The organism is Streptomyces sp. NBC_01013 (assembly GCF_045162765.1).
Lineage (GTDB): Bacteria > Actinomycetota > Actinomycetes > Streptomycetales > Streptomycetaceae > Streptomyces.
In genome coordinates, this window is record NZ_CP108687.1 from 4470479 (window position 1) to 4585821 (window position 115343).

The 115343-nt window shown below is 71.8% G+C and carries 87 protein-coding genes (2 of these 87 running past the window's edge); 69 read left to right on the forward strand and 18 right to left on the reverse strand.

Going from position 1 to position 115343, the window contains the following annotated elements; translation table 11 throughout:
- From pyrE to OG538_RS19530, 11 genes are all read left to right on the forward strand, one after another.
- Nucleotides 1-99: the end of an orotate phosphoribosyltransferase gene (gene pyrE, locus OG538_RS19480; protein WP_384134282.1), read on the forward strand. The gene continues 441 nt to the left of window position 1, outside the view; 99 of the gene's 540 nt are visible here — the last part of the coding sequence; its start codon lies beyond the left edge, outside the window; the stop codon is at nt 97-99.
- Between the two features lie 201 nt (nt 100-300).
- Entirely contained in the window at nt 301-1323 is a 1023-nt protein-coding gene (gene fbaA / locus OG538_RS19485) for a class II fructose-bisphosphate aldolase (protein WP_136326593.1), read from the forward strand.
- A 132-nt stretch (nt 1324-1455) separates the two neighbouring features.
- Nucleotides 1456-2622, forward strand: a complete 1167-nt coding sequence (locus tag OG538_RS19490) for a MalY/PatB family protein (protein WP_406095285.1) — start codon at nt 1456-1458, stop codon at nt 2620-2622.
- 102 nt (nt 2623-2724) lie between these two features.
- Nucleotides 2725-4230, forward strand: a complete 1506-nt coding sequence (locus tag OG538_RS19495; RefSeq protein WP_406095287.1) for an MFS transporter — start codon at nt 2725-2727, stop codon at nt 4228-4230.
- 129 nt (nt 4231-4359) lie between these two features.
- Entirely contained in the window at nt 4360-4773 is a 414-nt protein-coding gene (locus OG538_RS19500; protein WP_406095289.1) for a DUF3151 domain-containing protein, read from the forward strand.
- A gap of 165 nt (nt 4774-4938) precedes the next feature.
- A complete protein-coding gene (locus OG538_RS19505; protein ID WP_406095291.1) occupies nt 4939-5787 on the forward strand; it encodes a tryptophan 2,3-dioxygenase family protein in 849 nt (282 codons plus the stop codon).
- Nucleotides 5780-6976, forward strand: a complete 1197-nt coding sequence (kynU, locus tag OG538_RS19510; RefSeq protein ID WP_406095293.1) for a kynureninase — start codon at nt 5780-5782, stop codon at nt 6974-6976. The genes OG538_RS19505 and kynU overlap by 8 nt, the downstream gene beginning before the upstream one ends.
- A gap of 302 nt (nt 6977-7278) precedes the next feature.
- Complete coding sequence (locus OG538_RS19515) at nt 7279-8154, forward strand: alpha/beta hydrolase family protein (protein WP_406095295.1); 876 nt, start codon at nt 7279-7281, stop codon at nt 8152-8154.
- A 111-nt stretch (nt 8155-8265) separates the two neighbouring features.
- On the forward strand, nt 8266-9570 hold the full coding sequence (locus OG538_RS19520; RefSeq protein ID WP_406095297.1) for a sensor histidine kinase: 1305 nt from the start codon (nt 8266-8268) through the stop codon (nt 9568-9570).
- On the forward strand, nt 9567-10244 hold the full coding sequence (locus OG538_RS19525; RefSeq protein WP_406095299.1) for a response regulator: 678 nt from the start codon (nt 9567-9569) through the stop codon (nt 10242-10244). Before OG538_RS19520 ends, OG538_RS19525 begins: the two co-directional genes overlap by 4 nt.
- Nucleotides 10245-10466: 222 nt before the next feature.
- On the forward strand, nt 10467-11702 hold the full coding sequence (locus OG538_RS19530) for a cytochrome P450 (RefSeq protein ID WP_406095301.1): 1236 nt from the start codon (nt 10467-10469) through the stop codon (nt 11700-11702).
- Between the two features lie 35 nt (nt 11703-11737).
- On the opposite strand, the gene OG538_RS19535 is transcribed toward OG538_RS19530, so the two are convergent.
- Together OG538_RS19535 and OG538_RS19540 are read right to left on the reverse strand one after the other, a co-directional pair.
- A complete protein-coding gene (locus OG538_RS19535; protein ID WP_406095303.1) occupies nt 11738-13366 on the reverse strand; it encodes an ABC transporter permease in 1629 nt (542 codons plus the stop codon).
- Nucleotides 13363-14301 (reverse strand): ATP-binding cassette domain-containing protein, encoded by a 939-nt coding sequence (locus tag OG538_RS19540; protein ID WP_406095305.1) that lies wholly within the window; start codon nt 14299-14301, stop codon nt 13363-13365. The genes OG538_RS19535 and OG538_RS19540 overlap by 4 nt, the downstream gene beginning before the upstream one ends.
- A 114-nt stretch (nt 14302-14415) precedes the next feature.
- Here OG538_RS19540 and OG538_RS19545 point away from each other — a divergent pair, with 114 nt between their 5' ends.
- A complete protein-coding gene (locus OG538_RS19545; protein ID WP_406095307.1) occupies nt 14416-14973 on the forward strand; it encodes a GbsR/MarR family transcriptional regulator in 558 nt (185 codons plus the stop codon).
- Between the two features lie 300 nt (nt 14974-15273).
- On the opposite strand, the gene OG538_RS19550 is transcribed toward OG538_RS19545, so the two are convergent.
- A complete protein-coding gene (locus OG538_RS19550) occupies nt 15274-16140 on the reverse strand; it encodes a diacylglycerol kinase (RefSeq protein WP_406095309.1) in 867 nt (288 codons plus the stop codon).
- 186 nt (nt 16141-16326) lie between these two features.
- Between OG538_RS19550 and OG538_RS19555 the strand changes: the two genes are divergently transcribed.
- A complete protein-coding gene (locus tag OG538_RS19555) occupies nt 16327-17610 on the forward strand; it encodes an adenylosuccinate synthase (RefSeq protein ID WP_406095311.1) in 1284 nt (427 codons plus the stop codon).
- A 108-nt stretch (nt 17611-17718) separates the two neighbouring features.
- Here OG538_RS19555 and OG538_RS19560 read toward each other — a convergent pair whose 3' ends face one another.
- Nucleotides 17719-19257, reverse strand: a complete 1539-nt coding sequence (locus OG538_RS19560; protein ID WP_406100214.1) for a substrate-binding domain-containing protein — start codon at nt 19255-19257, stop codon at nt 17719-17721.
- 230 nt (nt 19258-19487) lie between these two features.
- Between OG538_RS19560 and OG538_RS19565 the strand changes: the two genes are divergently transcribed.
- Nucleotides 19488-20381: a glycoside hydrolase family 19 protein gene (locus tag OG538_RS19565; protein ID WP_406095313.1), complete on the forward strand. Its 894-nt coding sequence runs from the start codon at nt 19488-19490 to the stop codon at nt 20379-20381.
- Between the two features lie 69 nt (nt 20382-20450).
- Here OG538_RS19565 and OG538_RS19570 read toward each other — a convergent pair whose 3' ends face one another.
- Nucleotides 20451-21920: a helix-turn-helix domain-containing protein gene (locus OG538_RS19570; RefSeq protein ID WP_406100215.1), complete on the reverse strand. Its 1470-nt coding sequence runs from the start codon at nt 21918-21920 to the stop codon at nt 20451-20453.
- Between the two features lie 339 nt (nt 21921-22259).
- Here OG538_RS19570 and dnaN point away from each other — a divergent pair, with 339 nt between their 5' ends.
- Entirely contained in the window at nt 22260-23384 is a 1125-nt protein-coding gene (dnaN, locus tag OG538_RS19575; protein ID WP_406095315.1) for a DNA polymerase III subunit beta, read from the forward strand.
- 66 nt (nt 23385-23450) lie between these two features.
- On the opposite strand, the gene OG538_RS19580 is transcribed toward dnaN, so the two are convergent.
- From OG538_RS19580 to OG538_RS19595, 4 genes are all read right to left on the reverse strand, one after another.
- Nucleotides 23451-25439: a YncE family protein gene (locus OG538_RS19580; RefSeq protein ID WP_406095316.1), complete on the reverse strand. Its 1989-nt coding sequence runs from the start codon at nt 25437-25439 to the stop codon at nt 23451-23453.
- A 146-nt stretch (nt 25440-25585) separates the two neighbouring features.
- On the reverse strand, nt 25586-27520 hold the full coding sequence (locus OG538_RS19585) for a protein kinase domain-containing protein (RefSeq protein WP_406095318.1): 1935 nt from the start codon (nt 27518-27520) through the stop codon (nt 25586-25588).
- Between the two features lie 120 nt (nt 27521-27640).
- Nucleotides 27641-28129, reverse strand: coding sequence for a MarR family winged helix-turn-helix transcriptional regulator (locus OG538_RS19590; protein WP_406095321.1), 489 nt, complete (start codon nt 28127-28129; stop codon nt 27641-27643).
- Entirely contained in the window at nt 28126-28725 is a 600-nt protein-coding gene (locus OG538_RS19595) for a type 1 glutamine amidotransferase family protein (RefSeq protein ID WP_406095323.1), read from the reverse strand. Before OG538_RS19595 ends, OG538_RS19590 begins: the two co-directional genes overlap by 4 nt.
- A gap of 170 nt (nt 28726-28895) precedes the next feature.
- Here OG538_RS19595 and OG538_RS19600 point away from each other — a divergent pair, with 170 nt between their 5' ends.
- The 3 genes from OG538_RS19600 (at nt 28896) to OG538_RS19610 (ending at nt 31877) form a co-directional block, all read left to right on the forward strand.
- Nucleotides 28896-30257 (forward strand): aspartate aminotransferase family protein, encoded by a 1362-nt coding sequence (locus OG538_RS19600; RefSeq protein WP_406095325.1) that lies wholly within the window; start codon nt 28896-28898, stop codon nt 30255-30257.
- A 65-nt stretch (nt 30258-30322) separates the two neighbouring features.
- Nucleotides 30323-31096 (forward strand): GntR family transcriptional regulator, encoded by a 774-nt coding sequence (locus OG538_RS19605; protein WP_406095327.1) that lies wholly within the window; start codon nt 30323-30325, stop codon nt 31094-31096.
- Between the two features lie 130 nt (nt 31097-31226).
- Nucleotides 31227-31877, forward strand: a complete 651-nt coding sequence (locus tag OG538_RS19610) for a hypothetical protein (protein WP_406095329.1) — start codon at nt 31227-31229, stop codon at nt 31875-31877.
- A 52-nt stretch (nt 31878-31929) separates the two neighbouring features.
- Here the strand turns inward: OG538_RS19610 and OG538_RS19615 are convergent, their stop codons facing one another.
- Nucleotides 31930-32724, reverse strand: a complete 795-nt coding sequence (locus OG538_RS19615) for an SLATT domain-containing protein (protein ID WP_406095331.1) — start codon at nt 32722-32724, stop codon at nt 31930-31932.
- Nucleotides 32725-33102: 378 nt separating this feature from the next.
- Here OG538_RS19615 and OG538_RS19620 point away from each other — a divergent pair, with 378 nt between their 5' ends.
- The 3 genes from OG538_RS19620 (at nt 33103) to OG538_RS19630 (ending at nt 34881) form a co-directional block, all read left to right on the forward strand.
- Nucleotides 33103-33438, forward strand: coding sequence for a YbaB/EbfC family nucleoid-associated protein (locus OG538_RS19620; protein ID WP_406100216.1), 336 nt, complete (start codon nt 33103-33105; stop codon nt 33436-33438).
- A gap of 82 nt (nt 33439-33520) precedes the next feature.
- The gene (recR, locus tag OG538_RS19625; protein ID WP_266780167.1) at nt 33521-34120 is read left to right on the forward strand and encodes a recombination mediator RecR; all 600 of its coding nucleotides are present in this window, start codon (nt 33521-33523) and stop codon (nt 34118-34120) included.
- Nucleotides 34121-34221: 101 nt separating this feature from the next.
- Nucleotides 34222-34881, forward strand: coding sequence for a DUF5063 domain-containing protein (locus tag OG538_RS19630; protein ID WP_393059036.1), 660 nt, complete (start codon nt 34222-34224; stop codon nt 34879-34881).
- On the opposite strand, the gene OG538_RS19635 is transcribed toward OG538_RS19630, so the two are convergent.
- A complete protein-coding gene (locus OG538_RS19635; protein ID WP_406095333.1) occupies nt 34874-35278 on the reverse strand; it encodes a hypothetical protein in 405 nt (134 codons plus the stop codon). The genes OG538_RS19630 and OG538_RS19635 overlap by 8 nt on opposite strands.
- An 84-nt stretch (nt 35279-35362) precedes the next feature.
- Between OG538_RS19635 and OG538_RS19640 the strand changes: the two genes are divergently transcribed.
- The 3 genes from OG538_RS19640 (at nt 35363) to OG538_RS19650 (ending at nt 37653) form a co-directional block, all read left to right on the forward strand.
- The gene (locus OG538_RS19640; RefSeq protein WP_406095335.1) at nt 35363-36172 is read left to right on the forward strand and encodes a helix-turn-helix domain-containing protein; all 810 of its coding nucleotides are present in this window, start codon (nt 35363-35365) and stop codon (nt 36170-36172) included.
- Nucleotides 36169-36423: a DUF397 domain-containing protein gene (locus OG538_RS19645; RefSeq protein ID WP_406095337.1), complete on the forward strand. Its 255-nt coding sequence runs from the start codon at nt 36169-36171 to the stop codon at nt 36421-36423. Before OG538_RS19640 ends, OG538_RS19645 begins: the two co-directional genes overlap by 4 nt.
- A 315-nt stretch (nt 36424-36738) precedes the next feature.
- On the forward strand, nt 36739-37653 hold the full coding sequence (locus tag OG538_RS19650) for a hypothetical protein (RefSeq protein ID WP_406095339.1): 915 nt from the start codon (nt 36739-36741) through the stop codon (nt 37651-37653).
- Nucleotides 37654-37660: 7 nt separating this feature from the next.
- On the opposite strand, the gene OG538_RS19655 is transcribed toward OG538_RS19650, so the two are convergent.
- Nucleotides 37661-37948 (reverse strand): hypothetical protein, encoded by a 288-nt coding sequence (locus tag OG538_RS19655; RefSeq protein WP_406095341.1) that lies wholly within the window; start codon nt 37946-37948, stop codon nt 37661-37663.
- A 180-nt stretch (nt 37949-38128) separates the two neighbouring features.
- Between OG538_RS19655 and OG538_RS19660 the strand changes: the two genes are divergently transcribed.
- The 5 genes from OG538_RS19660 (at nt 38129) to OG538_RS19680 (ending at nt 45053) form a co-directional block, all read left to right on the forward strand.
- Nucleotides 38129-40282 (forward strand): LamG domain-containing protein, encoded by a 2154-nt coding sequence (locus OG538_RS19660; RefSeq protein ID WP_406095343.1) that lies wholly within the window; start codon nt 38129-38131, stop codon nt 40280-40282.
- Between the two features lie 217 nt (nt 40283-40499).
- Complete coding sequence (locus OG538_RS19665; RefSeq protein ID WP_326660415.1) at nt 40500-41771, forward strand: aspartate kinase; 1272 nt, start codon at nt 40500-40502, stop codon at nt 41769-41771.
- Nucleotides 41768-42832 (forward strand): aspartate-semialdehyde dehydrogenase, encoded by a 1065-nt coding sequence (locus OG538_RS19670; RefSeq protein ID WP_406095345.1) that lies wholly within the window; start codon nt 41768-41770, stop codon nt 42830-42832. Before OG538_RS19665 ends, OG538_RS19670 begins: the two co-directional genes overlap by 4 nt.
- A gap of 359 nt (nt 42833-43191) precedes the next feature.
- A complete protein-coding gene (locus OG538_RS19675) occupies nt 43192-43767 on the forward strand; it encodes a SigE family RNA polymerase sigma factor (protein WP_406100217.1) in 576 nt (191 codons plus the stop codon).
- 98 nt (nt 43768-43865) lie between these two features.
- Nucleotides 43866-45053, forward strand: coding sequence for a hypothetical protein (locus OG538_RS19680; RefSeq protein ID WP_406095347.1), 1188 nt, complete (start codon nt 43866-43868; stop codon nt 45051-45053).
- 238 nt (nt 45054-45291) lie between these two features.
- On the opposite strand, the gene OG538_RS19685 is transcribed toward OG538_RS19680, so the two are convergent.
- Together OG538_RS19685 and OG538_RS19690 are read right to left on the reverse strand one after the other, a co-directional pair.
- Entirely contained in the window at nt 45292-46131 is an 840-nt protein-coding gene (locus tag OG538_RS19685; protein ID WP_406095349.1) for an SURF1 family protein, read from the reverse strand.
- Between the two features lie 102 nt (nt 46132-46233).
- The gene (locus OG538_RS19690) at nt 46234-48072 is read right to left on the reverse strand and encodes a S9 family peptidase (protein ID WP_406095351.1); all 1839 of its coding nucleotides are present in this window, start codon (nt 48070-48072) and stop codon (nt 46234-46236) included.
- A 71-nt stretch (nt 48073-48143) separates the two neighbouring features.
- Between OG538_RS19690 and OG538_RS19695 the strand changes: the two genes are divergently transcribed.
- On the forward strand, nt 48144-48992 hold the full coding sequence (locus OG538_RS19695) for a class I SAM-dependent methyltransferase (protein ID WP_406095353.1): 849 nt from the start codon (nt 48144-48146) through the stop codon (nt 48990-48992).
- A gap of 74 nt (nt 48993-49066) precedes the next feature.
- Nucleotides 49067-49456 carry a nuclear transport factor 2 family protein gene (locus OG538_RS19700; protein ID WP_406095355.1) on the forward strand — a complete coding sequence of 130 codons (390 nt, stop codon included), beginning with the start codon at nt 49067-49069 and terminating at the stop codon, nt 49454-49456.
- Nucleotides 49457-49610: 154 nt separating this feature from the next.
- Here the strand turns inward: OG538_RS19700 and OG538_RS19705 are convergent, their stop codons facing one another.
- On the reverse strand, nt 49611-50405 hold the full coding sequence (locus OG538_RS19705; protein ID WP_406095357.1) for an SGNH/GDSL hydrolase family protein: 795 nt from the start codon (nt 50403-50405) through the stop codon (nt 49611-49613).
- 268 nt (nt 50406-50673) lie between these two features.
- The gene (locus tag OG538_RS19710; protein ID WP_406095359.1) at nt 50674-51795 is read right to left on the reverse strand and encodes a cobalt-precorrin-5B (C(1))-methyltransferase; all 1122 of its coding nucleotides are present in this window, start codon (nt 51793-51795) and stop codon (nt 50674-50676) included.
- Nucleotides 51796-51806: 11 nt separating this feature from the next.
- On the opposite strand from OG538_RS19710, the gene OG538_RS19715 reads away from it, so the two are divergent.
- On the forward strand, nt 51807-52559 hold the full coding sequence (locus OG538_RS19715; protein ID WP_406095361.1) for a cobalt-precorrin-6A reductase: 753 nt from the start codon (nt 51807-51809) through the stop codon (nt 52557-52559).
- Between the two features lie 15 nt (nt 52560-52574).
- Here the strand turns inward: OG538_RS19715 and OG538_RS19720 are convergent, their stop codons facing one another.
- Entirely contained in the window at nt 52575-53201 is a 627-nt protein-coding gene (locus OG538_RS19720) for a precorrin-8X methylmutase (protein WP_406095363.1), read from the reverse strand.
- A 277-nt stretch (nt 53202-53478) separates the two neighbouring features.
- Nucleotides 53479-54396: an RNA polymerase sigma-70 factor gene (locus OG538_RS19725; protein ID WP_406095365.1), complete on the reverse strand. Its 918-nt coding sequence runs from the start codon at nt 54394-54396 to the stop codon at nt 53479-53481.
- A 175-nt stretch (nt 54397-54571) separates the two neighbouring features.
- Between OG538_RS19725 and OG538_RS19730 the strand changes: the two genes are divergently transcribed.
- The 37 genes from OG538_RS19730 to OG538_RS19910 form a co-directional block, all read left to right on the forward strand.
- The gene (locus tag OG538_RS19730; protein ID WP_406095367.1) at nt 54572-55051 is read left to right on the forward strand and encodes a carboxymuconolactone decarboxylase family protein; all 480 of its coding nucleotides are present in this window, start codon (nt 54572-54574) and stop codon (nt 55049-55051) included.
- A 337-nt stretch (nt 55052-55388) separates the two neighbouring features.
- On the forward strand, nt 55389-56492 hold the full coding sequence (locus tag OG538_RS19735; RefSeq protein WP_406095369.1) for a LuxR C-terminal-related transcriptional regulator: 1104 nt from the start codon (nt 55389-55391) through the stop codon (nt 56490-56492).
- Between the two features lie 94 nt (nt 56493-56586).
- The gene (locus tag OG538_RS19740) at nt 56587-56853 is read left to right on the forward strand and encodes an acyl carrier protein (RefSeq protein WP_406095371.1); all 267 of its coding nucleotides are present in this window, start codon (nt 56587-56589) and stop codon (nt 56851-56853) included.
- A 60-nt stretch (nt 56854-56913) separates the two neighbouring features.
- Nucleotides 56914-58164 (forward strand): beta-ketoacyl-[acyl-carrier-protein] synthase family protein, encoded by a 1251-nt coding sequence (locus OG538_RS19745; RefSeq protein WP_406095373.1) that lies wholly within the window; start codon nt 56914-56916, stop codon nt 58162-58164.
- Nucleotides 58161-59366, forward strand: a complete 1206-nt coding sequence (locus OG538_RS19750) for a beta-ketoacyl synthase N-terminal-like domain-containing protein (RefSeq protein WP_406095375.1) — start codon at nt 58161-58163, stop codon at nt 59364-59366. The genes OG538_RS19745 and OG538_RS19750 overlap by 4 nt, the downstream gene beginning before the upstream one ends.
- Complete coding sequence (locus tag OG538_RS19755) at nt 59363-60358, forward strand: beta-ketoacyl synthase N-terminal-like domain-containing protein (RefSeq protein WP_406095377.1); 996 nt, start codon at nt 59363-59365, stop codon at nt 60356-60358. The genes OG538_RS19750 and OG538_RS19755 overlap by 4 nt, the downstream gene beginning before the upstream one ends.
- Nucleotides 60358-61197 carry an alpha/beta fold hydrolase gene (locus OG538_RS19760; protein ID WP_406095379.1) on the forward strand — a complete coding sequence of 280 codons (840 nt, stop codon included), beginning with the start codon at nt 60358-60360 and terminating at the stop codon, nt 61195-61197. Before OG538_RS19755 ends, OG538_RS19760 begins: the two co-directional genes overlap by 1 nt.
- Nucleotides 61194-62153: an acyl-CoA thioesterase gene (locus OG538_RS19765; RefSeq protein ID WP_406095381.1), complete on the forward strand. Its 960-nt coding sequence runs from the start codon at nt 61194-61196 to the stop codon at nt 62151-62153. The genes OG538_RS19760 and OG538_RS19765 overlap by 4 nt, the downstream gene beginning before the upstream one ends.
- A complete protein-coding gene (locus tag OG538_RS19770; protein ID WP_406095383.1) occupies nt 62150-63292 on the forward strand; it encodes a beta-ketoacyl synthase N-terminal-like domain-containing protein in 1143 nt (380 codons plus the stop codon). Before OG538_RS19765 ends, OG538_RS19770 begins: the two co-directional genes overlap by 4 nt.
- The gene (locus tag OG538_RS19775; protein WP_406095385.1) at nt 63289-64260 is read left to right on the forward strand and encodes a beta-ketoacyl synthase N-terminal-like domain-containing protein; all 972 of its coding nucleotides are present in this window, start codon (nt 63289-63291) and stop codon (nt 64258-64260) included. The genes OG538_RS19770 and OG538_RS19775 overlap by 4 nt, the downstream gene beginning before the upstream one ends.
- A complete protein-coding gene (locus tag OG538_RS19780) occupies nt 64260-65123 on the forward strand; it encodes an SDR family oxidoreductase (protein WP_406095387.1) in 864 nt (287 codons plus the stop codon). The genes OG538_RS19775 and OG538_RS19780 overlap by 1 nt, the downstream gene beginning before the upstream one ends.
- Nucleotides 65124-65140: 17 nt before the next feature.
- Nucleotides 65141-66190 (forward strand): beta-ketoacyl synthase N-terminal-like domain-containing protein, encoded by a 1050-nt coding sequence (locus OG538_RS19785; RefSeq protein WP_406095389.1) that lies wholly within the window; start codon nt 65141-65143, stop codon nt 66188-66190.
- A gap of 4 nt (nt 66191-66194) precedes the next feature.
- Nucleotides 66195-66599: an acyl carrier protein gene (locus OG538_RS19790; protein ID WP_406095391.1), complete on the forward strand. Its 405-nt coding sequence runs from the start codon at nt 66195-66197 to the stop codon at nt 66597-66599.
- On the forward strand, nt 66596-67024 hold the full coding sequence (locus OG538_RS19795) for a 3-hydroxyacyl-ACP dehydratase FabZ family protein (protein ID WP_406095393.1): 429 nt from the start codon (nt 66596-66598) through the stop codon (nt 67022-67024). Before OG538_RS19790 ends, OG538_RS19795 begins: the two co-directional genes overlap by 4 nt.
- A complete protein-coding gene (locus OG538_RS19800; protein ID WP_406095395.1) occupies nt 67021-67566 on the forward strand; it encodes a 3-hydroxyacyl-ACP dehydratase FabZ family protein in 546 nt (181 codons plus the stop codon). Before OG538_RS19795 ends, OG538_RS19800 begins: the two co-directional genes overlap by 4 nt.
- A 15-nt stretch (nt 67567-67581) precedes the next feature.
- On the forward strand, nt 67582-68343 hold the full coding sequence (gene fabG / locus OG538_RS19805) for a 3-oxoacyl-[acyl-carrier-protein] reductase (protein ID WP_406095397.1): 762 nt from the start codon (nt 67582-67584) through the stop codon (nt 68341-68343).
- A complete protein-coding gene (locus OG538_RS19810; RefSeq protein ID WP_406095399.1) occupies nt 68340-69065 on the forward strand; it encodes a 2-hydroxychromene-2-carboxylate isomerase in 726 nt (241 codons plus the stop codon). The genes fabG and OG538_RS19810 overlap by 4 nt, the downstream gene beginning before the upstream one ends.
- Before the next feature lie 210 nt (nt 69066-69275).
- Nucleotides 69276-69683 (forward strand): hypothetical protein, encoded by a 408-nt coding sequence (locus OG538_RS19815; protein ID WP_406095401.1) that lies wholly within the window; start codon nt 69276-69278, stop codon nt 69681-69683.
- 55 nt (nt 69684-69738) lie between these two features.
- Nucleotides 69739-71406, forward strand: a complete 1668-nt coding sequence (locus OG538_RS19820; protein WP_406095402.1) for a fatty acyl-AMP ligase — start codon at nt 69739-69741, stop codon at nt 71404-71406.
- On the forward strand, nt 71403-73175 hold the full coding sequence (locus OG538_RS19825; RefSeq protein WP_406095403.1) for an acyl-CoA dehydrogenase family protein: 1773 nt from the start codon (nt 71403-71405) through the stop codon (nt 73173-73175). Before OG538_RS19820 ends, OG538_RS19825 begins: the two co-directional genes overlap by 4 nt.
- Nucleotides 73172-74905 carry an acyl-CoA dehydrogenase gene (locus OG538_RS19830; RefSeq protein ID WP_406095405.1) on the forward strand — a complete coding sequence of 578 codons (1734 nt, stop codon included), beginning with the start codon at nt 73172-73174 and terminating at the stop codon, nt 74903-74905. The genes OG538_RS19825 and OG538_RS19830 overlap by 4 nt, the downstream gene beginning before the upstream one ends.
- 29 nt (nt 74906-74934) lie before the next feature.
- Entirely contained in the window at nt 74935-75219 is a 285-nt protein-coding gene (locus tag OG538_RS19835) for an acyl carrier protein (protein ID WP_406095407.1), read from the forward strand.
- Nucleotides 75216-76553, forward strand: coding sequence for a condensation domain-containing protein (locus OG538_RS19840; protein ID WP_406095409.1), 1338 nt, complete (start codon nt 75216-75218; stop codon nt 76551-76553). Before OG538_RS19835 ends, OG538_RS19840 begins: the two co-directional genes overlap by 4 nt.
- Nucleotides 76554-76655: 102 nt before the next feature.
- Nucleotides 76656-78962, forward strand: a complete 2307-nt coding sequence (locus OG538_RS19845) for an MMPL family transporter (RefSeq protein WP_406095411.1) — start codon at nt 76656-76658, stop codon at nt 78960-78962.
- 185 nt (nt 78963-79147) lie between these two features.
- Nucleotides 79148-80131 (forward strand): 2,3-diaminopropionate biosynthesis protein SbnA, encoded by a 984-nt coding sequence (gene sbnA, locus OG538_RS19850; RefSeq protein WP_406095413.1) that lies wholly within the window; start codon nt 79148-79150, stop codon nt 80129-80131.
- 6 nt (nt 80132-80137) lie between these two features.
- The gene (gene sbnB, locus OG538_RS19855; RefSeq protein ID WP_406095415.1) at nt 80138-81139 is read left to right on the forward strand and encodes a 2,3-diaminopropionate biosynthesis protein SbnB; all 1002 of its coding nucleotides are present in this window, start codon (nt 80138-80140) and stop codon (nt 81137-81139) included.
- A 100-nt stretch (nt 81140-81239) separates the two neighbouring features.
- Nucleotides 81240-81455, forward strand: a complete 216-nt coding sequence (locus tag OG538_RS19860; protein ID WP_406095417.1) for an MbtH family protein — start codon at nt 81240-81242, stop codon at nt 81453-81455.
- A gap of 87 nt (nt 81456-81542) precedes the next feature.
- The gene (locus tag OG538_RS19865; RefSeq protein WP_406095419.1) at nt 81543-86588 is read left to right on the forward strand and encodes an amino acid adenylation domain-containing protein; all 5046 of its coding nucleotides are present in this window, start codon (nt 81543-81545) and stop codon (nt 86586-86588) included.
- On the forward strand, nt 86585-106705 hold the full coding sequence (locus OG538_RS19870) for an amino acid adenylation domain-containing protein (protein ID WP_406095421.1): 20121 nt from the start codon (nt 86585-86587) through the stop codon (nt 106703-106705). Before OG538_RS19865 ends, OG538_RS19870 begins: the two co-directional genes overlap by 4 nt.
- Nucleotides 106706-106763: 58 nt before the next feature.
- Nucleotides 106764-107717, forward strand: a complete 954-nt coding sequence (locus OG538_RS19875; RefSeq protein WP_406095423.1) for an ornithine carbamoyltransferase — start codon at nt 106764-106766, stop codon at nt 107715-107717.
- Nucleotides 107714-108997 carry an MFS transporter gene (locus tag OG538_RS19880; RefSeq protein ID WP_406095425.1) on the forward strand — a complete coding sequence of 428 codons (1284 nt, stop codon included), beginning with the start codon at nt 107714-107716 and terminating at the stop codon, nt 108995-108997. The genes OG538_RS19875 and OG538_RS19880 overlap by 4 nt, the downstream gene beginning before the upstream one ends.
- Entirely contained in the window at nt 108994-109782 is a 789-nt protein-coding gene (locus tag OG538_RS19885; protein ID WP_406095427.1) for a thioesterase II family protein, read from the forward strand. Before OG538_RS19880 ends, OG538_RS19885 begins: the two co-directional genes overlap by 4 nt.
- A 30-nt stretch (nt 109783-109812) precedes the next feature.
- Nucleotides 109813-110748: a TauD/TfdA family dioxygenase gene (locus OG538_RS19890; protein WP_406095429.1), complete on the forward strand. Its 936-nt coding sequence runs from the start codon at nt 109813-109815 to the stop codon at nt 110746-110748.
- 6 nt (nt 110749-110754) lie between these two features.
- The gene (locus OG538_RS19895) at nt 110755-111588 is read left to right on the forward strand and encodes a 4'-phosphopantetheinyl transferase family protein (protein WP_406095431.1); all 834 of its coding nucleotides are present in this window, start codon (nt 110755-110757) and stop codon (nt 111586-111588) included.
- On the forward strand, nt 111585-112517 hold the full coding sequence (locus tag OG538_RS19900; RefSeq protein WP_406095433.1) for a TauD/TfdA family dioxygenase: 933 nt from the start codon (nt 111585-111587) through the stop codon (nt 112515-112517). Before OG538_RS19895 ends, OG538_RS19900 begins: the two co-directional genes overlap by 4 nt.
- Entirely contained in the window at nt 112505-113794 is a 1290-nt protein-coding gene (locus tag OG538_RS19905) for an MFS transporter (protein WP_406095435.1), read from the forward strand. The genes OG538_RS19900 and OG538_RS19905 overlap by 13 nt, the downstream gene beginning before the upstream one ends.
- Nucleotides 113778-115343, forward strand: the start of a protein-coding gene (locus OG538_RS19910) for an amino acid adenylation domain-containing protein (RefSeq protein WP_406095437.1). It continues 9123 nt past the right edge of the window; 1566 of the gene's 10689 nt are visible here — the first part of the coding sequence; its start codon is at nt 113778-113780; its stop codon lies off the right edge, out of view. Before OG538_RS19905 ends, OG538_RS19910 begins: the two co-directional genes overlap by 17 nt.

Genomic DNA, 115343 nt, shown 5'->3' on the forward strand with positions numbered 1-115343 from the left:
GTCGCCGTGATCGTGGAGCGGGGTGCGGCTCCGGCCATCGCCGAGGCGGGCCTCCCGTACGTCCACGTCTACTCGGTCCCGGACCTCGACCTGTCCTGACCTGCGGTTTCCCTCAAGGGGGGTCGGTTTCACGTGAAACCGACCCCCCTTGTCGTATCTCCGCAGCGGGAGCCCCGGAATGCTGGGGGAGTACGCCGGGTGGAGCCGGGACGAGAGTCTGGGAAGATGGGGGCGACGATGACGTCGCCCCCAGGTCAGGGAACCAGCAACGCACACCCGCACATCCCAAGGAGCGGACAGATGCCCATCGCAACCCCCGAGGTCTACGCCGAGATGCTCGACCGGGCGAAGGCAGGCAAGTTCGCCTACCCGGCCATCAATGTGACGTCGACGCAGACCCTGCACGCTGCGCTGCGCGGTTTCGCTGAGGCCGAGAGCGACGGCATCGTCCAGATCTCCACCGGTGGGGCGGAGTTCCTGGGCGGCCAGTACAACAAGGACATGGTCACGGGCGCCGTCGCCCTGGCCGAGTTCGCGCACATCGTCGCCGCCAAGTACGACGTCACGGTCGCGCTGCACACCGACCACTGCCCCAAGGACAAGCTGGACACGTACGTGCGTCCGCTGATCGACATCTCCGCGGAGCGTGTCGCCAAGGGTCTGAACCCGCTGTTCCAGTCCCACATGTGGGACGGCTCGGCCGAGACGCTGGCCGACAACCTGGCCATCGGCCAGGAGCTGCTGGCCAAGGCCGCCGCCGCCAAGATCATTCTTGAGGTCGAGATCACCCCGACCGGTGGCGAGGAGGACGGCGTCACCCACGAGATCAACGACGAGCTCTACACGACCGTCGACGACGCGCTGCGCACCGCCGAGGCGCTCGGTCTGGGCGAGAAGGGCCGCTACCTGCTGGCCGCGTCCTTCGGCAACGTGCACGGCGTCTACAAGCCGGGCAACGTCGTGCTCCGCCCCGAGCTCCTCAAGGACCTCCAGGAGGGCGTGGCCGCCAAGTACGGCCAGGCTTCCCCGTTCGACTTCGTCTTCCACGGCGGCTCCGGCTCCACCGCCGAGGAGATCGCCACCGCGCTGGAGAACGGCGTCGTGAAGATGAACCTCGACACCGACACCCAGTACGCCTTCACCCGCCCGATCGTGGACCACGTGTTCCGCAACTACGACGGCGTGCTGAAGGTCGACGGCGAGGTCGGCAACAAGAAGGTCTACGACCCCCGCAGCTGGGGCAAGTCCGCCGAGGGCGGCATGGCCAAGCGCGTCACGGAGGCCTGCGCCAACCTGCGGTCCACCGGCACCAAGCTGAAGTAGTAGGTGTGCCCGGACGGCCCAGGGGACGGCCGGGCTGATTCCGTACGGATGTCTGCGTGGGCCCGGTACCCCCTTCGGGGTGCCGGGCCCCTCGCGTGTCCGTACCCGGCAGGAATGATGTGAGGAACAGCTGTGAGTACGTCCTACGACTTCGACACCGTCATCGACCGCCGCGGCACCTGGAGCGTGCAGTGGGACGGGGTCGCGGACCGGTTCGGGGTGGACGGACTGCTGCCGTTCACCATCTCGGACATGGACTTCGAGACGGCCCCCGAGGTGCTGGCCGCCCTGCGGGCCCGGCTCGACCACGGTGTGTTCGGCTACACGGACTGGCGGCTGGGCGACTTCCGCGCGGCGGTGGCCCACTGGTACGCGACCCGGTACGGCACCACGATCGACACCGGCCGGCTGGTGTACGGCCCGTCCGTGCTCAGCCAGTTGTCGCAACTGCTCCAGATGTGGACGGCCGAGGGGGACGGAGTGGTCGTCCACACCCCGACGTACGACGGATTCCGCAAGGCGGTCACCGGGCTCGGCCGTGAGCTGCGCGGTGTGGGTCTCGGGGACATGGCCGCGCTGGAACGCGAACTCGAGCGCGAGGACAGCAAGGTCCTCGTGGTCTGTTCGCCGCACAACCCGTCGGGGCGGGTGTGGACGGAGGCGGAACTGGCGGAGATGGCCTCGCTTGCCGCGCTGCACGGCGTCGCCGTGATCAGCGACGAGATCCACGCTGACTTCGTGCACGACGGGCGCGTTCACGTGCCGTGGACGCGGGTGGGGGGTGACGGGCGCTGGGCGCTCATCACCTCGGCCTCGAAGGCGTTCAACTTTCCGGCGCTGACCGGTTCGTACGGGATCATCGGCCGCCCGGAGGACCGGACGGAGTACCTGCGCCGGATGGAGACCGCGGAGGGCCTCGCCTCGCCCGCGGTGCTCTCGCTGACCGCGCACATCGCCGCGTACCGCGACGGCGGGGCATGGCTGGATGCCGTGCGGGCCTATGTCGCCGGAAACCTGGCGCTGGTCGCGGAGCGGCTGAACGCGGCGTTCCCCGACCTGGGGTGGGAGCCGCCACAGGCCGGTTACCTGGCGTGGATCGACCTGCGCCGGGCGGGCGTCGAGGACGACGAGGCGCTCCAGCGCGTGCTGGTCGAGCGGGAGCGGGTCGCCGTGATGCCGGGCGGCGTGTACGGGGCGGAGGGCTTCGTACGGCTGAACGTGGGGTGTGCGCGGAGCAAGGTGGAGGCAGGGGTGGAGGCGTTGATCCGGGGGGTGGAGGCCGTGCGGCGCGCCGGGTAGCGGCGGAGCGGGAGCGGGCGGCGCCGGCTGTTCAGCGTGGCGCTGACCGCGGATCCTCGCTCCTCCGTCGCCGGAGGGGCCCGCCTTTGCGATGCTGAGGGCATGGCGGAGAGCTCGGCAGACCCCACAGGCATTCGTGTCGCGTCCCCCACCGGCCGGTGGGTGGTCCTCACGACCGTGCTCGGGTCGAGCATGGCCATGCTCGACTCCACCGTCATCAACGTCGCCCTGCCCCGCATCGGTGAGGACTTCGGCACCGGCCTGGCGGCGCTCCAGTGGACCGTCAACGCCTACATGCTCACCCTCGCCGGGCTGATCCTCCTCGGGGGCGCGCTCGGCGACCGGTACGGACGGCGCCGGGTCTTCGTCGTCGGCGTGGTGTGGTTCGCCGCTGCCTCGCTGCTCTGCGGCATCGCACCCAACGCCGACGTGCTCATCGCCGCCCGGGCCCTCCAGGGCATCGGCGGCGCCCTGCTCACCCCGGGGTCGCTGGCCCTGATCCAGGCGAGCTTCCACCCGGACGACCGGGCCCGCGCGGTCGGGCTGTGGTCGGGGTTCGGCGGGGTCGGTGCCGCCGTCGGGCCGTTCGTCGGCGGGTGGCTCGTCGACGGGCCCGGCTGGCGGTGGGTGTTCCTGCTGAACCTGCCCATCGCCGCGATCTGCGTGCCCGTCGCCCTGCGCCACGTGCCGGAGTCCCGGGACCCGTACGAGCACGGCCGCTTCGACGTCCTGGGAGCGGTTCTCGCCGCGCTCGCGCTCGCTCTGGTGACGTACGCGCTGATCGAGGCGCCGGGGCAGGGCGCGTCCCCGGCCGTGATCGGTGCGGCGGTGGGCGGGGTGCTGCTCGGTGTCGCGTTCGTCCAGGTCGAGCGGCGGCGTGCCGACCCCATGCTGCCGCCGTCGGTGTTCGCGTCCCGGCAGTTCACCGCCGTCAACATCGTCACCCTCTGTGTGTACGCGGCGCTCGGCGGCTTCTTCTTCCTCTCCGCCATCCAGCTCCAGGTCGTGGCGGGCTACTCCGCGCTCGGTGCGGGCACCGCCCTGCTGCCGACCACCGTGCTGATGCTGCTGTTCTCTGCCTCGTCCGGCGAACTGGGCCGGCGCATCGGCCCCCGCATCCCGCTCACGGCCGGCCCGCTGATCGCCGCCACCGGAATGCTGCTGATGCTGCGCGTGGGGCCGGGCTCCAACTCCGTGACCGGGTACCTGACCGATGTGCTCCCCGCAGTCGCGGTCCTCGGCGTCGGGCTGGTCACCCTCGTGGCGCCCCTCACCGCGACCGTCCTGGCCTCCGTGGACACCGCCCGGGCCGGCCTGGCCAGCGGCATCAACAACGCAGCCGCCCGCGCCGCGGGACTGATCGCGGTGGCCGCTCTGCCCCTGCTCGCCGGGATGGGGCCGGAGGCCTACCGGGACGCCGGGGAGTTCGCCGCGACGTTCCGGCGGGCCATGCCGATGTGCGCCGGGCTGCTGGTCCTCGGCGCCGTCATCGCGTGGGCGACCGTGCGGACGCCGCCGGCCGCCGTGCAGAAGTCCGCACAACCGGAGTGCACGATGCACTGCGGCGTCACGAGCCCCCCGCTGGAACCCGCCCCGGACAGCCCTTAGGCCCTCCCGTCCGGAGATGCCGGGCTCGCGGGGTCCGGCCTGATACCCCGCACGCCCTCAGCCAGGCGATTGGCGGCATTGTGCACACCGATACCGCGGGCGGCGCCGGTGCCAGGCACACTTGAACCCATGTCGATCCACGAGAACCTGCTCGGGGGCCCTGCCCCGACCCATCTGCCCGACGACCCGGAGCCGCGCGAACTGCTCGCCGCGGGCACCGCGCCCGCCGACGTCGCGGCGAAGTACCCGACCTCCTCGCTGGCCTGGGCACAGCTCGCCGACGAGGCGTTCGAGGGCGGCCGGGTCATCGAGTCGTACGCCTACGCCCGCACCGGCTACCACCGGGGCCTGGACGCCCTGCGCCGGGCAGGCTGGAAGGGCCACGGCCCCGTGCCGTTCGAGCACGAGCCGAACCGCGGCTTCCTGCGCGCCCTGCACGCCCTCGCACGCGCCGCGCAGTCGATCGGTGAGCAGGAGGAGTACGAGCGCTGCTCCTCGTTCCTCCGCGACTCCTCGCCGACCGCGGCCCAGACGCTCGGCTAGCCGAAGCGCACCCCTGCCGGGCCCCGTGGACGCTCATCGTCCGCGGGGCCCGTGCGCTGTCGCGGCCTGCGGGTCTCCGCTTAGGATGCGGGCAGGGGACCGGAGCTCCACCACCTCACGGTGGGGGCGGACCGCTACCCGGAAGCTCGTGTCGAGGAGACAGCAATGTCGACGATTCACCCCGACCCCGAAGCCACCGGTGCGCAGACCCCGCACCTCGACTTCGCGGGAACCACTCCGTACGAGGACTACGTCCAGGCGGATGTCCTGACCCACCTCCAGCACCTGCGCTCGGACGACCCCGGCGAGATGGTCTTCCTGGTCACCACCCAGGTCATGGAGCTGTGGTTCACCGTCATCGTCCATGAGTGGGAGACCGCCGCGCACGCGATGCGCGAGGACCGGCTGGACGTCGCGCAGGACGCGCTGAAGCGGTCCCTGCGCGAGCTGGAGGCGCTGAACGCCTCCTGGACGCCGCTCGCCCAGCTCACCCCCGCCCAGTTCAACTCCTACCGCTCCTCGCTCGGCGAGGGCTCCGGCTTCCAGTCGGCCATGTACCGGCGGATGGAGTTCCTGCTCGGCGACAAGTCCGCGTCCATGCTCGTGCCGCACCGGGGCGCTCCCCGCGTCCACGCGGAGCTGGAGAAGGCCCTCGGCGAGCCCGGCCTGTACGACGAGGCCCTCGCCCTGCTCGCCCGGCGCGGCCACGCCGTGCCGCAGGAGGTGCTCGGCCGCGACCTCACCCTGAAGTACGACCCCTCGCCCGAGGTCGAGGCCATATGGGCGGAGATCTACGCCAACCCCGACCAGAACGACGACCTCGTCCGGCTCGGCGAGGTGCTCACCGACGTGGGTGAACTCGTCTGGCGATGGCGCAACGACCACCTCGTCGCCACCCGGCGGGCCATGGGCTCCAAGACCGGGACGGGCGGCTCCGCCGGGGTCGCCTGGCTGGAGAAACGCGCCACGAAGAACGTGTTCCCCGAGCTCTGGACGGCCCGCAGCCATGTCTGACCTCCAGGAGCGCGCACAGGCGCTCGACACAGCGGACGAACTCGCGCCGCTGCGCAAGCTGTTCACCCTCGACGACACCGTCTACCTGGACGGCAACTCCCTGGGCGCGCTGCCCCGCCATGTGCCCGCCCGGCTGCAGGAGGTCCTCACCCGGGAGTGGGGCGAGCTGCGCATCCGGTCGTGGGACGAGAGTGGCTGGTGGACAGCGCCGGAGCGGATCGGCGACCGCATCGCCCCGATCGTCGGGGCGGCCGCGGGACAGATCGTCGTCGGCGACTCGACGAGCGTGAACGTCTTCAAGGCCGTCGTCGCCGCCTGCCGGCTGGCGCCCCGGGGCCGCGACGAGATCCTGGTCGACGCGGCCACGTTCCCCACCGACGGGTACATCGCCGCTTCCGCGGCCCGGATGACCGGACACCGGATCGTCCCGGTCGCCCCCGGCGACGTGCCCGACGCGCTCGGCCCGCGTACCGCCGCGGTGCTGCTCAACCACGTCGACTACCGCTCCGGCCGGCTCCACGACCTGCCCGGCCTGACCGCCGCGGTGCGGACCGCGGGCGCGATCGCCGTCTGGGACCTGTGCCACAGCGCGGGCGCGCTGCCCGTCGGGCTGGATGCCCACGGGGTGGACCTGGCGGTGGGCTGCACGTACAAGTACCTCAACGGCGGGCCGGGTTCGCCGGCGTACCTGTACGTCGCCGAGCGGCATCAGGCGGCGTTCGACTCACCCCTGCCGGGGTGGACCTCGCACGCCGACCCGTTCGCGATGACACCCGGGTACGCCCCCGCGGACGGCGCCGTACGGGGCAGGGTCGGGACCCCCGACATCCTGTCCATGCTGGCCCTGGAGGCTTCTCTCGACGTCTGGGACGGGGTCGGGATCGACGCGGTACGGGCCAAGTCCCTGGCGCTGACGGACTTCTTCCTGGAGTGCGTCGACGCGTACGCCCCCGCGGGCCGGGTCACCTCGGTCACCCCGGCCGCCCACGCGGAGCGGGGCAGCCAGGTCGCGCTGCGGTGCGAGGACGCCGAACCGGTGATGGGCGCGCTCATCGCGCGTGGCGTCGTCGGGGACCTGCGACGGCCCGATGTACTGCGATTCGGCTTCACTCCGCTGTACGTGGGGTTCGCCGACGCGGAACGCGCGGCGCGGGTACTCGCGGACGTGTTGACCGCCCCGACGGCGTAGGCTGCCGGGTCAGTCCGGCGACCGGCTCGCCCCGGTCGCCGGACGGGCCCCGCCCACCTCGCCCGGGGGTCCCGGACGAGGCGCACGCGCCGGCCCTGCCCTGCTCCGAGGAAGAGTCCGGGGAGAGCCCCCGGGTCTCCTTCTTCGGGCCTCTCCGGAACGGGCCGTACCGCACCTACCGCGCCTGGCCCGGCCGGGTCTGAGGCCGGGTCACCTGCCACCGGGAAGAGGGACGCCTCCGTACTGATACCGTCCCCGCAGGTCACGCCAGTTGGCCATGGCACAGGGACGGTTGGAGCAGCATGTCGGATTCTGCCGCGCGTGATCAGGACGCAGCCGAGACCGAGTCGGCGTTCTCGCATCCGGTGGTCGCCCCCGATGTCTCCGCCGCCTACGGCAGTCACCCGGACCAGGTGATCGACTTCTACGCCCCGCGCGACGGGCGTGCCGGCGCCCCCGTCGTGGTCGTGCTGCACGGCGGCGCGTGGCGGGCACCGTACGACCGGCTCCATGTGTCGCCGTTCGCGGACTTCCTGGCCCGGCGCGGCTTCGCCGTCGCCAGCGTCGAGTACCGGCGCGGCAGCGAGCTTCCGCAGCAGCGGGGCTCCGGCCCCGTCGCCGGGCGCTGGCCGGAGACCTTCGACGATGTCGCGGCGGCGATGGACGCACTGCCGGAGCTCCTGGCGCGGCACATGCCCGCGGCGGACGCCCGGCGGATCGTGGTCACCGGGCACTCCGCGGGCGGGCAGCTGGCGCTGTGGGCCGCCGCCCGGCACGTCCTGCCGGAGGGCTCCCCGTGGCGGCTGCCCCGAGCGCCCGCGCTGCGCGGAGTGGTCGCGCTCGCACCGATCGCGGAGTTCACCTCAGCGATCGAACTCGACGTGTGCTCCGGCGCGATCGGGCAGTTCCTCGGGCGGGCGGAGGACTTCGCCGAGCGCAGCGCGCACGCCGACCCGGCCCTGCTGCTGCCCACCGGAATCGCGACCGCCGTGGTCCAGGGCACCACCGACCTCACCGTCCCGCACGCCGTCTCGGAGGCCTTCGTCGACGCGGCGGCCAAGGAGGGCGAGATGGTCGGGCTGACGCTGCTGCCGGACGTCGGACACTTCCCGCTGATCGACCCGGCGGCCGACGCGTGCGCCGTGGTCGCCGAGGAGATCGCCCAGCTGGCCTGGTAGGGCGGCCTGTCGTGGGGGCGTGCGGCGGACCTCGGTAGTACTTGCGACGGACGGTTCAGGATCCGTATCACTGCTGACGACCCGGGGTGCCGCGCCCCCTACCGTGGAAGCGTGACCGAGACCAAGACCAGAAGCCCGGAGCTCCGGGTGGCCGCAGGGGCGATAGGCGGCCTGCGGCAGGACCTCATCCATGACGCGTTCGCCTACCGCCCGCTGGCGCCGATGCGGACCGACGGACTGCTGACCCGGCGGCTGCCGGGGCGGCTCCGTGCGCGCGCTGCGTGGACTCCGCACGCGGTGGTCCTGGCGGCCGCGCTGTTCGCCTTCATGACGGGGTTCGCCGACACCGGCAACGCCGGAGTTCTCGTCTCCGGACTGCTCCCCGCCGTCTGCGTCGCCCTGACGCTGATCAGACCGGTCGGGGCGTTCTGGCTGTCGATGGCGCTCATTCCGGTGAACATGGTCGTCGGTGGCGGAGACGGGCCGTGGAGCCCGAGCACCTTCTTCGCCCACCTGGTGGTGCTGTCCGTCGTCGCGGCGAGGACCAGGCCGCGCACCGCAGCCTGGATGTGGGGCTTGACCGTGCTGTTCGGCACGGTCCTGGAGAAAGCGGGCGGCTGGGACTCCGCGCCGTCCACCGCGGCCATGGCGGTGGTGTCCGCGTTCGCGCTGCTTCTGGTGAGCCTGGTCCAGATCCGCCGCGAGGCGGAGCGCGAGGTCACCGTGCAGCGCACCGTCACCGCCGTCGAGCGGGACCGGCGGACCCTGCTGGAGGAGCGCACCACCATCGCCCGCGAACTGCACGACGTGGTCGCCCACCACATGTCGGTCGTCGCCATCCAGGCCGAGGCCGCCCCCTACCGGGTGGAGAACCCGCCGCCTGAGCTGGAGCAGGCCTTCGTCACGATCCGGGAGAACGCCGTCGCGGCCCTCACCGAACTGCGCCGGGTCCTCGGCGTCGTACGGGCCGAGGACTACGAGGCGCCGGACGCCCCGCAGCCGACCCTGGCCGAGCTGGACAGGCTGCTCGCCAATGTCGGCGAGGCCGGACTGCCGACGGAGAAGACCGTGACAGGTGCGGTGCGCGAGCTGCCGCAGGGCGTCGAGCTGTCGGCGTACCGGATCATTCAGGAAGCCCTCAGCAACAGCCTGCGGCACGCACCGGGCGCCACTGCCAAGGTCGAGATCGGCTATGTGCTGGGCGGCCTCGGGCTGCGCGTCGTCAACGGTCCGGCGACCGGTCCGGTGAAGCCCTCGCCCGGCGCCGGGCACGGGATCACCGGCATGCGGGAGCGGGTGGCGATGCTGAACGGGGAGATGACGGCCGAGTCGACCACGGAGGGCGGTTACGAGGTCACCGCCTTCATCCCCGTACAGGCCGCCCCGTCCGACGCCCCCGCCGCGGAGCAGTCATGACGGCCGCCGCGGCGGTGCCGATCCGGGTGCTGATCGTCGACGACCAGATGATGGTCCGCGAGGGCTTCTCGGTCCTGCTCAACGCGATGCCCGGCATCGAGGTCGTCGGCGAGGCCGTCAACGGGCGGCAGGCCGTCGCCCAGGTCGCGGCGCTCCGTCCCGACGTGGTGCTGATGGACATCCGGATGCCTGAGCTCAACGGCATCGAGGCCACGCGTGAGATCGTCGCCGCCGACGCGGACGCGAAGGTGCTGGTGCTCACCACCTTCGACCTCGACGAGTACGTCTACCAGGCGTTGCGCGCCGGTGCTTCCGGCTTCCTCCTCAAGGACGCATCAGCCAGACAACTCGCGGACGGCGTACGGGTGGTGGCGTCCGGCGAGGCGCTGTTGGCCCCTACGGTCACCCGGCGCCTGATCACCGAGTTCTCCAAGCTCGCGGCGGCGCCCCGGCCGCCGGCCCTCGCCCAGATCGGTGATCTCACCGAGCGCGAGACGGAAGTGCTCGTGCTGATCGCCCAGGGCCTGTCGAATGCCGAGATCGCCTCGCACCTGGTGGTCGCCGAGTCCACCATCAAGACCCATGTGAGCCGCATCCTGGTGAAGCTGGGCCTGCGCGACCGTACCCAGGCGGCCGTCTTCGCCTACGAGGCCCGGCTGGTCACCCCGTCGTGAGGGTCCGCCGGCCGTCGGGGGGAGGCGCACGCCCCTCGGGGGGAGGCGCCGGCTCTTGGGGCAGGTTCCGACTCTCGGCCGCGTGGCGTGCGCGAGCACGTGCGACGGCCGCCGGGGGCCGTCGGCCGGTCCGGGCATGGGGGCCGGGCGGGGGCGGCGGGCCGTGCGCCGCGCCCCGGAGCAGGGCTGGCCGGGGCGCGGGCGGCCGGTTAGCGTCGGTCCATGGACCAGCCCACGCGCCTCGACTCAGCCTCCGCCGCACCGTTCGACCCCTGGTCGGCGGCGTTCGTCGCCGACCCGTACCCCGCCTATGCCGAGCTGCGCGCCACCGGCCGGGCGCACTGGTTCGAGCCGACCGGCCAGTGGCTCGTCCCGCACTACGCCGACGTGTCGGCCCTGCTGCGCGACCGGCGGCTGGGCCGGACCTATCTGCACCGGTTCACCCATGAGGAGTTCGGCCGGACGCCGCCGCCCGCCGCACACGAGCCGTTCGAAACTCTCAACGGGCAGGGACTGCTGGACCTGGAGCCGCCGGACCATACGCGGATCCGCCGGCTCGTCTCCAAGGCGTTCACCCCGCGCACCGTCGAACAGCTCGTCCCGACCGTCCAGCGGCTGGCCACCGGGCTCGTCGACGACTTCGTCGCGCAGGGCGGGGGCGATCTGCTGACAGCGGTCGCGGAGCCGCTGCCGGTCGCCGTGATTGCCGAGATGCTCGGCATCCCGGAGTCCGACCGCGCGCCCCTGCGGCCCTGGTCGGCGGCGATCTGTGGCATGTTCGAGCTCAACCCGTCCGAGGAGACCGCGCGCGCCGCCGTCCGCGCTTCCCTCGACTTCTCCGCCTATCTGCGCGAGCTGATCGCCGAACGGCGCGGTAACCCGGGTACGGATCTGATCTCCGCGCTCATCGCCGCCCATGACGAGGGCGAGCGGCTGACCGAGCAGGAGATGGTCTCCACCTGTGTGCTGCTGCTGAACGCGGGACACGAGGCGACCGTCAACACCACCGTGAACGGCTGGTGGACGCTGCTGCGCCACCCGGAACAGCTCGCCGCACTCCGGGCGAATCACGGGCTGCTGCCCACCGCGGTGGAGGAGCTGATGCGGTACGACACCCCTTTGCAGATGTTCGAACGCTGGGTGCTCGACGACATCGAGATCGACGGCACGGTCATTCCGCGCGGCTCGGAGGTGGCCCTGCTCTTCGGCTCGGCCAACCGCGACCCCGCCCGCTTCAGCGACCCGGACACTCTGGACCTCTCTCGGCGGGAGAACCCGCACATCACCTTCGGCGCCGGCATTCACTTCTGCCTCGGAGCTCCGCTGGCCCGGGTGGAACTGGCCACCTCCTTCGGTGAGTTGCTGCGCAGGGCACCCGGTATGCGGCTGGTCGCCGAACCGGAGTGGAACCCGGGTTACGTCATCAGGGGCGTGAAGGAACTGCGCGTCGAGCTCTGACCCGGGGCGCGCCGCCCGCCCCTCCGGGTGGGGCCTCAGCTCAGCATGTCGCGCCGCCGCAGCGCGGCCAGACCACCCGCCACCAGCACCCCAGCGGCCCCGGCGAGGAGTGCCACCGGCTCCCACTCCATGCTCGTGGCCCCCGGCAGCCTGGGCAGGTGCGTGAACGGCGACACGTCCATCACCGCCTGCGGCAGGTCCAGGGCGGGGCCTATCCAGCCCAGGGCCAGGCAGAGCCCCACCAGCCCCCAGCCTGCCGCGGCGGCCTTCGGCAGTGCCCCGTACAGCAGGACCGTCACCCCGCCCAGCAGCCAGACGGCGGGCAGTTGCACCAGCGAGGCGCCGAGCACGGCGGGCAGTTCGTGTCCGTAGCCCACGGCCAGGCCGAGTCCGCCGACCGTCATGATCAGGGCCGCGCCGCCGAAAGCGATGAGGAGATGGCCGGCAGCCCAGCGGGTCCGTCCGACGCCGCCCGCGAGCACTGGTTCCGCACGCCCGGCGGTCTCCTCGCCGTGCAGCCGCAGCACCGACGAGACGATGTACAGCGCCGCTACCGTGCCGAGCACGGAGACCATCGAGGCGAGGAAAGCGTCCGTCAGTCCGGACTGCCCGCCCATCCGCTCGAAGATCTCCTTGGTCTTCTCGTTGTCCCCGACGAGGTCGGCCGCGCCGCCGGTCAGTCCGCCGAAGACGACGCCGACCGCGGCGAACGACGCCGTCCACCCCAGGAACGCACCGCGCTGAAGGCGCGCCGCCAGGCCGAATGCGGTGGAGATCCTGCCCCGGGCGGGCCCGGGCCGCGTCGCCAGGAAGCTCATGCCGACGTCGCGGCGCCCGGTCAGGACGTACGCCGCCGCGCACTGCACGGCCACCGCGCCGGCGATCACGAGGAGCACCCACCACCGCTCGCCCGCGTACGGCCGGACGTTCTCCGCCCAGCCGAGCGGGGAGAGCCAGGTGAGGACCGACGAGCCGTCGTCCGTCGCGGAGTCGCCCGCCGCCTTGAGGACGAACGCGGCGCCGATCACCGCAGCCGTCAGCCCCTTCGCGAGCCGTGCGCTCCCGGTGAACTGCGCTGCTGTCGCGGCGGTGCAGGCGAACAGCGCACCGACACCGGCGACGGCTGATGCGAGCGCCACCGCCCCGGCTCCGCCCGCTCCCGATCCGGTCATCCCCGCCACGATCACCAGGCCCAGTGCGGCGTTGGCTATGAGGGCGGCGAGCAGCGCGGCGGTGAGCGGCGCCCGGCGCCCCACCATGGCGGACGAGAGCATCTCCTGACGGCCGGTCTCCTCCTCCTCCCGGGTATGACGCACGACGACGACCAGGCTCATCACCGCGGCCAGCGCCGCACCGAACGCGATCATGCGCCAGCTGACGAGCCCGCCGACGGAGTCGCCGAAGACGGGTCCGTACATCGCGCGCAACGAACTGTTGCCGTTCATCGAGGCGGCGAGCTCGGCGCGCTGTGCGGCCGTGCCGTAGAGCGAGGCGATGGACCGCCCGACGGAGGAGAACGATGCGCCGAGCACGAGCACCCAGACCGGCAGGATGATGCGGTCGCGCCGCAGTGCGAGCCTCAGCAGGACCCAGGTCCCCGCGAGCTGCCCCGTCCCGGTCCGGCGCCGCGCGCCGGGCGTCGCGGCCATGGTCACGGCAGTCATCGCGCCGCCACCCCCGCGCCCTGTCCGGCGTCTTGTCCGGCGCCCTGATCGGCCTCCGCCGTGTAGTGCCGCAGGAAGATCTCCTCCAGCGTGGGCGGCGTACTGGTCAGGGACCGGACCCCGGCTGCGGAGAGTGACTTGAGGACCGCGTCCAGCTTGTCCGTGTCGACCTGGAGCGAGACCTGCCGCCCCCGGATGTCGAGGTCGTGTACCCCGGGCAGCTGCGCCAGGCCGTCAGGGGATTCCACCAGCTCCGCCGAGATGCTCGTGCGCGTCAGATGGCGCATGCCTGCCAGTGAACCGGTCTCCACCGTCCGGCCCTGCCGGATGATGCTGACCCGGTCACAGAGGGACTCGACCTCGCTGAGGATGTGGCTGGAGAGCAGTACCGTCCGTCCGCGGTCACGTGCTTCGGTGACGCAGCTCTGGAAGACCTCCTCCATCAGCGGGTCGAGCCCGCTGGTCGGCTCGTCCAGGATCAGCAGGTCGGCATCGGAGGCGAACGCGGCGACCAGGGCCACCTTCTGCCGGTTGCCCTTCGAATACGTCCGCCCCTTCTTCGTCGGGTCGAGCTCGAACCGTCCGACGAGGTCCGCGCGCCGGGCGTCGTCGAGACCGCCGCGCAGCCGCCCGTACAGATCGATCACCTCGCCGCCGGAGAGATTGCGCCACAGGGTGACGTCCCCGGGCACGTACGCGACGTGCCGGTGCAGCTCCACCGCATCGCTCCAGGGGTCACGGCCGAGGAGCTGGGCGGCGCCGGAATCGGCCCGCAACAGGCCCAGCAGGACCCGGATGGTGGTGGACTTCCCCGACCCGTTGGGCCCGAGGAAGCCGTGCACCTCACCGGTCTCGACGGTCAGGTCGAGCCCGTTCAGCGCGTGCGTGCGGCCGAACGACTTGTGCAGTCCGACCACGGTGATTGCCTTCGTCATGATTTTGAACGTACGCTACTTTCACAATCTTGTGAAGTTAAGGAAGTGTATAAACTCGGACGGGTGACAGGGCCTGCGGAGAGAAGTCCTGTGGAGAGAAGGAACGAGGGACCGATGAGCAGCGAAACCGCAGAGGACGCACGCGAACCGGAAGGCGCCGCCCGGGAGCACGAGGAGCGCGACGCGCAGGCTGTCTCGCGGTTCGTCGAGCGGTTCGCGTCAGAGATGACCGAGGCGGGGATGCAGCGCATGGCGTCCCGCGTCTTCGCCGCGCTGCTCGCCGACGACGACGCGTCCATGACCTCGGCCGAGCTGGCCCTGGCCCTGCAGATCAGTCCTGCCGCCGTGTCCGGAGCGATCAACTACCTCACGCAGGTCAACATGGTCGGCCGCGAGCGCGAGCCCGGCTCGCGCCGTGACCGCTACCGTCTGCACAACGAGATCTGGTACACCACCTTCGCCGGCCGAGACCGGGTGCTCACCCGCTGGGAGCAGACCCTCAGGGACGGCGCGCGCACGCTGGGGGAGCACACGCCGGCGGGCGCCCGGATCGCCGAGACGGCGGCCTTCTTCGAGTTCATGCAGTCGGAGCTGGGCGCCATGATGGACCGCTGGGAGGCCCACCGGAAGGCCCTCGACCTGCCGACGGCGGACCGCTCGCGGGAGAGCTGACGAGGGCCCGCGCAAGACTGACGAGGGGCTGCAACGGACCCGGATAAGGCCCGCAGGAAGGCCGGCGAGCACCGCGCAAGGCCCGGCAGGGGCCGAGGAGAGCCGAACGCGCCGGAGGGCCGACAGCGGCCGGAGAGGGCCCACCGCGAGGCCACCCCGAGGCCGGACGCCACCCGTCAGGCCCGGCGCCCGCCCCCCCGGATACGGCCGTGGGCGCCATGGGCAGTGCCCCCGCATACGGCCGCCCCCCGAACACCGCCTTGCCCCCGGATACGGCCGCGGCCCCCCGCCGGCCCTCCGCTACCCCTCCACCGGCACCGATACCGGCAGCATCAGCCCCCAGGCCCCCGCCCGGACCGTCCACGTCCGGGTCCGCACCGGACCGCCGACCTGTATGTCCGCCCGGTAGCGGAAGTCCGCGCCGGAAACCGTGACGGCCTTGGCTTCCGTGGTGACCGGGTCGCCGTCCGGCGGCCGGATCGTCACCTCGGCGACGCCGCCGTCGCCGCAGCCCGAAGTCACCGTCACCGATTCGACCGGGCGGTCCAGATCGTTCAGCACGACTCCGTCCGCCTCGACGCGCAGCCGGTGGGCGGCCGAGGGATGGGGCGGTGCCGAGGGTGCGGGGCGCACCAGGGTGCGGACCAGGGAGCGGCAGGTGTCCCAGACCGCGGTGACGCCCGCACGGTCCGGCTGCGTGCCCGGCGCGCCGGTCAGGGGCGGGATGCGCAGCGCGCCCAGGACGACGCCGTCGCTGTCGTCGACCAAGAGGTCCAGCCTGCGCACCGCCCCGTCCAGCGCCGTGCGCGCCGCCGCCACCGCTCCCTTCGGCACGCCGAGCGAATGCGCGAGTTCCAGAGCCGCCGCGGCCCCGACCGGGATGAGCGAAAGGGCGCTCATGGCTGGTTCTCGCTCACGGTGGAGCAGGGCCACCGCACGCCGCAGCGCGCGGTCGTCACCTATCACCACCGGTCTGCGGGCACCCCGGCGGGACAGGGCCCGGGCGAACTCCTCGGGCCCCTCGGGGAGGCAGATCTTGGCGTGTGAACCGGCGCTCAACACGTCCTTTGCGATCCGGACGGACTCGCCGTCCGTCCGGCGGGCGACCGGATCGATCACCACCAGCAGATGGGGCGCACCGTTACCGGGGGGCTGGGCAGCCGACACCTCGGTCCTTCCTCGGGTAGCATCTTGGTGCAAGAGCCCCTTGCGCTATTGCGCCAGGGGCTTCGTCTATTCCGGGGCACCCGGTTCGACGGTTCAGGCCTTGTCGTACAACGTCGTACGGCATGTACAGCGTTTACGTACGCCCCCTGACCTTGGACATGCCCCGCCCGGAAGGGGTGTACGCCTGTGCCCGCACTTGTGCTGCTCGGTGCTCAGTGGGGTGACGAGGGCAAGGGAAAGGCCACCGACCTCCTCGGTGGATCCGTGGACTATGTGGTGCGCTACCAGGGCGGCAACAATGCCGGCCACACGGTGGTCGTCGGTGACCAGAAGTACGCACTTCATCTCCTCCCCTCCGGAATCCTTTCACCGGGGTGTACCCCGGTCATCGGTAACGGTGTCGTCGTCGACCCTGCGGTCCTGCTCTCCGAGCTGAGTGGGCTGAACGACCGCGGCGTGGACACGTCCAAGCTGCTGATCAGCGGTAACGCTCATTTGATCACCCCGTACAACGTCACCGTCGACAAGGTGACGGAACGGTTCCTCGGCAAGCGCAAGATCGGTACGACCGGGCGCGGTATCGGCCCGACGTACGCGGACAAGATCAACCGGGTCGGCATCCGCGTCCAGGACCTCTACGACGAGTCGATCCTGGAGCAGAAGGTCGAGGCGGCCCTGGAGCAGAAGAACCAGCTTCTGGCCAAGGTCTTCAACCGGCGCGCCATCGAGGCCGGCAAGGTCGTCGAGGACATGCTCCAGTACGCGGAGCAGATCAGGCCCTACGTCGCCGACACGACGCTGATCCTGAACAACGCCATCGACGAGGGCAAGGTCGTCCTCTTCGAGGGCGGCCAGGGCACGCTGCTCGACGTCGACCACGGCACGTACCCCTTCGTCACCTCGTCGAACCCGACCGCGGGCGGCGCCTGCACCGGTTCCGGCGTGGGCCCGACGAAGATCAGCCGGGTCATCGGCATCCTCAAGGCCTACACCACCCGCGTCGGCGCCGGTCCGTTCCCCACGGAGCTGCTCGACGAGGACGGCGAGGCGCTGCGCCGGATCGGTGGCGAGCGCGGTGTCACCACCGGCCGTGACCGTCGCTGCGGCTGGTTCGACGCCCCGATCGCGCGGTACGCGACCCGGGTCAACGGCCTGACCGACTTCTTCCTGACCAAGCTCGACGTGCTGACCGGCTGGGAGCAGATCCCGGTGTGTGTGGCGTACGAGATCGACGGCAAGCGCGTCGAGGAGCTCCCGTACAACCAGACCGACTTCCACCACGCGAAGCCGGTCTACGAGATGCTGCCGGGCTGGTCCGAGGACATCACCAAGGCGAAGACCTTCGGTGACCTGCCGAAGAACGCGCAGGGTTACGTGAAGGCGCTGGAGGAGATGTCCGGCGCTCCGATCTCCGCGATCGGTGTCGGCCCCGGCCGGACCGAGACCATCGAGATCAACTCGTTCCTGTAGGCCCGAGGACGTAGTCACTCGGGACTCGGCTACGGCCGACGTGGTCACAGGGGAACGGAGGGAGGGCCGGGGCGGCACGATCGCCCCGGCCCTCCCTCATGCCCTCACTCAGTCCTCCCCGCAGATCCGCAGCCCCTCCGGCGTCGCGCACGGCAGGTGGCCGTGGGTGCGGATGACGTCCTGCCCGCTGCCCCGGCTGAGGTAGGACAGGAAGCTGGAGACCAGCGAGTCGGCGGGCGGGCTGCCGTACGTGTACGCGTACTCGATCTCCCGGTACGGGTAGCTGCTGGTGCCGATCGTGTCGACGGACGGGGCGGCGCCGTCGATGGCGATCCGGTGCGCCCCCGCGGGCTTGGTCCCGGTACGCATCTCGCTGTAGCCGATCGCGCCGTCGAGCCGGCCCACCTCGGCCAGGACCTGGTCGGTGGAGTCGAGCTCGCAGCGGATGACCCGGGCCTGCGGGTCGTCCTTCGTCGCGCAGTCGCGGGAGGACTGGGCGGGTTCGTTGCGGCCCAGGACCCGGCGCTGGAACACCTCGCGGGTGCCGGAGTTGGCGTCCCGGCTGACCAGCAGGACGGGCAGGTCGGGGCCGCCGAGCTGCTTCCAGTTGCGGATGTCGCCCCGGTAGATGCCGCGGATCGTGTCGAGGGTGAGGTTGTTCAGCGGGACCTTGTCGTTGACGACCAGACGGAAGAGCGAGACGGCGACGCGGTTCTCGCGCAGCTGTGGGAAGCCGCTCGGCTTCGGGCCGTCGGAGAGGGCCAGGAGGGCGGGCGAGCCGGACTTCCCGGCCTTCGCGCCGCGTTCGGCCAGTTCTCTTATTCCGGCGGTGCTGCCGTGCGGGTCCACGACGACCGTCGCGCCCTCGCAGGCCTTGCCGTACTTCTCCGCCAGTTCGTCCAGGACGGGCTGGAAGGCGGTGGAGCCGGTCACGGTCAGCTCGCCGCGGGCGCAGCCGATCGGGGGTGGCGGGGTGTCGTCCCGGACCAGGATGATGCAGGCCAGCGTGATGACGCAGACGGTCAGGGCCACGGTGATGAACCGGGCGGCCCGGCCGAACAGCGGGGGCTTCTCGTCGGGGCGGGCGGCGGTGTTCGTCCGGACCTCGCCGTCCCGGATGCCACCGGTGACGCGGATGGGGCTGCCCACGTGTGAACCGGTGAGCAGGACCAGCAGTTTGAAGTGCTCGCCCCGGTTGAGCGGGACGCGGGGCAGCCGGATGAGGGATCCGCTGTCGCGGAGTCCGGCGGAGGGGGTGAAGTGGTCCATGAGGTGGTCGGCGCCGGGGGAGTGGGTGACGGCGATGCCGCGCACCCGGCGTTCGCTGAACTCGACGACCAGCCCGTGGAGTTGTTCGTCCGGCCCGGTGTAGTCGCCGCGTGCGATGGACTGCGAGCCGTCGTTCTCGATGCGGAGCAGGACGAGGGTGGCGTCGGCCATGCCCGGTGTCTCGCCGAAGAGGCCGAGCCGCACGTTGGCCCGCGCCCGGCTGACGTCACTGCCGATGGGCGTGTCCATCTGGACGCGGTATCCGATGCGCTTGCGGCGGGGTACGCGGCGTTCGTACCAGAGCACGCCCACGGAGGCGAGGACGCCCAGCACCGCGGTGAGTACGGCCACGATGTTCTCGGCGCTGAACCACTCCACGGTCCGTCCCCCTGACTGCCGTACGTGCGTACGGGTGCGGGTCACGGTATGCATCCGGGGGAGGGGGCGGTGTCGAGTACCGCGTCCTGTCGCCAGGTGTTCGTTTGCCGTTCGGGCAGAGGGTGATTGGTCCAGACCTTGACAGGTCCAGACCAACACCGCTTGAGTAGCCGCACCCCCCATGGCGGCGCACCGATGAGCTCGGTGCGCCGCGCCGAAGGAGTGCTCACATGATCAAACGCATCATGGGCCTGCTCGCCGCGCTGTGCGCGGTCGTCGCGACCGTCGTCATTCTTCCCGCCACCGCCTCGGCGGCCGAGTGCGCGGCCGCCTGGAACTCCTCCGCCGTCTACACAGGTGGCGGCGCCGCCTCGTACAACGGCCACAACTGGACCGCCAAGTGGTGGACCCAGAACGAGAGGCCCGGCAGCTCCGACGTCTGGGCCGACCAGGGCGGCTGCGGAAGCGGCGGCGGTACGGACCCGGGCGGCCCCGGCTCGTCCACCGGCTTCGTCGTCAGCGAGGCGCAGTTCAACCAGATGTTCCCGGGCCGCAATTCCTTCTACACGTACAGCGGGCTGACCGCCGCCCTCAGCGCCTACCCGGGCTTCGCCAACACCGGCAGCGACACGGTGAAGAAGCAGGAGGCCGCCGCCTTCCTCGCCAACGTCAGCCATGAGACCGGCGGCCTGGTGTACGTGGTCGAGCAGAACACGGCCAACTACCCGCACTACTGCGACACCAGCCAGTCCTACGGCTGCCCCGCGGGCCAGTCCGCGTACTACGGGCGCGGACCGATCCAGCTCAGCTGGAACTTCAACTACAAGGCAGCCGGCGACGCGCTCGGCATCAACCTGCTCGCCAACCCCTACCTGGTCGAGCAGGACGCGTCCGTGGCGTGGAAGACCGGCCTCTGGTACTGGAACACCCAGAACGGCCCCGGCACCATGACGGCCCACAACGCCATGGTGAACGGCGCCGGATTCGGCGAGACGATCCGCTCCATCAACGGCTCCCTGGAGTGCAACGGCGGCAACCCCGCACAGGTCCAGAGCCGGATCGACAAGTACCAGTCCTTCGTGCAGATCCTCGGCACGACGGCCGGATCGAACCTCAGCTGCTGAGGGGCTGAAGCTCCCGCAACGGGGGGTGCCCCGGGCCTGACGGCCCGGGGCACCCCCCGCTCCGTCCGGTCATCCGCCGTCGGTGAGGTCCCGCGCCCGGAACGCCAGCCACAGGTCGTACCGGGCACTGGGCGTCCGCAGGAGCGAGCGCCGGAGCACGGTCTCCAGCCGCGCCAGCCGCTTGCGCACCCCGGGAACGGAGATGGCCAGGGCCTCGGCCGCAGGGCCGAGTTGGGCCTCGTGCTCCAGCCAGGTGCGCAGGGTGGTGTGCGGGTCCGCGGAGCTGCGGGCCGTCGCCGGGTCGTCCAGCGGCCGCAACTGCTGCACCGCCCAGGAACGGACCGCCGGCAGGCGCAGGATCTCGTCCAGTGAGTGCGTGGGCCCTGACGGGCTCGCGGCCGGGCGCACCGGCCGAGGCAGTGCGGGCGTGGCCCGGATGCGCAGGGCCAGGTCGAGAGCGGACTGGTCGGCGACCGTGTTCAGGTCCAGGCCCAGCAGCTCGCCGATCAGCCGCAGCCGCGCGGCCAGCGTGTTGCGGTGGATCTTCAGGTGCTCGGTCGCGTGCGAGGAGAACGCGAGCCAGGAGGCGAGCGTCGCCGCGAGTTCCTGGCTGCCCGGGTCCTGGCCGCGCCGGGGCAGATGGGCGAGCAGCGGAGCCAGCAGCGCGTCCGCCCAACGGGCGCCCTCGGCACCGGCCATCAGGGCGAGTTCGGGAGCCGCGCCGAAGTGGGCGTGCCGCTCCGGGAGTCCGCGGGCGACGGCCAGCGCGTGGAACGCCTGGCGGTACGCGGTCGCCGTGTCGGCGAGCGGCACGTCCTCGCTGATGCCGACGACGCAGTCGTCCACCACCGAGGCGACCCGGGGGCCGAGCCGCCCGTCCTCCTGTCCCGGTGTCGCGGGCACGATGAGGATCAGATGGTGCGCGTACACCGGGCACCGCACGATCCAGGACCGGCCGCCGGAGAGCTCCGCGCAGACGCGGGCCACCTCGTCGCGGTCGCGGCCCGAACACGCGACGACACAGACCCGGACCGGGTCCGGCAGGCTGGGCTTCAGGGCGCCCGCGACCTGGTGAGCGATCGACAGCTGTCCGGTCATCAGCAGATGCAGCACGGCCTCCCGGCCGCGGGACTCCGCCAGATCGACACGACGGCGTCTGCGCTCGACGGTCTCGGCGGCCCAGCACATGGCCAGCGGCAGGGCCGCGTCGGCGAGGAGCGTGGACAGACCGTCGGGCAGCGGGCGCCGGCCGACCACGGCGAGTACCGGCGCCGGGACACCGGGCGGCGTGTCCAGGGGCAGGAGCAGCGCGGTGTGCGCTCCCCTGTCGAACGAGAGGGAGCGGGCACCCAGCGCGGTCAGCTCCCTGGCGCACTCGGCCGCGAGGGCCGCCGATCCGGCGCTCGCCGGATCGGGGACCCGGGCGACGCCGTGCAGGACGGTGCCGTCCTTGCCGAGCAGCCCCGCCCAGCCGTCCGCACGCCCCGACACCCAGCGCAGCAGCTCCTGCGAGCCGCCCGACCGGGCGAGGCCGTGCATCCGTACGACGTCGTCGGCCCGCCTTCCCGCGTGCACGTCCCCGCTGCTCCCGTCCCCTGTTCCCGCCAGAAACCGGAGTGCAGAGTACCGGTTCGGCTGTGCGAACTGATACCTCTGTGCGCACACACGGTGCGAACTGAATCTTTTCCTCGCCGACCCCAAGACCTAGAGTCCGAACGCGGTTGCGGGCCTTTCGGGGGAGAGGCGCGGGGGACGACGGCATCGGCTCACGGGGGTGGCCGCTGTCGTCGGCCGCAGCCGCCCTATCGCTGCGTTGTCGGTGGTGCCCGCTAGCGTCGGAGACCGTAAACGGCCGGCGCGCGAGGAGAGGTCACCACCATGGAATTCCGGATCGAGCGCGGCGAGTTCGCGGAGGCCGTGGCCTGGGCGGCCCGGGTGCTGCCGACGAGGTCGCCCGTCCCCGTGCTGGGCGGTCTGCTGCTGGAGGCGGCGGACGGCCGGCTCTGCATCTCCGGCCTGGACTACGAGGCGTCCGCCCGCATCGAGGTGACGGCCGAGACCGTACGGCCCGGCAAGGTCCTGGTCATGGGGCGCCGGTTGCTCGACGTGTGCCGGGTGTTGCCCGAGGGGGCGGTGCAATGCGCGGTCGAGGGGTCCCGGTTCACGGTGACGGGCAGCGGCGCCGGTTTCGGACTCTCGGTGCTGCCGCTCGACGACTATCCGTCTCTGCCGCCGCTGCCGGAGGTGCTCGGGTCGGTGGACGGCCAGGAGTTCGCGGCGGCCGTCGCCGATGTGTCGGTGGCCTCCGGCCGGGACGACACCCTGCCGACGCTCACCGGGATCAGGCTGGGGATCGACGGGGACCGGATGACGCTGGCGGCCACGGACCGGTACCGCTTCGCGGTCCGCCGGCTGGCGTGGAAGCCCGCGGCACCCGGTGTCTCGGCCGACGTCGTCGTCTCGGCGCGCAGGCTGACCGAGATCGCTCGCTCCTTCGGCCGGTCGGGCATGGTCAGCCTCGCCCTGGACAACGGTTCGGCGGGCTTCGAGCTGGACGGGATGCGCACGACGGTCCGGCTCCTGGACGGCCGACTGCCGCGCCACGACAAGCTGTTCGCACTCTCCGACCCGGTCACGGCGGTGACCGATCTGGCGCCCCTGGTTGAGGCCGTGAAGCGCGTCTCGGTGGTGGCGGACGGGGACAGCCCGATCCAGTTCGCCTTCGGAGCCGGCTCGGTGCTTCTCCAGGCAGGTTACGAGGACGACGTGGCTTCCCAGCGGCTGCCTGCCGAGCTGACGGGCGCCCATGAGCTGACGGTCGCGTTCAACCCCTCGTACCTGATGGACGCGCTGTCCACGTTCGACACCCCGGTCGTCCGGTTCCAGCTGATGGGCCCCGGCCAGCGCGCCATGGTCACCGGTCACGCGGACCGGGAGGCGGCGGCGGACACGGCGGAGCCGTCCCACCAGCACCTGCTCATGTCGGTCAGACCGCTGATGTAGCGGGTGCGGCCGCGGGGCCGGGCTGCCTGCGCCCCGGCCCCGCGGCCATCCGGCCGTCCCGACGGGTCACTTGGTGAAGTAGAAGTACTTCCAGGCGCCGTGGGTGGTCGAGTTGACGTTGTCGCCCGACGTGTTGTTCACGTACGAGGCGCGGACCCGCATCCGGTAGCCCGTCTCGTGCGTTCCCCCCAGCGTCACGATCGAGCCCTTGGTGCCGAGCGAGAAGTACTGCGAGCCGGCGTCGTACCACTTGCCCCCGTAGTACAGCTCCAGGGAGAGCAGGTGCTTGCGGTTCGGGTAGTAGGTCATCGTCGTGGTGAAGACCGGGTTGGTCGTCTTGTGGAAGTACGCGTAGGAGGTGGAGCCGATCTTGGCGTTCTTGTACTGCTTGGAGATGGAGGTCGAGACCTTCACCTTGGCGTACGCGGTGGCGGTGACCGTCTTGGGCGCGTAGCGGGCGTCACCCTTGAAGACGGCGGTGACGGTGGTGTCCCGGGTCATGTCGACCGTGGTGGACAGATTTCCCTTGGAGTCGACCTTGCCGGTCTTCACCAGCTTCTTGGGCTTGTCCGTGCCGAACGGGTCCACCCACAGCTCGACGGCGCGGTTCTTGTACGTCGCGCCGAGGTGCGCGGTGAACGACACATCGGTGCCGTACGCGTACAGCGCCTTGTTGTGGTTCAGGGTCAGCGAGGTGGCCGCGCGGGAGACGGCGACCGTGTCGCTGCCCGACCCGGGGGAGTGGGTGGCGTCACCCGCGTACGAGACCTTGTACGTGACCGTGCTTCCCGCGGGCGGCGTGTCGACGAAGTGGAACGCGCCGTCCGCCTTCAGCGTCACCGGGGGCAGGACCTTGCCCGTGGGCGACTCCAGGTCGATGCGCGTCACCGTGGCCGTGGCGCCTGCCGTGACCGGGGTGTTCGACTCCACCTTGCCGGTGACCATGAGCTTCTTGCCGCGCGTCGCCTTCGGCGGGGCGGTGACCGTGACCGTGGTGACGGACCGGTTGGGGTCGGTGAGCACCCGCAGCGAGCGGACGCCGAGACTGTTCACGGTGACGGCGAACAGCCGGCTGGTGTCCGGTGCCCAGGCCAGGCCGGCCGGGTCCAGGGTGTCCGCACCGCTGGAGGTCCCGGTGTTGGGGAAGTCGTACGTGCGCACCGGCACGGTGGTGACGCCCTGCTTGTACACGTAGACATCCGGGTCGTACCAGCCGTCGATGCCGGCGGCGACCGTCCCGTCGGGGGCGATGTCGACGGCGTTGGGGTACGCGTTGGACGGGTACGAGATGTCGGGCGTGAGGTCCGAGGTCCGGTAGGCCTGGTGGCGGTACGGAGCGCCGCCGGCCACCACGACCTGCGTGCCGTCGGGGCTCAGCGCGAGATCGTGCAGATTGCTCCCGTCGGCGGACGTGTACGCGGTCCGAGTGGCCGTGCCGGAGGCCACGTCGTACGTGGCCAGCTCTGTCGGGCTCTGGCTCTCGATACCGGCCGCCAGCACGCCGGGTGCGCCGGGAGTGGAGGCCAGGGTCGGCGCCGAGTACCAGGTCCCGGTCGCCTCATGGTCCAGGTTCACGACCGGCTCGGCGCCGGTCAGGTCGAGTGAACCGATGTGGCCCGAGCCGCCCGAGCCGTACCCGAACCAGAGCTTGCCGCCCGCGAGCGCCGGGTACTTCGGGCCCGTGCCGCTGCCCGTGTCGTACCGGGCGGACTCCGTGAGCGCCGCGGTGTCGATCGTGACGATGGCGTCGGCACCCGGTACCGCGGCGTAGAGCGTGCCGGAGTCGGCGGACAGGTCGAGCCCGGTCACGCCGGGCAGTGACGGGATCGTCGCGACCACCGCACCGCTGTAATCGGTGACGAGGACCTTGCCCCCGGTCGGGTCACTGATGAAGACGTGCTGGTGTGCGCCGTCGGCGAGGATGTCGCCGACGGACGCGGCAGGAAGGATCTTGCTGGAGTCGGCAGCGGCCGGATTGGCCGCACCGCCGACCAGGACTACTGAGCTGAACAGAACCGCGAGCGAGGTCGCGGTGGAGATTCTGCGCGTGCGCAAGTGATGTACCCCCACGGTGAAAGGGGGCCGCGAGACGCCCGGAAGTCGAGAGAGGGGCGCGGCCCAGGATCGCAGGGTATGGCATCGCCTTCACACCTCGCACACATATACGGGCCCGAGTGCTGGGGCCGTGCATCGGACGTGGTTCAGCCCGACTTCGTGTACGTGAGCTTCTCGCCGGAGTCCGTGTTCACCCGGCTCAGGGTGCCGTCCGGGAGCAGGGTGAGGGTGGTGGAGCTGCCCGGGGTGCACGACGTCATCGGTTCGCCCTGCGTCACCGTGGACGGGCCGATGCTGACCGGTGCGCCGGGGGACGGATCGGCCGCCAGGTCCGCCTCGAACACACAGTGGTAGGTGCCCCCGTTGTCCAGCGGTCCCTCCGCGGTGAGGGTCAGGACCGTCTCCCCGACCCGGCCCTGCTGGATGACGATCTCGCGTGTGGAGTGACCGGTGGCGTTGTCGATGCTGCCGGACCAGGTGCCGAGATAATTCTCGGGGACGTCGCCCTCGCCACCGTCCTGCCCGTCGTCGCTGGGCGTCGGGTCCGGCGAGTCGTCCGCGGGGGGCGGGGTGGAGCGAACGTCCGCCGGTGCGGGGTCGGCCGAGTCCGTGGGAGAGGCGGTGGTGGATGCGCCGCGGTCGTTCATGAGGGCGTAGACCGAACCGCCGGCCCCGATGGCGACGAGCACCGCGATGACGACGAGGGCGACGGTCGAACCGACGCTGCGGCGGGCGGGCGCGGGTGCGGGCGGCTGGACACCGACCGGGTGGAGCGGCCCGTAGGACGGAGCGGGGCCGTGGCCCGGTTGCTGCGGATAGCCGTACGCGTAGCCCTGGCTGGGGTTCGGCTGCTGCGGTGTGCCGCCGTAGCCCTGGCTCGGGTACGGAGCGGCGGGCAGCTGCGGATAGCCGTACGGAGGGGAGGGGGTGGGGGTTCCGACCGCGGTGGGGGGCACCGGGACGCTGCCGGGGGCGTGCTCCGGGGGAGCGGGTGGTGCGGCTTGGGCCGGTGTCCGGTCGGCGGGGTGCTGTGGCGTGGCGTCGAAGGGCACCGCGTCGGAGACCGTCCGGGCCGGGGGCGCGGGGTCCGGGGTGGTGCCGGCCGGCTCGGGGCTGCCCGGTGCGGCGTCGGCGGGGCCCGTGACCGTAGGGTCCTCCGAGTCCAGCAAACCCACCGCATGGCGGCCGAGTTGGGCGATGAGTGCGCCCGGCAGCCAGGGTTCCGTGCTGTCGCCCCCGCCCAGCCGCTCCAGGATCTCGTCCGTGGACGGGCGGGCGGCGGGGTCCTTGTGGAGACAGTCCTGGACCAGTTGCGCGAGGTCGACCGGAACCCCGGTCAGATCCGGGTCCTCCTGTGCGATCCGGAACATCAGCGCGGGCACCCCGCCCGCCGCCGTGCCGAACGGAAGCCGGCCGGTCGACGCGTACGCCAGCACCGCCCCCAGGCAGAAGACATCGCATGCCGCGGTCACGCGCTCACCGCGCACCTGCTCGGGCGCCATGAAGCCGGGTGAGCCGACCAGGGCGCCGGTGCGGGTGAGCCCGCCGTCGGCGACGGTGTCGAGCGCCCGGGCTATGCCGAAGTCGATGACGCGCGGTCCGTCGATCGTCAGCAGGATGTTGGACGGCTTGAGGTCGCGGTGGATGAGGCCCGCGGTATGGATGGCCCGCAGAGCGTGGGCGAGACCGGCGCCCAGGATGTGGACGGAACGCTCGGGCAGGGGGCCGTACGCCCCCGGGGCCGGGCCGGAGGTGGTGCTCGCGCGCGCCGAGACGGTGGCATGGAGGGAGGGGCCGGCGACGTAACCCGTGGCGACCCACGGCACTGCGGCCTCGGTGTCGGCGTCCAGCACGGGGGCGGTCCAGGTGGAGCCGACCCTGCGGGCGGCCTGCACCTCCTGCCGGAACCGGTCGCGGAACTCCTGCTGCTCGGCGAGTTCCTCGCGGACCAGCTTGATCGCGACCACGCGTCCGCGGTCCGAGCGGGCCAGATACACCTGGCCCATGCCACCCGCGCCGAGTCTGCCCAACAGGCGGTAGGCGCCGATGCGTTGCGGATCGGTGGTCCCGAGCTTCTCCATGGTGTGCAGTCCTCCCCCGTACGACGACACGCCGGACGGGGTCGAGGATAGCGGCGCGGTGGTGCGGTGACGGGGGTGCGGTGCCGGGGCCGCGACCGGACGGTGCCGGGCATGCGCCCCTCAATCGCCCGAAGAGCCCGGGGAGTCGGCGGGCCCGGGGGCGTCGGGGCTGGTCAGGGTGTGCATGGCCCGGGTCAGGCGCTCCAGGACCCGCACCGTCTCCGTGAAGCCCTCGTCCCCCAGCTCCCGTGCCAGGCGCGCCGCGAACTCCGCGTGGCCGGGGTTGATCCGGGACATCGCGGTGCGGCCCTCCTGCGTGGGCCGGAGCAGCTTCGCGCGGCGGTGGGCCGGGTTGGGGACGTACTGGGCGAGCCCCTTGTCCACCAGCAGGTCGGCGATACGCTGCACGGCCTGCCGGGTGATGCCCATCGACCGGGCGATTCCGGAGACCGGCAGCGGCTCGGCGATCACCGCGCCGAGCACCTGCCACCACGCGGCGGTCAGTCCGGCCGGAGCGGCCAGCTTCTCTGCCAGGGCGAGGAACCGGCCGTTGAGGTGGAAGATCCCGAGGGCGGTCCGGCTCAGCCGGTCCTGGTCCGTGGCGCTCACCCGTGCAGCACCTCGTACGCGCTCGGGTCCGAATCGTGGAAGAGCCGGAACCAGGCGTCGAGCTTCTCGTCCGTGTACACCCCGAGGCGGGCGAAGACCTCGCGGGCGAACGCGACCGGTTCGGTCGGTCCTGCGGTGATCAGGTCGCCGTCGGTGACGGCATCCGCGTCGGTGTAGTGAGCGCCGCCCGGGTAACCGGTGGCGGCCAGATAGAAGGAGACCGCGCTCGTGTGCGCGCGTTCGTCGAGCAGACCCTCGCGGGCCAGGCCCGCCGTCGCCCCGCAGATCGCGGCGACCGGCACGCCCGCGTCCAGGAAGGTGCGCGCGGTGCGGGCGAAGGGGGCGAGCGCTTCACCGGAGTCCCACAGCGCGGCGCCCGGCAGGATCAGGAGGGCACTGTCCTCGGGGCGCAGCTCCGCGAGCGCCAGATCGGGGCGCACGCTCAACCCGCCCATGCTGGTGACGGGCGCGGTGGTGGGGCCGACCGTCCGGACGGTGAAGCCGTTCTGGGTGAGGTGGGCGGTCGTGTGCCCGGTCTCCCAGTCTGCGTAGGTGTCGTACACGGCCAGGTGCGCGGTTCTCGTCCTGCGGGTCATGGCGGCCTCCTCGACGGGAAGAACGTAGATGACAACATGTTGTCGCTTCGACAGTATGTTGTCAATCACTCGGCTGACCCACGACGACCCGACACCCTGCCGAACCACGCGGCCCACGGCATACAAGATGGCCATACCCGCCGCCACCCGCCGCCGCCTACGCTCGCCGCATGACCCCTCATCCCCCTGTCGACTCCGCCGCCGGTGCGGCCGTCAAGGCCGCCGACCGCGCGCACGTGTTCCACTCCTGGTCCGCCCAGGGCCTGATCGATCCGCTCGCCGTCGCAGGCGCCGAGGGGTCGTACTTCTGGGACTACGACGGCAACCGCTACCTGGACTTCACCAGCGGTCTCGTCTACACCAACATCGGATACCAGCACCCCACCGTCGTCGCCGCGATCCAGGAGCAGGCGGCGAAGATGACGACCTTCGCGCCCGCCTTCGCGATCGAGGCGCGCTCCGAGGCGGCACGCCTCATCGCCGAGCGCACCCCCGGTGACCTGGACAAGATCTTCTTCACCAACGGCGGCGCCGAGGCCGTCGAGAACGCCGTCCGGATGGCCCGGCTGCACACCGGCCGTACGAAGGTGCTCTCCGCCTACCGCTCGTACCACGGCGCCACGTCCACCGCGATCAACCTGACCGGCGACCCGCGCCGCTGGGCCTCCGACAACGGTTCGGCGGGTGTCGTCCGGTTCTGGGCGCCGTTCCTCTACCGCTCGCCGTTCTACGCGCAGACCGAGGCGGAGGAGTGCGCCCGCGCGCTCCAGCACCTGGAGGACACCCTCGCCTACGAGGGGCCCGCGACCATCGCCGCGATCATCCTGGAGACCATCCCCGGCACGGCCGGCATCATGACGCCGCCGCCCGGCTATCTCGCCGGCGTCCGCGAGATCTGCGACCGGTACGGGATCGTCTTCGTCCTCGACGAGGTCATGGCGGGCTTCGGGCGCACCGGCAAGTGGTTCGCCGCCGACCACTTCGACGTCACCCCCGACCTGATGACCTTCGCCAAGGGCGTCAACTCCGGTTACGTGCCGCTGGGCGGCGTAGCCATCTCCGCCGAGATCGCGGCCACCTTCGAGACTCGCCCCTACCCCGGCGGTCTCACCTACTCCGGCCACCCGCTGGCCTGTGCGGCCGCCGTCGCCACCATCCATGTGATGGAGGACGAGAAGGTCATCGAGAACGCCGCCCACATCGGCGAGAGCGTCCTCGGCCCCGGTCTGCGCGAGCTCGCCGAGAACCACCCGTCGGTGGGTGAGGTCCGTGGCCTCGGCGCGTTCTGGGCGCTGGAACTGGTCCGCAACAAGGAGACCCGCGAGCCGCTGGTCCCGTACAACGCGACGGGCGAGGCCGCCGCACCGATGGCGGCCTTCGGCGCGGCGGCGAAGAAGAACGGCCTGTGGCCGTTCATCAACATGAACCGCACGCACGCCGTCCCTGCCTGCAACGTCACCGAGGCCGAGGCCAAGGAGGGCCTGGCCGCCCTCGACGTCGCACTGTCCGTGGCCGACCAGCACACCGCGTAACGCCGCCGCGCCCCTCCCCGCCCCCTCGTCTAAGGTGACCCGAGGCCGAAATGGGGAGGGGCGCCATGCGCGCGAGCGGAGCGGTCACCCGCAGTACGCTGCGGCAGCAGATCGCGGACGCGCTGCGTGACGAGGTGCTGGCGGGGCGTCTGCAGCCGGGGCGGGAATTCACCGTCAAGCAGATCGCCGAGCAGTACGGCGTCTCCGCGACGCCCGTCCGCGAGGCGCTCTTCGACCTCTCCGCGCAGGGACTGCTCGAATCCGATCAGCACCGCGGGTTCCGGGTCCACGAGTTCAGCGTCGCGGACTACCGCGCGATGGTGGAGGCCCGCACCCTGGTCATGGACGGAGTCATCCGCGACGTCTTCACCGGGCCGCCCCCGGGCCCGGCGCGGCAGGCCGCCTACCGGGACGCCCTCGTCTCCGTGCGCCGCCGGGCCGAGGAGGCCTCCCGTGCCGCGCGCGGCGGCGACCTGGACATTCTCATCGGCTACGACCTGCGCTTCTGGCGTGAGCTGGGCGCGCTCGTCGGCAACAGCTACATCACCGACTTCCTGCACCGGCTGCGCGTCCAGGCCTGGGTGTTCGCCGTGCCGTACCTGCGCGGCGACACCGACGTACGGGACTGGCTCTGGAACGGGCACCCCGAGCTCGTCGTGGCGATCACGCATCGCGACCGCGACGCCCTGCGCCGTGCCGTCAAGGACTACAACGACCACGCCCTGAGCTGGGCGGACCGGCTGGCGGCCGGAGACACGGCCCCTCCGGGACGCGCGCCGAGGCCGGGCGGACCGGACGAGCCGGGCGGGTCCGCGGACCAGGCGCGTCCCGGACCCTGACGGGGCCGGGAGCGGCGGGGCGGCCGGGCCGAGCCGGTCGTGAGGGACCACTGTCCGCGACGTCCCGACCGCATTACGCTGTCCCGACCATCGCACCACCGCACGCATCCCCGCATGAGAGCGAGACTTCGTGGCCTGTGACCTGTGGCTGGTCCCCCTCGTCGATGTGCTGTGCCACAGCCCCGACAACCCCTTCGCCGAAGAAATAGCCGTCTACGACACCGCGCTCGGCGAGGCGGGGCTGCCGCCCGTCCCCGTCTACGCGTACATGCCCGGGCTGACCGGTGACGTGGCCCCGGTCGCGGGCTTCGACTACGACGCGCTGCACTTCCTGCGGCGCGCCTACCTCCTTCAACTCAGCGGCCTGGCCGTCACCCCCGTCGACGATCTGGGCGGGGACTACGAGCAGTTGCTGGAGATGTTCGAACCGACCGCCCAGCAGTCGCACCTGGTGTGGCACTACGACCACGCGGGCGCGTACGTCCCCGTGGACTTCCCCGTGCCCCTGTCCACCGACGCCCTGCTGGAGGGCGGTGGCCCGCTCGGTTCGGCGCACGGTCTGCTGCGGGAGCTGCAGTTCGTCGGCCCGTCCATCGGTATCGACCCGGCCAACCCGCCGCCCGCCCCGCTGCCGCCCGCCGCGCCCACCTCGCTGGAGGAGCGGGCGATGCCGATCCCGTACGACGACAACCCGTTCGCCCGGGAGCGTCATGTCTGGCTCGGCTTGCACGCGGCGGTCACCCGCAGCCTGGCCCAGGGCTCAATGATCATTTTCAGCTGAGAGCCCGGCGGACACGACCCCCGCCGCTCCCGCGGTGCTCACCGGTGAACGGTCACCGCGGGGACTCCGGGGGTCGTTGCCGCGGCATGTTCGGCCGGCTCATCGACTGCAGCGGGAGCCTGCCCGGCTGGGCCCCCGGATCCGTGCGTCCACCGCCCGAGCCGCCGGAGACCAGCGTCTGCATGCCCATCGGCGCGGGGCCTGCCCGGAACTCCACCATCCAGTCCGCGGTCTCCGACCGTACGAGCTCCGTGACGTCCTCCGAGAAGCGCCGCAGCACCCCCAGGCACCTCTCGGCCGCCTCACTCGCCGTCCCCTCGGCCGGGCCCAGCACCTCGCGCACGGACTCCGACGCCCAGTCGAACTGGAGCACCTGCAGCCGCCGCTGTACGGCCTGCGCCGTGGCGAGATTCCTTATCCAGCCCGAGGTGAGGCCGAAGTACCGGTCGCAGGCCATGCACGCGGCGCCCAGCAGCAGCGACAGGTACCCCCAGCCCGCGGAGCCGTGCAGCGCGCCGGTCAGGTCCAGCAGCGGCAGCGCGGCGCCCGCGACCACCCCGGCCGCGGTCCCCAGCCGCAGGGCCCTGGCTCCGCGGCGCTTCCACACCCGGTCGCCCAGATACCAGTCGGCGGTGCGCAGCGCGTCCGCCTCGACCCATCGGTACAGCTCGTCCAGCCGCTGGGCGGGCTCGCCCCAGTCGCCGAGGGGGAAGGGCGTGCCCGTCAGGTCCCTGCCCTGCGCCTCACGGCCCCGGGCGCCGGAGGCCCCACCGGAAGAGATGGCCGGACCGGGCGCACCGGATTCGTTGCGGGGCGGCCCCTCGGGCTGCATCTCCGGCTGACTCACCGGGGTACTCCTCTGCATGCTGCATGGCGACGCGTGTTCTCGGCCGCGTACTCGACGATGGGCGGATCTCTGCTCTCTGTGCACTCGCTGTCTCACCGGCCCTCGGCGCAACCGCAGTCCCCGTGCGTAACCTTGCGTGACGGGAGATGCGCGTGCGCGTACCGGGACGCACCCCTTCCTACCGCCGAATGGTGGGCCGTGGGGTCGAAATCGCGGTATTCCCGGGTACACAGGGCCTCTGGTCAGGTATAGGAGCCCAGACAGAGCCCGCCAGAACTCACTCGAAAGAGTTGCTCGCCGGCGGGTGGGGCGCGCTGCCCGGGGACCACGTAGGCTCGGCTTACCGAAACATTTGTCGTCGAAATGCCTGGAGTGACCGTGATTCCCGGTGGTGGTCAGCCCAACATGCAGCAGCTGCTGCAGCAGGCTCAGAAGATGCAGCAGGACCTTGCCGAGGCTCAGGAGGAGCTGGCCAGGACCGAGGTCGAAGGTCAGGCGGGCGGCGGCCTCGTGAAGGCGACGGTCACCGGCTCCGGTGAGCTGCGCAACCTGGTGATCGACCCCAAGGCGGTGGACCCGGAGGACACCGAGACGCTCGCGGACCTCGTCGTGGCGGCGGTCCAGGCGGCGAACGAGAACGCCCAGCAGGTCCAGCAGCAGAAGCTGGGCCCGCTGACCCAGGGCCTGGGCGGCATGCCCGGCCTCCCCTTCTGAACGCGGACATATCCAAGACGGTACGCAGCCCCTACGGTACGTACCACGACGCAGCAGCCGACCCGGCCCGAAAGGCGTTCCGTTGTACGAAGGCGTGGTTCAGGACCTCATCGACGAGTTGGGCAGGCTGCCCGGCGTCGGTCCCAAGAGCGCGCAGCGGATCGCCTTCCACATCCTGCAGGCCGAGCCCACGGATGTGCGCCGCCTCGCCCATGCCCTCCTGGAGGTCAAGGACAAGGTCCGCTTCTGCGCCGTCTGCGGCAACGTGGCACAGCAGGAGGAGTGCGGGATCTGCCGTGACCCGCGCCGGGACCGGACGGTCATCTGCGTGGTCGAGGAGCCGAAGGACGTCGTGGCGATCGAGCGGACCCGCGAGTTCCGGGGCCGCTACCACGTCCTGGGCGGGGCGATCAGCCCCATCGAGGGCGTCGGTCCGGACGATCTGCGCATCCGCGAGCTGCTGGCCCGTCTCGCCGACGGCTCCATCACCGAACTGATCCTGGCGACCGACCCCAACCTGGAGGGCGAGGCCACCGCGACGTACCTGGCGCGGATGGTCAAGCCGATGGGCCTGCGCGTCACCCGGCTGGCCAGCGGCCTGCCGGTGGGCGGCGACCTGGAGTACGCGGACGAGGTCACCCTCGGCCGCGCCTTCGAGGGGAGGCGGCTGCTCGATGTGTGATCGTCTTCCGGCCGTTCTCCAGCGGTCTCACGGCGGCTTTACGTTCAGCGCCGCTATCTTCTTCTCACCGTCTGCGACCGTGCCCACGGGAGGTCTCCTCGATGTCTGACGCCACGCTGAACACTGTCACGCAGGACCCCGATGACTTCGCGGTCCAGATCGCCGACCAGATCAAGACGTTCATCGTCGCGGTCACCGAGGTGTCCATGGTCGAGGAGCCCGAGGAGGCCGTCCCGGTCCTGCTCCTCCAGGTCTCCCAGCTCCTGCTGGCCGGCGGCCGGCTGGGCGCGTACGAGGACATCCTTCCGGACGAGCGCTACGAGCCGGACCTGGGTGCCGAGCCGGACGCGGACGGCCTGCGCGAGCGGTTCGCGGCCCTGCTGGAGCCGATCGACGTCTACTCCGAGGTCTTCGACCCGTACGAGCCCCGCAAGGCCCCGGTCCCGGCCCGCATCTCCGACGACCTGGCCGACCTGGTCACGGACCTGCGCCACGGCCTGGCCCACTACGAGGAGGACCGCACCACGGAGGCCCTGTGGTGGTGGCAGTTCTCGTACTTCTCCAACTGGGGCTCCACCGCCTCCGCCGCTCTGCGTGCGCTTCAGTCCCTGATCGCGCACATCCGGCTGAACCAGCCCCTCCAGGAGCTCGACGGCCTGGACACCGACCAGGACGCCGGCGACGACGACCTGGCCGAGGAAGCGGGCCGCGTCATGGTCGAGGAGATCGCGGGGCCGCTGGGGCTGCGTCCGGTCAAGTAGGGGACGGGGCGCCCGCCAGGGCGTCGAGCAGCCGGCCGGCGTCGACGAAGGGCGCCGTCGGCGTGGGCCGGGACTGCCACATAAGGGGCCAGGTGTGCCCGTTCAGCGCCGGCACGCCCACGTAGCTGACCTCGTACCGGGTCCCGAACCGCTCGACGCCGAGCGGCCAGGCGTGATCGCCCGAAGTGCGTGGCGGCAGCAGGAAGTACATCCATCGCGGCCCGGTGCCCTGCCACACGACCGGCCCGGCATCGCCCCCTGTGAATCGCCCCAGCAGATCCGCGACCTCCTCGCCGCGGATGCCCTGGATGCGCAGGGCGTCGAAGTGCACTCCGCTCATGCGCAGTTGGTGCCCGGAGGCGGGGACCCAGTCGGGGCGGTGAATTGCTTGCGTCATGGCTACACAGTGGTGGCGGATTGGCTACGCTCGGTAGTGACTGAGGTGGTACAGGTAGTGATGTATCCGTCGGAGGTGGCCCCTGTGTCTGCGCCGTACAACGCTCAATCCGCGCCCGTTGCCTGGCGTTATGGCGGAAACCAGATGAAACGCTGGCGCATGAGGGCCAATGTGAGTCGCGAGGAACTGGGTGAGGCATCCAACTACGCGCCAGACACCATCAAGGCGATGGAGCAGGGTGTGCGGATGCCGACTGCGCGGGTGTTGGACATGGCGGATCGGCTGTGCCGGGCCGACGGGCTGCTGAGCGCCGCGAAGGAATATCTGCAAAGGGAGAGGTTCCCCGCGCGCTCGCAAGACTTCATGCTCTGGGAGGAGTCGGCGGTCAGCCACTGCTCGTACGAGCCGATCCTGATCCCCGGACTGCTGCAGACCGAGGCGTATGCCAGAGCGCTCATCGGGTGTCACTGGCCCCCACTCGCACCGGAGATCGTGGAGGACCGGGTGGCTGCCCGGTTGGAGCGCCGCCGCATTTTCGCCCGCAAGCCACCGGTGGCGTTCAGCTTTGTTCTGTACGAGGCTGCACTGGCCAACTCGCAGGTGGACAAGGCGCAGTTGTGCCGCTTGCTGGCCATGGGAAGGCGGTTCAACGTCGCGTTGCAGGTGCTTCCGTACAGCAGATCCGTCCCTGTCGCCCTCCTTGGCCCCATGGTGCTGCTGGCCGACGGTGACCACGACCGTGCCGCGTACCAGGACGGCGCGTTCGCCAGCGAACTGACCACGGAAGTCGGGGTGGTCAGCGTGGTTGCGGAGCGGCTTAGCATGATCCGTGCAGAGGCCCTGAGTTCTGCGGAGTCGGCTCGATTCTTGGAACGGATGGTGTATCAGCTGTGAGCGAGCAGTCGGAGAGGTTCAAGTCCAGCTACAGCGAAGGCGAGTGCGGCAACCGCCCCGAGGTGGCTCTGGTGTGGCGTACGTCCACGTACAGCGACTCCGAAGGGAACAACTGCGTCCAGGCCGCCCCCTGCCCCGCCGCCATGCACATCCGCGACTCCAAGCTCTCCGCCGACAGCCCACAACTCGCTTTTCCCGCAGGCCCCTGGGCGGCGTTCCTCGCGTACGCGATCGACGGCGCCGCGCACTGAATCGGCGCAGGTCGGCCCGAGGCTCAAGCCCCGAGTCGCGAGCCTCGAAGCCCGAGCCCCTTTCTGTAGGAATGGGTGGTGAGGTTGAACCCACCCACCCTCCCAAGTCCCGCGTACACCTGCGCGGATGACCTTCGGTGATCGGCTTGCATCACAGCGTGTGCACGCTCTAGGTTCGGCGTAACAGTCCTTAAAAAGGACGATCCCGGCGGTGCGCCAACACCAACCGGGATCTCGTCCTGACAGATCGAAAGAGACTCGATCCACATGACTTCTGCCCACATTAGTGCTGCCCTGCGCGCGCCCGCCCACCGCATGGCCAAAGCCGGCTTCGGTAAGCGTCTCGTTCCGGACGAAGCCCCACGCGGCGCGGCCGACTTCGCGCATCTGCCCACGCGGGAAGCGGCGATTGCCGCCTACGTCGACCGGCTGCCCGAGGGCGCGGCGATCGGCTACAAGGTGTTGGCAGAGGAGCTGGCGGACTACGGGCAGCAGGCGTGCCGCAGCGCGCTGGACCGGCTGACCAGGGCGGGGCACCTGCGCCGGATCAGGGTGCAGATCGCCGTGGAGGGCAGCGGGCTGCGCTGGGTGACGCGGACGTTCTTCTCCCGCAGCGCCCGCGACGCGGCCTGGTGGCGGCAGTACGTCCGGTTCATCCGGGGCATGGACGCACCCGGGCAACCTGCCGCGCCGGACGAGGTGCGGCCCGCCGAGCCCGAGCCGGGCGTGCCGGCTCCGCGCTCGGAGGCGTACACCGTGCTCGCCGGTCTCGGGAGGAGGGAGCCGAGGCTCCAGCTCTCCGAGGGCGAATGCGTGGCACTGGAAGAGCTGGCGCAGGAGTGGCTGGTGCGGGGTGTGGGCCGCGAGCAGGTCAGCCAGGCACTGGTGTCAGGACTGCCGGCCTCCGTGCATTCCGCCGGGGCCTTCCTCCGTACCCGACTGGAGAACAAGATGCCACCCGTACCGCAGCCGAGGAAGAGCGAGATCCGGGAAGAGATCGTGGGGGCGCTGGAGATGTGCGCCTTCTGCGACGAGGACGAGAGCACCACCACGCTTGTGGACGGCGTCTGCCCGGACTGCCGCGCGGACATCGACCGGGACGAGGCGAACGGGGCGACGGGCGACGTCCCGGACACGTTCCTGGCCCGGCCCCGGCAGCGTACGGACGTCGCGGCCAGGGTGGCGGGACTACGGGCCGCCACCGGGCGCCCGGCGGGGCAGGGCAGGTGAGTGCGGGTCAGCCGCCGTCGCAGCGAAGGTCCTGCGGGCGCATGAAACCCAGGGGCGCGCCGTTGTCCGTGCGCGACACCTGCCAGAGCGCGTCCGCGCCCGGTCGCGTGCCGTTCACCGGGACGCCCGGGTCCAGATAGCCGACGATGTCGGTCCACGGGTTGCTGCCCGCGTAGATGGGGGCGTCAGCGTGCGTCGCGAAGCAGGTGCCGCCCGCGTGTGCGGGGGACGCGGTCAAGGGGACGGTGCACGCGGCCAGGAGCAGCAGCGGGAGTGCGCGGTGCGGCTTGGGCATGGGTGAGGCCTCCGGGAGGGGAGCGGGTGCGGCGTCCGCGTCCACGGTAGGTGCGGGGACCAGCCCGGTGACGGACCTCGCTCGGCGTGTGAAAAATGCCGGGGCCGCTGTCGGTGCCCGCTGCTAGCCTCCCCCAGCCCGTGATCACCACGGGCCTTGCAGGGGAGGGGAATCGAAAGCATGACAAGCGGGATAAGAACCGGGAGAGCCCGGTGGCTGGGAGCGCTGTCGGTCGGTGTGGCGGTCGTGATGGCGACGCCGAACGCGGCCGTGGCCGCGGACAATCTGCCGCCCCTCCAGCCGGTCGCCACGGATCTGACGACGAGTTCGAAAGCGTGTGTCGCGGGGGACGGCCGGCCGTACGTGAGGGGGGTTCCCCGGGTGGCGGCCGTGCTCCACGACCCGGTGGAGGATGACCGTCCCGCGGAGGGGAACTTCGTCACCGCGGAGTTCGAGGCGTGGTGGACCGATGGGGGCGGCGTCGAGCAGCGCCGGAGCTATCACTCCCTGGGACGGGTGTCCTCCGGTTCCGCTGCGGAGTGGCAGCTCCCCTCGGACCTGCCACCGTGGACGGTCGTCTCGTGGCGGGTGCGGGCCCATGACGGCGATGCCGTCTCGCCGTGGAGCGCGGTCGATGACGAGGGCGCCGGCTGTGAGTTCGTGATCGACAACGTGAGTCCGGAGAAGCCCACGGTCACCTCGGCCGAGTATCCCGAGGAGGGGGGCTGGTCGGACGGCGTCGGGGTTTACGGGACGTTCCGCTTCGACTCGCCGTCCGATGACGTCGTCAGCTACACGTACGACTTCGTCGGGGGCCCGCGGGGGACGGTGCAGGCGGACGGGCTGGGCGGAGCGGCGGAGATCCGCTACATGCCGACGTCGGAGACGCTGGGCTATCTGCAGGTGCAGGCGGACGACCGCTCGGGCCACCGCAGTCCGCCTACCAACTACTTCTTCCGCGTGAAGGCGGGCCGCTCCCCGTTCGCGCAGTGGGCGCTGTCCGATCCCGCTGGCTCCAAGTCCGCCGCACCCACCGCAGGGCCCGCCGCCCGCGCCGGAGCGGGTGTCGCCTTCGGTGGTCCGGTGCCCCCGGGCACCGCGCTGACGTCCACCGCGACGCTCGACGGGACGGGGCACGGTTTCCTGACGCCCGGCACGCAGGTCGTCGACACCGGAAAGACCTTCGCGGTCGGCGGGTGGGTACGGCCGGCGGCGTTGGACCACGACATGACCCTCGCCAGCCAGGACGCGGGCACCGCTCCCGGCTTCACGCTCGGAGCACGTACCGGTGACGGTGCGCCGGTCTGGTCGTTCGGCATCGGTGGTACGCGTGTCAGCGGCGGCCGTCCCGAGACCGGCGAGTGGGCGTACGTGCTCGGGCTGTACGACGCCGAGACGGGACTGGCGCGTCTGTACGTGAACGGCCAGGAGGCGGGCACCGCCACCGAGGCCGCACCCGCGACGGTCACCGGCGACTTCCAGATCGGCCGCGCACGCGGCAAGGCGGGCTACCGGGACCGCTGGCAGGGCGAGATCGGCGATGTCCGGACGTACGACCGGGTCGTCGTTCCCGCCGAGGCCAAGGATCTGGGCCGCCGCACCCCGCAGGAGCGGGGGCACTGGTCCCTGGAGACCGCACCCCAAGGTCTCAGCCCGGAGCTTCACGGTGGTCAGGCTCTGAAGTTCGTGGGGGGCGCCTCGGCCTACAACTACACCGACCAGCCGTGCGACCCGGAGGCCGATCCGGCCTGCGAACCCTCGCTGCTCCCCTACCCGCTCGTCGGCTTCGGGCACCTGGATCTTGACGGGACCAGTGGTTACGCGGCCACGGACAGCCCGGTCGTTGACACCGGCGACAGCTTCACCGTCGCTGCGGTGGTCAACCTTGCGGACAGGGAGCCCGCGCGCCCCATGACGGTGCTCTCGCAGGGCGGGGAACACGGTGACGCGTTCAAGGTGCGGTACGTTCCGTCGACGCAGACCTTCGAGCTGGTGATGAGCCACGCGGATGCGCCGGACGCGGCCGAGACGGTGGCCGTACACAGCGGAGAACCGGACTGGGCCGGAGGGCGGGAATCCCACCTCGCGGTCGTGCATGACCGCGGCATGGACCGGATCACCCTGTACGTGAACGGCGTGGCGACCGCCGACGCCGCCTTCCGTTCCGCATGGACGAGCACCGGCGGCCTTCAGGTGGGGCGCGGCCGCACCGCGGACGGCTGGGGTGAGTACCTGCACGGATCGGTGGACGAGGTGCAGGCCTTCTCCGGGGCGCTGAGCGCGACCTCCGTCAGCCTGCTCGGTTTCGGCGGCGAGCCCTGCCTCACCTGCTGATCACGCCCCGAGTGGCCCAGCCCTCCTCGTGTGGGCTGGGCCACATACGGGAGTGGGCGGATGATCGGAGGGCAGCAGCCCGGTACGAGCAGTTCGGACGACGCGCCGATGATCACGTGCTGAGCGGGACATCTCAGCATATGATATCAGCGGGGCGTTTCCGGGCTGCTCGTTAAACTGAGCCGACCGCGATAAATGGATTGAGCGAGGAGCGCACGTGGGCCTTGTCGTGCAGAAGTACGGAGGCTCCTCCGTAGCCGATGCCGAAGGCATCAAGCGGGTCGCCAAGCGAGTCGTCGACGCCAAGAAGAACGGCAACCAGGTGGTTGTCGTGGTGTCAGCGATGGGCGACACGACGGACGAGTTGATCGATCTTGCCGAGCAGGTATCTCCGATGCCGGCAGGGCGTGAGTTCGACATGCTGCTGACCGCCGGAGAGCGGATCTCCATGGCCCTGTTGGCGATGGCGATCAAAAACCTGGGCCACGAGGCCCAGTCGTTCACGGGCAGCCAGGCCGGTGTCATCACCGACTCGGTCCACAACAAAGCGCGCATCATCGACGTCACGCCCGGCCGCATCCGGACCTCGATCGACGAGGGCAACATCGCCATCGTCGCCGGGTTCCAGGGTGTCAGCCAGGAGGGCAAGAACATCACGACCCTCGGCCGCGGCGGGTCCGACACCACCGCGGTGGCACTCGCGGCGGCGCTGGACGCCGAGGTCTGTGAGATCTACACCGATGTGGACGGTGTCTTCACCGCCGACCCGCGGGTCGTGAAGAAGGCCCAGAAGATCGACTGGATCTCCTTCGAGGACATGCTGGAGCTGGCCGCGTCCGGCTCCAAGGTGCTGCTTCACCGCTGTGTGGAGTACGCACGCCGCTACAACATCCCGATCCACGTCCGTTCGTCCTTCTCGGGGCTGCGCGGAACCTGGGTCAGCAACGAGCCGCAAGGGGACCAGCAGGTGGAGCACGCCATCATCTCCGGAGTCGCCCACGACGTCTCCGAGGCCAAGGTCACGGTCGTCGGCGTGCCCGACAAGCCGGGCGAGGCAGCCGCGATCTTCCGCGCCATCGCGGACGCCGAGATCAACATGGACATGGTGGTGCAGAACGTCTCCGCCGCGTCCACCGGTCTGACCGACATCACCTTCACGCTGCCCAAGGCCGAGGGCCGCAAGGCCATCGACGCCCTGGAGCGCAGCCGTGCCGGCATCGGTTTCGAGTCGCTGCGCTACGACGACCAGATCGCGAAGATCTCCCTGGTCGGCGCGGGCATGAAGACCAACCCGGGTGTCACGGCGGGCTTCTTCGAGGCGCTCTCGGACGTCGGTGTGAACATCGAGCTGATCTCGACATCCGAGATCCGCATCTCGGTGGTCACCCGCGCCGATGACGTCAACGAGGCCGTGCGCGCCGTGCACACCGCCTTCGGTCTCGACAGCGACTCCGATGAGGCAGTCGTGTACGGGGGCACCGGCCGATGACCGCACGCCGCCCGTCGCTCGCGGTCGTCGGCGCGACCGGGGCGATCGGCGGCGTCATGCTCCAGATCCTCTCGGAGCACGCGGATGTCTGGGGCGAGGTCAAACTGATCGCCTCACCGCGCCTCGTCGGCCGCAAGCTGGTCGTGCGCGGTGAGGAGTCCGAGGTTCTCGGCCTCACCGAGGACGTCTTCGACGACGTCGATGTGGCGCTCTTCCTGGTGCCCGACGAGGTGTCCGCACGCTGGGCGCCGCTCGCCGCGTCCAAGGGCACCGTCGTCGTCGACGGTTCCGCCGCCTTCCGAATGGACGCGGACGTCCCGCTGGTCGTGCCCGAGATCAACCCCCATGCCGCACGGATCAGGCCGCGCGGCATCATCGCGAACCCGAACTGCACCACGCTGTCGCTGATCGTCGCGGTCGGCGCCCTGCACGCCGAGTTCGGACTGCGTGAGCTCGTCGTCTCCTCCTACCAGGCGGTGAGCGGGGCAGGGCGCGACGGCGTCGCCACGCTGCGTGAACAGCTCTCCATGGTGACCGGCACCGAACTCGGTACGAAGCCGGGCGACGTGCGCCGTGTCGTCGGCGACACGACCGGCGGCCCGTTCGCCGCACCCGTCGCCCTCAACGTCGTGCCGTGGGCCGGAACGGACGCGGGCGACGGCTGGTCGTCCGAGGAGCTGGCGATCCGCGACGAGTGCCGCAAGATCCTCGACCTGCCCGACCTGAAGGTCTCGGCGACCTGCGTGTACGTGCCCGTGATCGCCACTCACTCGATGTCCGTCCACGCCCGCTTCGAGAACGACGTCGCGGTGGACCGGGCCCACGAGATCCTGGCCACCGCTCCGGGTGTGGTGCTCTACGACAGCCCCGGGGCCGGCGACTTCCCCACGCCGTCCGATGTGGTGGGCACCGATCCGACCTGGGTCGGCCGGGTCCGTCGCTCGCTGGACGATCCCGCGGCGCTGGAACTCTTCGTCTGCGGCGACAATCTCCGTAAGGGAGCGGCGCTGAACGTGGCTCAGATCGCCGAAGCGGTGGCTGTCGAATTTCCCCGGTCCTGATCGGACCTTTTTTGTATGTTCTGTGAACGTACTGTGAGCAAGTTGCTGGTCTGAACCTCTTGAGCTGGGGTATCGCGGTGTCCGACGATGAGCTTTCGGTCCGTTGCAACCGCCGGTCGGGCGGCAGGCGTCTCAGCGGTCACTTCTTGCGCGGCGGGGCGCACATTCGGGGCATTTGGGGAAGAGCGGGTACGTATGAAGGCATATCGCACGGTGGCAAACGCGGTGCCGTATGCGTACAACCCTGACGGGGGGGAACGTGTCCAACTGGCGTGGCAGAGGTTCTCGATATCACAGTGGTGGGCCCCCTGCGCGGCGCTTCGGTGCGACCGCTCAGACGGCCCCGCGCGTCCGGCGGCATGCCGGTGATCGCGCCCATGCCCGCGACACGGGCTGCGGGGCTGCCGTCGCAGCGCGAGGGCGCTGAGGAGAGCGTGGCAGCCGGAACCACCGTCGACCACCTCACCGAGACCTACCGCGCCCACTACCGTTCGCTGCTCGGCCTCGCCGCCCTGCTGCTGGACGACACGGCCTCCTGCGAGGACGTCGTGCAGGAGGCGTTCATCCGCGTTCACTCGGCGCGCAACCGGGTGCGCGAGCCGGAGAAGACGCTCGCGTACCTGCGCCAGACCGTCGTCAACCTCTCCCGCTCCGCGCTGCGCCGCCGCATCCTCGGACTGAAGCTGCTCTCCAAGCCCATGCCGGACATGGCGAGCGCGGAGGAGGGTGCGTACGACCAGCTGGAGCGGGACGCGCTGATCAAAGCGATGCGGGGGCTGCAACGGCGTCAGCGGGAGGTGCTGGTGCTGCGCTACTTCGCGGACATGACCGAGGCGCAGGTCGCCGAGACGCTGGGGATATCCCTGGGTTCGGTGAAGGCGTACGGCTCCCGCGGCATCGCGGCGCTGCGCGTGGTGATGGAGGCTCAGACATGAGCCGGCGTCATGACGACGAGTACGGGCGCGAGGACGGGAACGGAACCGGGCGCCGACCTGCTCACGGACATCGGAATGACCGGACTGGAAACGGAACTGTGAACCACGGGCCGGAGAACACCCCCCATACGGACCGCGACACGGGGGAGGGCGCGCACCCCGGCTCCGGCGGGGAAGCGGACACCCTGGGATTCGCGGGCCCGCCCGGACTCACGGGGCCGGCCGGACTCCTCGGACCGGGTTCCGGTTCCGGTGATGTCTCCCTCGACGAGGCCGCGCTGCGCCGGATGATGCGCGGTGCCGTGCAGGGTCTCGAACCGAGCGACGGCACCCTCGACCATCTGTACCGCGCGGTACCCGCCCGGCGTGCACGTCGCCGGCAGGCCCTGGTCGGGGTGGCGGCGGCCGCGCTGCTCATCGGCACCGCGGTTCCCGCCTTCGTCCACGTCGCCAACTCCGAGGGTTCGAGCACCGCAAGCCCCGCCATCGCCGGTCACGGCGAGCAGGCGCAGGGCGGCAACGGTGAGGAACCCGGCGCCGAATCCGGCGACGGGGGCGGTGCCGGCGGCGGGGGGCAGCAGAGCGGCACCAAGGGCGTCCCGGACAGCACCGCCACCCCGTCCGGCAGCAGCGGCCCGGACACGGACGAGAAGGGCTCCGGCGGTTCCGTGGACGACCCGGCCGCCAGTGCGGAGGCCGCCATGCCGGCCTGCGCCGCCGACCAGCTCGGAGTCGCCTCGGCGAGCACCGGCGCGGCCGGTGCCGACGGCACGGTGTACGGAAGCTTCCGCATCGCCAACGTGTCCGGCAAGGACTGCTCCGTGAGCAGCGGCGGCACGGTGGGCTTCGCGGCGGCGGGTGCGGCCGACCCGGCCAGGATCGTGGTCGTCCGGCACATCCAGGGAGACCCGGCGTCCGGGCTGCCCGATCCTGCTCAGGAGGCGGCGACGGTCCTGCTGAAGCCGTCCATGGCGTACGAGGTGAAGTTCGCCTGGGTGCCCCAGGAGACCTGCCCGACCGCCGGCGGCTCACCCTCGCCGACTCCCACGGACGGCGCGGCCGGCAGTACCGGGGTCGCGGCGGGGTCCACGACGGGCACCGGGGCCGGGGACGGCGAAGCGGGTACGCAGACGCAGTTCGGCAGCGAGGAGGGCGACGGCGTGGCGCAGGGCACCGTGTCCGTGCAGCACACGCCGGAGCCGGGGGCACCGGTGGCCGAGACGAAGATCGACAACGCCTGTGCGGGCACGATCTACCGGACGGGCGTGCTCGAAGCCGCGTCGTGAGGGCGCGTGCTCGAAGCCGCGTCGTGGTGGCGTGGGTTTGAACGCGCCTCGTGGTGGCGCGTGCTCGAAGCCGCGCCGGGGTGCTGAGGGCTTGAAGCAGCCTCGGGACGGTGCGGGCTCGAAGCCCCGGCCCGGGGGCGGGGGCGGGGGCGTCCACAGGGCCGGAATGCGTCGGTCGAGCCGCCTTGCACCGTGCGCCTGCCCCCGGTGGCGCCCGCACCTGCGGGGGTGCGGGCGGTCAGCCGGTGGGCGTCTCCGCGTCGGCGACCAGGCCGAGCTTCAGGTCCCGGGCCGCTTCGGCCTCCCGCCGGAGCAGCCGGAACCACATGAAGACCACGAACGCGGCGAAGACGAACCACTCACCCGTGTAGCCGAGGTTCTGGAATGCCTTCAGGTCCAGTCCGCTGTTCTGGGGCGCGGCCGCCGGCACGGGCCGCAACCCGCCGCCGCTCCTGCCCGGGGTGTCGGTGAGGGCGGCGCCCGCGGTCCCGGACGCGCCCGTGCGGGCCTCGGTCTCCTGGAGCGTGACCCAGGCGTCGTAGACGTCGTACGGCACGAGGTTGACCAGGGAGGCGGCGCTGATCATGCCGACCTGGCCCTCGGGGAGGCCGCCCTTCGCGTCGACACCGTCGGTGCCCGTGTTCTCCGAGGCCTGGAGGTCGCCGGTCACGGTGACCCGGCCGGTCGGTGCGGCCGGCACCGGGGTCTGTCCGGCCTTTCCGGGCAACCAGCCGCGCACCACCGGCAGGGCCTTGCCGCTGTCGGTGCGCAGCATGTCCAGCACGTAGAAGCCGCTGCGGTCGTCCAGCTTCCGGCCGGGCACCAGGAACTGATCGGCGTACCGGCCGGTCGCGGTGGCGGGGCGGCCGGAGGTCACCGTGTCGACGGGCAGCAGCTCGGCGAGCGGCTCGGCGGCCATGGTGCCCGGAGCGGGCTGCTTCTCGGCGGCCTCGTGCGTCTGCACGCGGTCCTCGAAGCGGCCGAGCTGCCAGGTGCCCATGAACACGCAGAACGGGATGGCCAGCACGACGAAGAGGTTGATCCCCCACCATCGCGGGGTCAGCAGGAACCGGTACACCCCTCCACGGTACGGTCCCCGCTCCGGACCTCCGGACCGGGGGCACCCCGTACCGCCCCTTTTATTCGGGTCCTACACAGGGCTGCGCGGCCCCGCGACACCTCACGCGTCGCCTGCCGGGCCTCCCAGGTGACGCCGGGCGAAGTCGAGCTCCAGGCGCACCTGCTTGATGCGCTCCTCCACGACGAGCGAGCCGTGGCCCGCGTCGTACCGGTAGACCTCGTGCACGGCGTCGCGGCCCTTCAGGCGGTCGACGTAGTTCTCCACCTGGCGGATCGGGCAGCGCGGGTCGTTGACGCCCGCCGAGATGTAGACGGGCGCCCGCACCGCGTCGACGTAGGTGAGGGGGGACGAGGCCTCGAACCGCTCGGGCACCTCCTCGGGAGTCCCGCCCAGCAGGGTGCGGTCCATCGCCTTGAGGGCCTCCATCTCGTCGTGGTATGCCGTGACGTAGTCCGCGACCGGGACCGCGGCCAGGCCGACGGCCCAGTCGCCGGGCTGCGTGCCGAGACCGAGCAGCGTCAGATAGCCGCCCCAGGAGCCGCCGGCCAGGACCAGCTTCGCCGGGTCCGCGAGGCCGGACTTCACGGCCCACTCCCGCACCGCCGCGATGTCCTCCAGCTCGATCAGGCCGACCCTGTGCTTGAGCGCGTCCGTCCACGCCCGCCCGTAGCCGGTCGAGCCGCGGTAGTTGACCCGGACGACCGCGTAGCCATGGTCGACCCAGGCGGCCGGTCCGGCCGCGAAGGCGTCGCTGTCGTGCCAGGTCGGCCCGCCGTGAATCTCGAAGACGGTCGGGAACGGGCCCTCGGCCGGACCGGCCGGGCGCTGGACGAGCGCATGGATGCGGCCCCCGGGCCCGTCCACCCACACATCCTCGACCGGGACGGACGCCGGGGCCTTCGCACCGGGCGGATCCAGCACCACCGCGCCCGTCGTGGAGCGCACGACGGGCGGCTCGGCGGCCGAGGACCACAGGTACTCCACCGTGCCGTCCGGCCGGGCCGTGGCGCCCGAGACGGTACCGGCGGGCGTCTTTACCGGCACCAGGGCCCCACCGGCCGCGGCCGGCTCGTACCGCCACAGCTCGCTGCGGGCCTCGAAGCCGTGCTCGACCAGCAGTGCGGAGCCGTCCGGATACCACTCGGCGCCCACATCGCCGGGCAGGTCGATGGCGAGGTCCGTCTCCGTGGCCGCCACCGGGTCCCAGATCATCGGCTCCCAGCGGCCGCGCCGCTGGTGCCCCACCAGCAGCCGGGTGTCCCCGGCGACCGGCGCGAAGCCCAGGACCGCCAGGCCGAGCTCCTTCGTGCCGCCCTCGGTGTCGTCCAGCTCAGCGACCGTGGTGCCGTCGGGGCGCACCACGCGCAGCGCGGAGTGCATCGCGTCGCCGTGCTCGGTGTGCTCCAGCGCGATCAGCGAGCCGTCGTGCGACAGATCGCCGACCCCCGCCGACTCGCGGTGGCGGTAGATCTCCACAGGAGCCGCCCCGGGCCGGACGACGTGGACCGTCGTGCCGTCCTCGTCCGTCGAACGGCCGATCGCCGCCGTCCCGTCCCGCCCGATCGCGAGTCCGGCCGGGTAGGAGGGTTCGAGGCCGGGAGCCGCCGGCTCGTCCACCACGTCCTCGATCCCGGCGCCGAACGGCCGGCGCATCCACACCCCGAACTCGTCCCCGTCGGTGTCGCTGAACCACCACACGTCCTCGCCGTCCGGCGTCAGCACGCCGTCCGTCGTCCCGTTCGGCCGGTCGGTCACCTGACGCTGCTCGCCCGTCGACCGGTCCCATGCGTACAGCTCGTAGGTCCCTGTCGCGTTGGAGACGAACAGCGCGCGGTCCGGCGCGTCCTCCGCCCAGTCGGGCAGTGACACCCGGGGGGCCCGGAAACGCTGCTCCCACGCCGGGACGGACTCGTTCGTCGAACCAGTGGTCTCAGTCATGCCCACCATTCTGCGCCGGACGGCCGACAAACCGTTCGCCTTGTCCGCAGCCTGTGGATAACCTCGCCGACATGCCTGCTCCGATACCCGCCGACTGGCGCGAGGCCAACCGCGCGATGTGGGATGAGCGTGTGCCCATTCACGCCGACAGCGACTTCTACGACCTCGACTCCTTCCGTGCGGGCAAGGACGCCCTGCGGGACTTCGAGCTGGCCGAGGTCGGGGACGTCACCGGCCTGACGCTGCTGCACCTGCAGTGCCACATCGGAGTCGACACCCTGTCCTGGGCCCGGCACGGGGCCGCGCAGGTGGTCGGCCTCGACTTCTCCGAGCCCGCCGTGGAGACCGCCCGCTCGCTCGCCCGGGAGCTGGGGCTGGGCCCGGACAGGGCGGCGTTCGTCGCCGCCGACGTCCACGACGCGGCCGAGGCCGTGCCGGACTCCTCGTACGACATCGTCTACACGGGGATCGGCGCGCTGAACTGGCTGCCGGACATCGACCGCTGGGCCGAGACGGCGGCCTCGCTCGTCGCGCCCGGCGGGTTCCTCTACCTGGCGGAGTTCCATCCGCTCACCGACTGCCTCGACGACGCGACCGGTTCGCACGTCGTGCACGACTACTTCTCACGCGACGCGTGGGTGGACGAGACGCCGGGCACGTACGCCGACTTCGACGCCCCGACCGTCCACAACCGCAGCGTCGAATGGCAGCACCCGGTGGGCAGCGTCGTCTCCGCACTGGCCGCGGCCGGACTGCGCATCGAGTTCCTGCACGAGCACGACGCCTCGCTCTTCGCCCGCTTCCCGGTGCTGGAGCGCCGCTCGGACGGCTTCTACCGCTTCCCGGCGGAACGGCCGCGGATCCCGCTGATGTACTCGGTCAAGGCGAGCCGGCCAAAGGACCCGGGCCGGCGCCGGTAGCGCAGCGGAGCGGCCGGCGGGGCCGTTCACCGAGGCCGGGGCCGACTGTCAGTGGTCGGGTCCAGACTCGGACCATGACCACGACTGCTGATCTGCGCGCCACGGTCGAGAGTTACTGGACCGCGGCCGACCTCCGTGACTGGGACGCCTTCGCGACGACGCTCGCCGACGAGGTGCTGTACGACCTGCCGCAGACCCGCGAGCGCATTCGTGGCAAGGAGCGGTACATGGCGTTCAACCGGGAGTACCCGGGGGACTGGCGGGTGCGCGTCGAGCGGATCGTCGTCGACCGGGGCGGGCGGCAGGCCGCCGTCCGGACGCTGTTCACGGACGATCGGCAGCAGTCGCATGCCGTCCATTTCTTCACGTTCGACGCACAGGGCCGGATCAGCGGGATCACCGACTTCTGGCCCGAGCCGTACGAACCCCCGGCGGGCCGGGAGCATCTGGTCGAGCGGTACTGAGCCGAGCGGCGCCGAGAGCCGACGGGGTTCGCGGGGTGCCCCTTCGGCGTCACCGACGGGCAGCGCGCCTGTGCCGCGCCCGAGCACGGCACAGGCGCGGCACCGCCCCGGAGCCGGGAGCCCCGAAGCGGTGCCGCGCCGTTCGGATCAGGCCCTACGCGACAGAGCGGAAGGCGGGCAGATAGCCGTTCGACTGCCCCACGGCCTTGGGGTGGTACGAGTTGTAGACCGGGATCGAGACGCTGTGCAGCCATGCGTCGCCCGAGCACAACTCATGCCCGGTGAACTCGTCGACGACGCTGGAGAAGGTGAATCCGGCGTTCGCCGCCTGCTTGGCGATGACGCCGTTGAGCACGTCGGACGCGTTGTTGATCGTGGTGCGCTCCTTCTCCGTGAGACCGGCGATGCAGCTGCCGCCGATCTTGTAGAAGCGCGGGTAGCCCAGCACCACGACGTGGGCCGTCGGTGCCTTGGAGTGGATGGAGGAGTAGAGCGAACTCAGCGCGGACGGCAGCGTGTTGTTCATCTGTCCGACCGCCGAGTTCACGCTGGCGATGCAGGTGGCCTCGGAGGAGAGCACGCAGTCCTGCATGACGTCGGCGAACCCGACGTCATTGCCGCCCGCGGTGACGCTGACCAGGGAGGTGGACGAGCTCAGCGAACCGAGCTGGCCACTCTTGACGGTGCTCGTGGTCGCGCCCGAACAGGCGACGAAGGCGAACGACGAGGGGGAGTTCGCCGCCGCCCACAAGTAGGGGTAGGCGTTGGTGCTGCGGCGACAGTCACCGCTGTCGGACAGGTAGCTCCCGGCGCCGACGCCGGACGAGTACGAGTCGCCGAGGGCGACGTACCCGCCGGCGGCGGCCGATGCCGGCTGGGCCATGCCGAGAGCGGCCGCCGCGGCGAGGAGCAGCGTGGATGCGGACGCCCAGAATCTCCGTACTGACATAGCTGTCAGCCCTCCGAAGTGTGGGGGGTGGATGGGGGGTTGGTGAGGCGCCACCTGTTGTAGCAGCTTCCGGTACCCGCCGGTAATGGCCATGCGAGAACGTGCCGGATTTGCCCGAATGATCGTTCGGGAGCCGTAGCTCCGCGCGTAGATAAACCTCCAACTCGCCCTGAAACAAAGGTTTAAGGACGACCTGCTCATCACTTCACAGGTGATGGTGGGAAAGTCGTACGAGGAGAGGAACGGCTCCGGAACCCGGGCCGGGGACTCAGCGCACGCCGCTGCGCCCGACCACCGCGCCCGCCCGGTCGATGCAGATGACGTCGACAGCGACCGGGGCGCCCCGCAGCACCGAAAGAGCCTCGTCCCGTGCCGCCGACGCCACCAGGTCGCCCAGTGCGATGCCACGCGCCAGGCAGGAGCGGAGGGCGGCGAGGCCGGTGTTCGAGGCGGCGACCTCGGCGGCCAGGGACTTGTCGGCCCCGCCCCGCCGGGCCAGTTCGGCCAGGAACGACGGATCGACCTGGGAGCGGCCGGAGTGCAGGTCGAGATGGCCGGCGGCGAGCTTGGACAGCTTGGCGAACCCCCCGCAGACGGTGAGCCGTTGTACCGGGTGACGGCGTACGTACTTGAGCACCGCGCCCGCGAAGTCACCCATGTCCAGCAGGGCGATCTCCGGCAGCCCGTACTCGGCCACCACGGTCTTCTCCGAGGTGGAGCCGGTGCAGCCCGCCACATGGGTCTGCCCGGCGGCCAGCGCCACGTCCACACCGCGGCGGATCGAGTCGATCCACGCCGAGCAGGAGTACGGCACCACCACGCCGGTCGTACCGAGGATCGAGAGGCCGCCGAGGATGCCCAGACGCGGATTCCAGGTGGAGCGGGCGATCTCCTCGCCGTCGTCCACGGAGAGCGTGATCTCCACGTCCCCCGCGCCCCCGTGCTCCGCCGCCACCCGCTCGATGTGCTCGCGCATCATCCGGCGCGGCACGGGGTTGACCGCGGGCTCGCCGACATCGAGCGGCAGGCCGGGCAGCGTGACCGTGCCCACGCCCGGTCCGGCCCTGAACACCACACCCGAACCGGGCGGCAGCACGCGCACGGTGGCCCGTACGAGAGCCCCGTGCGTGACGTCGGGGTCATCGCCCGCGTCCTTGACGATGCCGGCCGTGGCCCGGCCGTCGTGCAGTTCCTCCACCGCGAGCGCGAAGGCGGGGGCCTGGCCACCGGGAAGGGTGATGACCACCGGGTCGGGGAAGCCGCCGGTCAGCAGGGCCGTGTACGCGGCCGTGGTGGCCGCGGTCGCGCAGGCGCCGGTGGTCCAGCCGGGCCGGAGCCCGGTGTGTTTGAGTTGGGCGCCGCGGCCACCCGCCGCCTCCGCCTCACCCATGGAGGGCTCCGATGCACGTGCTCGTACTCGGCGGCACGGCCCAGGCCCGCCGGCTGGCCGGGCTGCTGGTGGCGGAGCTGCCCGCGGAGGCCCGGGTGACCACTTCGCTGGCGGGTCGGGTGGCCCTGCCGAGGCTGCCGCCCGGGGAGGTGCGCATCGGCGGTTTCGGCGGAGCCGGGGGCCTGGCCATATGGCTGCGTACGCACCGGGTGGATGCGCTCATCGACGCCACCCATCCTTTCGCCGGGACGATCAGTTTCCACGCGGCCGCCGGTGCCGCTGCCGCCCATGTTCCTCTCCTCGCCCTGCGCCGCCCCGGCTGGGTGGCCGGTCCGGGCGACGACTGGCACCCGGCCGCCTCGCTGGAGGAGGCTGCGGCGTCGCTGCCCACCCTGGGGCGGCGGGTGTTCCTCACGACGGGGCGGCTCGGCCTCGCCGCCTTCGCGGAGCTGGATGGCCTGTGGTTCCTGTCGCGGTCGGTGGACGCACCCGAACCGCCGTATCCGGCCCGGATGGAGACACTGCTGGACCGGGGGCCCTTCACCCTGGACGGAGAGCGTGAGCTGATCCACCGCCACCGCATCGACGTCCTCGTCACGAAGGACAGCGGCGGCGACGCCACCGCCCCCAAACTCGCCGCGGCCCGCGAGGCGCGGCTCCCGGTGGTGGTGGTGCGCCGGCCGCCGTCCCCGGAAGGGGTGGCAGTGGCCGGCACGCCGGAGGAGGCCGTCACCTGGCTGTGCGGCCACCCCGGCCTCGCGTGAGGAGGGGCCGCGGGTTCACTCCTCCTCGCAGGCGATCGCGTTGACGGCCGAGGCCGCCATCGCGCTGCCGCCCCGCCGGCCCCGCACGATCAGGTACTCCAGCCCCGACGGGTGCGCTGCCAGGGCGTCCTTGGACTCGGCGGCGCCGACGAAACCGACCGGCACACCGATGACGGCGGCGGGCCGCGGTGCCCCCGCCTCGATCAGTTCGAGCAGCCGGAACAGCGCGGTGGGCGCGTTCCCGACCGCGACGACCGCACCGTCCAGCCGGTCGCGCCACAGCTCCAGCGCGGCGGCGCTGCGGGTCGTACCGAGCTCCGCCGCGAGACCGGGGACGGCCGGGTCGGAGAGGGTGCACACCACCTCGTTGTCCGCGGGCAGCCGTCGCCGGGTGATGCCGCTGGCCACCATCGCCACGTCGCACAGGATCGGCGCACCGTTCCGCAGTGCCGCCCGGGCGCGAGCGACCACGTCCGGGGTGAAGGCGAGATCGCGCACCAGGTCGACCATGCCGCAGGCGTGGATCATCCGGACCGCCACCTGGCTCACGTCGGCCGGCAGTCCCGTCAGATCCGCCTCGGCCCGGATGGTGGCGAAGGACTGGCGATAGATGGCCGGTCCGTCCTTCTCGTACTGGTGCACAGTGCTGTCGCTCTCTTCGTCTCTGCGTCGGGGAAGGCCGTACGGGCGCGGCGCCTGCGCGTCGGGGTACGTCCTGCGGGCACGCCGTATCCGCGCGCCTGAAGCGTCCCCACGGCACGATGGTCGAGCTTCTGGAGCCCCACGAACCGCACCGCCCCCACGAGCACCGCGGGACACCGCACCGGCAGTATCCCCGGAGCGACGGTCCGGCAGTCGCAGCCGGGGGCGGGTGTGACGGGTCGCTCATGCGGTGCGCCGGACAAGGTGCGGGCCGGGCTCAGCGGCTGACCACGGTCTCCCGCCCGACGCGCGACAGCTTCTGCGGGTTGCGCACGGCGTAGAGCCCCGTGACGAGGCCCCCGTCGACGCGCATCGCCACGACGGTGTCGACCTCGCCGTCGAGCCGGACGATCAGTGCCGGGTCACCGTTGATCCGGGCCGGCTGCAAGGTCGTCGTGGCGGCGATCCTGTGCAGGACGGCCGCCACCGGGCCTGCCCCCACGACGGGTTCCAGGGCGGCCCGGACGACTCCGCCGCCGTCGGTCAGCAGGACGACGTCGGGTGCCAGGACGTCGAGCAGGCGTTGCAGGTCGCCCGTCTCGACCGCCCGCCGGAACGCCTCGGCGGTGCGCCCGGCCTCGGCGGCGGACACACTCCCGCGCGGCCGGCGCGCGGCGACGTGGGCCCGGGCCCGGTGGGCGATCTGGCGAACCGCGGCGGCATTCCTGCCGACGGCCTCGGCGATCTCGTCGTAGGGCAGATCGAACACCTCGCGCAGGACGAACACCGCCCGCTCGGTAGGCGCGAGGGTCTCCAGTACCAGCAGCATCGCCATCGAGACGCTCTCGGCCAGCTCGACGTCCTCGGCCACGTCGGGCGCGGTCAGCAGCGGTTCGGGCAGCCAGGGGCCGACGTAGGACTCCCTGCGCCGGCTGAGCGTGCGCAGGTGACCGAGCGCCTGCCGTGTGGTGATCCGGACCAGATAGGCCCGCGGGTCCCGGACGACGCCGGGCTCGACGCCCACCCACCGGAGCCAGGTCTCCTGCAGCACGTCCTCCGCGTCGGCGGCCGAGCCGAGCATCTCGTAGGCGACCGTGAACAGCAGATTCCGGTGGGCGACGAACGTCCCGGTGACGTCGTCCCCACGGCTGCCGGGGGCCTGGGCCCCCGCGGTGTCCTTCGTCGGCTCGCTCATCCCGGCTCCTCGGCTTGCGGCTGCTTCGTACACGAGACGCCGGTGACCGCCGTTCTGTGACAGCCGCGGCCGGTGGGGCACGTCACGGCCGGCGCACTGTCACACGAAGCGGGCCGTCGGCGTCTTGTGTTCGTTCAGTGCCGCGGCACGTGACCACAGGAGTGAGGAAGCCGTCATGGAAGCTCGTTTCAACCTCTTCGAAAGCCCGACCGCCACGAAGGTCGCCAAGCGGTTCTACACGACCTCGCTGGCCCTGGAGCAGTCGACGCTGCCGAAGTCCCTGCGGGAACTGGTGCAGTTGCGGGTCGGGCAGCTCAACGGCTGCGGGTTCTGCGTCGACGCCCACGCCAAGGAGGCCGCGGCGGCCGGTGAATCCGCGCTCCGGCTCCACCTGGTCGCCGTCTGGCGCCACAGCACCGTGTTCACCGAGGCGGAGCGCGCCGCGCTGGCGCTCGCGGACGAGGGGACCCGGCTCGGCGACCACGGTGTGTCCGACGAGACCTGGGCCGGGGTGCGCAAGCACTACGACGACGACCAGGTCGGTGCGCTGGTCTGCCTGGTCGCGCTGATCAACGCGGCCACCCGGATGAACGTGATCGTCCACAACCCCGGGGGTTCGTACGAGCCCGGTGCGTTCGCCGGCCTGACGGACTGATCCGAGGGGCGAACCGGCCCTGGCGTCGGACCGGATCCGAGGGGCGGGCTGTCCGCCCGCCAGGGCAGGGACCGGGTGGCTGGTCCGCGCGAGGGATCAGCCACCCGGTCCGCGGTTCGGCTGCCGCGCCCGGACGCCCCTCGCGCACGCGACGGGACGGGCCGGGCGCCCAACACGGCTGCCAGGACCCCGGATCAGGGGAGACGGGCCCACCCGGGAAAGGACACGTGAGAGGGGCGAAGAAAAATTCGGACAGACAATTCAGGCCGCAGGCATACACTCGGGGTTCCGGGGAGAAACCGCAGGGGGGCGGTCTTCATGACGCGGGGGGTAGATCATGCTGGAACTGCTGGGATTAGGAAAGAACCCGGCAGAGCTCTACCGGGCAGTACTGGCGAATCCGGGGCTTTCCGTCGAGGACCTGGAGGACACCCTGAGGTGGCCGGCCGAGCGGGTCCGTTCCGCCCTCGACGAGTGCGTACGGCTGTCGCTGATCAGACCCTCCTGGGAGTCGCCGGGCACGCTGAGACCGGTCCCGCCGGACGTCGGACTGCAGGCGCTCCTCGCCCGGCAGGAAGCCGACATCCTGGAGCGGCAGAGGCAGATGACGGACGTGCGTGTCGAGGTCTCACGACTCGTCCACGAATATGCCGCCACGCAACGGGCGTCGCATCAGATCGAGACCGAGCGCATCGAGGGAATCGACGAGATCCGTTCGCGGATCGAAGAACTCAGTCATTCCTGCCGTGCCTCGCTTCTGGCGTTCCACCCCGGCGGCGGGCAGTCCGCTTCCAGTCGCGCCGCGAGCCGTCCACTGAGTGAGACCCTGCAGAACCGTGGCGTGGTGATACACACCATCTATCTCGACAGCATCTACAACGATCCCGAGTCCGTCGACTACGCGCGCTGGCTGGTCCGTTCGGGAAACCATGTGCGCACCACCGCCGCGCTGCCCTCCCGGATGCTCATCTTCGACCGGGAGCAGGCCCTCGTGCCCATCGACCCGGACGATTCCCGGGCCGGCGCCCTGGTGTTCCGTAGCGCCGGGATTCTCGCCAATCTCTGTGAACTCTTCAACCACGTATGGGACAAGGCCGTCCCGCTCAGCGGTGGGAACCGGCCGCGCCAGGCCGCCGAGGAGAACGAGCTCACCAGCCAGGAGGAAACCGTTCTGCGTCTGCTGGGGGAAGGGCTCACGGACGAGGTCGTCGCCCGCCGGCTGGGCGTCTCGGTACGTACCGGGCGGCGGATCACCGCGGACCTGATGGGCCGTCTCGGCGCCAAGAGCCGGTTCCAGGCCGGGATGCGAGCCGTCGAATCAGGCTGGCTCGGCGGTGACGACGACCGGGCCGAGGGTCTCGAAGGGGTCGTCCGCGATCCGGCCGGGCCCCTCGACGGGCCCCCTGCCGACCCTTCTGAACTGCGCGGTTCATCCGTATAGAGCTGGCATAGCGGTCCGCTCCACCATCGACTCACCGAACGGATGGGCGGAGTCGCACGACTCCTGATCCCCACCGACCTCTCAGGGAGTCGACATGACCAACGTGACCACCGGACTGGACGCCGCGCGCAAGCAGAACATCAAGGAGGTCGTCTGCGACATCCTTGAGATCGACGAGGACGAGGTCACCGAGGTCAGCCTCTTCAAGGAGGACCACGACGCGGACTCGCTGCGCGCCATCGAGATCCTCGCCGCCCTCGAGCGCACCCAGCACGTGACGATCGACCAGGCCGAGCTCAGCCGCATGGTCAACCTCGTCGGCGTGTACACCGTCATCGAAGAGGCCTCCGCCCGCAGCTGACCAGCAGCGCTACGGCCCTGCCCCGATGAGTCGGCTGAGTCAGCCAGAGGGTGAGCTTCGATGAACACAGGTAAGCGAGGCACGGACGCCACCCCCCGCAGGGTGGTCGTCACCGGGCTCGGCGTCGTCACCAGTATCGGCATCGGTATCGACGCGTTCACCACCGGACTCCGCGAAGGACGCGGCGGAGTCAAGCCGATCACGACGTTCGACACCACCGGGTTCGACTACGCCAACGGGTGCGAGATCGATGACTTCGACCCGGCGCAGTGGATCCACCGGGTGGACCCCGACGAACTCGGGCGGGCCAGCCAGTTCTCCGTCGCCGCCACCCGGATGGCCATCGAGGACGCGGGGCTGACCGTGGACGAGGTGCGGGGCCGCCGGTCCCTGGTGTCCGTGGGCACCACGGACGGCGAGTCCCGCGACCTCGACCAGCTCGTCGAGACCGGTCTGGCCGCCGGTCCCGAGTCGTACGATCCGGTGGTCGCCCGCCGGATACCGGCGGGCCGGCTCTCCTCCGGCATCGTCCGGGAATTCGCCCTGGAGGACGTCGAGGCCGTCACGATCCCGACCGCCTGCGCGGCGGGCAACTACGCGGTCGGCTACGGCTACGACGCACTGCGCAGCGGTGACGTGGACATCGCCCTGGTGGGCGGAGCGGACGCGCTGTGCCGGAAGACCTTCACGGGCTTCTACCGGCTCGGCACCATCGCCCCGGAGGTCTGCCAGCCCTTCGACAAGGACCGCAAGGGCATCCTCACGGGTGAGGGAGCCGGCATCCTCCTGCTGGAGAGCCTGGACTCCGCTCTCGCCCGCGGCGCCCGGATCTATGCCGAGGTGCTCGGTTACGGGCTCGCCTGCGACGCGCTGCACCCCGTCGCACCCGACCGGGACAGCATCGCCCGCACGATCGAGATCGCCCACCGCAACGCGGGGGTGACTCCCGACCAGATCGACTTCGTCTCCGCGCACGGCACCGGCACCAAGGCCAACGACATCACCGAGGCCGGCGCGATCCGGCAGATCTTCGGCGCCGACGCCATGCCGCGCACGATCTCCATCAAGTCGATGATCGGCCACAGCATGGGGGCGGCCAGTGCGGTCGCCGCGGCGGCCTGCGCCGTCGCCCTCACCCAGGGCTTCATCCCGCCGACCGTCAACCACAACGAGACCGACCCCGAGTGCGGCGTCGACTGCGTGCCCAACGAGGCCCGCGAGGCCGAGCTGAACATCGTGCAGAACAACGCGCTGGCGTTCGGCGGGAACAACGCGGTGGTCATCCTCGGCAAGTACCGGAGCGCGGCATGAGCTGGATCATCACCGGGATGGGAGCCGTCGCCAGCATCGGTTCCGACACCGACGAGATCTACGAGTCGCTGGTGGCGGGCCGCAGCGGTATCGCCGAACTGCGCGGCTACGACCGCAGCAAGTTCCGGGCCCAGGTCGCCTACGAGATCGACGACCGGCCGGCCCTCGGCGTCGACGAACCCCTGCGGGCCACCCGCTGGCTCGAACAGGCCGTATCGGTGGCCGCGCAGGAAGCCGGTCTGGGCGACGACCTGTCGTCGGTTCCGGTCCTGGTCGGAACGACCCTGCGCGAGCTGCGCTCGGTCGAGCTGTCGTGGCGGGACAGGACGCCGGTGGAGGTGGAGGACCTGCACTTCGGCACCATGCTGCGCAGGCGCTTCGGTGCCGCCGACACCCACACCGTCGCCAACGCCTGCTCCGCTTCGCTCTACACCCTGGCCCTCGCCACCGACCTGCTCGACCTCGGGCAGGCCGACACGGTGGTGGTGGCCGGCGTGGACACCATCTCGGAGAGCACGTACGGGCTGCTCGACCGTTGCTACCCCGAAGCCCCGGACCGGGTGCGGCCGTTCGACCGGGCCCGGCGCGGCATGCTGCAGGGCGAGGGCGCGGTCGCCGTCGTGCTGCGCAGGGAGGCCGACGGGCCCGGTCCCGGGTCCACCGTGCACGCCCGGGTCCGCGGTGTCGCGGTCAACTGCGACGCCCACCACCCCTCGGCGCCCGAGGCGAAGAACATCGCCGCGGCCGTGCGGGAGGCACACCGCCGGGCGGGTGTCGGCTCCGCCGACATCGACCTGGTGATGCTGCACGGCACGGGGACCCCGCTCAACGACGAGGCGGAGTCGGCGGCCCTCGGTTCGGTCTTCGCGGGCGTCGAGCCGTCCCCGTACATGACGGCGATCAAGTCGATGACCGGGCACACCGCCGGGGCGTCCGGGCTGCACAGCCTGGTCGCGGCCGTCGACGTGATGCGGCGCGGGAGTGTGCCGCCGGTCCTCGGGCTCGACGACCCGGTGGAGTCGGTGGCCGGTTTCCGGCTGGTGCGCGGGCAGGCCGTGCGCCCCGACGAGGAGCTGCGGATCGCCCAGATCGACTCCTTCGGCTTCGGCGGACTCAACGCGGTCGCGGTCGTCGAGCGGTACGCGGGACACGAGGCGGCCGGCGCGAACGGCGCCGCCGCGGTGCAGGAGGAGAGGCAGTGAGCCCGATACGCGTCGTGGTCACAGGACTCGGTACGGCGGTCCGCGGTCTCGACACGCCTGAGCAACTGCTCGGCGAGCGACGCCCCGACGGGGTGCACGCCGACCCCGTGGACCGGCTGACCGGCCGGGGCCTGCGCTACAAGGACCGGGCCACCAAGCTCGCCATGGTCGCGGGCCGCGAGGCACTCGCGGCGGCCGGCCTGATCGGCACGGACGGCGCGCCGACCGTGCCGGGCGAGTCCGTCGGCACCGTCGTCAGCACCAACTTCGGCAACGTGGACACCGTCTGCGAGGCGGTCGAGACCATCGCCCGCGACACCTACCTCGGCACCAGCCCCATGATGCTGCCCGCGACGTCCAGCAATGTGGTCGCCTCCTGGCTGGCCATCACGCACGGACTGCGCGGTGCGAACCTGACCCTGTGCAACGGCCGGACCTCCGGCCTCGACGCGGTCAACTGGGGCCGGCTGCTCATCGCTTCGGGCCGGGTCGAGCATGTGCTCGTGGTCGGGGTGGAGCCGGACAACCCCGCCGTGCGCCATCTCGCCCCGGAGCAGGCGGAGTTCTTCGACGGGGCGGCCGCACTGGTCATCGAGTCCCCCGAGTCGGCGGCCGCGCGCGGCGTGCGTCCACTGGCCGAGCTCGGTCCCTACGCGCGCCGGGCCGCGCACACCGGCGCCGTCGCGGACGTGCGGAGACGTGAACCGCGCGCCGTCGGCCTGTGGTGCGTGCCCGAGCACCCGGAAGGCATCCGGGCCCCCGGCGCCTCGCTCGGGGCGGTGCAGGGCAGCCGCGTACACGACCTGTCCGAACTCCTCGGTCCCAGCTCGGGAGCGCTCGGGGTGCTCCAGTGCGTGACCGGCACGGCCTGGCTGGCAGGTGCCGCGGCGGACGAGGCCGATGCGGTGGTGCTCGCCAGCGCGGGCACCGGGGACATCGGCCGGGACGACGCGGCGGCGGCCCTCATCCTCACCCCGGCGGTGAGTGCGTGATGACGGCGGACGAGGCGTGCGAGGAGAGCCTACGGGTACGGCTGCGCAGGGCGGCGCACGACGGCGCCCGACGGCCCGTCCGGGTGCTGCTCCTGCACGGCCTCGCCGGGTCGACCGCCGTGTGGCGGCAGTTCAGTGAACTGGCCGGAGGCGAGCTGGAGTTGTGGGAGGCGGAGCTTCCGTGGGCCGCCCGCGGCGACACCCGCTGGAGCCACGACCCGAACCCGGTGCCCTGGGTGGCCAGAGCGCTGGACGCCGTACCGGGGCACGTCGATCTGCTGATCGCGCACTCCTTCGCCGCCAACGCCGTACTGGAACTCCTGGTCTCGCGTCCCGCCGGCCGGCCGGACGCCGCCGTCCTCGTGTCTCCGTTCCACCGCAGCACGCCCGAGGAGTTCGAGTGGGAGACCGCCGTCTACTACCTGCACGGCTTCCAGCGCATCCTCGACGAGGGGCTGCGCGTCGGTTCGGACGGCCGGATCCCCGCCGAGCTGCGGGAGGCCATGGCCCGGCGGGTACGTGACCGGATCGGCCCGTACGGCTGGATGCGGTTCTTCGACGCGTATCTGCGCAGTCCCTTCCTCGACACCGCGGCCATCGGCCTGCCCACCCTGGTGGTGGCCGGCGAGCGCGACTTCGCCGCCCGGCCCGCGGACGCCCGCGCGCTCGCCGGGGCACTGCCCGACGCGCGGCTGCGGATCTTCGAACGTTCCGGGCACTTCCCGATGGCCGAGCAGCCCGAGCTGTTCGCCGGGGCGGTGCACGGCTTCCTGTCCTCCCTGACGCCCAGCCCTTCCCCTTCCTCCTGCCTTTCCTCCTACGTACCGGAGTTGACGTGACCGCGAACAGCACCGCCCTCACCCTCCAGGAGCCGAGCTCCCTGGACATACGGCCCCGATACGAGGGCTCCAACATCTGCACCTGGATCGGTTTCAAGCACGTCAACTACCTCGTCGAGGAAGCCGTGCTGAACCATCTGCGGCAGAGCGGCATCCTGCCGGGCACGGTGTACGAGACCTACGGCCTGTGCACCGACATCGTCGACATCGACACCCGCATCCTGCACGCCTTCCACATCGACGACGTGGCGCACGCCGAGGTCAGGCCGCACCGCAAGGCCAAGGACGGCGAACTGCTCCTGTCCGTGGTGCTGCACGTGCAGCGCGACACCCTCCTCAAAGCCGTGACCTCCACCGTCCGCGTCCAGCTGCGCCTGGACCCGCGCGGCGGCGGCAACGAGCCCGTGCCCGCCTCCCTCGCCCCGTACGCGGTCGAGCAGCTGGCCGCCGTCCCCGCCTGGGACGTGAACGCGCCCGAGGTGAACCCGGACTCCGCCGACCTGGTCAAGGAGCTGACGGCGGGGAGCAACTCCTTCGCCTGGAAGTTCCGCATCCCCTACTGGTACTGCCACTTCACCGAGCGCATCCAGATGTCGGGCTACCTGCGGCTGATGGAGGAGGCCAAGGACCAGCTCGTCGCGGACCGGGGCGTGTCCATCAAGACCCTCCTCGACGAGCAGAACTGGATTCCGGTCGTCCCGCACTCGCGCATCACCGTCCTGGACGAGGCGCGCATGGAGGAGGACCTGTACGTCGTCCTCACCGTCGAGGAGGTCTTCAAGGGCTTCACCTACACCTCCCGGATGGACACCTACGTCGTCCGTGACGGGGCGCTGGTGCACACGGCGACGGGCCGGATCACCCACGGCTACGCGGTGATCGAGAACCGTCGCGACTGGAGCCTGGTGTCCTTCGACGACCGCATGAACGCGGCGCTGGAGGGCAAGTCGGCATGACCGGCGAGGTCGTGGTCACCGGGATCGGTGCCGTCACCTGTCACGGCAGGGGTACGGACACGCTGTGGCGTGCCATGACGGCGGCCGGGGTCCGTCTGCCGGACGAGCCGGCGGACCCGCTCGCCGTGATGGACCTGCCGCGGATCAACCTGGTGCCCGACCCCGACCTGCGGGCGGCGCGCGCCACCCGCTTCGCCGTCACGGCGGCCCGGGAAGCGCTCGCCGACGCGGGCCTGACCGGGCTGTCCGAGGCGGCGGTCGTGCTCGGCAGTTGCATGGGCGAGCCCGGCCTCAACGAGCGCGAGCGGGGCGGCGAGGAGTGGACCGCGCCGTTCCGGCTGGCCTCCGCGACCGCAACCCGCCTCGGCCTGGCAGGCGTCGCCCACGACATCGGCAACGCCTGCTCGGCCGGGGGCTACGCGCTCGGCATGGCGTACGACATGGTGCGGGCGGGCGAGGCCGACGTGGTGCTCGCCGGCGGTTCCGACGCCTACTCGCGGGTCGCGCTCGGCTGCTTCAACCGGCTCGGCGCGGTCGACCCGGACCGGTGCAGGCCCTTCGAGACAGACCGGGCCGGCACGGTCTTCGCCGAGGGCGCGGGCATCCTCGTCGTCGAGTCGGCCGCCCACGCCGCGGCCCGCGGCGCCACCGGCGCGCTGACGCTGGCCGGCTCCGGCTGGAGCTGCGACGCGGGTCATGTCACGGCGCCGCACGCGGACGGCGAGCAGATCGTACGGGCCATGCGGGAGGCCGTCGCCCCCGCAGGCGGTGCCGCGGCCATCGGCTGTGTGATCCCGCACGGCACCGGGACACGTCTCGGTGACGAGGTGGAGAGCCAGGCGCTGCACCGCGTCTTCGGCGAGCGGACGCCGGAGGTGCCGCTCTACAGCCTGAAGGCGCTGCTCGGCCACGCGGGCGGGGCCTCGGCCGCGCTCGGCGCGGTCGCGGGCGCGCTGATCCTGCGCGACGGCCACGTCCCGCGCAACGTACCGCTGCGGGAGCAGGACCCCGCGTGCGCCGTGTGGCTGCCGCAGCGCACCCCGGTGCCGCTGCCGGGCAGCCGCCGGCGGGTCCTGGTGAACGCCTACGGGTTCGGCGGCAGCAATTCCTCACTGGTCCTGGAAGGGGCGGCGGCATGAGCGCCACCATGTGGGCCGTGACGGGTGTCGGGGCCGTGGCCCCCGAGGCGGGTGCCGAGGACGGCGCCTGGTTCGACCACCGCGTCCGGCTCGGTCCACGCGGCTACAAGTACCTTCCGGCCGCAGCCCAGTACCTCCTCGCCGCGGCACGCGAGGCACTCGCCGACGGCGGCCGCTGCGACGCGGTGCCCGCGGACCGCAGAGGCGCCGCCCTCGCACTCAACGGCGGCTTCGCCGAGCTGTTCGACACCATGGACCGTCAGGTGGCCGTGGAGGGCGGAGCGGCCGAACTGTCGCCCGCGACGGCTCCGTACTTCGCGGTGAGTCTGCTCGGCTCCCGCCTGACCGCCGAACTTGCCCTCAAGGCCTTCGCGCTGACGCTGGCGACCCCGAGGGTCGCGGCCCTGGAGGCGGTGGAGGCCGGTGGCCGCGCCCTGGCGGCCGGCCGTTGCGACACGCTCGTGGTCGGTGCGGCGGAGCACCGGCTGCCCAGGACCGGGGCCGGTGACGGCGAGCAGGGCGCCATCGCGATGACCCTGGAACCGAAGGCGGCCGCCGAGGAGCGCGGCGCCCGTGTCCGGGGCACCGTCGCAGCCCGTTCGCTGTTCGTCCCGCCCGGGCGGGAGCTGCCCGCGGGACTCGTCCCCGGCGCCGTACGCCGGCTGCTGCCCGGCCAGGACACCGCCGTGGAGGTCCACCACGTGACGGACGGCTCGCCGTTCGCCTCGGCGGTGACCGCCGCGGTGGACCGGGCGGCCGGCACGACCGGACGCGTGACTCCCGCCGGGGCGGGCTGTCTGGCCGGCGCGCAGGCCCTGGCCCGGATGCTCACCGGTCCGCCCGGCACCCGGCTGCTGGTCACCGTCACGGGCGAGGGCCATGCCGCGCTGGCACTCGTCCGGACCGGACCGGAGCCGTACCGGAATTCCGAGAAGTCGCACACGTCCCAGAAGCGGGAGACCCACTGATGCTGAAATCCCTTGAAGGCAGCTGGTGCCTGGTACTCGGCGCCTCCAGCGGAATCGGCCGGGCCATCTGCCTCGGTCTGGCCCGTGAGGGGGTCAACGTCGTCGGGGTGCACTTCGACACCGCGGCCAGGGACGAGGAGGTCGCGGCACTCGTCGAGGAGATCCGCGGGTACGGCGTCGAGGTGTCGTTCCACAACGCGAACGCCGCGAGCCGGGCAACCCGCGACCGGCTGGTGCCCGAGATCGCCGAACTGACCGGCTCCACCGGCGGAATCGGCATCCTGGTGCACTCCCTCGCCTTCGGCACGCTCGTGCCGTTCCTGCCCCGTGAGGGCTGGGAGCAGCCGATCGCATCCCGGCAGCTGGCGATGACCCTCGACGTCATGGCGCACAGCCTCGTCTACTGGACGCAGGACCTGCACCGGGCCGGGCTGCTGCGCAGCGGTTCCAAGATCTACGCGATGACCAGCGCGGGCGTCGTCCAGGCACTGCCCAGCTACGGCGCCGTCTCGGCGGCCAAGAGCGCCCTGGAGGCGCACGTCCGCCAGCTGGCGTGCGAGCTGGCACCGCAGGGCATCGCCGTCAACGCGCTGCGGGCCGGGGTCACTCTCACGCCGGCGCTCCAGGCCATCCCCGAGCACGCCGGCTATGTCGCGCGCGCCGAGGTGAACAACCCGCACGGCCGGCTGACCAGGCCCGACGACGTCGCGGAGGCGATCGCGGTGCTCTCGCGCACGGACTCCTCCTGGATCAGCGGCAACACCATCGGCGTGGACGGCGCCGAACTGCATGCCGCCGCCGGGGCCTGGGGCCCCGCCGAGGCCGGCACCACCGACAACGCGTCGAAGGGCGAGGGACGATGACCGCAGACAGTCTTGTCGTGTCCGGATGGTCCACGGGATCGCCGTACGGACTCGGTGCGGAGGTGTTCGCCGACGGAGTGCGCGAGGGCCGTGACGCCACGACCGAGTCCGGCCAGGGTCCTTATCAACGAGCCGGTGAGATTCCGGAGTTCGACGTACGCGCGATCCTCGGGCGCAAGGGCACCCGGTCCATGGACCGCGCCACCGCCATCGCCGTCGCCACCACCGGGATGCTCCTGGAGACCGCGGGCGGCGGCCTCGCCGAGGACCGCCCCGATGACATCGGCATGGTGCTCGGCACCGGCCACGGCAGCGTGCAGAGCATCATGGACTTCACCCGGGACGCGCTCACCGGCGAGAAGCCCTTCCACGTGGACCCGGCCCGTTTCCCCAACACGGTGATGAACCGCGCTGCCGGACAGAGCGCCATCTGGCACACACTGCGCGGTCCCAACGCCACCGTCGCCGGTGGCGCCCTGACCGGGCTGCTGGCCCTCAACTACGCCTCGCGGCTGCTGCGGCAGGGCCACTGCGAGGCCGTGCTGTGCGGTGCCGTCGAGGAGTACTCGGCCGACCGCGCCTGGCTGGAGTACCGGGGCAGGCAGGACGCCGCCCGGCGTTCGGCGGGCCCGCTCGGCGAGGGCTGCGCACTGTTCCTCCTGGAGCCGCGCAGCCGGGCCGAGTCCTACGGGCGCAGCCCGCTGGCCACCCTGCTCGGCAGCCGGTTCCTCGGGTTCCCGGAGCCGGAGGGCGCCCAGCAGGCCGTCGTACGGGCTGTCACCGAGGCGCTCAAGGAGGCCGGCGTGGAGCCCGAGGACGTCTCGCTGATCGCGCCGAGCGACACCGGCGGCGCCCTCGGCGGACGGGAGGAGGCCGCCCTCAACGAGGTGTTCGGTCCGCACCGGCCCCGCCGGCTGCGCCTGCGCCGGCTCATCGGCGACGCCTCCGCCGCGTCCGCCGCCTTCCAGCTGGCGGCCGCGCTCTGCGTCGCCGGTCCCGGCGAGGTGGCCCTGGTCACCTCCGTCGACCCGGACGGCCAGGTGGGCTGCACGCTGCTGCGGGTCTGATCCCGTGCTGCCGACCGCCCGCCGCCGTGCCTACCGCACCCGCCGCCTGCTCGTCCAGGCCCTGTACGCCGCACCCGCCGCCCCAGTCCGACGCATCCACGAACGGAAGACGACCATGACCGAGACCACCGTCAGCAGCGACGCCACCGGAACCCGCACCCTCGACAAGGAGGAGCTGCGTGTCCTCGTCGCGGAGATCCTCGACCTCGACGCCGCGGAGGTCACCGACGCGGCCCACTTCGTCGACGACCTCGACGTGGACTCGTTGATGGCCCTGGAGATAACCGTGTGCCTGGAGCGGCACTACGAGGTGAAGATGGCCGAGTCCGAGCTGGTCGCCATCACCTCCCTCCAGGGCACCTACGACCTCCTCCAGGGCAAGCTGAAGGAGAAGGGCGAGGGCGCGTGAGCCGCGCGAGCGCCCTCGGCGTGGCAGGCCTGGAACTGCTGCGCAACGAGCCGTCCGGCGCCACCACCACGTTCGTCGCCGAACCCGGCGACCCTGTGCTCATCGGCCACTACCCGGGCTTCCCGGTACAGCCGGGTGTGTTCCTGGTCGAGGCCGCCGACCGTACCGCCCGGCTGTGGGCGGACGGCGCGGGCCTGGGCGCCGGCCTCGAACTGGTCGCCATGGACCGCTGCCGCTTCCGGCGCCCGGTCTTCCCCGGCGACCGGGTCTCCACCGATGTGACGGTCGAGGTCGGCGAGGGCGGCGGGCTGCTGACCGCCAAGGCGTCCGTGCTCACCGTGGGCGGCGCCGTCGCCGACATCAGATTGCGCTACCGCCGCACCCCCGCGGCGACGGCTCCGACGCCCGAAGGAGAGGCCCAGTGAACGCGTCCGCACCCGAGAGGGGACCGCGCGGGACCGAGGAGGCCGGCGGATTCCACGGGATCCACCGGATCAAGAGCACGATTCCGCACCGCGTCCCCATCCTGCTGGTCGACCGCGTCGGCGAGGTCGTGCCCGGCGAGCGCATGACGACGTACAAGGCGATCTCCGGCAACGAGCCCTGCTACGCGGAGCTCGGCCGGGACGCGACGCCCGCCGACTACGCCTATCCGACGGCCTTCGTCATCGAGTCGTGGGCCCAGTCCGCCGTGCTCCTGTCCACCTGGGAGCAGCCCAACCCGGACGTCCTCGCCGGCAAGGTCGAACTGGCCGGTGCCATCAACGACGTGGCCTTCGAGGGGCACGCGTACCCGGGTGAGGTCCTCGAACACTCCGTACGCCTGCTCAAGCAGGCCGGGGACACGGCGATCCTCGCCGGGGAGACCCGGGTCGGCGGACGCCGGCTGCTGAGCGTCGGCGCCTTCGTCGTCGCCCTGAAGAACGCCACCGACCTGCTGCCCGCGCCCGCGGGCCTGCCTGTGTGAAGGAGGACATCACCCATGACTGCTGAGAACCCTCCGACCGCCGAGGCGAAGGTCGCCCTGATCACCGGCGGTTCGCGCGGCATCGGCCGCGCCGTCGTGAACCGTCTCGCGAGCGACGGCTACGACATAGCGTTCTGCTACCGCTCCGACGAGGCCGCCGCCGACCTGGTGGCCAAGGAGGTCGCGGCCCTGGGCCGCCGGGTGTTCGCCCGCAAGGTGGACGTCGCCGACCGCGAGCAGGTCAAGGCGTTCGTCACGAGCGTCGAGGACGAGCTCGGGCCGGTCGCCGCCGCGGTCACCTCGGCCGGGATCACCCGGGACAACCCGCTGGTCCTGATGCCGGACGACGACTGGGACGCGGTGATCCGGACCAACCTGGACGGCACGTACCACGTCTGCCGTTCGGTGATCTTCCCGATGATCAAGCGGCGCGGCGGTGCGGTGGTCACCCTGTCGTCCGTCGCCGGTGTCGCGGGCAACGCCGCGCAGACCAACTACGCGGCGTCCAAGGCCGGCATCATCGGGTTCACCCGTTCCCTGGCCAAGGAGGGCGGCCGGTTCAACATCCGTGCCAACACGGTCGCCCCGGGCTTCATCGACACCGACATGACGTCGTCCCTCGGGGAGAAGGTCACCAAGGAGATGCTCGGACGGATCCCGCTGGGCCGCTTCGGGACGGCCGACGACGTCGCCGCGCTGGTCTCCTTCCTCGTCTCCGACCAAGCCGCCTACGTGACCGGACAGGTGTTCCAGGTGGACGGCGGCATCGCGCTGTGAGCACCGGGAAGCGCAAGCGGGTGACGCCGCGGTTCTACTTCTCGCTGCGCAGCCCGTACTCCTGGCTCGCCTACCGCGAACTCGTCGACGAGCACCCGGAACTGGCCGCGCGCATCGAATGGATCCCGTTCTGCGAGCCGGACGCGCTGAGCCGCAAGATGCTGGAGGCGGCAGGCGGGGAATTCCCCTACGCCGCGATGTCCGCGGCCAAGCACCGGTACATCCTCCAGGACGTACGGCGGCTCGCCGCCGCGCGCGGGCTGAGCTTCCGGTGGCCCGTCGACCGGGACCCGGTGTGGGAGGTGCCGCACCTGGGCTACCTCGCCGCCCGGCGGCACGGCAAGGGCGCCGAGTTCGTCGCCCTCGCCGCACGGGCCCGCTGGGAGGAGGGGCGGGACATCTGCGACCCGGCCACCATCGGCTCCTTCGGGCCGGAGCTCGGCATCGAGGAGGCCGAGCTGGCGGGCGCGTCCGACGACCCCCGGCTGCGCGAGGAGGGCCTCGACGCCCTGCTCGCGGTGCACCGCGACGGTGTGTTCGGGGTGCCGTTCTTCACGGTCCACTACGACAAGTTCTGGGGTGTCGACCGGCTGCGCGACTTCGTGGCGGCGGCCGCCGCACGCGAGGCCCTGGAGGCCGGGTACACCGACCCGCCCCGCGAGGACGGGAAACTCCCGCACGGGCCGTCGTTCGACGACGGCCACGCGGGCGGCTGCGGCTGACACGGCGCTCCGGGTCCGCCCGGCGCCACGCACCCTCGCACGGCCGGCACCCCCTCCCTGCCCGCCGGCCTGCCGAGGGCGAGCACGCAGCCACCGGACCGCCGTCCGGCACCTCCGGCCGGACGGCGGTCCTGCGCGCCGGGCCACCCGCGGCCCTCCCGAAGCACCGCCCACCGCATTCCCACGTGGACTTCCACAGGACGGAACGTCATGACCGCTACCGGTACGCCGGCCGTCGCCAACGCCGCCGCCTTCGACGTCATGCGCCGCAACGCGCACTCCGCCGCCGTCGCCTTCACGGCCGCGGCGGACCCCACCGTCGCCGGCCACTACCCGGGCTTTCCCGTGCTGCCCGGCCTCTTCCTCGTCGAGGCGGTCGACCGCGCCGTCCAGGAGTGGGCGGGGCCCGCCCGCGACGTGGGGCTGCTCGCCATGGACCGGTGCCGCTTCCGTCACCCCGTCTTTCCGGACGACCGGGTGTTCGCCGACGCCGAGATCACCGAGACACCGGAGGGCCTCCAGGTCAAGGGCACGGTGACCACCAACCGTGGCCGCGTGGCCGATCTGCGCCTGCGGTACCGGATCGCGGCCGGACCCGCATTTATAGGACCGGGATAGCCGTGCCGGTGAGGGTGGGTCCACCAGTCGGCTTCGAACGCAGGGGGAGTGGCACGTGATCTGCTTCGACGGGTACGTGAGCGGATTCCGGCGCCGGGTCGCGGAGCAGCCGGACCGTACCGCGGTCCGGTTCACCTCCGCGGACACCGCCACGGACGAGCTGCTCAGCTACGCCCAACTCGACCTGGCCGCGCGGGCGGTGGCCCAGTGGCTCGCCACGCGCGCCGCCCCCGGCCACCGCGTGCTGCTCGCCTTCCACCCCGGAACCGGATTCATCCGGGCGTTCCTCGGGTGCCTGTACGCGGGAGTGATCCCGGTCCCCGTACCGGCCCAGGGCGGACACAGCAGGCAGGAGGCGCGCACCCACGGCATCGAGGCCGACAGCGGCGCGAGCCTGATCCTCGACGAGGCGACGCTCGAACTGGCCGTGGCCACCGATGTGCTCGGCTGGTCGCCGCCCGCCGTGCTGCCGCGGATGCCGGCCTTCCTGCAGTACACCTCCGGCTCGACCAGTGAGCCCAAGGGGGTGGTGGTCTCCCACGCCGCCCTCGTCCACAACATCGAGCTGATGCGTACCAGCCACGGCTGGCACGGCGGGCAGACCTGGTGCAGCTGGCTGCCCGCGTACCACGACATGGGGCTCATCGCGATGATGCTCACGCCCCTCTATCTCGGCGGCACCGCGGTCCTGATGCCGCCCACCGACTTCCTCAAGCGGCCCGTCTCCTGGCTGCGGCTGATCGACCGGACCGGCGCCGCCATCAGCTGCGCCCCCAACTTCGCGTACGACCTGTGCGCGCGACGGCTGACCGACGAGCAGGTCGCCGGACTCGACCTGTCGCGCTGGACGCACGCCTGCAACGGCGCGGAGCCCGTCGACGCGGCGACCCTGGCCCGCTTCGCCGCCCGCTTCGCGCCGGCCGGTCTGCGCCCCGAGGCGCTGCTGCCCGGATACGGACTGGCCGAGTCGACGCTGTTCGTGACCGGCACCAGGGTGGAGACGCCCCCGGTGGTCACCGTGGTGGACGCCGATGCCCTCGCCGCCGGCCGCCTCGCCGCGGTGGGAGCCGAGGCGGCCGGACAGGAGCTGGTGAGCAGCGGTGTCGTGCGCGGCCTGGAGGTGCGGATCGTCGACCCGGCCACGTCACGGGTGCGCCCGGACGGGGAGATCGGCGAGATCTGGATCCGCGGCGAGAGCGTCGCGCAGGGCTACTGGGCGCGCGAGGAGGAGACCCGGCGCACCTTCGGCGCCCTGGCCGTCGGACTCGGCGGCGACTTCCTGCGCACCGGGGACCTCGGCGCACTCCTCGGTGGCGAGCTGTACGTCACCGGGCGCATCAAGGAAATGATCATCGTGCACGGGCGGAACCTCTATCCCCACGACATCGAGCGGGAGATCGGCGCCCTGGAGGAGGAGTTCGGCAACCTTCCGGCCGCCGCCTTCGCGGTCCCGCAGGGCCCGCACGAGGAGATCGTCGTCACCCAGGAGGTACGGGCGGGCCGCCGCGGCGAGGACGAACTGCGGAGCCTGGCGACCAGCGCGCGGGCCCGGCTCGGCCGGCGCCTCGGGGTCAGGGTCGGCGCCGTGGCCCTGGTGCGGGTCGGCGAGGTACGACGCACCACCAGCGGCAAGATCCAGCGCACCCTCATGCGGGAGCTGTACCTCAAGGACGCGCTGGCGCACGCCGGTGCGCCCCGGACCCGGAAGGCGGACAGCCGGTGACCACGGCGGCCACGAAAGCGACCACGGCCCCGGAGTGGTCCCCCTACGGGCTCACCGAGGAGCTGGAGCAACGGCTCGGTGATCCGCACGACGCGGATCTGGCGTTCTCCTTCGCGCAGCTCGGCGAGCTCGACCGGGCGGAGGCCTTCCCGGCCGAGGTGTGCCGCCGGCTCGACGGTCTCGGTCTGCCGAAGTGGTTCGTACCCGCCCACCTGGGCGGTGAACTGCGTTCGAGCGAAGAGCTGTTGCAGATCATCCGCACGCTGGGGCGCCGCGACTTCACCGTCGCGCTCGCCCACACGAAGACGTATCTCGGCGCCGTCTCGGTCTGGGTGGGCGGCACCCCCGAGCAGGCGGACCGGCTCGCCGGACGGGTCATGGACGGCGCGGTGGTCTCGCTGGCGCTGACGGAGCAGTCGCACGGCAGCGACCTGCTGGCCGGCGAGCTGACCGCCGTACGCACCGAGGCGGGCGGATTCCGCCTCGACGGTGAGAAGTGGCTGATCAACAACGCGACCCGGGCCGATCTGGTGACGGTTCTCGCCCGTACCGACCCGGCCGGCGGCGCCCGCGGCTTCAGCCTCTTCCTCGTCGACAAGACAACCCTGCCCGAGGGAAGTTGGCGCCCGGTGCCTGCTCTGCCCACCCATGGGGTGCGCGGCGCCGACATCAGCGGGATCGCCTTCACGGACGCCGAGATCCCCGCGACGGCGCTGATCGGCGCCGAGGGCGCGGGCCTGGAGATCATCCTCAAGGGCTTCCAGATCACCCGCACGCTCTGCTCCGCGATGACCCTCGGCATGGCCGGGCAGGCCCTCGGCCTCGCGGTCGGCTTCGCCGAGCGGCACGAGTTGTACGGGCGACGGCTCGCCGACCTCCCGCAGGCCGGCCGCACCCTCGCCGAGGCCTACGCCGACCTGCTCGCGGTCGAGGCCGTCAGCCTGGTCGCGACCCGCGGCATCCACACCCTCACCGGGGAACAGAGCGCCGTGTCGGCCGTCGTGAAGTACCTCGTCCCGACGGTCGGCGACCAGCTCATCGCCGGCCTGCGGCAGGTCCTCGGGGCGCGCGCCATGCTCGTCGCCGACCACGCCGAGGGCACGTTCCAGAAGATCGAACGCGACCACCGCATCGTCGGCATCTTCGACGGCAGCACCGTCGTCAACCTCAACTACCTCATCAACCAGTTCCCCGTGCTGGTCCGCGGCTGGCGCGCCGGGCACACCGACCCGGCGGGTGTCACCGCCTCCGCCCGGCTGGACGCGCCGCCGCCCGAGCTCGATCCGCAATCCCTGACCCTGTACGCCCGGTCCGGATGCAGCGTCGTACAGGCGCTGCCGGCCGCCGTCGGCCGGGTCCGTGACCGCGAGCCGGACAGTGCCGTCGCCGTACAGGCCGAGCGGCTGCTCGTCCTGGCCGGAGAACTGCACGACGAACTCGCCGCCCACCGGCCCTCCGCCCGCGACGTCCCGGAACGCGCCTTCGCGCTCGCCCGCGACTACACGCTGCTCTACGCGGCCTCGGCCGCCCTGCACCTGTGGCTGGAGAACCCCACCGGACGCTGGTCCGACAGCGGCTGGCTGGAAGCCGTACTCACCCGGCTGCTGCGGCAGCTGAGCGGCGAACCCGACCTCGACGACGAGGACGGGCCGGCCCTGGACCGGCTGCTGCCGACGCTGCGGCGGCAGCACCGCGACGGGCTGCTGTTCTCGCTGATGCACTGCGAACTGGCCGAGGCCGCAGGCCGGCCGACCCAGGAGGGATCATGAGCGAGACGATCACCCAGGCGCCCGGGCCGGCGGCGTCCGCGACGGTGGCCGACCCGGACCACCGGGTACGCGCCGCCGCCCTCGAACGCCTCATCGGCCCCGCCGACGACCCCGGGAACCCGCTGGGCACCGCCGCCGTGCTCGCCGCGGACGAACGCGGCGAACTGTCGGCCGAGGGCGAGCGGCTGCTCGCCGGATACGGCCTCAACGCCGAGTTCGTGCCCGCCGCCCTGGGCGGCCGCCTCACCGGGGCGGACGGGCTCGCGCACCTCATGCGCACGGTCTTCCGGCGCGACTGCTCCCTCGGCATCGGCTACGGCGTCACCAGCTTCATCGCCGGGCTGCCCATCTGGGCGTCGGGATCCGCCGCGCAGCAGCGCCGGGCCGCCGACATCCTGCTCTCCGGCGGCCGCATCGTCGCCGCGTACACCGAACTCGCCCACGGCAGTGACTTCTCCCGCATCGGCCTCACCGCCACCCCCGCCCCCGAAGGCCTGCGGCTGCGGGGCGGCAAACAGCTCGTGAACAACATCTCGCGGGCCGAGGCCGCCGTCGTGTTCGCCCGCACCAGTGACGCGCCGGGCAGCCGCAGCCACTCCCATCTCCTGGTCGACCTCGACCGCCTGCCCGCCGGCACGGTCCGCCGCGACGACCGCTACCCGACGTCCGGCGTCCGCGGCTGCCTCCTCGGCGGCATCGAGTTCGACGACTGCCCGGTGCCCGCCGACTCCGTGCTCGGCACGCCCGGCGATGCCATGGAGACCGTGCTGCGCGCCTTCCAGGTGACCCGCAGCGTGCTGCCCGGCATGGTGGTCGGCATCGGAGACACCCAGCTGCGGTCCGTGCTCGGCTTCGGCCTGGGGCGCCGGCTCTACAGCCGTCCGGTCGCCGACCTCCCCTACGCCCGCGCCACCTTGGTGGGGGCCTTCGCCGACCTCCTGGTGAGCGACGCGCTGGCCACCGTCGGCGCCCGTTCGCTGCACCTGCTGCCGGGTGAGACCAGCGTGCAGTCAGCCGCGGTGAAGTACCTCGTGCCCAAGCTGCTCCAGGACTCCTCGTACCGGCTCTCGGTGCTGCTCGGCGCCCGCAGCTACCTGCGCACCGGCCCCCACGCCGTCTTCCAGAAGGCCGCCCGCGACCTGCCCGTGGTGTCGCTCGCCCACGCGGGCAGCGCCGTCTGCCAGGCCACCATCGTGCCGCAGCTGCCGCGGCTCGCCGCCCGCGGCTGGTTCCGGCCCGGTGCCGAGGCCCCCGCCGCCGGCCTCTTCCGCCCCGGCGACCCGCTGCCGCCCCTGGACCTCGCGAAGCTGGAACTGAATTCGCGTGGCCAGGACACCCTCAGCCGGGCCGTCACCGACACCGAGTACGACGACCCCCGCGTCGACGCCCTGGCCAGGATGTTCGCCGGCGAACTGCGCGGTATCGCGCGCCGGGCCGCCGAGCTGCCGCCCCGGGACCGCACGGTCCTCGCCTCACGGCGCGGGTTCCTGCTCGCCGACCGGTACGCACACGTGCTCGCCGCCGCCGCCTGTCTCGGCGTGTGGCAGCACGGCACAGGACCGCACCGCGACCCGGCCTGGGTGATCTGCGCCCTGCACCGGCTCGCCGACCGGCTCGGCCTGAAGCCGGGGCCGCTGCCCCGGGACGCGGCCGAGGAGCTCTACACGGAGCTGCTCCACCGTCACGAAGAGCACCGCACCTTCGACCTCATCCGCGCCCGGCTCGCCTGAGCGGAGCGCTGTCCCACGGGAGTTCAGCCATGTCCCTTGCGTCCACCGGACCCACCGCGTCCGACACCGTCTCCGCCGCCGAGGTCCGCGGCTGGCTCGTCGAGCGGGTCGCCTTCTACCTGGAGTGCTCCCGCGAGGACATCGACGAGGGCGCGCCGCTGGTCGACATCGGCCTCGACTCCGTCTACGCCCTCACCCTGTGCGGCGACGTCGAGGACCGCTTCGGGCTCGCCGTCGAACCGACCATGGCCTGGGACCACCCGACCGTCGACGCGATCACCGCCCACCTCACGGAAGAGCTGGCCAGGCGGTGACCGCGGCACTTCCGCTCTCCGCGGGCCAGGAAGCCATGTGGTTCCTGCACCGGCTCGCTCCCGGCAGCGCCGCGTACAACGTGGTGCTCGGGGTGCGCACGCACAGCCCGCTCGACGAGAAGGCGCTCGGCCGCGCCGTGGCGGCTCTGGCCCGGCGCCATGAACTGCTGAGCTCCGTGTACGAGGAGGAGGACGGGCAGCCGGTCCGCCGGCCGGCGCCGGGCCTGGCCGTGCCCTTCGAGGTGCGCGAGGTTCCCGGCCGCACGGACGAGGAGCTGACCCTGCTCGCCCGCGAGGCCGGCGCCCGGCCCTTCGCGCTGTCCGACGCCTGGCCGTTCCGGGTCGTGCTGCTGCGCCGCACGCCCGCCGACGCCGCGCTCGTCGTCGCCGCCCACCACATCGCGAGCGACGCCACCAGCCAGTGGCTGATGCTGCGCGACCTCCTCGACTCGTACGCGCTCGGCGGTGCGGAACTGCCCGCGGTCGCCCCGTACAGCGGGCACGTCGACCAGGAACGGGCGCTCGCCGAGAGCCCTGCCCACGCCCGCGCCGAGCAGTACTGGGCCGGGCTCGGCACGGGCACCGCCGCCGCGACCCTGCCCCACGACCGGCCCGCCACCGGGCAGGCGGCGCTTCGGGGAGCGACGTACGTCCACCCGCTCGCCCCGGAACTCGCCGCCCGGCTGCCCGACGCGGCCGCCCGTGCCGGTGTGACGCCCTTCGCGCTGCTGCTCGGTGCCTTCCAGGCCGCCGTGCACCGCTCCACGGGGCTCGACGACTTCCTCATCGGCTGCCCCGCGTCCAGCAGGATCGCCAAGGGCACCGCCGACATGGTCGGCTACCTGGTCAACTCCCTCGCGCTGCGGGCCAGGTTCGCCGCCGACACCACGATCGGCGAGACCGTCGACGAGGCCCACCTCGGACTGCTCGCCGGCCTCCGCCGGCTGCGGCACCCCGTCCCCGTACCCAAATTCGCCATGGCGGTGACGCTCCTCGCGACCGACCGGCTGCCGGTTCCCGGACTGGTCGGCGCGACGGGGCAGACCACGTACGGGGGCCTGCGGCTGACGCTGCTCGACCTTCCGCACATGGAGGGCCAGTTCGACTTCAACGTCGAACTGCGCAGCAGCGCGGACGAGCTGACGGTCGTCCTGCGCTACGCCGACGAGCTGTTCGACCGGGAGACCGTCGAGCGGTTCGCCGAGGTCTACACGCGCATGATCGAGGCGGCGGTGGACGAGCCCACGGCGGCCGTCGCGCGCATCGCGCCGACCGCGGACGACCAGCTCGCGGAACTCCTCGCCCTGGGTGACGGCCAGTACGACGACTGGTGAGTGCGGCATCCCCCCACACCCCCTGTGGCCTCGGAATATAGGCCGCTTATGAGAACGCGGTGCCAGCGTGAACCCACTACCCCTACTGACGAGGTCATCATCATGAATCAGGCAACCGGGGCCGGCCGACGACCATTGGTCGAACGGATCACCCACTGGAGTGTCCGAAATCGGAAACGGGCGGCCTTCGGCTGGCTGGGTCTGGTTGTCCTCATCATCGCGCTCGGCGCGGGCCTGGGTTCCACCAGCCTCGACGAGCACTCTCCCGGTGAGACGGGCCGCGCCCAGAGGATGCTGGACGACGCGGAGGTGTTCTCACCGCCGCAGGAGAACGTGCTGATCGAGGCCAAGGCGGGCGACCCCGCCTATGCCGACAACCCCAAGATGCAGCAGGCCGCCAAGGACGTCGCGCAGGCGCTGCGCGGCCTCGGCAAGGATGAGACCGGCGCCAACTGGGCCTCCGACGTCGTCACGCCGACCGACGGCGCCGAAGCGGCCGAGAAGCTGGTCTCCAAGGACGGGCGTTCGCTGCTCGTCCGGTTCTCCGTGACCGGCTACTCGATGGAGCCGATGGAGAAGGCCATCACCGAACAGGTGAAGGCACACCCGGGCGTCGGCATCGCGCAGACCGGCAAGGTCAGCGTCAGCCAGGCGATCGACAAGATCCAGGACGACGACTTCCTCCGCGCCGAGCTGCTGTCCATCCCGCTCACCGTGGTGATCCTGGCCGTCGTCTTCGGCTCCCTCATCTCGGCCGGTCTGCCGGTGCTGATCTCGCTGGTCTCCGTCGTGGCGGCCATGGGCTTCCTGACGTTCTTCGGCAAGTGGATCGCGATCGGGGACTCCACCCCGTCGGTGGTGCTCCTGATCGGCATGGCCGTGGGCGTCGACTACTCGCTGTTCTACCTGCGCCGGGCCCGCGAGGAGCGGGCCGCCGGACACGACAACGACACCGCGCTGATCATCGCGGGCCGGACCTCCGGCAAGGCGGTCGTGGTCTCCGGGCTCACCGTCATGGTCGCGCTGGCCGGCCTGTTCTTCACCGGCATCGAGACGTTCACCGGGATGACCGTCGGCACGATCTCCGTCGTCGGCATCGCGATGGTCGGCGCCATCACCGCGCTTCCCGCCGTGCTCTCCTGGCTGGGCGAGCGCGTCGACCGCTGGAAGGTGCCGTGGCTCGGCGTCCGCCGCACCGTGGTCAAGGACTCCCGCGTGTGGGGCACGATCGTGCGCCAGGTCGTCAAGGCCCCGGTCATCTGGGCCCTCGTCGGTGCCGCGGTGCTGGCCCTGCTCGCCGTTCCCGCGCTCGGCCTGAAGCTGTCCGACCCGGACCTCAAGCACCGTCTGCCCACCGACGTGCCGGCGCTGCAGGCACTGGAGCGGGTCGAGAAGGCCTTCCCGGTGGACACACAGCCGGCCGAGGTCGTGGTGCGCGGCACGGATCTGGACGGGGCCGCGGTCAAGTCCGCGATCGGTGTGCTCAAGGAGCAGGTCGCCGACAGCGGCGGCAAGCTGAAGGAGCCCGTCGAGGCCAGTCTGATTCCCGGCGGCAAGCTCATGGTGGTGCGCGTACCGCTGGCCGGTGACGGCAAGAACGCCGCGTCCGTGGCCGCCCTGAAGGAACTGCGTGACAAGGCGCTGCCCGCCTCCTTCGGCGAGGTCGACGGCCTGGAGTTCGCGGTCGCCGGTGACACCGCCAAGCAGGAGGACTTCAACTCGGCGCTGAACGGCAGCGCCCCCTGGGTCTTCGGCTTCGTGATCGTCCTGGCCTTCGTGCTGCTCACGGCAGCCTTCCGGTCGCTGGTGATCCCGATCGTCTCGATCATCCTCAACCTGCTGTCGATCGGCGCGGCCTACGGCATCCTGACCCTGGTCTTCCAGGACGGGCACCTGTCCTCGCTCCTCGACTTCCGCTCGTACGGCGCGGTGGTCAGCTGGCTGCCGCTGTTCATGTTCGTCACCCTGTTCGGGCTGAGCATGGACTACCACGTGTTCATCCTCAGCCGGGTACGTGAGTACCGAGGCCGGGGTCTGTCCCCCAAGCAGGCAGTGGTGGAGGGCATCACCAAGAGCGCGGGTGTCGTCACCAGCGCCGCCGCCGTGATGATCGCGGTGTTCTCGGTCTTCGCCACCCTCTCCGCCATCGACTTCAAGATGGTGGGCGTCGGACTCGCGACGGCCGTGTTCATCGACGCCACGATCGTGCGCGGAGTGCTGCTGCCGGCCGCCCTGACGATGTTCGGGGACGCCACGTGGAAGATGCCGCGCGCCCTGCGCTGGCTGCCCGGCGTCAGCCTGGAGGGCGGGGACGACGACTTCACTCCCGCACCTGCGGCCCCGGACGCAGAGCCGCAGCCGGCCGAGCCGCACCCGGTGCCGACCGGACAGGGGTCGGCAGGGCGCTGACAGCCCTCCCCTCACCGCAGGAACCACCAGGAGCCGGGGTACCGCCGCAGGCGGCGTACCCCGGCTCCTCGCCGTGTCCGCCCCGCGGGCCGGCTGCCGCCGTATAGGGGGGGTATAGCGGTCCCACACAGAATTCGAGGGTCAGGTCAGAGGTTTCCAACAGTGCCTGCCACGAAGGGACAACCGTGCCCGAGAAACCGTACTCAGGAATTCTGTCGACCATCGGGAACACCCCGCTGGTGCACATGGAAAACCTGCTGCCCGGCTTCGGGTCCAAGGTCTACGCCAAGGTCGAGCGATTCAACCCGGGCGGCAGTATCAAGGACCGGTCGGCGCTGAGAATGCTCGTCGACGCAGTGCGCAGTGGCGAACTGGTGCCTGGCGAGTCCGTCGTAGTCGAGTCCAGTTCCGGCAATCTCGCCGTCGGACTCGCCCAGATCTGCCGCTACTTCGGCCTGCGCTTCATCTGCGTGGTCGACGGCAAGACCACCGGTCAGAACCTCGCCATCCTCCACGCCTTCGGCGCCGAGGTCGAGGTCGTCACCGAGCGCGACACGGCCACCGGCGAGTACCTGCCGGCCCGCCTGCGCAGGGTGCGCGAGCTGGTCGCGAGCACCGCCCGCGCGTTCTGGCCCAACCAGTACGCCAACCCCCTCAACCCGCGGGCCCACGAGGTCACCATGCGGGAGATAGCCCAGTCCCTGGAAGGCCGGGTCGACTATCTCTTCGCCTCGGTCTCGACCTTCGGCACCCTCAAGGGCTGCGCCGACCACATCCGCGACGAAGGCCTCGACACCACGGTCGTCGCCGTCGACGCCCTCGGGAGCGCGATCTTCGGCCTGGAGTCGACGGCGCGGCTCATCCCCGGTCACGGCGCCTCCGTGGTGCCGCCGCTGATGGACCCCCAGGCGGCCGACGCGGTCGTGCACATCTCCGACCTCGAATGCGTCGCCGCCTGCCGCAGGCTCGTCGCACGCGAGGCCATCCTGGCCGGCGGCTCGTCCGGGGCGACGGTCGCGGCCCTGCGGAAATACGCGGAGCACATTCCGGACGGGTCGAATTGCGTGCTCATTTTCCCGGACGGCGGCGACCGCTACCTCGACACCATCTATTCCGACGACTGGGTGCGCCGGAACTTCGGTGAAGTCTCCCATCTCTGGAAGGACTGAATTCCCATGATCGTCATCCGGCATGCCGATGTCGAGAGCATCCTCGACGGACGCGAGGCGGACAACGTCCGTACCGTCGCCGAGGCCTACCGGCTGCACGCCTCCGGGCAGACCGCGGTCCCGCACTCCGTGTTCCTGCGCTTTCCCGGGCACGACCGGGACCGCATCATCGGTCTGCCGGCCTACCGCGGCGGCGACCGCCCGGTGGCCGGGATGAAGTGGATCTCGTCGTTCCCGGGGAACATCGAGTCGGGACTGCAGCGCGCCAGCGCCGCGATCCTGCTCAACTCGCTGACCACGGGCCACCCCGAAGCGCTGGTCGAGGGCTCGGTGATCTCCGCCAAGCGCACCGCGGCCAGTGCCGCGCTCGCCGCCGAGCTGCTGACCCGCAGGGCGCGCCCGACCGGTGTCGCGCTGATCGGCTGCGGCGTCATCAACCGGGAGATCCTGCGCCATCTGCGGGCCGTGCTCCCGGAGCTGACCGACGTCACGGTGTACGACCAGGCACGTTCCCGCGCCGAGGAGTTCGCCGGCCGGCTCGCCGCCGACGCACCCGGGCTGCGGGTCGCGTACGCCGACTCGCTCGACGAGGCCCTCGGCGCGCACCGGCTGATCTCCTTCGCGACCACGGCCGGAGTGCCGCACACCGGACTGGACGCGGTGCGGCCGGACTCGCTGGTGCTGCACATCTCGCTGCGCGACCTGCACGCCGAGGCGCTGCTCGACGCCCACAACATCGTCGACGACGCCGACCACGTGTGCCGCGAGCGCACCTCACCGCACCTGGCCGAGCAGCTCACCGGCAACCGTGACTTCATCGACGCCTCGATCGGCGAACTGCTGAACGGGGAACGGGAGTTCGTGCCGGTGCCGGGCCGGACGACGGTCTTCTCGCCGTTCGGGCTCGGGGTGCTCGACATGGCTCTCGCCGCCTTCGTGCACGACGAGGCGGCCGCCAAGGGCCTGGGCGTGCAGGTGGACGGTTTCCTGCCGCCGCCCGCCGCCTGAGCACACCCGCACGGCCGGTGCCCTCCGCGACACCGCCACCCGCACCACCCGCACCACCCGCCACCGGGCGACCGCCCGACCACCCTTCCAAGGAGCAGACATGGCGACCGAGCAGACCGACGACCGCACGTACCGCGTCGTCCGCAACGACGAGGACCAGTACTCGATCTGGTGGGCCGAGCGCGACCTGCCCGCCGGCTGGACCGCAGAGGGCACCGAGGGCACCCGTGAGCAGTGCCTCAGCCGGATCGCCGAGGTCTGGACCGACATGCGCCCGCGCAGCCTGCGCGAGCGCATGGAGGCCGACGCGGCCTGACCCGCCGCCCCCCACGCCCCACCCCCCCACGCCCTCACCCCCCACCTCCGCACCTCCTCTCTTTCGCAATCCCGAACAGGAGATCTCGTGAACGCCGAACAGCGGTCGGGTGACGTCCCCGACATCCGTCCCCGGCCGTCGGCGGCCGGAGGCAGTCCCCTTCTGCACGAGAGGTTCGCCGCACAGGCCCTGCGCACGCCGCACGCCGTAGCCGTCGTCGACGGCGCGGACACCGTGACGTACGCGGAGCTCGACCGCGCGGCCAACCGCATGGGGCACTTCCTGCGAGGGCTGGGGGCCGGGCCCGACTCCGTCATCGGGGTCAGCCTGGAACGCGGTACCGACCTGGTCGTCGCGCTGCTCGGGGTGTGGAAGGCGGGCGCCGCCTACCTGCCGCTGGACCCGGGGCAGCCGCCGGCCAGGCTGACCGGCCTGGTCCGCGCGGCGGGTGCCCAGGTCGTCCTGGCCGGCCCGGCACTCGAAGGCGCCGTCCGCGACGCGGGCGCCCGCCGGGCGGGCCCCGACGAGGTGCCCGCCGACCTGTCGGACACCGCCCCCGCGGGCGGCGCGGATCCGGACGGCGCCGCGTACACCGTCTTCACCTCTGGTTCCACCGGCACCCCGAAGGGTGTCGTCATCACCCACGCGGGCATCGCGAACCGCGTCGGCTGGACCGTGCGCAAGCACGGTCTCGGCCCCGACGACCGCATCCTGCAGAAGACGTCCATCGGCTTCGACGCGGCCGGCTGGGAGATCTTCGCCCCGCTGGTCGGCGGCGGCAGCGTGGTCCTCGCGCCGACCGGCGCCGAGCGGGACCCGGCGGCGTTGCTGCGCGCGGTGGCCGACTACCGCGTCACCGTCCTCCAGGTGGTCCCCTCCGTCCTGCGCATCCTCGTCGAGGAGGGCGACTGGAGCGGCTGCGACTCCCTGCGACTGCTGTTCTCCGCGGGTGAGGCCCTGCACGGCGAACTCGTCGCCCGGCTGCGCGAGAAGGCCGGCCCGGCCCTTGAGGTGTGGAACACCTACGGGCCCACGGAGTGCTCCATCGACATCACCGCCCAGCCCGTCGACCCGGCGCAGACCAGCGGCGCGATACCCATCGGCCGCCCCATCCCCGGCATGCGTGTCCTGGTCCTCGGCCCGAACGGCGATCCGGTTCCGATCGGAACCCCGGGCGAGCTGTACGCGGGCGGGACCGGCGTGGCCCGCGGCTACCTCGGCCGCCCCGACCTGACCGCCGAACGCTTCGTGCCCGACCCCTACGCGAGCGAGCCCGGCTCGCGCCTCTACCGCACCGGTGACCTGGTGCGCTGGCGTACCGACCGCACCCTGGACTACCTGGGCCGCCTCGACCACCAGGTCAAGGTCAACGGCGTCCGCATCGAGCCGGCCGAGATCGAGGCGGCGCTCACCGCCCACCCCGGTGTCAGCGGCGCGGTCGTCCTGCCGTACGAGGCGGAGCGCGGCAGCAAGCGGCTCGCCGCACACCTCACCACGACGGGCCCCGAGGCCGCCGGCCCGTCGGCCGACGTGCTGCGCGCGTTCCTGCGCGAGCGCCTCCCCGAGAGTCACATCCCGTCGTTCTTCCACACCCTCGACGCCTTCCCGCTCACCCCCAACGGCAAGGCCGACCGGGCCATGCTGCCCACCCCGGGGGAGATCGCCGCCGCCGACCAGCTGCCTTTCGTCGCCCCGCGCACCGACAGCGAACAGCTCGTCGCGAACGCCTGGGCGGACCTGCTCGGGCTGGACCGGGTCGGCGCGCACGACGACTTCTTCGCCCTCGGCGGCACCTCCCTCCAGCTGACCCGCCTCGCCGCCAGGCTGCGGGCCGCGTCCGGCGCGCAGATCTCCCTGCGCGGACTACTGAGGGCCACCACCGTCGAGGCCCAGGCCGGCCTCATCGAAGTCCCCGCCGCCGACGAGAGCCCGATCGTGCCCGTCCCGCGCGACGGCGACCTGCCGCTGTCGTCCGGCCAGCGCCGCCTGTGGTTCCTGGACCGGATGCACCCGGGCAGCCCCGAGTGGGTGGCCCCGCTCTTCCTGCGGCTGCCCGCGCACACCGGTGCGGACACCGTGCGGCGCGCCCTGGAGGCTCTGTCCGCCCGCCACGAGGCGCTGCGCACCGTCTATCCGGACCGGGGCGGCGAGCCTTGCCAGGTGATCGGCGAGGCCGGCGCGCAGCCGGTCGAGCTCCGTGTCGAGGACACCTCGCGCGAGGGTGTGGAGCAGCTGTTCCGCGAGCAGTTCGGGCGCGGCTTCGACCTGTCCGCAGGCCCGCTGTGGCGGGCGCTGCTCGCCCGCACCGGCGGCGACCACGTGCTGCTCCTCACGCTGCACCACATCACCGTCGACGGCTGGTCCACGGTCATCCTGGAGCGCGAACTGCGGGAACTGTGTGCCGCGTTCGAGGCGGACCGCGCACCGGTCCTGCCCGCACTCCCCGTGCAGTACGCCGACTACGGCGCCTGGCAGCACGCCCGGCTCACCGACGACTTCATCGCCGGTGAGCTCGCCCACTGGCGCACCGCGCTGGCCGGGATCGAGCCGCTCGACCTGCCCCTGGACCACCCCCGCCCGGCCGAGCGCGACCCGCGCGGCGCTGTCGTCCCCTTCCGGGTCGAGCCGGAACTGGCGGACCGGCTGGCCGAGCTGGGCAGGGCGCACCGCGCCACGCCCTTCATGACCCTGCTCACCGCGTACGCCACCCTGATCGCCCGTTACAGCGGCGGCTGGGACATCCCGGTCGGCACTCCCGTCGCCGGCCGGGGCCGCCCGGAGACCGAGGGCACCGTCGGCTTCTTCCTGAACTCCCTCGTCGTGCGGTGCGCACTGGACGCCGACGTGACCTTCGCCGACGCCCTCGACCGGGTCAGCCAGGCGGCCCGTGCCGCCTTCGCCCATCAGGAACTGCCCTTCGAGCGGCTCGTGGACGAGCTCCAGCCCGAGCGCGACCTCTCCCGTACCCCGCTCTACCAGGTCGCGTTCGACCTGCACAGCGAGGGCGTCACCAGCGTCGCCACCGATGACGAGGACATGGCGGCCTTCACGGCCTCCTGGCAGGTCGCCAAGACCGATCTCTCCCTCTTCATGCGCAGGACCGAGGACGGGGCCCTGGAAGGCGTGTTCGAGTACGCCGCCGCCCTCTTCGAGCGTGCCACCGTCGAGCAGCTCACCGGGCACTTCACCCGGCTGCTCCGGCAGGTGACGCAGCAGCCCGGTCTGCCGCTCGGGACGGTCGACTTCCTGTCGGCCGACGAGCGCGGCCGGCTCCTCCTCGGATGGAACGCGACGGAGTTCCGCGCGGAGTCCGAGACCGTCCTCGCACGCGTCGAGGCCCGGGCGGCCGCCGCTCCGGACGTCATCGCACTCTCGTACGGCTCGCAGAGCGTCACCTACGGCGAGCTGGACGCCCGTGCCAACCGCCTCGCCCACCTGCTGCGGGACCGGGGTGTCGGCGCCGAGTCACGGGTCGCGGTACTCCTGGACCGGGGGCCCGACCTGGTCACGGCCCTGCTCGCGGTGTGGAAGGCCGGCGGCGCGTATCTCCCGGTCGACCCGTCCTGCCCCGCCGAGCGGCTCACCGCGATGCGCCGGAGCGCATACGCGGACACGGTGATCACGTCAAGCGCACACGCGCCGGCCGCCGGGGACGGAGCCGTCCTCGTGGACACCGACGCGGCCCGGATCGCGGCCGGGCCGGCCACCCGGCCCGCCCGCACCGACGACCTCGACCGGCTCGCCTACGTGATCTTCACGTCGGGTTCCACCGGGACACCGAAGGGTGTCGAGGTCACCCACCGCGGCCTCGCCAACCACGTCGCCTGGGCGGCACGGGAGCTGGCACCGCGCGACTACGGCGGGGCGGCGCTCTTCTCGTCCGTCGCCTTCGACCTCGTCGTGCCGAACCTGTGGGCCCCGCTGGTCACCGGGCAGCGCCTGTTCCTGCTGCCCCAGGACACCGACCTCTCGGAGCTCGGCAAGCACCTCGACGAGGCCGCCCCGTACAGCTTCCTGAAGCTCACCCCCGGCCACCTCGACGTGCTCGCCCACCAGCTGACCCCGGCCCAGGCCGGTGCGCTGGCCCCGGTCCTCGTCGTGGCGGGAGAGGCCTTCTCGCGGGCCACCCTGGAGCGGTGGCGGGCCCTCGCCCCGGACACCCGCCTGGTCAACGAGTACGGGCCGACCGAGGCCTCCGTAGGCACCTGCGTCTTCGAGGTGCCCGACGGGGCCGGAGGGGCCGGCACGGAGATCCTGCCGATCGGCCGTCCGCTGCCGAACATGACGATGTACGTCCTGGACGAGCGCCTCCAGCCGGTGCCCGCCGGGGTCGCGGGCGAACTGTACGTCGGCGGAACAGGAGTGGCCCGCGGCTACGCCAACCGCCCCGACCTGACCGCGGAGCGCTTCCTGCCCGACCCGTTCGGCGGCCCCGGTGCCCGGTTCTACCGGACCGGCGACCGGGTCCGCCGCCGGACCGACGGCAACGTCGAGTTCCTCGGCCGGTTCGACGACCAGGTCAAGATCCGCGGCTACCGGGTCGAACTCGGCGAGGTCCAGGCCGTGCTGACCGAACACCCCGCCGTACGGGAGACGTTCCTCGCCGTCCACACGACGGACAACGGCGAGAAGCAGCTCGTCGCCTACTACGTCCCCGAGGCCGGCGACGACCCGGCGGACACGCTCGCCGCACACTGCGCCCTGCGGCTGCCGGACTACATGGTCCCCACCGTCTGGACCCCGCTCGACGCGCTGCCCCTCAACGCGAACGGCAAGGTCGACCGACGCGCCCTGCCCGTGCCCGGCGCCGGGACCGGGACGGCGGAGCAGGTGGAGCCGAGCGGCCCCGTCGAGGAGCGCATCGCCGAGATCTGGACCGAGCTGCTCGGTACCCGGGCCGGCGCGCACGACAACTTCTTCCACGTGGGCGGCAACTCGATCCTCGCGATCCGGCTGATCTCCCGCATCCAGGAGGAGTTCGAAATCGACTTCGCGGTACGGACGGTGTTCGAGGGACCCACGATCGCGCGCCTCGCGGCCACCGTCGAGGAGCGCATCAGGGCGGAGATCGCCGCGCTCACCGACTCGGAACTCGTGAACGACGAACAGCTGGTGAAGGGGTACGACGCATGACCGGAGACAAGGCCCAGACGGTTCGGGAAGCCGCAGCGCTGCGCGACGAGCTGCTGCGCCGCCGGATGGCGGGCCGCCGCGGCGCCGGCCGGCGCACGGTGGTCCCGCGCGCGGACCGCACGGCTCCGCTGCCGCTGTCGTACGGCCAGCAGCAGATGTGGTTCCTGAACCGGCTGGAGCCGGACAGCACCGAGTACCTGGTGCCGCTCGTGCTGCGGCTGCGCGGCCCGCTGGACACCGGCGCGCTCGACCGTGCCTGGCAGGCGCTCCTGGAGCGTCACGAGATCCTGCGCACCCGCTACGCGCTGGCCGGCGAGGAACCCGTCCAGGTCATCGACGCGCCGCGCCCCACCACGCTGGACGTCACCTCGGTGGCGGACGAGCAGAGCCTGCTGCGTGCCGTCGAGGACGACATGGGCCGGCCGTTCGACCTGGCCGGCGAGTGGCCGGTGCGCGCCCGGCTGCTGCGGCGCGGCGCGGACGACCACGTGCTGTCCGTCGTCTTCCACCACATCGCCTGCGACGCCTGGTCCACCGGCGTCTTCGGCCAGGAACTCTCCGCCCTGTACGGCGCCTTCACCAGCGGTGCCGGCAACCCCCTGGCGCCCCTGCCGGTGCAGTACGCGGACTACGCGGCCTGGCAGCGCGCCGAACTGAACGGCGGCGCCCTGGCCCGCCAGCTCGACTACTGGACCGCACAGCTGGCAGGACTCGAGGCCCTGGAGCTGCCGGCCGACAGGCCTCGCCCCGCGGTGCGGGACACGGCGGGCGACACCGTCGCCTTCACACTGCCGGCTCCCCTCGCCGACCTCATCCGCGAGACGGGCCGTCGCCACGAGGCCACCCCCTTCATGGTGGTGCTCGCCGCCTTCCACGGACTCCTCGGCCGGTACACCGGGCGTACGGACGTCGCGGTCGGCACCGTCGGCTCGGGACGCACCCTGCCCGAACTCCAGGGCATGATCGGCTACGGCATCAACAGCCTGGTGCTGCGCGGCGACTGGTCCGCCGACGCGTCCTTCGGCGAGCTGCTCGCCGCCACCCGCTCCACCGTGCTCGACGCCTTCGACCACCAGGCCATGCCCTTCGCGCAGCTCGTCGACCGGCTCCAGCCGGAGCGCGACATGTCCCGCACGCCGCTCTACCAGGTGGCGTTCACCATGCACGGCGAGCGGACGACCGCCTTCGAGCTGGCCGGCGTCACGGCGGAGCCGTACCTGGGCACCAACCACACGGCCAAGACGGACCTCGACCTCCAGCTGACCGAAGGCGCCGACGGCTCCCTCACCGGCAGCTTCGAGTACGCCACCGCCCTGTTCGACCGCTCGACGGTGGAGCGCATGGCGGACCACCTGCTGCGCCTCCTCGGCACCGTCACCGCCGACCCGGCCACCCGGCTTTCGACGGCCGGCATCCTCGGCGAAGAGGAGCGGGCCCTGCTCGCCGGCGGCCCCGAGCTCGTCGCCCCCGTCACCCGCCGGGTCCACGAGGTCTTCGAAGCCCAGGTGGCCCGCACCCCGGACGCCGTGGCCGTCGTCTTCGAGGACCAGGAACTCTCGTACGCGGAGCTCAACCTCCGCGCCAACCGCATCGCCCACCTGCTGCGCGCCAAGGGCATCGGCCCGGAGGCCCTCGTCGGCATCTGCCTGGAACGCGGTATCGAACTGATGCCCGCACTCCTTGGCGTGCTCAAGGCGGGCGCCGCCTATCTGCCCCTCGACCCGGCGAATCCCGCGGACCGTCTCGCGTACATCGTTCAGGACGCGAACGCGCCGGTGGTGCTGACCACGTCCGCGCTGACGGGTGTTCTCGACGGGCGTTACGAGGGCGAGGTCGTCGCGCTCGACGCCGAGGCCGAGGTCCTCGCGGCCCAGCCGGGTACTGATCCGGGTGTGGCGGGCAGTCCTCAGAACCTGATCTACACGATCTACACGTCGGGTTCGACGGGGCGTCCCAAGGGGGTGGCTCTCACTCACGAGAACGTGGTGCGGCTTCTCGCGCGCGGTCAGGAGCACTACGCCTTCGACGGCGGCGATGTGTGGCCGCTGTTCCACAGCTACGCCTTCGATGTCTCGGTCTGGGAGATGTGGGGTGCGTTGCTGCACGGTGGGCGCTTGGTGGTTGTTCCCTTCGCGGTCACGCGTTCGCCCGAGGAGTTCCTCGATCTGCTTGTCGAGCAGGGCGTGACCGTCCTCAATCAGACGCCTTCGGCGTTCCGTTCGTTGGTGGGTGCGGCTCGGGACGGTGATCCGCGGGTGGGGTTGCTGGCTCTGCGTGCGGTGGTGTTCGCGGGGGAGAAGCTGGAGGTTTCGGAGCTCGTGCCGTGGGCGGAGCGCGTCGGCCTGGACCGTACGGCTCTGGTGAACATGTACGGGATCACCGAGACCACGGTGCACACGACTTATCGGCGTCTGACCGATGCGGACCTGGACCCGCAGTCCGGCAATCCGATCGGCCGGCCGCTTGGCGACCTCACCGTCCATCTCCTGGACGCCAGGGGTGAGCTGGTGCCCGTCGGAGTCCCCGGGGAGATCCATGTCGGTGGCCCGGGCGTGGCCCGCGGCTATCTGAACCGCCCCGAGCTGACCGCCGAGCGCTTCGTCCCCGACCCGTTCGGTCCGGCCGGTGCCCGCCTCTACCGAAGCGGCGACCTGGCGCGGCGGCTGCCGGACGGGAGCCTGGAGTTCCTCGGGCGTGCGGATGACCAGGTGAAGATCCGCGGCTTCCGCATCGAACTGGGTGAGATCGAGAACGCCCTCGCCGCCCACGACGCGGTCCGCGACGCCGTCGTCCTGGTCCGGGAGGACACCCCGGGCGACGTCAGGCTGGTCGCCTACGTCACGGCCGACGCGACGGCCCCCGCCCCCGCAGAGCTGCGGGCCCTGCTCGCCGCCACGCTTCCCGAGTACATGGTTCCGGGCGCGTTCGTCGTCCTCGACCGGCTGCCGCTGACCACCAACGGCAAGCTCGACAAGCGGGCCCTGCCCGTCCCCGGCCAGGATGCCGTCGGCGCGACGGCGTACGTCGCCCCGCGCACCGTCGTCGAGGAGCGGATCGCCGAAGTCTGGCAGGACGTGCTCGGCCTCGACCGGGTGAGCGTCGACGACGGCTTCTTCGAGCTCGGCGGTCATTCGATCCGGGCGGTCACCCTCGTCGGGCGGCTGCGCGCCGCCGGGTACGACCTGGCCGTGCGTGACGTCTTCGAGTACCGCACCGTCGCGCGCATCGCCGAACTCGTCACCGGCCGACCGGCGCCGGCCGCCCGGCCTGCCACCGTCGCCGCGTTCTCCCTGGTGGCGGACGAGGACCGGGACCGGCTCCCGGAGGGCCTCGCGGACGCCTACCCGCTGTCGCAGGTCCAGCTGGGCATGGTCGTCGAGATGCTGACCGACGACGGGAAGCACCCGTACCACAACGTCACCTCGTTCCGCATACGGGACGACCAGCCCTTCTCCGAGGCCGCTCTGCGTGAGGCGGCGGCCGCCGTCGTCGCGCGCCATGACGTGCTGCGCACCTCGGTGGACCTGGCCGCGTACTCCGTACCGTTGCAACTCGTGCACGCCGAGGCCGACATGGCCCTCGGAGTACGTGACCTGAGCGCACTCGGCGAGGAAGAACTCCTGCACTCGCTGCGCGAGTTCACGGCCGCGGAGCGGGCCGACCTCTTCGACCTCGCCACCGCCCCGCTGCTGCGGCTGCACGCGCACCTCGCGGGCGACGGCAGCTGGTGGCTGACCAACACCGAGTGCCACGCGATCCTGGACGGCTGGAGCCACCACTCCTTCCTGATGGAGGTCCTGGAGGAGTACCGCCGGATTCGCGACGGCGAGCCCGTCGCCGCCGCGTCGGACGGGCCCACGGCCCGATTCGCGGACTTCGTCGCCGCCGAACTGTCCACGCTCGCCTCGCAGGACTCGCGCAGCTACTGGCAGGACATCGTCACCGGCCACGCCCGGCTGTCCGTCCCGGCACCCTGGGCCGGCGACGACCAGGACGCCGGACAGCCCTACCGCGTCCCCGTGCCCTTCCACGATCTGGAGGACAGGCTGCGGGCGCTGGCGACCAAGGCGGGCGCGTCACTCAAGAGCGTGCTGCACGCGGCGCACCTGAAGACGATGAGCCTGATCACCGAGGAGGAGCGCTTCTTCACCGGCCTCGTCTGCAATGCCAGACCCGAGGTCCTCGGTGCGGACCGGGTGTACGGCATGCACCTCAACACCCTTCCCTTCGCCCACGACCGCTCGGCGCGTACCTGGCGCGAGCTCGTCGGCCAGGTCTTCACCCGTGAGATCGAACTCTGGCCGCACCGGGCGTACCCCATGCCGGTCATCCAGCGCGAACTCGCCGACGGCGAGCGCCTGATCGACATGCGATTCAGCTACCACGACTTCGACCAGGTCGACCGCGACCGCGTCGACTACCTGGCGAGCATCGACGACAGCCCGACCGAGTTCCCGCTCGGCGTCTCGGCCCGTATCGGCCACCTTGTCCTCACGGCCTCGCCCCGCGCACTGAGCAGGGAGGGAACCGACCGCCTCGCAGGGATGCTCCGCTCGGTCCTGGAGGCGATGGCGGCGGACCCGGAGGGTTCCGCCCGGGAGGCGCATCTGCCGGCGGCGGAGTACCGGCGCCAGGTGGTGGAGTGGAACGAGACGGAGTACGAGGCCGAGACGCGTTCGGTGCTGGAGCTGTTCGAGGCGCAGGCGCTTCGGACGCCGGAGGCCACGGCGGTGGTGGCGGGGGAATTGGCTACCAGTTATGCGGAGTTGGATGCGTACGCGAATCAGGTCGCGCACTACCTGCGGGAGCGGGGTGTGGCGCATGAGTCGCGGGTGGCGGTGGTGCTGGATCGTGGTCCTGAGCTGATCGCGTCGTTGCTGGGGGTGTGGAAGGCGGGCGCGGCGTATGTGCCGGTGGATCCGTCGTATCCGGCGGAGCGGATCGCGGCGATCGTGGAGTCGTCGGGTGCGCGGGTGGTGCTGGATGATGCGCGGCCTTCGGTGGCGCAGCTGCCGGTGACGGCGCCGGAGCGGGTGGATGATCTGGACCGGCTGGCGTATGTGATCTTCACGTCGGGTTCGACGGGGGTGCCGAAGGGGGTCGAGCTTCCGCACCGCGGGCTTGTCAATCACGTGGCTTGGGCGGCGCGGGAGTTGGCGTCGCGGGGTTCGGGTGGTGCGCCGTTGTTCTCTTCGGTGGCCTTCGATCTGGTGGTGCCGAACTTGTGGGCGCCGTTGGTGGTGGGGCAGGCGGTTCACGCGGTGTCCGGGTCGGTGGACATGGCTGATCTGGGTGCGCGTCTGGTGGCGCGGGGCCCGTACAGCTTCATCAAGCTGACGCCGGGGCATCTGGAGATCCTGGGGCATCAGCTGGATCCTGCGGCGGTGGCGTCCTTGGCCGGGGTCGTGGTGGTGGCGGGTGAGGCGTTGTCCGGTGAGGTCGCGGGCCGTTGGTCCGCGGTGCTGGGTGCGGGCCGGCTGGTCAATGAGTACGGGCCGACGGAGGCGTCGGTGGGTACGTGTGTCTTCCCGGTGGCCGAGGCGGAGTCTTCGCAGGTCGTGCCGATCGGTTCGCCGTTGCCGAACATGACGATGTATGTGCTGGACGGGCTGTTGCAGCCGGTTCCAGTGGGTGTGGCGGGGGAGTTGTATGTGGGTGGGACGGGTGTGGCGCGCGGGTATGCGGGTCGTGCGGATCTGACGGCGGAGCGTTTCCTGCCGGATCCGTACGGGCCTGCGGGTGCGCGGTTCTACCGGACGGGTGACCTGGTGCGGCAGCGGGCGGACGGGAACGTGGAGTTCCTGGGCCGGCTCGATGACCAGGTGAAGATCCGTGGTTACCGTGTCGAGCTGGGTGAGGTGCAGGCCGTGCTGGCCGCGCACCCGGCCGTGCGTGAGGTGTTCGTGACCGTCCACGAGACGGACACGGGTGACAAGCAGCTCGTGGGCTACTACGTGACGCGGGACGGCCGGCCGGTCGAGGACCTGGCCGCGTTCTGCGGGCTGCGCCTGCCGGACTACATGATCCCGTCGGCACTGACATCCCTGGCCGCCCTGCCGCTGAACGCCAACGGCAAGGTCGACCGCCGCGCCCTGCCCGCCCCCGACTCGGACGGCGAGCAGGCCGGGCAGGACCGCCACATCGCCCCGCGCACCGATGCCGAGGAGCAGATCGCCGCCGTCTGGCGCCGGGTCCTGGAGCGGGAACGGGTCTCGGTGGACGACGACTTCTTCGACATCGGCGGCCACTCCATCCGTGCCGTCGCCCTCGTCGGCGCGCTGCGCGCCGCGGGCTTCGACATCGGGGTGCGCGACGTCTTCGAGTACCGCACCGTCGCCCGGCTCGGTGAGCTCCTCACCGGCCGCCCCGCGCCCGACAAGGCCGCGCTGACCGGCGTGGCACCGTTCGCCCTCCTCGCGGAGGTGGACAGGGCCGCGCTTCCCGCCGGCGTCCAGGACGCCTACCCGCTCTCCCTCGTGCAGACCGGCATGGTCGTCGAGATGCTCGCCGAGGAGGGCGGCAACAAGTACCACAACGTCAGCCTGTTCCGGATCCAGGACCCCGAGGGCGCCCCCTTCGACGTGGCGGCGCTGCGGGCGGCCGCCCGCACGGTCACCGGCCGCCACGACATCCTGCGCACCTCGATCGAACTGGCCGCCTACTCGGTGCCGGTGCAGCTCGTGCACGACCACGCCGAAGTCCCGGTGTCCGTGCAGGACCTGCGCGGCCTGGCGAGTGACGAGGAACGCTCCGGGGCGCTCGCCGGCTTCCGCCGCGACGAGGGTTCCCGGCTGTTCGACCTCTCGTCCGCCCCGCTGCTGCGGATCGCCGCGCTCATCGACGCCGACGACTCCTGGTACCTGGGCCTGACCCAGCCGCACGTCGTCACCGAGGGATGGAGCCACCACTCCCTCCTCATGGAGATCCTCGACTGCTACCGGCAGCTCAGGGACAACGGGGTCGCGGACCCGCACGAGCCGACAGCCGTCCGGTACGCCGACTTCATCGCCGGCGAACTGGAGTCCCTGGACTCCGCCGCCGACCGCGCGTACTGGCAGCACACCCTCGACACGCACGCGCCCCTCGAACTCCCCGCCTCCTGGGCCGAACCGGACGGCCCGCGCCGCCCGTCCAGGGCCCGCGTGGACCTGAGCAGGCTGGAGCGTCCGCTGCGGGCGTTCGCGGCCGCGGCGCGGGTGTCGTACAAGAGCGTCCTGCATGCCGCTCACCTGAAGGTGATGAGCATGCTGACGGACGAGCCGGCGTTCTTCACCGGCATCGTCTCGCACGGCCGGCCCGAGGCCCTCGGTGCCGAGCGGGTGTACGGCATGCACCTCAACACGCTGCCGCACCCCTTCGACCGGAACTCCGCCGCGACCTGGCGCGAGCTGGCCCAGCAGGTCTTCGCCCGCGAAGCCGGTACCTGGCCGCACCGCCGCTACCCGCTGCCCGCGATCCAGCGCCTGGCGGGGGGACACCGGCTGATCGACGTGGTCTTCAACTACCTCGACTTCCACCAGGTCGACACCGGCCAGGTGGACATGGCGGGCGCGGTGCACGACGCCGCCACCGAGTTCGACCTGCACGTCTCCGTGCTCGGCGGATACCTCGGGCTCAGCAGCCACACCCACGCCCTCGGCAGCCGACACGTCGAGCGACTGGCCGGCCTGTACCGGGCCGTCCTGGAGGCGATGGCAGCCGACCCGAACGGTGACGCCCGCGCCGACGTACTGCCGCAGGGCGAGCGCGAGCTGTTCGCCGCGCTGACCGGCCCCGCGTCGGCGGCGGAACCCCGCACCGTCCCGGAGCAGTTCGCCGCGCACGTCGCCCGCACGCCGGACGCGACCGCGCTCGTGTACGAAGACATCAGCCTCACGTATGCCGAGCTCGACGTCCGTGCCAACCGGCTCGCCCACCACCTGGCCGGCCTCGGCGTCGGCCCCGAGACGCTCGTCGGCATCAGCGCCGAACGCGGCCCCGACCTGGTCGTCGGACTGCTCGGCATCATGAAGGCGGGCGGCGCCTACGTGCCGCTCGACCCGGCCTACCCGGCGGACCGGCTCGCCTACATGCTGGCGGACTCGGCGCTGCCCGTCCTCGTCACCCAGGAACACCTGCTGGCGAAGCTGCCCGCCCACGACGCGACCGTCGTCCTCGTCGACGGGGACGCCGAGGCGGTCGCGGCCCGCCCCGACACCGCCCCGGACGTCGCACTGGACGTCGACCACGCCGCGTACGTCATCTACACCTCCGGGTCCACGGGTCGCCCCAAGGGCGTCGTCGTCACCCACCGCGGCACCCGGAACCTCGCCGACGCGCAGGCGGACGCCTTCGGGATCGTGCCGGGCGACCGTGTCCTGCAGTTCGCCTCCATCAGCTTCGACGCGGCGTTCGCCGACCTCGCCCAGACGATCCTGTCCGGCGCGACGCTGGTCCTCGCCCCCGCCGACCGGCTGATGCCCGGCCCCGAGCTGACCCGGCTCACCGCCGAGCAAGGCGTCACCCACCTCACTCTGCCGCCCACCGCGCTCACGGTGCTCTCGCCGGACGGCGGGCTGCCGGCCGAAGCGACCCTCGTGGTCGCGGGTGAGGCCTGCACCCCCGACCTGGTCGCCGCCTGGGCGCCCGGGCGGCGCATGCTCAACGCCTACGGGCCCACCGAGACGACCGTCTGCGCCTCCGTCAGCGCACCGCTGGCCGGTGCGGTGACCCCGCCGATCGGCCGCCCCGTGCCCGGCTTCACGCTGCGGGTGCTCGACGCTGCGATGCGGCCGGTGCCCGCGGGCGTGCCCGGTGAGCTGTACGTCGCCGGAGTGGGCCTCGCCCGCGGCTACCGGGGCCGCCCGGACCTCACCGCCGAGCGCTTCGTGCCGGACCCGTACGGCCCGGCGGGCACCCGCCTGTACCGCACCGGCGACTCGGTGCGACTGCTCGACGACGGCCAGCTCGACTTCATCGGCCGCATCGACAACCAGGTGAAGCTGCGTGGCTTCCGCATCGAGCTGGGCGAGATCGAGACGGCCCTGGCCCGCCTCGACGAAGTCAGGGACGCCGTCGTCGTGGTCCGTGAGGACACCCCCGGCGACAAGCAGCTCGTCGCCTACGTCAGCGCTGCCGACGGCCGCACCCTCGCCCCCGCGGCCCTGCGCGACGCCCTCGCCGGCGGCCTGCCCGACTACATGCTGCCCGCCGCCTACGTCGTCCTCGACGCCCTGCCGCTCACCGCGAACGGCAAGGTCGACAAGCGGGCGCTGCCCGCTCCCGGCCGCTCGGCGCTCGCCGCGGACGCGGTCTACGTAGCCCCCCGCACCCGCGCCGAGGAGCGTATGACCGAGGTCTGGCGGGACGTGCTGGGTATCGACCGGATCGGCGTCCACGACAGCTTCTTCGACCTGGGCGGGGACTCGATCCGCGCGGTCTCGCTGATCGGCGCCCTGCGCGCGGCCGGCTTCGACCTCGGGGTCCGCGAGATCTTCGAGGGACGCACGATCGCGGCCACCGCCGAACTCGCCACCGGCCGCCCCGCTCCCGCCGAACCCGAGCCGGGGGTCGCCCCCTTCGCCCTGGTCACCGACGCGGACCGCGGCCGGCTGCCGTCGGGTCTCGACGACGCCTATCCGCTCTCCCAGGTGCAGATCGGCATGGCCGTCGAGATGCTCACCGACACGGCCGCCGCCAAGTACCACAACGTCAGCGTCAACCGGATCCGTGACGGCGTGCCCTTCGACGCCCGGGCTCTGGCCGAGACGATCCGGCTGGTGACGGCACGCCACGATGTCCTTCGCACGTCGTTCCGGCTCGACGGCTTCTCCGTACCGATGCAGTTGGTGCACACCGACGTGACCGTCCCGGTCGGTGTCCACGACCTGCGCGGGCAGGAACCCGACGAGCAGAACGCGGCGATCGGCGCGTTCGTCACCGCCGAGAAGGCCGATGTCTTCGACCTGTCGGCCGCCCCGCTGCTGCGGGTCGCCGCGCTCGTCGAGAGCGACCAGGCCTGGCACCTCGCCCTCACCGAGTCGCACGCCATCACCGAGGGCTGGAGCTACCACGCCCTGATGATGGAGATCCTCGACACCTACGAGCAGGTCAGGTCGGGCACCGCACCCGCCGACGTCACCACGCCTGCCGCCCCCGACGTGCGCTTCGCCGACTTCATCGCCGCCGAACTGACCTCCCTGGAGTCCGCCGCGGACCGCGCGTACTGGCAGCGGATCACGGAGTCGTACGAGAAGTTCGAGCTCCCCGCCCCCGCCGGCACGTCCGGCCCCGCGGAGAGCTACCGGGTCCGGGTGCCCCTGCACGACCTGGAGCCGCGGCTGCGCACCTTCGCCTCGACGGCCCAGGTCTCCCTGAAGGCGGTGCTGCACGCGGCCCACCTGAAGGTGATGAGCCAGCTCACCGCCGAGGAGTCCTTCTTCACCGGGCTCGTCACCGACACCCGGCCCGAGGCGGCGGGGGCCGACCGCGTCTACGGCATGTACGTCAACACCGTGCCCTTCGCCGTCGACCGCACCGCACGCACCTGGCAGGAGCTGGTGCGCCAGGTCTTCGACCGGGAAGTCGCGCTCTGGCCGCACCGCCAGTACCCGATGCCCGAGATGCAGCGGAACGACGGCGGCCGCCGCCTGGTCGACGTGGTCTTCAACTACCAGGACTTCCGGATGGTCGACACCGACCTCGTGGACGTCGAGTCGGGAGTGGGTTCGGGCGGCATCGAGTTCGGGCTCGCCGTCACGACCCTGGCCGGCCATCTGAACCTGAAGACCAGCACCGCCAGCCTCTCCCGCACGGACGCCGACCGTCTCGCGGGCATGTACCGCGCGGTCCTGGAATCCATGGCGGGCGACCCGCAGGGCGACGCGCAGGCCACCTACCTGCCGCCGGGGGAACGGGAGGTGCTGCTCGCCGACTGGAACAACGGCGCCACGGCGCCGGCCGATCCCCGTACCGTCCACGGCGTCTTCGAGGAGCAGGCCGCCCGCACCCCGGACGCGGTCGCCGTCACCTGCGAGGGCATCCGGCTCACGTACGCCGAACTCAACGCACGCGCCAACCGCATCGCCCACCTGCTGCGCGCCCGGGGGATCGGGCCGCAGTCCCTGGTCGGCGTCTGCCTGGAGCGCTCCGCCACCCTGGTGCCCGCACTCCTCGGGGTGCTCAAGGCGGGCGGCGCCTACCTTCCCCTCGACCCGGCCTACCCGGCCGACCGGCTCGCCTACATCGCGGCCGACGCGCAGGCACCGGTCGTGCTGACCGAGCGGTCCGCGGCCGGCACCCTGGAGGGCCGCTACGACGGTGAACTGATCGTCCTCGACGAGGACCCCGCGCTGATCGCGGCGCAGCCCGCGAGCAACCCGGCGCCGCTCGCCGCCGCCGACGACCTGATCTACGTCATCTACACGTCGGGCTCCACCGGAAAGCCCAAGGGCGTCTGCCTCAGCCACGCCAACGTGCTGCGGCTGTTCACCGTCACCGAGGAGCAGTTCCACTTCGGGCCGGCGGACGTGTGGACGCTCTTCCACTCCTACGCCTTCGACTTCTCCGTCTGGGAACTGTGGGGAGCGCTGCTGTACGGCGGCCGGCTCGTCGTCGTCCCGCAGAGCGTCTCCCGCTCGCCCGAGGACTTCCTCGGTCTGCTCGCCGACGAGCGGGTCACCGTGCTCAACCAGACACCGTCCGCGTTCCGCTCCCTGGTCGGCGCCGCCCGTGACGGCGACCCGCGCATCGACCGGCTCGCCCTGCGGTCCGTGGTCTTCGGCGGCGAGAAGCTGGAAGTCGGCGAACTCGTGCCGTGGGCCGAGCGGCTGGGCCTCGACGCCCCGCAGCTCGTCAACATGTACGGGATCACCGAGACCACCGTCCACGTCACCCACCACCGGCTGACCCCGGAAGACCTGGCGGCACCGGCCGCGAGCCCGGTCGGCGGGCCTCTCGGTGACCTGCGCACCGTCCTCCTCGACCGTGCCGGTCACCTGGTCCCGCTCGGCGTGCCCGGCGAGATCCACGTCGGCGGCCCGGGCGTGGCCCGCGGCTATCTGAACCGGCCCGGACTCACCGCCGAACGCTTCGTGCCCGACCCGTACGGGGACGAGCCCGGCGCCCGCCTCTACCGGGCGGGTGACCTGGCCCGAAGGCTTCCCGACGGCAGTCTCGACTTCATGGGCCGGATCGACGACCAGGTGAAGATCCGCGGCTTCCGCATCGAACTCGGTGAGATCTCCGTCGCCCTCGGCACGCACCCGCGGGTGCGCGACGCCGTCGTCGTGGTCCGCGAGGACACCCCCGGCGAGAAGCGGCTGGTCGGCTACTTCGTGCCTGCCGACGAGGAGGGCCCGGGCCTGGCCGAACTGCGCGACCACCTTGCGCTGACCCTGCCCGACTACATGGTCCCCGCGGCCTACGTGCCGCTGGACAGCATTCCGCTGAACGCCAACGGGAAGCTCAACAGACGTGCGCTGCCCGCCCCGGCGCAGACCGCGCTCGCCTCGGACACCACCTACCTCGCCCCGCGCACCGACGCCGAGCGCCGGATCACCGAGATCTGGCAGGACGTCCTCGGCATCGACCGGATCGGCGTCCACGACAGCTTCTTCGGACTGGGCGGCGACTCCATCAGAGCCGTGCCGCTGGTCGGCGCCCTGCGCGCGGCCGGCTTCGACATCGGTGTGCGCGAGGTCTTCGAGCAGCGCACGGTCGCGCGCCTCGCCGAGCTCGCCACCTGGCAGGACACCACACAGGAGGAGGCAGCGGTGCAGCCGTTCGCACTCATCACGGACGAGGACCGGGCGAAGGTGCCCGCGGGCGCCTTCGACGCCTACCCGCTCTCGCAGATCCAGGCCGGCATGGTCGTCGAACTGCTCGCCGACGACGGGCGCAGCAACTACCACAACGTGACGTCGTTCCGGATCAAGGACGAGACGCCGTTCGCACCGGACGCCCTGACCGAGGCCGTCCGTCTCGTGGTGGCCCGCCACGACGTGCTGCGCACGTCGGTGCACGCCACCGGCTTCTCCGTACCGATGCAGGTCGTCCACGCGGACGTGCCGGTCACCGTCCCGGCCCACGACGTGACCGGGCTCGGCCGGGCGGAGCTGGAGGGCGCTCTGCGCGGCTACGTCACCGCGCAGCGCGAGGACCTGTTCGACCTGTCCCAGGCCCCGCTGCTGCGGGCCGCGGCCCACATCGAGGGCGACGGCGCATGGTGGCTCAGCCTCACCGAGTCGCACGTGATCCTGGAGGGCTGGAGCCACGCCTCACTGGTCATGGAGATCCTGGAGACCTACCGGGCGGTGCGCGACGGCCGGCCGGTGGAGCACGAGGAACTCCCGGTCCGGTACGCCGACTTCATCGCCGCAGAGCTGACGGCTCTGGCCGACGGGGACGACCGCGCCTACTGGTCCGGCATCGTCACCGAGCACTCCAAGTTCGAGCTGCCGGCCGGCTGGGCCGAGGCCAAGGACAAGCCCGCGGGCTCCCATCGGGTCAAGATCACCTTCGGTGACCTGGCCGAGGACCTGCGCGCCCTGGCCGCGACCACCGGTGCCTCCTTCAAGAGCGTGCTGCACGCCGCCCACCTGAAGGTGATGAGCCAGCTCACCGGCGACGCGGCCTTCTTCACCGGCCTGGTCTGCCACGGCCGGCCCGAGGTCAAGGGCGCCGAGCGGGTGTACGGCATGCACCTCAACTCCCTTCCCTTCGCCCACGACCGGCGTGCCCGCACCTGGCGGGAGCTGGTGGACCAGGTCTTCCACCGCGAGCTGGAGGTCTGGGACCACCGCCACTACCCGATGCCCGCCATCCAGCGCGAGGCGCGCGCGGGCCGTCTGATCGACGTCCTGTTCAACTTCGTCGACTTCCACCAGGTGGACGACGAGCTGGTCGACTCCGACGTGCGGATCAGTGAGACGCCCACCGAGTTCGGGCTCTCCGCGCACGCCACTGCCGACAACATCGTCCTGTCCACCTCGACCCAGGTGCTCGGCCGGGCCCACGCCGACCGGCTGGCCGGCATGTACCGGGCGGTCCTGGAGTCGATGGCCGCCGACGCGGAGGGCGATGCCCGGGCGATGTACCTGCCCGCGGGTGAGCGCGAGCGGCTGCTCGGCGAACAGAGCGCCGAAGCCGCCGAGCCCGTCACGCGGCGGGTGCATGAGCTGTTCGAGGAGCAGGTGGCGCGGACGCCGGATGCGGGGGCGGTGACCTTCGGTGAGGTCACGTGGTCGTATGCGGAGCTGAACGTGCGGGCGAACCGGATCGCGCATGTGCTGCGGGCCAGGGGGGTGGGCCCGGAGGATCTTGTGGGGGTCTGCCTGGAGCGTGGTGCGGATCTGCTGCCGGCGCTGCTGGGTGTGCTGAAGTCGGGTGCGGCGTACGTGCCGCTCGACCCGGCGAACCCGGTGGACCGTCTCGCGTACATCGTGGGGGACACCGCGGCTCGGGTGGTCGTGACGTCGTCGGCGCAGGCCGGAATCCTTGAAGGCCGCTTCGAGGGTGAGCTGCTGTCGCTCGATGGTGACGCGGAACTGATCGCGGCCCAGCCGGGAACCGATCCGGGTGTGGCGGGCAGCCCCCAGAACCTGATCTACACCATCTACACCTCGGGCTCCACGGGCCGTCCCAAGGGCGTCGCCCTGACGCACGCCAATGTGGTGCGGCTCATGTCGACGGCGCAGGAGCACTACGCGTTCGACGAGACGGACGTGTGGTCGCTGTTCCACTCCTACGCCTTCGACGTGTCGGTGTTCGAGATGTGGGGAGCGCTGCTGCACGGCGGCCGGCTGGTCGTCGTTCCGTTCACGGTCACGCGTTCCCCGGACGAGTTCCTCGACCTCCTGGTGGAGGAAGAGGTGACAGTCCTCAGCCAGACGCCGTCGGCCTTCCGTGGTCTCGTGGCGGCGGCGGGCGACGGTGACCGGCGGGTGAAGCAGCTGTCGGTGCGTGCGGTGGTGTTCGCGGGGGAGAAGCTGGAGGTCGCCGACCTCAAGCCGTGGACCGACCGGCTGGGCCTGGCCCGTACGGCTCTGGTGAACATGTACGGGATCACCGAGACCACCGTCCACACCACGTACCACCGGCTCACCAAGCGTGACCTGGACCCGCAGGCCGGAAATCCGATCGGCCGGCCGCTCAGTGACCTGCGCGTCCACCTCCTCGACCACAACGGGGACCTGGTGCCGATCGGGGTGCCGGGTGAGATCCATGTGGCGGGCCCGGGTGTGGCGCGCGGCTATCTGAACCGCCCCGAGCTGACCGCCGAGCGTTTCGTTCCCGACCCGTTCGGTCCGGCCGGTTCGCGGCTGTATCGCAGTGGTGACCTGGCGCGGCGGTTGCCGGACGGGAGTCTGGAGTTCGTCGGGCGTGCGGATGACCAGGTGAAGGTCCGGGGGTTCCGGATCGAGCTGGGTGAGATCGAGAGTGTGCTGGGGTCGCATCCGGGGGTGCGGGACGCGGTTGTGGTGGTGCGTGAGGATGTGCCGGGTGACCGGCGTCTGGTGGGTTATTTCGTGTCTGCCGGGGTGGGGGAGGTGCCGGGGCTGGGTGAGCTTCGGGCGCATCTGTCGGCGTCGTTGCCGGAGTACATGGTGCCTGCGGCGTTCGTGCCGTTGGAGGTGTTGCCGTTGACGACGAACGGCAAGCTCGACAAGCGGGCGCTGCCTGCTGTGGAGGGTGCGGCGCTGGGCAGTGACGGTGTGTTCGTCGCGCCGCGCACGGCGACCGAGGAGCAGATCGCGGGTATCTGGCGTGAGGCTCTGGGCGTCGAACGGGTGGGTGTCGAGGACGGCTTCTTCGACCTCGGCGGCGACTCCATCCGGGCGCTCGTCGTCGTGGGCGCACTGCGCGCCGCAGGTCATGACCTGGCCGTACGCGATGTCCTCGCCGCCCGCACGGTGGCCGCGCTCGCCGAGCTCGCGACCGGCCGGCCCGCCCCGGCCGCAGCGACCACCGCCCTGACCGCACCCTTCGCCCTGGTGGCGGACGAGGACCGGGACCGTCTCCCGGCCGGACTCGCCGACGCGTACCCGCTGTCGCAGGTCCAGCTGGGCATGGTCGTCGAGATGCAGAGCGGCGACAGCCGGCACAAGTACCACAACGTGGTCTCCGTCCGGATCCGCGACGAGCAGTCCTTCTCCGAGGACGCGCTGCGTACGGCGGCGGCGGTGCTCACCGAACGCCACGAGGTGCTGCGCACGTCCCTCGACCTCACCTCGTACTCCGTGCCGATGCAGCTGGTGCACTCCGACGCCGCACCCGATGTCACGTTCCGGGAGGTCCGGGGTCTGAGTGAAACCGAACTCGCCGCTTCGATGCGGCAGTTCACCACCGACGAGCGTGCCGAGCTCTTCGATCTGGGAGCGGCCCCGCTGCTGCGGCTCGGCGCCCATGTCGAGAGCGACGGTGCCTGGTGGCTGTCGGTCACCCAGTGCCACGTCATCCTGGACGGCTGGAGCCACAGCAACCTCCTGATGGAGGTGCTCGGCGAGTACCGGCGCGCCAGGAACGGCGAGGCGCCCGGCGACGACCCGACGGCCGACGTCAGGTTCGCCGACTTCATCGCCGCCGAGCGCGATGCGCTCGCCTCCGCCGAGGACCGCACGTACTGGCAGGGGATCGTCGAGGGCCACGACCGCATCGCCCTGCCGGGCGGATGGGCCGCGCACCCGGACACGGAGCCGGTCGCCTGCCGCAGCAGAATCCCGTACGCGGACCTGGAGGAGCCGCTGCGCGCCCTTGCCTCGGCCGCCGGCGCCTCGCTCAAGAGCGTGCTGCACGCGGCGCACCTGAAGACGATGAGCCTGCTCACCGACCAGGAGAGGTTCTTCACCGGTCTGGTGTGCAACGCCCGGCCCGAGATCCTCGGCGCCGACGCCGTGTACGGGATGCACCTCAACACCCTTCCCTTCGCCCACGACCGCTCGGCCCGCACCTGGCGCGAGCTGGTGGCGCAGGTCTACGGGCGGGAGACGGAGCTCTGGGCGCACCGTGCCTTCCCGATGCCGGTCATCCAGCACGAGCTGGCAGCCGGTGACCGGATCATCGAAGCCCCCTTCACCTACCAGGACTTCCGGCAGATCGACCACGGCCTGATCGACACCCAGGCCACGGTCGGCGAGGGCGCGCTCGAGTTCGGGCTGCGGGTCTCGGCGCTCGGCGGTTCGATCAACCTGCACGCCAGCAACCACGTCGTGGACCAGCCGCACCTCGACGGCGTCGCGACGATGTTCCGCTCGGTCCTGGAGGCGATGGCGGCGGACCCGGAGGGTTCCGCCCGGGAGGCGCACCTGCCGGCGGCGGAGTACCGGCGCCAGGTGGTGGAGTGGAACGAGACGGAGTACGAGGCGGAGACGCGTTCGGTGCTGGAGCTGTTCGAGGCGCAGGCGCTGCGGACTCCGGAGGCCACGGCCGTGCAGTCGGACGAACTCATCCTCAGCTACGCGGAGCTGGACGCCCGTGCGAACCAGGTCGCGCACTACCTGCGGGATCAGGGAGCCGGCCACGAGTCGCGGGTGGCGGTGGTCCTGGACCGAGGTCCTGAGCTCATCGCGTCCCTGCTCGGGGTGTGGAAGGCGGGCGCGGCCTACGTGCCGGTCGACCCGAGCGCCCCGGCCGAGCGGATCGCGGCCATCGTGGAGACGTCGGGTGCGCGGGTGGTCCTGGACGCGACGCGGCCTTCGGTGGCGCAGCTGCCGGTGACGGCGCCCGAGCGGGTCGATGACCTCGACCGGCTGGCGTACGTGATCTTCACCTCGGGTTCGACCGGGACGCCGAAGGGGGTCGAGCTGCCGCACCGCGGGCTCGTCAACCACGTCGCCTGGGCCGCACGGGAGTGGCTGTCCCGGGGGACCTCGGGCACCGCCCTCTTCTCGTCCGTCGCCTTCGACCTCGTCGTGCCGAACATCTGGGCGCCGCTCGTCGCCGGCCAGGCCGTGCACACCTTCTCCCAGGACATCGGGCTGGACCGACTGGGCGAACACCTGGCGGCCGGAGCCCCGTACAGCTTCCTCAAGCTGACTCCGGGACACCTGGAGGCCCTTGCCCACCAGCTGGACGAGGAGACCCTCGCGGGGCTGACCGGGACGGTCGTGGCCGGCGGGGAGGCCTTCCCCGGCGAGGTCGCCAACCGGTGGCTCGACCTGCTCGGCCCCGGCGGAATGATCAACGAGTACGGGCCGACCGAGGCGTCCGTGGGCACCTGCATCTATCCGGTGACCGAGGCGCAGCCCTCGGAGGTCGTGCCGATCGGACGCCCCACCCCCAACATGACGATGTATGTGCTGGACGGGCTGTTGCAGCCGGTTCCGGTGGGTGTGGCGGGGGAGTTGTATGTGGGTGGGACGGGTGTGGCGCGCGGGTATGCGGGTCGTGCTGATCTGACGGCGGAGCGTTTCCTGCCGGATCCGTACGGGCCTGCGGGTGCGCGGTTCTACCGGACGGGTGACCTGGTGCGGCAGCGGGCGGACGGGAACGTGGAGTTCCTGGGCCGGCTCGATGACCAGGTGAAGATCCGTGGTTACCGTGTCGAGCTGGGTGAGGTGCAGGCCGTGCTGGCCGCGCACCCGGCCGTGCGTGAGGTGTTCGTGACCGTCCACGAGACGGACACGGGTGACCGGCGGCTGGTCGCCTACTACGTCACGCGGGACGGCCGGCCGGTCGAGGACCTGGCCGCGTTCTGCGGGCTGCGCCTGCCGGACTACATGATCCCGTCGACGCTGACACCCCTGGCCGCCCTGCCGCTGAACGCCAACGGCAAGGTCGACCGACGCGCCCTGCCCGCCCCCGGCCACGCTGCCGGGGACGCCGCACAGCGCCCGTACGCGGCCCCCGTCACCGAGACCGAGAAGATCATGGCCGGCCTGTGGGAGCAGACCCTCGGCATCGACCGGGTCGGGACGGGCGACAACTTCTTCGAGCTCGGTGGCCACTCGATGCTCATCATCAAGGTGATGGCCGCCGTCCGGAAGCTGGAACTGCCCATCACGCTCCAGATGCTCTACCAGACGCACACCCTGGCCGAACTGGCCGCCGAACTGGACGCCGCGGCAGGCCCCGGCACCACGAAGACAACCGCCGCCGCCGACCCGGCGCCCGCAGCCGACCGGCTGCCCGTCATGGACGAGCACCACATTCCCGGCGTCGCGGTCGCGGTCCTTCACGACGGCGAGGTCGCGTCGCTGCACGGCTACGGCGTCCTGGAGGCGGGATCGACACAGCCCGTCACGCCGACGACGCTCTTCCAGGCCGGTTCGATCAGCAAGCACATCACCGCACTCGCGGTGCTGCGCCTGGTCGACGAGGGCACCCTCGACCTCGACGCGGACGTCAACCCCCGGCTCACCGGCGGCTGGCGGATCACCGGCCAGGACGGTGCCCCGGTCGCCGTCACCCTGCGCCAGCTGCTCTCGCACTGGTCGGGTCTGGTCTCCGTGCCGTACGCCGGCGTCACCCCCGGCACCGATCTGCCGCCGCTGTCCGACCTGCTCGCACAGGTGCACAGTGAGGTGGCGCCCGGTAGCAGGTTCCTGGTGTCCAACACCAACTACTGGGTGATCCAGCGGCTGTTGGAGGACGTCACCGGGCTGCCGTTCGCCGAGCTGATGCGCCGCACGGTCTTCGCGCCGCTGCGCATGGCGCACAGCAGCTTCGACCAGGACCACCCGCAGACGTCGGGCAGGCCGACGGCCGTCGGTCACGGGCCGCTGGGCGACCCGGTCGAGGACGGCTGGCGCGTCGGTCCGCACCTCGCTTCCTCAGGGCTCTGGTCCACCGCCGCCGACCTCGCCAAGGTCGCCGTCGAGCTGCGCAGGGCCTACCTGGGCGAACCCTTCGCGTTCCTGTCGAAGGCGCTCGCCGAGGAACTGCTCACTCCCGTCGGCGAAGGCACCTTCTACGGCCTGGGCACGGTGGTCGACGGGGAGGCCCCCGCACTGGAGGCCGGGCACGGCGGCGAACCGTACGGCTACCGCAACATGATGATCGTCAGGATCTCCGACGGCACCGGCTTCGTGGTCCTCACCAATGCCGTCTCGGGCCGCGCCGCCATCAAGGCCGTTTCGGCCGGCCTGCGCGAACAGTCCGGGATGGGCGGCGGAGAGCGTGCCGCGCAGTGGACCAGGTGACCCCCGCGCGACCGGCCCCCGGCCCCGCCACCGCACCCCTTTCGAAAGGACGCCCGCCGTGCGCCATCTGATATCCATCGACGACCTCACCGACGAGGACCTGAGGGCCGTCGTCGCCCGCGGTGCCCAGTTCAGCGCCGAAGGGGCCTCCGGCGCCCGCCCGCTGGAGGGCGACATCGCCGGCATCTACTTCCGCCGGACCTCCACCCGCACCCGCACGGCCTTCTCGGCCGGCGCACTGCGGCTCGGTGCGCAGATCGTCTCGTACGGTCCCGGCGACCTCCAGCTCAACACTGGTGAGACCAGCGAGGACACCGGCCGGGTCATGTCCCGGATGCTCGACGTGCTCGTCGCCCGCACAGCGGACGACCCCGCCGAGATGCGGGCCTGGGCCACCCAGAACCGGATGTCCGTCGTCAACGCGATGAGCGCCGACGAGCACCCCACCCAGGCCCTCACCGATCTGACCACGCTCCTCGGGCAGTTCGGCCGGCTGGAGGGGCTGCGTGTCCTGTACGTCGGGGAGGGCAACAACACGGCCTCGGCCCTGGCCCTGGCCCTCACCCGGTTCCCCGGGGTCGAGCTGGAGCTGCGCACCCCACCCGGATACGGGCTCGCGGAACGGTTCCTGGCGCGGGCGACCGAGCAGGCGGAGCGTCATGGCGGCCGGTTCACCGAGCGCCACGACATGGCCGCGCTGCCCGCCGGTCAGGACGCCATCTACACGACGCGCTGGCAGACCACCGGCACCAACAAGCCGGACGCGAACTGGCGTGAGATCTTCGCACCGTTCCAGGTCGGTGAGGCGCTGTGGGAGGAGAGCCCCAAGGCCGTCTTCCTGCACGACCTGCCCGCGCACCGGGGCGACGAGGTCACCGCCGACGTCCTGGACGGCCCGGCGAGCATCGCGTTCCAGCAGGCCGAGAACAAGATGCACAGCGCCATGGCCGTCCTGGAATGGTGCCGCCGCGGTCCCACCGGCTCCACGGCCGGTGCGGGGCGTTCGTGGTGACCCTCGCCCCCCAGTCGCCGGCCGAGGTCCGCCCCGAGCTGCCGCCACTGCGCAAGAACCGGGACTTCGTCCTGCTCTGGTCCGGCGCCGGCATGTCGTTCCTCGGCACCCGGGTCACCGCCGTGGCGTATCCGCTGCTCGTGCTCTGGCACACCCGCTCGCCGATCTCCATGTCCCTGGTGACCTTCGCCGCCCTGCTGCCCGCGCTGCTGGTGCAGCTGCCGGCCGGCGCCCTCGTGGACCGGTGGGACCGGCGTCGCGTGATGGTGGTGTGCGAGGCGGGCCGGGCGTTGGCGCTCGGCACGGTCGCGGCCGCGGTGCTCACCGGCCGTGTCTCGGTCGCGCACATCGCCGCCGTGGCCTTCGTCGAGTCCTGCCTCACCGTCTTCTACCGGCTCGCCGAACGCGGGGCCGTACGCAACGTGGTGGCCGAGGAACAGCTGCCGCAGGCGCTCGCGCAGAACGAGGCGCGAGGCCGCGCGGCGGGTCTCCTCGGCCAGCCCGCCGGCATCCTCTTCTACACGGCGGTGCGCTGGGTTCCGTTCCTGTTCGGCGCGGTCGCCTACTTCGTCTCGCTGGTGACCCTGCTGTTCATCAAGAAGGAGTTCCAGGGAGAGCGGACCGCGGCCCGCAAGGCGCTGCACCGCGAAGTCGGCGAAGGCATGGCGTGGTTGTGGCGCCAGCGGTTCCTGCGCACGGCGCTCGGCTTCGTCGCCGGCACCAACGCGCTGTTCCAGGTCCTCAGCCTCGCCGTGATCCTGATGATCAAGGACGAGGGGCGCTCGGAGGCCGTGCTCGCCGTCGTCGTGACGGGCGGCGGGATCGGCGGCATGCTCGGCGCCATCACCGGCGGCTGGTGGATGCGCCGCTGCAGCCAGCGCACCATCCTCGTCGGCGGTCTCGCCGTCTGGGCCTGCCTGATGACGGCCATCTCCTTCACCCACGCCGAACCGCTGCTGCTCGGCCTGCTGTTCGCCGGGACCAGCCTGGTCGGCGCCGTCTTCAACGTCGCCGCCGCCGTCTACCAGGTGCGCACCACGCCGGACGAGTTCCAGGGCCGCGTCGCCAGCACGGCGAACCTCATCTCCTCGGGCACCAACTCGCTCGGCGCGCTCCTCGCCGGTCTCGCCCTCGAACTGTGGGGCGCGGCCGACTCGATCCTGCTGACCGGCGGCGCGATGGCGCTGCTGGCCCTGGGCGCCGTACTCAGCCCCGCCCTGCGCTCCGAGGACGCACCGGCGGACACCGAAGCCCCAGGGGAGAAGAGGAGTCGAACATGACCGGTCCCGACAGCGCGGCCTGGTTCCGGGTGCACCGGAGGTCCGTGGAACCACGGCTGCGCCTGGTGTGCTTCCCGCACGCCGGCGGCACCGCCCAGCTCTACCACGGCTGGCCGTCGCGGCTGCCGAACGACATCGAGGTGCTCGCCGTCCGCTACCCCGGCCGGCAGGACCGGCTGTCCGAGCCGTGCGTCGAGGACATGGCGACCCTCGCCGACCTGGTCACCCGGGCGCTCGTCCCGTACCTCGACCTGCCGGTGGCCCTGTTCGGCCACAGCATGGGCTCCGCCGTCGCCTACGAGGTGGCGTTGCGCCTGGAGGCCCGGCACGGCACCACGGCCGCCCGCCTGATGGTCTCCGGCCGGGCCGCGCCGCACCGGGCCCGGCCCAGCGGGCTGCACGAGGACGACGACGACACGCTGATCGCGGGCGTCCGCAGTCTGGGCAGTCTGGGCTCCGAGGTCTTCGACATCCCCGAACTGCGTGAGCTGCTGCTGCCCGCGCTGCGTGCCGACTACCGGCTCATCGAGACGTACCGGCCGAACGGTCCGGCACCCGTACGTGCCCCCATCGGCGCGTACATCGGCGACAGCGACCCCGGTTCCGGCCGGGAGCGCGCGTCGGTGGAGGCATGGGCGGAACTGACCACCGCGGGCGGCTTCAGCCTGCGGTCCTTCCCCGGCGACCACTTCTACCTCGACCCGTGCGAGGCGGAGCTGACGGCCGACATCGCCCGTCACCTGGAGGGGGTGGGGAGAAATAGAAAAATCATAGCTTTCCCCTAGAAAATTGGAGAATAGTGAAGGGATCAGCCCATGACTGAACAGCAGATCTGGTCGCCACTCGAGATCGAGGCCGAGCTCGCCGGCGGTACGGATGAACTCGTCGAACGCCTCAAGGCGATGGGCGACGAACTGGGAGACCTCCTCGTGCAGGAGAAGGCTCTGGTCTTCCGCGGCTTCGGGGTGACCCCCGGAGCTCTGGACGACGTCCTCGACCTGCTGCTTCCGAACCGCCTCGCCTACGTGCACGGCAACTCGCCGCGCACCAAGGTCGGCAGCAACGTCTACACCTCGACCGAGTACCCGCAGGAATTCACCATCTCGATGCACAACGAGATGAGTTACGCCCACGCCTGGCCGTCCCGGCTCGCCTTCTACTGTCAGATCCAGCCCGGCAGCGGCGGTGCGACTCCGGTGCTCGACTCCGAGGTGTGGCTCAACTCCCTCGACGAGGAGGTCAGGCAGGCCTTCGCCGGCGGAGTCCGCTACACCCAGAACCTCCATGACGGCTTCGGACTCGGCAAGAGCTGGCAGGACACCTTCGAAACCGACAGCCGCGAGACGGTCGAGGCCTTCCTCGACGGCACCGGAGCCGGCTGGGAGTGGAAGGCCGACGGCGGCATCCACGTCGAGTCGGTCCGCCCGGCCACCACCCGGCACCCGGTCACCGGCGTCGAGGGCTGGTTCAACCAGGCCGACCAGTGGCACCCGGCCGGCCTCGGCGACGACACCGCCGCGGCTCTCGCCCAGATCCTCCCCGAGGACGAGCTCCCGCAGAACGTCACCTTCGCCGACGGCAGCCCGATCCCCGGCGAGTACGTGACCCAGATCCGCGACCGGGGTCTGGCCAACGCCATCGACGTCGACTGGCGGACCGGTGACCTGCTCCTCATCGACAACGTGCTGCTCGCCCACGGCCGCCGGCCCTTCACCGGCGCACGCCGCGTGCTGGTGGCGATGTCGGACTGATGACGCATGACTGCCGAGACTGCTGAGCTTGAACGGCTGCGGGCCGAGGACGCCGTCCACATCTGGCGGGGCCGTGCACCGGACGTGCTGCTCGCTGAGGACATCGCCCTGCTCTCCGCCGCCGAGCTCGATGTCGTACGACGCAGGTCGCAGCAGGCCGCCGTCCGGTACGCGGGAGCACACGCGGCCCTGCGCCGGATACTGGCCCGCTACCTGGGCGTGCCCCCCGAGAGCATCAGGCTCGGGCGGCAGCCCTGCCCCCGCTGCGAGCACCCCGACCACGGGCGCCCGCGCATCGACTGGCCGCCCAGCGGCCTCGACTTCAACCTGTCCCGCTCCGGCGGGCACTGGCTGCTCGCCGTCGTCGCCGACCAGCAGGTGGGCGCCGACATCGAGGACGGCAGGGCCGTCGACGTCCAGGGTGCGTCCACCATCGTGCTCACCGACGACGAACTCGCCCACATGCGGGCCCAGCCCACCGAAGAGCTCCGGCTGGACGCCTTCTTCCGCTGCTGGACGCGCAAGGAGGCCGTGGTGAAGGCCTCCGGCGTGGGCATCGTCGCCGACCTGTCCGCCCTGGACGTACGTCCCGCCGACGACGGCCCCGTCCGCGTCACGCACGTCGAGCCGAACGGCCCGGACACCTGGACGGTGCAGAACCTGCCCGCCGGCCCCGGACTGTTCGCCGCCCTCGCCAGAGAGGCCGGCAGCACGGGCCCCGTGCTGCTCCGGGACTACCGGCAGGAGTTCCCGAACCAGCCGTACGCCGACGCCACGGACGACGACCCGTACGACCCCGCACTCCACGACACCGAGATGGAAGGAGCCCACGCCACATGACCGCCGTTGAGTTCACCGCGGTGCCGGGCACCCCCGGCGCCTCCGTACACACGTTCCTCCAGGAGAACCACGACAAGCTGCGCCGTGTCCTCGCCGAGCACGGAGCGATCCTGCTGCGCGGCTTCGAGGTCGGCGGGGTGGACGGATTCGACGGTGTGGTCCGCGAGTTCTCCCGCTCGGCGCCACTCACCTACGCGGAGCGCTCCTCCCCCCGGTCCACGATCAAGGGGCAGGTCTACACCTCGACCGACTACCCCCAGGACGAGGAGATCTTCCTCCACAACGAGAACTCCTACCAGGCCGCCTGGCCTCGCACCCTGTACTTCTTCTGCATCGAGCCGGCCCTCACCCAGGGCGCCACCCCGCTCGCCGACATCCGCGAGGTCTACCGGCACATCGACCCCGACATCCGCGAGGAGTTCGCGCGCCGCGGCTGGCGCGTCGTGCGCAACTTCCACGCCGAGTTCGGGGTGCAGTGGCAGGAGGCCTTCGGCACCACGGACCGCGACGCGATCGAGGAGTACTGCCGCGGCAAGGGCCTGGAACCGTACTGGCGCCCGGACGGCGGGCTGCGCACCACCGCGGTGCGGCGCGCCGTGCACACCCACCCGGAGAGCGGCGCCCCCGTCTGGTTCAACCACGCGACCTTCTTCCACGTCACCTCGCTGGCCCCGGAGATCCAGGAAGGGCTGCGGGAGATCTTCTCCGAGGAGGACCTGCCGACCAACACGTACTACGGGGACGGCGGGCGCATCCCCGACGAGGTGATGGACCACCTGAGGGCGGCCTACCGCGCCGCGTCCACCCGGTTCGACTGGATGCGCGACGACGTCCTCATCGTCGACAACATGCTCGCCGCCCACGGCCGCGAGCCCTTCACCGGCCCGCGCAAGATAGCCGTCGCCATGGCAGAACCGTGGGAAGGCTGAACGGGACGGCTCAGGAGGCGGCCGGTGTGCCCCCGCTGCGCAGGAACCGGGACTTCCTGCTCCTGTGGTCCGGGGCCGCCGTGTCCTTCCTCGGCACCCGGGTCACCGGAGTCTCCTACCCCCTGATCGTCCTCTGGCACACCGACTCACCCCTGGTGATGTCGGTGGTGTCGTTCGCGGCCCTGCTGCCCCTGCTGCTCGTACAGCTGCCCGCGGGCGTGCTCGTGGACCGCTGGGACCGGCGGCGGCTGATGGCGCTCTGCGAGACCGGCCGGTTCCTGGCGCTCGGGAGCGTGGCGCTCACCCTGGCCGCCGGACGCTTCTCGGCGGTCCAGCTGGCCGCCGTGGCGTTCGTCGAGACGAGCCTGGCCATCGTCTACCGGCTCGCCGAGCGCGGCGCCGTGCGCAACGTCGTCGACCCCACGCAACTGTCCGCCGCCCTGGCACGGAACGAGGCACGCGGGCGCGCATCGGTCCTGCTCGGCCAGCCCGGCGGCGTCCTCCTGCAGAGCGCGGCGCGCTGGGCCCCCTTCCTCTTCTCCGCGCTCGCCGGACTGCTGTCCCTGGCCACCCTGCTGCTGATCAGGAAGGACTTCCAGGAGAAGCGCACGAGCGCCGCCAAACCGCTCCGCGCCGACCTGGCCGAGGGCCTGCGCTGGCTGTGGCGGCGCAGGTTCCTGCGTGCCGCGCTCGCCTTCGTCGCGGGCAGCAACCTCCTCCTCCAGGTGCTGCCGCTCGCCCTGGTCGTCCTCGTCAAGGAGGAGGGCCGCTCGCAGGCCACCGTGGCCCTCATCGTCGGCGTCGGCGGGGCCGGCGGGATCATCGGCGCGCTGAGCGGCGGCTGGTGGCAGCGCAGGACCCGGCTGCGTACGGTGCTCGTCGCCGGCCTCAGCACCTGGGCGGCGCTGATCGCCGCCATGTTCCTCACCGCCCAACCGCTGCTCCTCGGCGTGCTCTTCGCCGGCACCGGATACGTCACCGCCGTGTTCAACGTCGCCGCCGCCGTCTACCAGATCCGCACCACACCCGACCGGCTCCAGGGCCGGGTCGCCGCCACGTCCCACCTCGTCGCGACGGGCGCCAACGTGCTGGGCGTCGTGCTCGGTGGGCTGATCCTCTCGCTGTGGGGAGCTGCCGCGGCCTTCCTGCTGCCCGCCGCCGTGATGGCGGTACTCGCCGTGAGCGCCGCACTCACCCCCGCTCTGCGTACCGAAGACTCGCCGACCGACCCTCCGACCGTGACCACGAAGGAGCCAGGGCATGAGCCAGCACGCTGACCGGGACGAGCGAAGCGCGCGACTCCGGGCCGAACTGCTGAGGCGCCGTCTCGAAGGAAGGCGGGCGGGCGTCGGGCGCAGAACGGTCCGCCCTGCCGACCGGAGCGGCCCGCTGCGACTGTCGTGGGGCCAGCAGCAGATGTGGTTCCTGAACCGCCTCGAACCGGACAGTCCGGAATACCTCGTCCCCCTGGCCCTGCGCCTGCGCGGACACCTCGACACGACGGCGCTCGACCGGGCGTGGAACGGATTCCTGGCACGCCACGAGATCCTGCGCACCCGCTACGCACTCGACGGCACGGAGCCGGTGCAGATCATCGACCGGCCCCGGACGGTGCGGCTCGACACCGAGGACCTCACCCACCTCTCCGGCCGGCCGCAGGAGGTGGCACTGCACGACCGGATCGCAGCGGCCTGCGCGGCCCCCGTCGACCTGGCCCGCGAATGGCCGATCCGCGGCCGGCTCCTCACACTCGCCGACGACGACCACGTGCTGATCGTCGTGGTGCACCACATCGCCTGCGACGCCTGGTCGGCACACCTGTTCGCCCAGGACATCAGCGGCTTCTACAGTGCCTCGGTGGGCGTCACCGGGGCGGAGCCCGCGCCCCTGGAGTTCCAGTACGCCGACTACGCGGCCTGGCAGCGCGAGCAGCGGGACGAACCTTCCGCGACACGTCATCTCGCCTACTGGCGAACCCAGTTGGACGGCCTCACGCCGATCGACCTGCCCGCCGACCGGAGCCGCCCCGCCGTCCGCGACGCCACCGGCGACACGGTGGGCCACGCGCTGCCCCCCGAGCTCACCCGGGCCGTGCGCGACGTGGCCAAGCGGCACGACACCACCCCCTTCGCAGTACTGCTCGCCGCCTTCCAGGCCCTTCTCGCCCGCTACACCGGCCGCGACGACATCGCCGTCGGCACCCTCCTGTCGGCCCGCAACCGGCCCGAGTGGCAGAACCTCTTCGGCTACGGCGTCAACAGCCTCGTACTGCGTGGGCGGTGGCACGGCGACCCGTCGTTCTCCGAACACCTCGCCGCCACACGCCGGACGGTGCTGGACGCCTTCGAGCACCAGGACCTCCCGTTCGCCCAGCTCGTCACCGAGCTGGAGCCCGAGCGCGACATGTCCCGCACCCCGCTCTTCCAGGTGCTCTTCACCCTGCGGGAGGAGACGGTCGACGACTACCGGCTGCCCGGCGTCACACTCCAGTCCCTGCGCCCGGCAGCCGCCCCGGCACGCTTCGACCTCGCGCTGACCATGGACGAGGGGCGCGACGGGGCTCTCGCCGCCCGCCTGGAGTTCGCCACCGCCCTCTTCGACCGGGCCACGGCCGAACGGATGCTCGGACACTACGTACGCCTGCTCACCGCCGCCGTGACCCACCCCGCCACGCCGCTCTCACGCCTGGACCTCCTCGGCGAGACCGAGCGCGCCCTGTTGGCGGAGCGGCCGCGTGCCGCGTGCCCTCCCGTCACGCGGCGGGTGCATGAGCTGTTCGAGGAGCAGGTGGCGCGGACGCCGGATGCGGGGGCGGTGACCTTCGGT

Excerpts from the sequence above, each read along its gene's own strand:
- OG538_RS19845 (WP_406095411.1), top strand. The coding sequence starts at position 76,656 with ATGAATCAGGCAACCGGGGCCGGCCGACGACCATTGGTCGAACGGATC.
- OG538_RS19570 (WP_406100215.1), bottom strand. The coding sequence starts at position 21,920 with ATGCACGGCCTCGCCCGGTCGGGCGGCTCGCAGGAGCTGCTGCGCTGG.
- OG538_RS19815 (WP_406095401.1), top strand. The coding sequence starts at position 69,276 with ATGACCGCTACCGGTACGCCGGCCGTCGCCAACGCCGCCGCCTTCGAC.
- OG538_RS19700 (WP_406095355.1), top strand. The coding sequence starts at position 49,067 with ATGACCACGACTGCTGATCTGCGCGCCACGGTCGAGAGTTACTGGACC.
- OG538_RS19885 (WP_406095427.1), top strand. The coding sequence starts at position 108,994 with ATGACCGGTCCCGACAGCGCGGCCTGGTTCCGGGTGCACCGGAGGTCC.
- OG538_RS19535 (WP_406095303.1), bottom strand. The coding sequence starts at position 13,366 with ATGACTGCCGTGACCATGGCCGCGACGCCCGGCGCGCGGCGCCGGACC.
- OG538_RS19505 (WP_406095291.1), top strand. The coding sequence starts at position 4,939 with ATGTCGACGATTCACCCCGACCCCGAAGCCACCGGTGCGCAGACCCCG.
- OG538_RS19895 (WP_406095431.1), top strand. The coding sequence starts at position 110,755 with ATGACTGCCGAGACTGCTGAGCTTGAACGGCTGCGGGCCGAGGACGCC.
- OG538_RS19515 (WP_406095295.1), top strand. The coding sequence starts at position 7,279 with ATGTCGGATTCTGCCGCGCGTGATCAGGACGCAGCCGAGACCGAGTCG.
- dnaN (WP_406095315.1), top strand. The coding sequence starts at position 22,260 with ATGGAATTCCGGATCGAGCGCGGCGAGTTCGCGGAGGCCGTGGCCTGG.
- OG538_RS19675 (WP_406100217.1), top strand. The coding sequence starts at position 43,192 with ATGCCGGTGATCGCGCCCATGCCCGCGACACGGGCTGCGGGGCTGCCG.
- OG538_RS19830 (WP_406095405.1), top strand. The coding sequence starts at position 73,172 with ATGAGCGAGACGATCACCCAGGCGCCCGGGCCGGCGGCGTCCGCGACG.
- OG538_RS19500 (WP_406095289.1), top strand. The coding sequence starts at position 4,360 with ATGTCGATCCACGAGAACCTGCTCGGGGGCCCTGCCCCGACCCATCTG.
- OG538_RS19630 (WP_393059036.1), top strand. The coding sequence starts at position 34,222 with ATGTCTGACGCCACGCTGAACACTGTCACGCAGGACCCCGATGACTTC.
- OG538_RS19860 (WP_406095417.1), top strand. The coding sequence starts at position 81,240 with ATGGCGACCGAGCAGACCGACGACCGCACGTACCGCGTCGTCCGCAAC.
- OG538_RS19735 (WP_406095369.1), top strand. The coding sequence starts at position 55,389 with ATGCTGGAACTGCTGGGATTAGGAAAGAACCCGGCAGAGCTCTACCGG.
- OG538_RS19545 (WP_406095307.1), top strand. The coding sequence starts at position 14,416 with ATGAGCAGCGAAACCGCAGAGGACGCACGCGAACCGGAAGGCGCCGCC.
- OG538_RS19870 (WP_406095421.1), top strand. The coding sequence starts at position 86,585 with ATGACCGGAGACAAGGCCCAGACGGTTCGGGAAGCCGCAGCGCTGCGC.
- OG538_RS19650 (WP_406095339.1), top strand. The coding sequence starts at position 36,739 with ATGGCCAAAGCCGGCTTCGGTAAGCGTCTCGTTCCGGACGAAGCCCCA.
- OG538_RS19725 (WP_406095365.1), bottom strand. The coding sequence starts at position 54,396 with ATGAGCGAGCCGACGAAGGACACCGCGGGGGCCCAGGCCCCCGGCAGC.
- fbaA (WP_136326593.1), top strand. The coding sequence starts at position 301 with ATGCCCATCGCAACCCCCGAGGTCTACGCCGAGATGCTCGACCGGGCG.
- OG538_RS19695 (WP_406095353.1), top strand. The coding sequence starts at position 48,144 with ATGCCTGCTCCGATACCCGCCGACTGGCGCGAGGCCAACCGCGCGATG.
- OG538_RS19655 (WP_406095341.1), bottom strand. The coding sequence starts at position 37,948 with ATGCCCAAGCCGCACCGCGCACTCCCGCTGCTGCTCCTGGCCGCGTGC.
- sbnB (WP_406095415.1), top strand. The coding sequence starts at position 80,138 with ATGATCGTCATCCGGCATGCCGATGTCGAGAGCATCCTCGACGGACGC.
- OG538_RS19600 (WP_406095325.1), top strand. The coding sequence starts at position 28,896 with ATGACCCCTCATCCCCCTGTCGACTCCGCCGCCGGTGCGGCCGTCAAG.
- OG538_RS19890 (WP_406095429.1), top strand. The coding sequence starts at position 109,813 with ATGACTGAACAGCAGATCTGGTCGCCACTCGAGATCGAGGCCGAGCTC.
- kynU (WP_406095293.1), top strand. The coding sequence starts at position 5,780 with ATGTCTGACCTCCAGGAGCGCGCACAGGCGCTCGACACAGCGGACGAA.
- OG538_RS19690 (WP_406095351.1), bottom strand. The coding sequence starts at position 48,072 with ATGACTGAGACCACTGGTTCGACGAACGAGTCCGTCCCGGCGTGGGAG.
- OG538_RS19780 (WP_406095387.1), top strand. The coding sequence starts at position 64,260 with ATGCTGAAATCCCTTGAAGGCAGCTGGTGCCTGGTACTCGGCGCCTCC.
- OG538_RS19565 (WP_406095313.1), top strand. The coding sequence starts at position 19,488 with ATGATCAAACGCATCATGGGCCTGCTCGCCGCGCTGTGCGCGGTCGTC.
- OG538_RS19750 (WP_406095375.1), top strand. The coding sequence starts at position 58,161 with ATGAGCTGGATCATCACCGGGATGGGAGCCGTCGCCAGCATCGGTTCC.
- OG538_RS19900 (WP_406095433.1), top strand. The coding sequence starts at position 111,585 with ATGACCGCCGTTGAGTTCACCGCGGTGCCGGGCACCCCCGGCGCCTCC.
- OG538_RS19730 (WP_406095367.1), top strand. The coding sequence starts at position 54,572 with ATGGAAGCTCGTTTCAACCTCTTCGAAAGCCCGACCGCCACGAAGGTC.
- OG538_RS19770 (WP_406095383.1), top strand. The coding sequence starts at position 62,150 with ATGACCGGCGAGGTCGTGGTCACCGGGATCGGTGCCGTCACCTGTCAC.
- OG538_RS19835 (WP_406095407.1), top strand. The coding sequence starts at position 74,935 with ATGTCCCTTGCGTCCACCGGACCCACCGCGTCCGACACCGTCTCCGCC.
- fabG (WP_406095397.1), top strand. The coding sequence starts at position 67,582 with ATGACTGCTGAGAACCCTCCGACCGCCGAGGCGAAGGTCGCCCTGATC.
- OG538_RS19715 (WP_406095361.1), top strand. The coding sequence starts at position 51,807 with ATGCACGTGCTCGTACTCGGCGGCACGGCCCAGGCCCGCCGGCTGGCC.
- OG538_RS19745 (WP_406095373.1), top strand. The coding sequence starts at position 56,914 with ATGAACACAGGTAAGCGAGGCACGGACGCCACCCCCCGCAGGGTGGTC.
- OG538_RS19495 (WP_406095287.1), top strand. The coding sequence starts at position 2,725 with ATGGCGGAGAGCTCGGCAGACCCCACAGGCATTCGTGTCGCGTCCCCC.
- OG538_RS19530 (WP_406095301.1), top strand. The coding sequence starts at position 10,467 with ATGGACCAGCCCACGCGCCTCGACTCAGCCTCCGCCGCACCGTTCGAC.
- OG538_RS19585 (WP_406095318.1), bottom strand. The coding sequence starts at position 27,520 with ATGGAGAAGCTCGGGACCACCGATCCGCAACGCATCGGCGCCTACCGC.
- OG538_RS19760 (WP_406095379.1), top strand. The coding sequence starts at position 60,358 with ATGACGGCGGACGAGGCGTGCGAGGAGAGCCTACGGGTACGGCTGCGC.
- OG538_RS19525 (WP_406095299.1), top strand. The coding sequence starts at position 9,567 with ATGACGGCCGCCGCGGCGGTGCCGATCCGGGTGCTGATCGTCGACGAC.
- OG538_RS19660 (WP_406095343.1), top strand. The coding sequence starts at position 38,129 with ATGACAAGCGGGATAAGAACCGGGAGAGCCCGGTGGCTGGGAGCGCTG.
- OG538_RS19705 (WP_406095357.1), bottom strand. The coding sequence starts at position 50,405 with ATGTCAGTACGGAGATTCTGGGCGTCCGCATCCACGCTGCTCCTCGCC.
- OG538_RS19670 (WP_406095345.1), top strand. The coding sequence starts at position 41,768 with ATGACCGCACGCCGCCCGTCGCTCGCGGTCGTCGGCGCGACCGGGGCG.
- OG538_RS19540 (WP_406095305.1), bottom strand. The coding sequence starts at position 14,301 with ATGACGAAGGCAATCACCGTGGTCGGACTGCACAAGTCGTTCGGCCGC.
- OG538_RS19595 (WP_406095323.1), bottom strand. The coding sequence starts at position 28,725 with ATGACCCGCAGGACGAGAACCGCGCACCTGGCCGTGTACGACACCTAC.
- OG538_RS19710 (WP_406095359.1), bottom strand. The coding sequence starts at position 51,795 with ATGGGTGAGGCGGAGGCGGCGGGTGGCCGCGGCGCCCAACTCAAACAC.
- OG538_RS19740 (WP_406095371.1), top strand. The coding sequence starts at position 56,587 with ATGACCAACGTGACCACCGGACTGGACGCCGCGCGCAAGCAGAACATC.
- OG538_RS19775 (WP_406095385.1), top strand. The coding sequence starts at position 63,289 with ATGAGCGCCACCATGTGGGCCGTGACGGGTGTCGGGGCCGTGGCCCCC.
- OG538_RS19635 (WP_406095333.1), bottom strand. The coding sequence starts at position 35,278 with ATGACGCAAGCAATTCACCGCCCCGACTGGGTCCCCGCCTCCGGGCAC.
- OG538_RS19605 (WP_406095327.1), top strand. The coding sequence starts at position 30,323 with ATGCGCGCGAGCGGAGCGGTCACCCGCAGTACGCTGCGGCAGCAGATC.